Raw genomic sequence first — 114,818 nt, 5'->3', positions numbered from 1 at the left:
CAAGCTCAAGCAATATGACCTGGAATCGGCTTAAAACCACCCGCCGCCAGGCGCTGGGCCTGCTGGCGCTGCCCTTGCTCCTGCTCAGCAGTTGCGGCGTGTATTCGTTCAACGGCACCAACATCGACCCGGCGGTTAAAACGATTTCCATTCAGACCTTCCAGAATACTGCGCCCAACGCGCCGGCGTATCTGTCGCAGCGCTTTACCGAAGATATTAAGGACTATTTTCAGCGTAATACCACCCTTAAGCTGGTGCCGCGCGATGGCGACCTGCAATTTGAAGGTACTATTGTGGCCTACGACTTTGCTCCGGCGGCCATTCAGCAGGCCGGCGGACTGCCCAGCGCGGGAGCCAACCGCCTCACCATTCAGGTGCAGCTGCGCTTTACCAACACCAAGAATAATAAGCAGGACTTCGAGCAGACTTTCCAGAGCCAGCGCGATTTCGCTTCTACGCAGGATATTGCGTCCATAAACAACGATTTGGCATCAGTTCGCGAAATCACGCGCAATATTATCAGCGATATGTTCAACAAATCGGTGGCCAACTGGTAGCGCTCGAACAATCTATAGCATTGACTAATAGGCTTTAAACGCCAGCTACGCCACCCAACGCCCTCCTTCTCACCCACGCATGACCCGCGCCTCGCTTTTACAGCTCCTAACCCATCCTTCGACTCTCAACGGGGCCGATACGCGTGCGTTGGAGCAGTTGGCCGAGGCCTTCCCCTACTGCCAAACGGCTCACCTGCTGCTGGCCAAAGCGGCGCACGACCAAAGCTCTATGCTGGCCGGCCAGCGCCTGCGCCGGGCCGCCACTTATGCCGCCGACCGCACGCGCCTGCGCCAGCTGATAGAGCAGCCCGCCCCGTCAATAGCAGTAGCTGAGCCGGCACTTGCCGAAGTAGAGGCGTCTATCGCCATGCCGGAGCGAGCGGCAGCGCCTGCGCTAGTTGAGGTTCCGGGCCCTAAGCCTACTGCCATTGCTCCGGAAAACGAGGTTTTCGCTGAGCAACCGCTCCTCGTAGTAGCGCCAACCGACGAGCCCGACCAGGTAATTGGGGCAGCAGCACCGGCCACCTTGCCCCAAGCAGTGGTTTCTGAGCTGCCGCCTGAGACAGAAGCAGAGCTGCCGGCCCAGGCTCCGCCCATCCGCCCGCCGGCCGAGGCCGAGGTAGCCCGCCATGAGTTTGGGCTGGCTGATGAAGAGCCGGCCGAGCTACTGGCTTATCGCCTGCCAGAGCCAGTCGAGCCAGCTGGTGCTAGTACTGCTGCCACTGTGGCGCCCACTCCTGCGCTGCCGGCGTATAGCGGTGTGCCTGAGGTAGGCTACGCCCCCGCCGAGGGGAGCCGGCTGGGCTTTTGCCTGGTAGCTCCCCTCCCCACTGACTTACTGCCCAGTGCCAGCCTGCCGCCTACTGGCGAGTTTTTTGAGCCCGATGGCCTCCTGCTGGCGCACCTGGCGGCCCATCAGCCCTCAACGCTACCCAAGCCCAGCTCTCTCGACCTGATTAACAGCTTCTTACAGCGTGCGCCGGCCCCGCAGCGGCGGCGCGTAGCTCCGTTGCCCTCGGCTCCCGAGCCCGACGCCCAGGCCGACCTCTCGGTGCGCAGCACCCGCGCGGAGCCCGACCTGGCATCGGAAAGCCTGGCTAAAATATTGGCCCGCCAGGGAAAAAATGACCGCGCCATTGCAGTTTATGAGCGCCTGATGGTGAAACACCCAGAAAAAATGGCGTACTTTGCAGCCCAAATTGAATCTTTGCGCCCGTCGGCGTAGCTTTTACTTTTTTCCATGTACCTCGCGTTAGTCATTTTCATTCTGCTCGTGTGCTTCCTACTGGCCTTGGTAGTGTTAGCCCAAAATCCTCAGGGCGGCGGCCTTAGCAGCCAGTTTGGTGCGAGCGGCACCGCCAACCTCATGGGCGTTAAGCGTACCGGTGACTTGCTGGAAAAGCTAACCTGGGGCTTCGCCGTGGGCCTGATTGTATTATCGCTGGCTACCCACATGGTTGGCGGCGGCAGCAACGGCCCTATCCAGAGCGTCAACCAGCAGGCTGCCAAGAAAGCAGTTGTGCCGGTAGCCCCGGCTGCCCCGGCCCCTGGTGCAGCAGCCCCGGCCACCCAGCAGCCGGCCGCGCCGATAACGGCCCCACAGCCGGCTAAATAAGCCTCTTTTTCTATATTCAAGCAAAAAGCCAGTGGCCCCGTTCCGACGGAGCCACTGGCTTTTTGCTTGGTCGGCGGGGTGTTGGCCGCCTTGGTCTGCCAATCCGGCTAGTTGTGGCGCACATTCTGTCAGGTTTGGGCGGTTGGCACATTTCGTGTCAATCGCCGCAGCAGAAGTTCCGACTTCTTATTTATCCAAAACATCCATTTCCCCTTTCAACCAATGGCACTGAGCATTAAACCGCTGGCCGACCGCGTGGTCATTAAAGCCGCCGCCGCCGAAGCCACCACCAAGTCTGGCATCATCATTCCCGATACTGCCAAGGAGAAGCCCCAGCGTGGCGAAGTAGTAGCCGTAGGCGAAGGTCGCACTGCCGACAGCGGCAGCCTCATCAAGCCCCAGGTGAAAACCGGCGACCAGGTATTGTACGGCAAGTGGACCGGCACCGAAATCACCCTGGACGGCGAGGACTACCTCATCATGCAGGAGAAGGACATTCTGGCCGTTCTTTAAAGTTAAGGTGCCAAATGTGGCTAAGTAGAAAGATGTACGGTTTTTACTAACTCTTACATTTTGCACAGCAGCCCATTTATCACATTTCAAAGCTTAACATCTTATTAACCTATCACTTAACCACGTAATGGCTAAGAACATTCAATTTGACACCGAAGGCCGCGACCGCTTGAAGCGCGGTGTGGATAAACTGGCGAACGCCGTTAAAGTAACGCTCGGGCCTAAAGGCCGCAACGTTATCATCGACAAGAAGTTCGGTGCGCCTTCCATTACCAAGGACGGCGTAACCGTAGCCAAAGAAATCGAGCTGCGCGACCCCATCGAGAACATGGGCGCCCAGCTGGTGAAGGAAGTAGCCTCGAAAACGGCCGACCAGGCCGGCGACGGCACCACCACGGCTACCGTACTGGCCCAGGCCATCTACACGGCCGGCTCGAAGAACGTGGCCGCCGGTGCTAACCCGATGGACCTCAAGCGCGGTATCGACAAGGCCGTGCAGGCCGTAGTGGCTAACCTGAAGGCTCAGTCGAAGCCGATTGCCAACAGCGCCGAAATCGCGCAGGTGGGTACCATCTCGGCCAACAACGACGCCGAAATCGGCAAGATGATTGCCGACGCGATGGATAAGGTTGGTAAAGAAGGTGTTATCACGGTAGAAGAAGCTCGCGGCACCGAGACCGAAGTAAAAACGGTAGAGGGCATGCAGTTCGACCGCGGCTACCTCTCGCCCTACTTCGTGACCAATCCCGAGAAAATGGAGACGGAGTTCGAGAACCCCTACATCCTCATCTACGACAAGAAGGTCAGCACCATGAAGGAGCTGCTGCCCGTGCTGGAGCAGGTGCTGCAGACTGGCAAGCCGCTGCTGATTATCTCAGAAGACGTGGATGGCGAGGCCCTGGCTACGCTGGTAGTAAACAAGCTGCGCGGCTCGCTGAAAATCGCGGCCGTGAAGGCTCCCGGCTTCGGCGACCGCCGCAAGGCTATGCTCGAAGACATCGCCACCCTCACGGGCGGTACGGTAATTTCGGAAGAGCGCGGCTACAAGCTGGAGAACGCTACCCTGGACTACCTCGGCACGGCGGAGAAAATCATCATCGACAAAGACAACACCACGATTGTCAATGGTAAAGGCCAGAAAGAGGATATCACGTCGCGCGTGAACCAGATTAAGGCCCAGATGGAAACTACTACTTCAGACTATGACAAGGAGAAGCTGCAAGAGCGCCTGGCCAAGCTGAGCGGTGGCGTGGCTATTCTCTACATCGGTGCCAGCACCGAGGTAGAAATGAAGGAAAAGAAAGACCGCGTAGACGATGCCCTGCACGCAACCCGCGCCGCCGTTGAGGAAGGCGTGGTGCCCGGCGGTGGCGTGGCTCTGGTGCGCGCCATTGAGGCGCTCGACGCCGTGACGACCCTGAACGGCGACGAGCGCACGGGTGTCAACATCATCCGTACGGCTCTGGAAGCTCCCCTGCGCACCATTGTGCAGAACGCCGGTGGCGAAGGCTCGGTAGTGGTGCAGAAGGTGCGCGATGGTAAAGGCGACTTTGGCTACAACGCCCGCGAGGACCGCTACGAAAATCTGACGGCCGCTGGTATCATCGACCCGACCAAAGTAACCCGCCTGGCGCTCGAGAACGCTGCTTCCATCGCCGGCCTGCTGCTGACGACCGAAGCCGTTATCTCGGATGAGCCCGAGCCTAAAGAAGCTGCTGGTGGCCACGGCGACGGTGGTATGGGCGGTATGGGTGGCATGGGCGGCATGATGTAAGCACCGCAGATTAAACGGATTTAACTGATTTCGCGGATACGCCCGCTGCGCGGGCTGACTTTCGGGTTTGGTTTGTTCGTTTGAATGATTGAAAAAGCCCCGCCGGACGTTGGTCCGGCGGGGCTTTTTGGTGGACGGTTGGCTTTGACCTACACCGCAGGAGCAGGCGCCGGATAATTGCGGGCGTCCATCATCTTGGCCAGACGGCCGCTGAGCAGGAAGAGAATGGCTGCCGCAACCGAAGCCGACACCACGAATACCATAAAAAAGTCGTAGAGGTTGGTGATGTGAAAGCCCAGCACCGACGGCGCGGGGGCGGTCGATTTGGGGTCTGGGTAGAGGCTGCTCATGTAGCCGGCCAGGTAGTTGGCGGCGGCATTGGCCAGAAACCAGACGGCCATCAGCAGGGAGGCAAACTTGACCGGGGCCAGCTTATTGACCAGTGACAGGCCGATGGGCGACAGGCACAGCTCGCCGGCCGAGTGCAGGAAGTAGAGCATCACCAGAAAGAACATGCTCACCTTCACGCCGGGCTGGAGGTTGTGCACCCCGAAGCACATTACCAGGTAGCCAGCGGCCAGCAAGGCCAGGCCCATTGCCATTTTGACGGGCGAGGCCGGCTCGGCGCCGCGCTTGCCCAGCGCAACCCAAACCATCGCCATGAGCGGCGCGCCGGCCACGACGAAAATAGCATTCAGGTTTTGAAATATACTAGCCGGCAGGGTAACACCGAAGATGGTCCGGTTCATCTGCTCATCGGCAAAGAACGTGAGCGAGGCCGGCGCCTGCTCAAAGGCTGCCCAGAAAAACACCACGAAGAATGACACGATAAAAATGACCATGATGCCCTGCACATCGGCTCCACTGAGCGATTTATCGCTGAATATCATGAAGATAATTGCCACAAGGGCAATGCCGAGCAGCGGGGCAATAGTCGGGAACATGGCGGTATCAAGCCATAGAATGCCCAGCACCAGCGCCAGTAGCACCGGCAGCAACGCATAAATTCCCTTCACCCCACCCGAGTTAACCGGCGTGAGGCCAACTTGCTCGCCTTCGGGCGTATGCAGGTATTTGCCTTTGCCCCAATTGAAAACGGCGGTACCGAGCAGCATGGCAATACCGCAGGCCAGGAAGGCCCAGCGGAAGTCGCCGGGGTGCCCCGTATCGCCTACCAGGCTGGTAATAGTATTGCCGATGAACGAACCCAGGTTGATGCCCATGTAGAAGATGGTGTAGGCCGCATCCTTGCGGGTATCGGTGGGCGAATAGAGCGAGCCTACCATGCTGGAGATATTAGGCTTAAAGAAGCCATTGCCCACAATCATGGTGCCCAGGCCAGCGTACAGCAGCCAGTGGCTAAGCTGATGCGTGCTGGCAGGCCCGTAGTTGCTGGCCGAGAAAAACAGCGTAAACTGCCCAATCGCCATCATCAGGCCGCCCACCGTTATGGAGCGCCGGTTGCCCCAGTAGCGGTCCGAGATAAAGCCCCCGATGAGCGGCGTGAGGTAAACCAGGCTGGTGTAGCCACCATAGAACTTCGACGCGAACGCCTTGTCCATCATCATGGCCTTGGTGAGAAACAGCACCAGCACGGCACGCATGCCGTAGTAGCTGAAACGCTCCCACATTTCGGTGGCAAACAGGAGGTAGAGGCCGCGCGGGTGGCTGCCCGAGGCCGTTTGGGGCGGTTGCGGGCGCAGGCTGGCGGTAGCAGGTTGCATGCAGAGAACGAAGAGGTAAAAGAGAAAGAAACGTAAATGCCCTTTCCACACTGGGCGGGGGGTGGGTAAAGCTAAGAAAACTTTTGGGTAATGAGGAGCAAAGGCGGCGGTATAACATAGTAAATTTACTATGTTATACCGCCGCCCAGGTGCACGAGCTCAATAGGTTTTGGCGGATAGTGCGGGTAGGCACAAATGCCTAAAAATCGTTTTCCCTTTTAAGTCAGACCAGTTTTTGAGCTTAAAAGCTGGCCGGACCCGGCCAGCTGCAAACGATTGCAGCGAAAATTCGCCGGAGGCCTTGTACATTTGTAGTACCATTCCACACTGTTCCCACCCACTTTTTGTTTCTCTGTTTCATGGCTGACCAAAAAGCAGTCGCTGCCCGCCTGGCCCCCTTAGGTTTTGTGCAGGCTCCGGCCCAGGCCCATCTCAACCTTACTCCCGCCGCGCTGGTGGAGCACGCGCTGCGCCGCCAGGAAGGCACGCTTACTGATACCGGCGCGCTGATGGCCGACACTGGCCAGTTTACGGGCCGCTCGCCCAAAGACCGGTTTGTGGTAAAGGATGCCAACACCGCCGACAGCGTGTGGTGGGGCGACATCAACATCGCCTTCGACCCCGCCCGCTTTGAGCAGCTGCACCAGAAAATGGTGGCTTACCTCGCCGACAAGGAAGTATTTGTGCGTGAAGCCTACGCCGGGGCCAATCCTGACTATCAGCTTAAGCTGCGCGTAGTAAATGAGCTGGCCTGGCACAACCTCTTCTGCTACAACATGTTTCTGCGGCCGGCGGCTGATGCCGACACGTCGTGGACGCCCGACTTCAGCATCATTTGTGCCCCCGGCTTTGAGGCCGACCCGGCCGTGGATGGCACCCGCCAGAAAAACTTCGCCATCATCGACTTCACCCGCAAGATGATTCTCATCGGCGGCACGGGCTATGCCGGCGAAATGAAAAAAGGCATATTCGGCGTATTGAATTATCTGTTGCCCCACGAGCACAACACGCTGGCCATGCACTGCTCGGCCAATGTGGGCCCCGACGGCGACACGGCTATTTTCTTTGGCCTCTCGGGCACTGGCAAAACGACGCTTTCGGCCGACCCGAACCGGGGACTTATCGGCGACGACGAGCACGGCTGGACGCCCGAGGCCGGCATTTTCAACTTCGAGGGCGGCTGCTACGCCAAGGTTATCGACCTGAGCCGCGCCAAGGAGCCCGAAATCTGGGATGCCATCCGCTTCGGCTCCATCGTGGAAAATACGCGCTTCCTGCCTGGCACGCACACGGTAGACTACGCCAATAAGTCGGTAACGGAGAACACGCGCACGGCCTACCCTATCCATTTCATTCCCAACTGTGTAGAGCCTTCAGTAGGCAGCTCTCCGAAGAATATCTTCTTCCTTACGGCGGATGCGTTTGGGGTACTGCCGCCCATCAGCAAGCTCAATAAGAGCCACGCCATGTACCACTTTATGTCGGGCTACACGGCAAAGGTAGCCGGCACCGAAATGGGCGTCACGGAGCCTCAGACTACGTTCTCGGCCTGCTTTGGGCAGGTATTTCTACCGCTGCACCCTACCAGGTACGCCGAGATGCTGGGCCAGAAAATGGACGAGCATCCCGATATCAACGTGTGGCTGGTGAATACGGGCTGGACCGGCGGCAGCTACGGCGTAGGCCACCGCATGAAGCTGGGCTACACCCGGACCATGATTACGGCCGCCCTCGGCGGGGTGCTTAACGAGGTGAACTTCAAGAAGCACCCCATTTTTGGGGTGGAAGTGCCCGGGGCCGTGCCCGGCGTACCCAGCGAGATACTGGACCCGCGCAATACCTGGGCCGATAAAGAGGCCTACGACCAAACCGCCTCGGAGCTGGCCGACAAGTTCATAAAAAACTTTGAGAAATACGCCGACTTTGCCAATGCCGAGATTATGGCCGGCGCGCCCAAAGCTGCAGTAGTAGCTTAGCTGGGGTAAGTAGCTAAAAAAGGCTCCGCTGGCAATTGCCGGCGGAGCCTTTTTTAGTGAGATATGGCAGTAGGCCAATTAGTTCCGGTCTTAGAGCTCTTCCAGGAAGAGTTCTAACCCAGGCTATTTCTCGGAGGTGGCTTTGGCAGGCTTGCCAGCCAGCTCACTCAGGTAGTGCTGCACGACCAGGGTAATGGAGGCGTACGACTCTTCGAGGCGAGCCAGGGCATCCTGGGGCGACATCCAGCGCACTTCCTCAATGTATTCCTCCGTTTGAGGCCGCATTACCGAGTCGTCGAGGCATTTCATTACGTACCAGCTCGTTTTCTTCAGCATTTTATTGCCTTTGTACGCATACGAGTGCCAGGTGCTGGGCAGCTTTTCGCCCAGCTCCACCTTGATATTGCACTCTTCCTCTACCTCACGGATGGCACCGAGGGCCACATCCTCCTCACTTTTGAGCTTCCCTTTGGGCAGGTCCCATTTACCGAGGCGATAAATCATGAGCACCTGCCCGTCTTTGACTACGAGGCCACCGGCGGCCTTGGCAATCTTAAACTGGTCTTTAAGATGCAGAATAAGATTCTTCTTTTTGCGGGCCAGCATGGTGAGCGAATCCAGCTTTTTCAGCTTTTTCACTTCCATCAGCCGCAACAGGCGGTCGAGAAAGGCCGGCGTGGCATCGCGCACCAGCACATCGCCCACCAAATCCTTGCTGGTAAAATCCTCATCGGCCGCAAGCACGAGGTCGTATTTATGCTTGTACACCTTGTCGCTGAGCTTTTTAATAATCAGCGGCACATCGTTGATGAAAACGTTCATCGGAAATTTCGAAAAGAAAAGAGTCTGCAATGGAATTATCCCCTTGCACTACCTGGAGCATACGGCTGGTAGCGCCGCAAGATACGGGGCCGCCGGTTTTTTGCCACACTAGCTGGCGGCGTTGCATCTTTGCCGCCGCTATGACGCGCATCGCCCTCCTCTCCGATACCCACGGCTATTTCGACGAGCGCCTGGCGCACCACCTGCGCGGTGCCAACGAGATATGGCACGCCGGCGACTTTGGCTCCTCAGAGCTGGTAGTGCAGCTAGCGGGCCTGGCGCCGGTATTTCGGGGCGTGTATGGCAACATCGACGGCACCGACGTGCGCTGCACCGAGCCGCTGGTGCAGGACTTCGCGGTAGAGGGCCTGCGGGTGCTCATGACGCACATTGGGGGTTACCCTGGGCACTATGCCCCGGCCGCGCGGCAGCTGCTGGCTCAGGCGCGGCCGGGGCTATTCGTATGCGGCCACTCGCATATTCTGCGCGTAATGCCCGACCCTAAGCTGAATCTATTGGCGCTCAACCCCGGCGCGGCGGGTCGGCACGGCTTTCATAAGGTGCGCACGATGCTGCGCTTCGGCATCGACCGGGGTAAGGTAGTAGAGATGCAGGCCATCGAACTGGGCCCGCGCACGGCAATGGCAGACACGGGCGTACGCTAAAAAGGCGTCCGGCCACAGAGCCGGACGCCTTTTTCTTACGTAGTCAGCAGCAGCCTACAGCGCGATTTCGGGCTTCGGGTGCTCGCCTTCCTGGCCGTCGTTGTTCACCGGCTTGGTTTCAGCCTCGGCAGCGTCAAACCCTTCGCCGCCGGTCTGGTTAGCTTCCGTGGCCTGATTTTCTTCGGGGGTTTTGCTTTCCAGCGCGTGCTTGGCACCTTCCACGAGGTTGTGGGCAGCTTCCTGCACGGCATCGGTGGCCTTTTCCACTAGGCTGCTGTGCGCTACGGCGTCAACGGCATCGCTGGCTACGTGCTTTACTTTATCGGCAGCAGCGGAGGCAGCGTGCGCCACTTTGCTGAAGATGCCTTCCTCTTTCGCGGCCGCCTTATCGTTTTTGTTAGCCACGGAAGCATCGCTTTGGGCAGCCACGTTTGGGGCAGCCTGGCCAAAGCGTGATTTGAGCTCGTCCAGGTCCACGTTTTTCAGCACGGGCGTACGCAGCAAGTTCTTGATTTTGCGCACTTCATTGTTGGCACGGGCAATGTTTTTGCGGTGCTTGCGCTTCAGACGGGTAACGGACATGATTTCCGGGGAAATGAGAGTTCTGGCAAATGAGGTGCAAAAATAAGGCTTTACTTTTGGAATTCCAAACCCTTTGCTTAATCCCTTGGCTTTAGCTCCTTCTCCCCTGCCGATTATCGATTTGCGCTCCGATACCGTGACGCGCCCCACCCCCGCCATGCTCGCCGCTATGCAGGCCGCCGCAGTCGGCGACGATGTGTACGACGAAGACCCCACCGTACGGGCGCTGGAAACCAGCCTGGCCGCCCGCTTCGGCATGGGGGCCGGCTTGTTCTGCCCCTCGGGCACGATGACTAACCAGCTGGCTATCATGGCGCACTGCGCGCCCGTGTCGGAGGTTATCTGCGAAGCCACGGCCCACGTGTACCTGTGGGAAGTGGGCGGCATTATGCACCACGCGCGCGCCTCGGTAGCGCTGCTGCCCGGCAACCGGGGTCGCCTCACGGCCAGCCAGGTGGCCGGGGCCGTGCGCCCGGCCGGCAACGTACACTACCCTACTACCCGGCTGGTGTGCCTCGAAAATACCCACAACCGAGGCGGCGGCAGCTGCTATGCCTGGTCGGATTTGGAGGAAATCGCGGCATTTACCAAAAAGAATAAGCTGGCCCTGCACCTCGACGGCGCGCGTATCTTCAACGCGCTGGTGGCCACCGGCCAGCGCAGCGAGGACTACGGCAAGCTGTTCGACTCCATCTCGGTGTGCCTGAGCAAGGGGCTGGGCGCCCCGGTGGGCTCGGTGCTGCTGGGCTCGCAGGAGTTTATCAACGGCTGCAAGCGGCTGCGCAAATTATTCGGGGGCGGCTGGCGGCAGGCGGGCTACCTGGCAGCGGCCGGACTCTATGCCCTGGAAAACAACGTGGCCCGCTTGGCCGATGACCACCGCCGCGCCGCGCAGCTGGCGGAGGCGCTGCGCCCGCTGCCTTACGTGGCTGAAATCCTGGCGCCCGAAACCAACCTCGTTATTTTCCGCCTCGATGAAACCCGCCTGACCGTAGCTGATTTCCTGGCTCGCCTCGAAAGCCAGGGCATTAAGGCCAGCGGCTTTGGCGGGAGCTGGGTACGCTTTGTGACCCACCTCGACGTAAGCCAGGAGATGCTGGAACGGGTTATCGCGGCGCTGCCGGGGCTGGCTGGCTAGGCCCTTCTTCCTGAACTGACCAAGCGATTGGGGGCTGCCTGCTTACCAGCGGGTGGCCCCTATAGATTTCGAATGGATTTATATAATGCGTTGTCCTTGCTGCTGGTGCTGGCAGCTGGCTTTGCCTACCTCAATTACCGCTTCCTCAGGATGCCACCCGCCATTGGGCTGATGGTGCTGGGGCTGGGAGTATCGCTGGCGCTGGTAGGGCTGGCCCAGCTCGGCGTGAAGCCGGTGCTGGAACTGGCCCGCGTGGTGGGCTCCCTCGATTTTAGCGCCCTGGTGATGCAGGTGATGCTGGGCTTCCTGCTGTTCGCCGGCGCCATCCACGTCGATACCCGGCGGCTGGGGCGGCTGCGCTGGTCGGTGGGCACGCTGGCGCTTATTGGCACCCCACTAAGCACGGCGCTGGTGGGCGGGGCCATGTATTGGCTGCTGCCCTGGCTGGGGCTGCCTACGCCGCTGCTGTACTGCCTGCTGTTTGGGGCACTCATCTCGCCAACCGACCCCGTGGCCGTGCTCAGCATTCTGACCAAAGCCAACATTGAAAAAGACCTGGAAATAAAGATTGTGGGTGAGTCGCTGTTCAACGACGGCGTGGGCGTGGTGCTGTTTGTGGTGCTGCTGGAAATGGCGCAGCCAGGCTCGCAGGCTGTTACCATCGGCCATGCGCTGCGCATTTTTGCGCAGGAAGCACTGGGCGGCGTGGCGCTGGGCATAGCGCTGGGACTGGGGGCCGCCTGGCTGCTGCGCAGTATTGATAACTACCAGGTGGAGGTGCTGATAACGCTGGCCCTGGTTGCCGGAGGCACAGCGCTAGCTCACTGCCTGCGCACCTCGGTGCCGCTGGCAATGGTGGTGGCGGGCCTGCTGGTGGGCCATTTCAGTCGCCTGGACCCGGTACCATCCAATGCGTCACAGGACTACGTGAACAAGTTCTGGGAGCTGGTTGATGAGGTGCTCAACGCCGTGCTTTTTGTACTGGTGGGCCTGGAGGCGCTGGTGCTGCCCATCACAGGCCAAATCATTGGGGCAGGGGTAGCGGCTATTGCGGTGGTGCTGGTGGCGCGGCTGCTTTCGGTATGGCTGCCGCTGGTGGGGCTGCGGCGCAGCGGCTTGTTCACGCCTTCGCAGCGGAGCGTGCCAGTACTAACCTGGGGTGGACTGCGCGGCGGGCTATCGGTGGCGCTGGCCCTGAGCTTGCCGGCTTCGGCGCCGCGCGAGCTACTGGTGGGCATTACCTACGTGATAGTGGTATTTTCTATTATTGGCCAAGGGCTCACGATTGGGCCACTGGTGCGCTGGCTGGGAGTGGGCAAGGAGCAATAATTTTAGACTTTCAATCGAACAATAATGCGATGAGATATAATGAAGTTGCTCAGGATAAACAAGAATATATTTCATATAATTATTATATATTTGTTAATTAATTTATAATATCCGACCGAAGCAGCTTTTCAACCCGGTAATCCTTTTTGCTGGCGCTAAGCCGACCGGCACTATGCTGGACGATTAACGGTTTTACTAGACCGGCACACTATCCGTTTTTTATGTCCAACCCCCATCCCGAACCCCACTGGCACGCCGCCGCGCTGGCCCACTTACACCAGGCCGACCCCATTTTATCAAAAGCTATTGCCCGCGTGGCCGGCCCGGTGCGCCCCGCCGCCCACGAAGACCTGTACCTGGCGCTGCTGCGCGCCATCGTGAGCCAGCAGATTTCGACCAAGGCAGCGGCGGCCATCTGGCGGCGCTTTACGGCCCTTTTTAGGCCCGATGGCTACCCCGAGCCGCGCGAGGTGCTGCGCCGGGAGGAGGACGAGCTGCGCGAGGCCGGCCTTTCCCGTCAGAAAATCGGCTACCTGAAAGCCATTGCCGACTACCAGGAGCGCGGCCTGCTCGACTACGAGCACCTGAGCCAGCTCGACGAGGAGGCCTTTACCAAACACCTCACCGCCATCAAAGGCGTGGGCCGGTGGACGGCCCAGATGCTGCAAATGTTTGCCCTCGACCAGCCCGACGTGTTCAGCGAAGGCGACCTGGGCCTGCAAAACGCCATGCGCAAATGGTATAACCTGGAAGAAACCGGCCGGGCGCTGCAAAAGAAAATGCTGCTGCTGGCCGAGCCCTGGCGCCCCTACCGCTCCCTGGCCTGCAAATACCTGTGGAAGTCGCTTGACCCCACCCCGCCCATCAACGCCGACCTGGGCTGGGACTAAAGTAGCGTGGACTCTGCGAGTCCGCGCTGCCTCAACCTATCTTTGGGTTTACGTTAGAATTACCCCCAAACCTCCCTGCTCTCCCCAATGGCCGACCCCCACGTAGCCGCCCACCCCACCCTCTCCAAAACCGAGCTGCTTGCCGCCAAAAACCAGGAAGCCCTGCTCGGCGGCGGCCAGGCCCGCATCGACGCCCAGCACAAAAAAGGCAAGCTCACCGCCCGCGAACGCATTGACCTGCTGCTTGATGAAGGCTCGTTCGAGGAAATCGGCAAGTTTGTGATGCACCGTGCCAAAGACTTTGGCCTCGACAAGGAATATTACCTCGGCGATGGCGTCGTGACCGGCTACGGCACCGTGCACGGCCGCCTGGTGTACGTTTTCTCGCAGGATTTCACGGTATTTGGCGGCTCGCTGAGCGAGACGCACGCCGAAAAAATCGTCAAAATCATGGACCTGGCCATGAAGAACGGCGCCCCGGTGATTGGCCTCAACGACTCGGGCGGCGCCCGCATTCAGGAGGGCGTGGTGAGCCTGGGCGGCTACGCCGATATCTTCTATAAGAATACCCTGGCCAGCGGCGTGGTGCCGCAGCTCTCGGCCATTATGGGGCCGTGCGCGGGCGGCGCGGTGTACTCGCCGGCCATTACCGACTTCATTCTGATGGTCGAAAACACGAGCTATATGTTCGTGACCGGCCCCAACGTGGTGAAGACCGTGACCCACGAAAACGTAACCAGCGAGGAGCTGGGCGGGGCCAGCACCCACTCGGCCAAGAGCGGCGTTACGCACTTCACCGCGCCCAACGAGGTCGTCATTATTCAGCAGCTCAAGCAGCTGCTGAGCTACATGCCCCAAAACTGCGAAGAAACTGCGCCCGCCGTGGCTTATTCGCCGCAAGGCGACGAAAGCCGCCCGGCGCTCGATACGCTCATCCCCGACAACGCCAACCAGCCCTACGACATCCGCGAAGTAATTGAGGGCCTGATTGATGCCGGCTCCTTTATGGAGGTGCACCAGAACTTCGCCGAGAACATCGTGGTGGGCTTTGCCAGGCTGGCCGGCCGCAGCATCGGCATCGTGGGCAACCAGCCGGCGGTACTGGCCGGCGTGCTCGACATCAACGCCAGCACCAAAGCGGCCCGCTTCGTGCGCTTCTGCGACTCGTTTAATATCCCGCTGCTGGTGCTCGAAGACGTGCCCGGCTTCCTGCCCGGCACCGACCAGGAGTGGCGCGGCATCATCACCAACGGGGCCAAGCTGCTCTACGCCTTCTGCGAGGCCACCGTGCCGCGCATCACCGTGATTACCCGCAAGGCTTACGGCGGCGCGTACGACGTAATGAACAGCAAGCACATCGGCGCCGACCTCAACTTTGCCTGGCCTACCGCCGAAATTGCCGTGATGGGCGCTAAGGGCGCGGCCGAAATCATCTTCAAGCGCGAAATCGCCCAGGCCGAAGACCCCGAAGCCAAGCTCCAGGAAAAGGTAGACGAGTACCAGCAGAAATTTGCCACGCCCTACCGCGCCGCGCACCGCGGCTTCGTGGACGAGGTAATTATGCCCTCGCAAACCCGGCAAAAATTAATTCGCGCCTTTAAGATGCTGGAAAATAAAGTGGACACGCTGCCGCGTAAAAAGCACGGCAACATTCCGCTGTAATTTCTTCTTTAACGCAAAGTTTCGCGAAGTTGGCGCGAAGCTTTGTAGAGCCGGCTTTTCCAGACTTCGCGCCCAACTTCGCGAAACTTTGCGTTAAATTCATCAGTAGCTATGCGTCCCGAGTCCTTTGCCTTTCTTGAGAAGTATCTGAATAATTCCTCGCCCACTGGTTTTGAGAAAGAAGGCCAGAAATTGTGGCTGGAGTACATTAAGCCCTACATCGACTCTTATTTTGTCGATACCTACGGTACCGTCGTGGGCGTGATTAATCCCGACGCGAAATACAAGGTCGTCATTGAGGCGCACGCCGATGAGATATCGTATTTCGTGAATTATATCACCAAGGAGGGCTACCTGTATCTGCGCCGCAACGGCGGCTCCGATGCGCTGGTGGCCCCGAGCAAGCGGGTAAATATTTACGGCGAAAAAGGCGTGGTAAAGGGCGTGTTTGGGTGGCCGGCCATCCACGTGCGCAAGGTGGAGCAGGACAAAGCGCCCACCATTGAAACCATCTTCCTCGACTGCGGCGCCAGCAGCGCCGATGAAGTGGAGGAAATGGGTATCCACGTCGGCTCCGTGGTAACGTTTGAGGACGAGTTTACCGTGCTCAACGATAAGTACTACGTAGGCCGCGCCCTCGATAACCGCGTGGGCGGCTTCATGATTGCCGAAGTAGCCCGGATGCTGAAAGAGAACGGCAAAAAGCTGCCTTTCGGCCTCTACATCGTGAATGCGGTGCAGGAGGAAATCGGCCTGCGCGGGGCCGAGATGGTGGCCCACCGCATCAATCCCGACGTGGCCATTATCACCGACGTAACCCACGACACGCAGTCGCCGATGTACGAGAAGAAAACCAGCGGCGATATTTTCTGTGGCAAAGGCCCGGTCATTACCTACGGCCCGGCCGTGCAGAATAATCTGCGCGATTTAATTATTACCACTGCCAGGGAGACCGACATTCCGTTTCAGCGCGCTTCGGCTACCCGCGCTACCGGCACCGATACGGATGCCTTCGCATATTCGGGCTCGGGCGTGGCGTCGGCGCTTATCTCGCTGCCACTCAAGTATATGCACACTACTGTTGAAACCGTCCACAAAGACGACGTAGATAGCGTGACGCGCCTTATCTACGAGACACTGCTGCGGATTGAGGACGGCCACGATTTCCGGTATTTCAGCTAATTCCCACTAGCGCTTATAGTTCCTAACCGCACGTCATGCTGAGCTTGCCGAAGCATCTCTACCGAACAACACCTTAGCGGCGCGGTAGAGATGCTTCGGCAAGCTCAGCATGACGTGCTGGTTTAAATATTCCAGTGACGGTTTTTAGTTACTCGCATGGCTTACAATTCGCAGCAGCGATTGCGCACTGTAGTTGACCAAATGGGCAGGGAGGTACAGTATCCCTACCCCCCGCTGCGGATTGTTTCGCTGGTGCCTTCCCAAACCGAGTTATTATTCGACTTGGGATTACAGAAGCAGGTGGCAGGCGTAACCAAGTTTTGTATTTACCCGCCATCTGCCCGCCACTCGGCCAGCGTAATCGGCGGCACCAAGAATTTTGATTTCGCTAAAATCAAGGCGGCTCAGCCAGATTTAATTATTGGCAATAAGGAGGAAAACTATCAGGAAGGCATTGCGCACCTGGAGCAGCACTTTCCGGTTTGGCTGAGCGATATCGCCGACTTGCCGGGCGCGCTCGATATGATACGCCGCGTGGGCGACCTCACGGGAAAGCTGCACCTAGCCGAGCCGCTGGCCGCCGAAATCAAGCACTCGTTTGATAAGCTCCGCCTGGCGGCTACTGCGCCCCTGGCGTCGGCCGCGTATTTTATCTGGCGTAAGCCGTACATGGTAGCGGCCAGCGGCACCTTTATCGACGATATGCTGCGGCGGGCAGGCTTTCGCAATGCGTTTGCGGGCCTCGGCCGCTACCCCGAAATCGCGCCCGAGCAGCTGGCTAGGGTGGCGCCAGCGCATATTTTCCTATCATCGGAGCCGTATCCGTTTGGCGAAAAACACGTGGCTGAGTTTCAGGAGATTTGCCCAGCCGCAAAAATTCAGGTGGTAAATGGCGAGCTGTTTAGCTGGTACGGGAGCCGGCTGCGCCTTTCGGCCGCTTATTTTCAGCAATTGCGCCACCCGGCTATCCCGGAATAGTCAGGGCCGCAATACCTTGCGCTCCTAACCTCCCCTGCCCTATGGACCAGCGCATCATCAACCTCTTCGACGAGTACACCCACCGCCCACTATCGCGCAAGGAATTTCTGGACCGTCTGGTGGTGCTGGCGGGCAGCGCGGCCCTGGCTACCACGGCCCTTTCGGTGCTGGAGCCCGGCTATGCCCGGGCCGCCACCATCTCGCCCCTGGCGGAAGACTTGGTGGAAGAAACTGTGACCTGGCCCGGCGACGGCGCCACCGTGAGTGGGTACCTGGTGCACCCCAAAGCCAAGAAAAAGCGCGGCGCGGTGCTCGTAATCCACGAAAACCGGGGCCTCACGCCGCACATCAAGGATGTAACCCGCCGCGTGGCGCAGGCGGGCTACCTGGCGCTGGGCGTCGATGCGCTGTCGGTGGCGGGCGGCACGCCCACCAATGAAGACAAGGGCCGCGAGCTAATCGGGCAGCTCGACCCGCAGAAAAACCTCCATAATTACCTCGCCGCCCTCACCTACCTGCGCGCCCGGCCTGAGTGCAACGGCCGCACCGGCTGCGTAGGTTTCTGCTGGGGCGGCGGGCTAGCCAACCAGCTGGCGGTGCATGACCCCAGGCTCAACGCTGCCGTGGCTTACTACGGCCAGCAGCCCAAGGCCGAAGACGTGCCCCAGATAAAAGCCAACGTGATGCTGCACTACGCCGGCCTGGATGAGCGCATCGACGCCGGCATCCCGGCCTACGAAGCGGCCCTGAAAGCCGCGCACATTCCCTACGAGCTCTTTGTGTACGAAGGCGTTAACCACGCCTTTAATAACGATACCTCACCGGCTCGCTACAATGCCGAGGCGGCTAAACTGGCCTGGGAGCGCACGTTGCGGCTGTTTAAGGAGAAGCTGGGGTAAATAATTATCAGCTACAATGCGTGCGCATTTTATTGTAAGCCCTTTGTTATGGGCGCTACCGGCTGCTGGTTGCCTCTTTAGCTGTAATAAAGTCTATGAGGGAGAGCAATTATCCCCTAAAACGTCGCAACGCCTGCAACGCTTAGGCCTATTGAATCCTGGCGAGAAGATTTACCAGTTTTATTCAAATGCGCCGAATAAAGCGGCGGGCGCGGGCAATTTTTATACCTCAGAAAGAATTGCTCAGTATTGGCTGGATGATGATAAGCAGAAAACCCAATTAAGTTTTGCTTACTACAAGGATATTACGCGTATAGATACTACCTATTTAGACAAGACGCTGACATACATTTCTTACATGGTTATTACTCGCAAAGATGGTAGTCAATTCCAAGTTTACGTAGGTGGTAATAAACTAGTTGTCAGCGCTTTTTTTGAACATTCTATTGCGCATTGGAAGGCAGCCACTTGCTCAAGCAACTAAGCCATTCCTAGTAGCTTATCCGGCGTAATCGGTAATTCTCTTACCCGCGTACCAGTAGCGTGAAATACCGCATTCGCAATGGCGGCGCTCACGCCTACAATACCGATTTCGCCCAGCCCTTTGGCACCCATCGGGTCGAGGTAGGTATCGGGCTGGTCGATGAAAAGCACGTCGATGTCAAGCGGCATATCGGCATTGACGGGCACGTGGTAATTAGCCAGGTCGTGGTTGGTGATGCGGCCGAAGCGGTGGTCGAGCACGGCGTCTTCCATTAGCGCTAGCCCGATGGCCCAGGTGAGGGCACCGTACACCTGACTGCGGGCGGTTTGGTGGTTCATAATGCGGCCCGCATCGATGGCCGATACCACGCGGCTCATACGCACCTCGCGGGTGTGGGCATTTACGCGCACCTCCACGAAAGTGGCGCAGAACGACTTGCCCGACTTCTCCCCTTTCTCCGGCACTTCGGGCGACTCGTGCATGACTTCGAGCGCGGGCTGGCCGGCCTGGCGCAGCACGTCGCCATACGTGCGGCCGGTAGCGGGGTGGCCCGCCAGGTACACGGTGCCGCTATCGGCCACCAGGTCGGCTAGCTTAGCCTTGGCAAAGGGGGAGCCCGGCATACTAAACGCCAGCTTAATAAGCTGCTGCTTCAGTTCTACGCAGGTGTCGTGCACGGCCGCGCCTACCGAGGCCACGGTGTGCGAGCCAAACTGGCCCGGCGCCTCGGGGTAGGCCGCGTCGCCCAGCTCGAAGCGGATATTTTCGGGGGCCACGCCGCTGGCATCGGCCGCAATCTGGGTCATGACGGTGGCCGTGCCGGGGCCGACGTCGGCCGTGGCGCTCTGTACCAGCAGGGTGCCGTCGGGGAGCAGGCGGGCGCGGGCGCTGGCCTTAGCCCGCGAGGCGTGGTAGATGCCCATCGCCACGCCCTGCCCCACCAGCCAGTCGCCGTCGCGGGTGGCGCCGGGCGTGGGGTTGCGCTTATTCCAGCCGAATTTCTCGGCGCCCTGGGCGTAGCACTCGCGCAGGTAGTTGCTGCTCCAGGGCTTGTCGCCCTCGGGGTCTACTTCGGCAAAGTTCTTTAGGCGCAACGCCAGCGGGTCCATCTTCAGGGCGTAGGCCAGCTCATCCATCGCCGATTCGAGGGCGAACGAGCCGGTGGTCTCGCCGGGGCCGCGTGCCCAGGCGGGCGTGCTCATATCGAGCGGCACAAGGTGATACGTCAGTTCGGCATTGGGGCAGCGGTAGCCCGACTTGGTGGGGTGCAGAATACGCTCGGTAAACTGCTCGTAGCGTGAGGTGGCCCCAAAGGCTTCGTGCGACACGCCTACCAGGGTGCCATCGGCCTGCGCGCCCAGCGCTACCCGCTGCACCGAGCGCGGCCGGTAGCCCACCATATTGAATTCCTGCTCGCGCTGGTTCACCACCTTCACCGGGCGGCCCACCACCTTCGCACCGATGATGGCGGCCATCTCGGGCGGCCAGATGCGCGACGCGCCTCCAAAGGCCCCGCCCACGAACGGCGAATGCACCTGCACGCTTTCCTTGGGCAGGGCCCAGAGCTTCATCAGGTCTTTCTGGGCCAGCGACGGCGCCTGGGTTTTATTCCAGACCGTGAGCTGGTTGCCCTGCCACTCGGCAATGGCGGCGTGCATCTCCATCGGGTTGTGCACTTGCAGCGGCGTCTGGTACTCGTGGGCTATCTGCACCGGGGCCGTTTTGTAGGCCTGGGGCTGGCCGCGGGTATAGTCCTTCTCCTTTTTGGGCTTGTAGCTGCTGGCTAAGCCTTTGGTGATATCGGTTTGCGGGGCGGTGTGCTCGTACTGCACGCGTACCAGCGCGGCGGCGTGCTGCGCCTGCTCCAGCGTGCCCGCGATGACCAGGGCTACCGGCTGGTTGCTGTAGTGAATTTCAGCGTCGAAAAACACCCGAAACTGCTGGCCCTCCACGCGCTCATCGGGCTGCGGATTTTCGTAGCCCGGCACTTTGGGCGAGTTCAAATGCGACACGATGGCCAGTACGCCGGGTGTCTTGGCCGCCTCGGCAGTATCAAGGTGCGTGATGCGCCCGGCGGCGATAGTGCTGGTAACCAGCACCCCGTGCACGCATCCCGGCACTAAGTGCTCGGCGGCGTAGCGGGCCTGGCCGGTAACTTTCTGACGGCCGTCGACGCGGCGGTGGGGTTGCCCAATCTGAGGAGTAGCAGCCATAGTTTTACGCAAAGGCGGGCTACGTCTACGCTATTTCAGGCGGGGCGTTCGCCTGAGCATACCTGGTGGCTGAGAATATATTATAAATAATTAAATATTTATAAATATCTAACTATTTATAATCTATACATTATAGTCGAAGAAATGAACGTCCTGCTGAGCTTGCCGAAGCATCTCTACCACGCCGTATGAATCGTTCAGCGAAGCGGTAGTGATGCTTCGGCAAGCTCAGCAGGACGTTCATTTTTAATTTTCCGAAGTGCTTAATTGGAAGCAGGTAATTAAACAACACAATTACAGCTGCCGAAACCGGACTTCAAAGGCCTCAATCTGCGTTTCGCTGCCCAGCACCAGGATAACGTCGCCCGGCTCCAGGTTATAATTCGCGTCCGGACTCACGAGCAGGGCCCCGTTGTGCTGGCGCAGGCCGATAACCGTGGCGCCGGTCAGCGAGCGGATATCCAGCTCGCGGATGCTGCGCCCGCGCAAATCCTGGCGCATCTGCTCATAGCTCAGCTCTTCGAGGCGCAGCTTGTCGGCGCTCAGGCCCGAAATCATATCCAAAAACCGGATTACTTCGGGCCGCACCACCAGGTCGGCCATCTGCGAGCCGCCAATCTCGTCGGGCATTACCACCGAGTTGGCGCCGGCCGCAATCAGCTTGCGCTCCGACACTTTATGCGAAGCGCGGGCAATGATGTTGAGTCGCGGGTTGAGCGCCCGCGCCGACAGCGCCACCGACATATTATCCGAGTCGTTGGGCAGCGCCGCGATGATGGCTGAGGCCCGCCCCACCCCAGCCTGCTCCAGCACGGGGTCCATGGTGGCATCGCCCAGCACCGAGAAGATTTTGCCGCCGGCCACGCCGTCGCCGTCCACATCGACGCCGTTGCGGCCTTCCGTCAGCTCTTTTAGCAGCTGCTCGTTCAGCTCGATGACAACCACGCGCACGCTGTTCAGCACCAGCCGCTGGTAGGCTTTACGCCCGTTGCTGCCAAAGCCGCAGATGATTACGTGGCCGCTGAAACGCTTGATTTCCTGGTCGATACGGTACATATTGAATAAGCGGCGCAGCTCTCCGTCAAAAATAAACGTCGTGATTACCGACACGAAGTAGGCAACGACCAGCAGATTGTAGAGGATGTAGGCGCCGGCAAAGATGCGGCCGGCTTCCGAGAGCGGACGCAGCTGCTCGTAGCCGCCCGGCGCCACGGTAATCACGCTCATGTAGAACGCGTCGGCCAGGTTGAAATGCTCGATGCCCATGAACCCCGCCAGGCCAATGGCCAGGCTGGCCAGCGTCAGGGCAGCGGCGTATTTCAGACGAGTTAACTGGACGCGTTGCAGCATAAGCGGGAATACCGGCCGTCTCCGACACCCCCGGAGACGATAAAAAAATAAGCCCGACAAAGTTCGGGCTTATTTCTTCAGTTTCGCGCGCTGGCTACTGCGGCTTCACGGCCGCGGGCAGCGGCTTACGGGGCAGCTTCTGGTCGCGCATGGCGGCGTTGTACACGAAGGAGGCCACTACCACCGAAGCCTGCTTGAGGTCGTCGGGCACGAGGCGGTCGTAAGTATCCTCGTTGGAGTGGTGGGTACGGGAAAAGTAGTCGAGGCCATCCTGGATAAACTGGAAGCCCGGCAAGCCAACGGCGTCGAAGGAGATATGGTCGGTGCTGCCGGTGTTGCGCAGGGTTACGGTATTGGCGCCCATGTCGGCGAAAGGCTGAAGCCAGGCGGTGAAGATGGGCTTGACGGCCTCATTGCTTTGCGCGTAGATGCCCCGAATTTTACCGCCGCCGTTATCGAGGTTGAAGTACGCGGCCAGCTTCTCGTGGTCGGGCTTGAGCTGCATAGTGGCGGGGTCGGCAAAGTGGTTTTTGACGTAGTTGCGCGAGCCGTGCAGCCCTTCTTCCTCCTCACCCCAGAGCGCAATGCGAATAGTGCGGCGCGGCTTCAGGCCCGCAGCCTTCAGAATGCGCACCGCCTCCAGCATCACGGCGCAGCCGGCGGCATTGTCGGTGGCGCCGGTGGCAGCGTGCCACGAGTCGAGGTGGCCGCCGAGCATGACCACTTCGCTTTTGAGCTTTTTATCGGTTCCCGGGATTTCGGCCACCACGTTATAGCCTTTCAAATCCTGGGTCTGGAAATGGGTTTTGGTTTCCATTTCCACTTCTACCGGCACGCCGGCTTCGACGAGGCGAATCAGCCGCAGCTGGTCTTCGCTCGACATCTCCAGCTCGGGCAGCACCGGCTTGGCATCGGCGGCGTAGGGCGCGCCGTTGGTAGTGAACACCGTGCCATCGGAGCCCCGGCCGGGGCTGAGCACGGCGGCCGCCCCCTCAGCCAGCAGCATATCGCCCAGCTTCTGGCGCAGCTCGCGGGCGGCGAGCATGGCAGCGCGGCGGGCCTCAGGGTTAGCTTCGGCGGGGCGATTAGCGGCCGTGGGGGCCCCACCCGCCGGCGCGTCGGCCATCTTCTGCAACTCATCGACGGTGAGGCGCTTAGCATCGGGCTCGAAGTTGGGCTGGGGCGGCGTGGCCACCGGCAGCAGCACAATTTTATCGCGCAGCTGGCCTTTATACTTCTCAAGGTCGGCTTCGGCCTTTACGTTTACATAAGCCACCTGCTTGCGCAGGCTGCCGCTGGTGCCGGGCGTCCAGGCCTTGGGCACGCCAATCATGGCGTGGTAATACGGGGCCGTCATGGCCACGTAGCTCTTGTCGATGTCCCAGCCCCGGCCAAAGTCGCCCCAGGCTTCCACGTTGGCATTGGCCAGGCCGTAGTCGGTAAGGCGCTTTTTGGCCCAGGCGTTGGCGCGGGCCAGGCCCTCGGAGCCGGCCAGGCGCGGGCCGCACACGTCGGTGAGGTAAAAGGCCGTTTCCATCACCTTCGAGCGGTTCAGGCCCTCGTCCTTGATTTTGGCCAGGGCAGCAGCATCGGGCTTTTCGGAAGACTGGCTTGTGCCGGCCGGCGATTGGGCCAGGGCGGGCGCAGCGAGCAGGCCGGCGGCGGCCACCGTGAGTAGAAATTTTTGCATCAGCCAGAGAAGTTAGGAAACAGGATGAAATATTCCGGGAAAATAAGGGACGCTGATTTTAGCCGGGCGTTGCGCACCGCCCGGCCGTGCCGCCGGATAAGCTCGCAATCTTCTGCCCAGCTAACATAACAAAGCCTGGCCAGCAAATTGAACAGATTTATAAAAAAATAATTATATTCAAATACTTTGCTTACAAATAAACGTCCTGCTGAGCTGGCGTCCGCTAGTCGAAGCATCTCTACCGCGTCGTTAGATGAATCGGTAGAGATGCTTCGACTAGCGGACGCCAGCTCAGCAGGACGTTCTTTTACCTTGTTCCTAATTCAGGAACAGGGCTATTTAGTAACTCTATATTTACTCAGCCGCCTCAGTGGCTTTCGTAATCGCGTCCACAATGGCCTCCGAGATGCCCGTGCTGCTGAAGCCGCCGTCGTGCATCAGGTTTTGCATGGTCACGTAGCGCGTGAGGTCCGAAAACAGCGATACGCAGTAGTCGGCGCAGGCTTCGGCGGGCGCGTTGCCGAGCGGGGCCATGCGGTCGGCATACTCGTAAAAGGCGTTGAAGCCGCTGATGCCGGTGCCGGCCGTGGTTTTGGTGGGCGACTGCGAAATGGTGTTCACGCGCACCTTTTTGAGGTGGCCCAGGCGCTGGCCGTAGCTACGGGCAATGCTTTCGAGCACGGCCTTGGCCTGCGACATATCGGTGTAGTCGAGGAAGGCGCGCTGGGCGGCGATGTAGCTGAGCGCCACCACGCTGCCCCACTCGTTGAAGGCATCCTGCTTTTCGGCCACGGCCAGCATCTTGTGCAGCGAGAGCGCCGACACATCGAGCGTCTGCTGAAAGAATTTGTAGTCGAGGTCGCCGTAGCTCTTGTTCTTGCGAATGTTGGCGCTCATGCCAATCGAGTGCAGCAGGAAGTCGATTTTACCGCCAAAATGGGCTTGCGCCTCGGTAAAGAGCGTGCCCAGCTCCTCTACCGAAGTAGCATCGGCCGGAATAATGGGCGCGTCTATCTCGGCGGCCAGCACCTTGATTTCGCCCATGCGCATGGCCAGCGGCGCGTTGGTGAGCACGATGCGGGCACCTTCGGCGTGCGCCTTCTGGGCCACTTTCCAGGCAATGGATTGGGAATTGAGGGCGCCGGAGATGATGCCGACTTTGCCGGCGAGGAGGTTACTGGACATGAGGAATAGTCAGGTTAGCGCACAAAAGTAACGAAATGTGCGGCTGCTCCCCTACCCAGCCACTGCCTCCCCGCGCAGCGCCAGCAGCTCGCGGGCGCTTTGCAGGGCGTTTTCGCTGGGCTTGGCGCCGGCAATCATGTGCGCGATTTCCTTGATACGGTCTTCGGGCGAAAGCTGGCGGATGCGGCTCACGGTGCGGTCGGCGCGGTCTTCCTTGTACACGAAGTAGTGGGTGTCGCCGGCCGCCGCCATCTGGGGCAGGTGCGAAATGGCCACCAGCTGGTGCTTATGGGCCATCTGCTGCATCATGCGGCCCACCTTCACGGCAATCTCGCCGCTGATGCCGGTATCGATTTCGTCGAAGACTATCGTGGGCAGGGCCGTTTTATCGGCCAGCATGTACTTGATGCACAGCATCAGGCGCGAAAACTCGCCGCCCGAGGCGGCCTTGCTCAGGGTTTGCGGCTGGGCGCCCTTGTTGGCAGTAAATAGGATATTTACTATATCTGAGCCACTGGCGGCCAGCGGGCCGGTTTTGTGCTCCACCACGATGCGGGCGTGGGGCATACCCAGGTCAGCAAGCAGGGCGCTCAGCTCTTTCTCAAACTTCGGAAATGCCTTGCGGCGGCTTTCCGAGAGCCGGGCCGCCTGGGTGGTCGCCTGCTTCAGGGCCGCATCCGAGTCTTTGCGCAGGCGGGTTATTTCCTTATCCAGGTTCAGCACCGAGCCTACTTTCTGGCGCAGGGTTTCGCGGGTTTCGAGCAGGCCGGGCACGTCGCGGCGCTGGTGCTTGCGCTGCAGGTTGTAGAGCACCGTAAGGCGGGCCTGCAACTCCTCGGCGCGGGCGGGGTCGCCCTCGGTGCGGCGCTCGGCGGTTTCTACCTCGTCGGCAATGTCGTGCAGCTCAATCAGGCAGCTTTCGAGGCGCTGGCGCAGCTCGCGAAACTGCTCGGCGTAGCCACTCACCTGCCCCAGCAGCGTCGAGGCGTCCTTCATGGTGCCGGTGGCGCAGGTTTCGCTGTCGCGCAGGCCGTGCAGGGCCTGGCTGAGCTTGTATTTGATTTCCTCGGCGTGTTCCAGCTGCTTTACCTCCTGCTCCAGCGCGTCCTGGTCTTCTTTGTCGAGGCCGGCCTCTTCCAGCTCATTCAGCAAAAAGCTGTTGTAATCCAGTTCTTTACTAGCCTGCACCGACTGGTCTTCGAGGGCCTTGAGGTCGGTTTCGAGCTTACGGTACTGGCGGTAGGCGTTGCCGTACTGCGTGCGCGTGGGCACCAGGTTGGCGTAGAGGTCGAGCAGGTTGAGCTGAAACACGGCATCGCCCAGCAGCAGCGTATCGTGCTGCGAGTGAATGTCCATGAGGTTGGCGCCTATCTTGCGCAGGGCGTCCAGCGTCACGGGCGTGTCGTTGACGAAGGCCCGCGACTTGCCCGACGGGCTGATTTCGCGCCGCAGAATGCACTGCGTGTCGTAGTCCAGGTCTTCCGACTCGAATATATCCTGAAGCTGATAGTTTGTGATATCAAACTGCCCCTCAATCACGCACTTACGCTCGGTATTAAAGAGCATCCGCGAGTCGGCCCGGTTGCCCAGCAGCAGCCCGATGGCCCCGAGCATAATGGATTTGCCGGCCCCGGTTTCACCGGTAATAATATTGAGCAGCGGCGAAGGCCGCAGCTCCAGCTGCTCAATGAGCGCGTAATTCTGAATGCGTAAATCGACTAACATTGCTTCGACTCCTTAATATCGGCGGTTCTTGCGAGCAGAGTGCGGCAAGGACAAACCAGCCCCCTTTATTGCTTGATAACTGTCTGATACTTAGCTAAATTCCCCGGGTCCACATCGGTTAGCAGCGCCACGAGCTGCTGCTTTTGCTGCGCATCGGTGCTGGTACGAAAGATATTGGTAATCTCATCGGCCTTGGCATCAAAGAAGGCCCGCAAAAACAACGTATTGGGGCGTACTGAATTGGCTTTTTGAATACCCGTGAGAGCAGCCATAATGGAGGTACGCGCTTCCTCGGGCTTCTCGATAAAAATATCCATTCCCTGCCGGTAGTAAGCGTAGAGGCCGGTCCGGAAGGCTTCGAGCTGCGGGTCGGTCAAGTTATTGAGCAGCCAGTAGCGGTTGCGCGGACTAGCATCGGTCCAGCCAGGGTCCGACTCGCTGGTCAGCGTCTGGGTTGCTGAATACTGCAAAATAGTTCGCGCCTGGTCGTAATAAGGCGTGCCGCCGAGCCGGGCAAAGGTGTCCTGGTCGGTGCCAATAACCAGGTAAGCATAAAAGGCCAGCAGCGACGACAGGTTATTGACAAAGTTGCTGGGCGCATAATCGAGCGGCGTCTGGGGCGTATAGTTAAAATTAAAACTGCGGTCGTTGATATTCAGCAGGTTAGTTTCGTAGCCGGTGCCATATACCGGCCGCGTAGCAATGAGGCGCATGGTGGCCTGGTACGAGCCATTCTGCGGAACCGCCGTGATGCCCACAAAAACGCGCAGCTTGATGCGCTCCTCGGGCCGGTACGTCTGGCGGGTCCAGGTGCGCGTGTTGAGGAAGGCGGTCATGTCCTTCTGCAGCTGCTGCACGAGCGTGGGGTCCGTAATTGTCACATTTTCCAGCGACACGGCCACCTGGGCGTTCAGCTCCTGCGCCTGGGCGGGGCGGGCCAGCATAGCCGTAGCCAGCAGTCCGAACAGAAAGAATACTTTACGCATATATAGCAGTAAAATGAGTCAGAATAAGCGCTACCAGCGTGCGGGCCAGCTCGGTTTTGGCTTGTAGCTCAAAGCTACGCACCTCGCCGGCCCGGTCGAGCACGGTCACTTTATTAGTGTCGTGCCCAAAGCCAGCCCCGGCATCACGCAGAGAATTGAGTACTACCAGGTCGAAATTTTTGCGGTGCAGCTTGTCCTGGGCATGCGCCAGCTCGTTGGTAGTTTCCAACGCAAAACCGACCGCAAATTGTTCAGCCCGCTTGGTCTGGCCGAGCGTAGCGGCAATATCCACGTTTTTTACCAGCGTCAGGGTCAAGGTATCGCCCGCTTTCTTAATCTTTTCGGCGGCCACTGTCGCCGGCCGGTAGTCGGCCACGGCGGCGGCAAATACCCAGATATCGGCCAGCGGTGCGGCGGCCGCGGCCGCCTCATACATCTGCTGGGCCGTTTCAACGCGCAAGGTCGTTATCAGCAGGTTGGCTGGCGCCGCCAGCGCCGTGGGCCCGCTGATGAGCGTGACGCTGGCGCCGGTCGCGGCAAACGCTTCGGCCAGCGCGTAGCCCATTTTGCCCGTCGAGCGGTTGCCCAGAAAGCGCACCGGGTCCAGCGGTTCGTAGGTGGGGCCAGCGGTGAGGAGAACGCGCATCATATTCTATTAATTTTCACAATAGAATTTCATGCTTCGGCAAGCTTAGCATGACGTTCTATTTTTTTTTATCCATAAAGAACTTTTCCAGCTCTGCCACTATCTGCTCGGGCTCCAGCATGCGGCCGGGGCCGCTAAGGCCGCTGGCCAGCTCCCCGCTGGGCGAGTCAAAAACGTGGTTGCCAAACGAGCGCAGGCGCTGGATATTCTGCGTCACGGCCGGGTGGGCGTACATGTCGAGGTCCATTGCCGGAGCCAGAAATACCGGGCAGCGGGCCGACAGGTACACGGCACTTAGCAGATTAGGACACAAGCCGTTAGCCAGCTGGCCGAGCGTGTTGGCGCTGGCTGGCGCAATCAGGTAGGCATCGGCCCACAGGCCCAGCTCGACGTGGTTGTGCCACTGCCCGCTGGCCGCATCACGCAAAAAGCCCGTCAGGACGGGCTTTTTGGAGAGAGTGCCTAGGGTAAGCGGCGTCACAAAGGCGGCGGCCGCTTCGGTGAGAATAACCTGCACCTCGGCGCCGGCCTGCACCAGCAGGCGCACCAGCGGGGCGGCTTTGTAAGCGGCGATGCTGCCGCTTACGCCCAGCAGAATATGCCGTTTTTGCAATATTGATGGCACGCGGCTACCGGGCGATTGTTGGGGGGCAGTCATCAGGCAAAACGGTTAACAATCGGCAAGCAACGGCCATCGGGCTGCCTAGAACAGCTCGCGGGGAATAATTACCGGGGCTGCTTCCGGGGTTTCGTAGTGCAGCTCACCGGCAATAAACTCTTCGATAGCCTGGCTGGTAGGCTTGGGCTGACGCTCGTACTGCTTGCTGATTTCAATCTGCTCGCGGTTTTCGAATACTTCTTCGAGGTTGTCGACGGTGGTCGCAAACTCGGCCAGGCGGTCGGCCAGCTCTTCTTTCAGCTTCACCGACAGCTGGTTGGCGCGCTTCGAGATGATGGAGATGGCCTCGTACACGTTGTTTTTGTCGGTCGTGATGTCGGCCAGGTTGCGGGTGATGATGGAGGCGGAGGCGGGAGCTTTCATGAGAAATTACACTTCGTTAGAATAGATACTGAGTTGTTGCTTAGTGGCCCCGGCGGCCACCACTTCGGCCCGACGACTGCGAGCGGGGCGCGGGGGCCGTGGCATTTACCTGCTCCACGGCGGCCTGCGCGGCCGCCTGGGCTTCGGGAATAGCTTTGAGGCGCTCCAGCTCGGCGCGGCTGTCGTCGTACATGGTTTGGGCCGTGCGCAGGTTTTTGCTCTGGGGATAGGTGTCAATGAAGTGCTGGTAGAACGAGACGGCATCCAGGTAGCGCTCGCGCTGCTTCGCTTCGATACTTTCCCTGGCCCAGGCATACTGGGCCGACAAGCGGATAAAGTCGGCCTGCTCGCCGTAAGCCGAGCCCGGAAACTGCGTCTCGAAGTTGCCGAGCGCCGTTACGGCCGCCTGGTTATAGCGCAGGGCATAATACAGCTTGGCGCTTTGAAACGCCTTGTTTTCCAGCTTCTTCTGCAGCTCCTGCGACATGCTTTCCGCTTCCAGCCGGAACTGGCTGGTCGGATAGGTATTCAGAAAATCCTGAATAGTCTCCAGGGCCGTTACCGTGTTGGTTTGGTCGAGCTCGTAGCTGGGCGAGTCGCGAAACAGCGACTTGGCTCGCAGAAAAGAGGCCTCTTCTACCTGCGACGAGTTGGGGTACGTATCAATAAACTGCTTGAAGTAGTAGGCGCTCAATACGTAGTTGCGCTGCTTGTAATTCGTGTTAGCGAAGTAAAACTGCGTCTTTTCAGCTTCGGGCCGGCCTTTAAGCAACGGAATGAGCTCCTCAAGCAGGGCGCCCGAGCGGAAATAGTCGCCACTATCGTAATACTTAATGGCTGCCTCGTACTTCTGGTTCACGGTGCCGCTTTTGAGTAGCTTCTGATAGCCAGTGCACGACCCCAGCGCAAGGGTGCCGGTGAGCAGGGCGGCGGTAATCAAACGGGAGAATTGCATACAAAGGGCAAAGGTACAAGTAAAACGACGCTCAAACCGCAGGTAGTTCCGCTACGGGGCTGCGAGGCCAGGAGCCCCAAACTCAGCGGGGGGTTGCAGGCGCGACGGGCCGCGCGGACGCGGACGGCTTTATGGGCGCGGTTTTGGGCCGGGCGGCGGGTCTGGAATGCGTTGTGCGCCTGGCTTTCGGGTGGGTTTTAGATGCTTTCGACTTTGGCTTAGCTTTCGGCTTGCGGGTGAGGTCGGCGGCGAAATGCTTGCCGAAGACCACGCGGCGCGTTGGGCGCTCGGCCACCCGCCAGCGGTAGCCCTTCAGCTGCTTCACGTCATCTTTTAGCTCGTGCACCGGCGTGTAGCTGGCCTCGGGGTTGGTGAGCCAGGTAAGCTGCTTGATTTTATTATCAACAAAGCGCAGCCGCATGCTGGCCGACACCGACTTGTTCATCCCGCTCATCACGGTATCGCCGTCGAGGGTAAAGTAGAGGCTCTCCGCGTTGCCCAGCACATCAATGCGCGCCATCTGCCCGCGTCGGAAATACGCCACCATATTGCGCCCCTTCACCTGGTTATGGTCCTGCACAGTGTCTTCCTGCACGGCAAAGGCATTAGAAAACAGGTTGGCCCGGTCGAGCTGCCCGCGCCGGAAGCGCAGGTTCATCGAGTCAGACGTAAGCTGGTTGCGGGCCTGCCACACCACCGGGTCGCGGTTGAGGTAAATGATACTGTCCTGACGGTCGTAGGTGAGCGAGTCGCAGCGGCCCTGCATCTTACCCCGGAAAATCTGCACCTTGGGCCAGGCGTACAGAATGGGCCGCTGCACCGCCCGGCCGGGCCGGGTTTCAACGCTCAGCAGCGTGTCGGCGGCCATATAGAGGGTATCCTTGCCCGAGATGTTGCGCACCACCGGCCGCGAGCCAAAGAGCTTGGTGCGGCCCAGCGCCCGCCAGTAGCGGCCCTGGTCGCCGCGCAGCACCAGGTTATCTTTCTTGGAAATAAGCGAGACGTGGCCCGTGGCAATGCCGTAGAGCTTTACCTGGTCGTACACCAGCTGGTCGCCGCCGAGCAGGTAGCCGGGCGTGTCAATCTTGGCGTTGCGGGCAAAGTTGGATACGCGGGTGGTGGTGTTATACGTGCCTTTTTCGGCGTACAGGTCGCCCTGGGTGCTTTTAATGCGCGTAGGCCCATCGAAATAGGCAATCTTGGTAATGGTATTAAAAGTCAGCGTGTCGTTGCGCAGGTCGGTGGGCTGGCCCTGCTCATCGAGTGAAACCAGGTGCACATCGCGCTTAAAAACAAAGACTTTACTATTGGTATCATAAAAGCCTTGCTGGCTATCCAATGTATTCTTCGGGTCTACGATATGGCCGCCCACGGTGTAGAAAGCCGTTTTGCGGGTGAGGTCGTAGTCGAGCGCCGTAGTGGTGAGGGTCATGCGCGGGTCGTGCATCGTCACGACCTGGCCGGTCATGCGGGCCGTGCGCTTGTTACCATCATAAAAGCCGTGGTCGCCGGTGATGGTCATGGTATCGCTCTGCACGATGCGTACATTGCTAAACGCCTCTATCTCATTGCGCTCCAGGTACTGGTAAGCCGAGTCGCAGTACAGAAAAACGTCCTGCTGCTTAAAGCTTACGTTGCCAATCAGCTTGCGGATTTTTACACCGTTGAAGTCGCCGCCGCGCAGCTCGCGGGTGCCGGGCAGCAGCTCGACGGGTGCTCCTTTCACGGGCTGCGGGCGCGGACCGGGACCAGCAGGAGTGGGCGGAGCGGCCGGGCGGTTTTGGGCCTGCAGCGCCCCCAGCGGCAGCAGGAGCAGAATAGCTAAGAGAAAACGGAGAAGCGGCATTCGGCCCAAAGTTACGGCGACGGGGCCGGGGCTAACGCGCATCTTTGCAGTGTAGTGCCCTCCCTCCTATTTGTCATGCTCGACCAGGTTAGCCAGTTTATCAGCCAGAACGCTCTTTTTAACCCCGAAACTGATACCGTGCTCGTAGCCGTGAGCGGCGGTCTCGACTCGGTGGTGCTGCTCGATGTGCTGCACCGGCTGGGCACAAAGCTGGCCGTGGCGCACTGCCACTTCGGCCTGCGCGGCGAAGAGGCCGACGCCGATGAGCAGTTTGTGCGCAAGCTGGCCAAGCAGTACGAAGTGCCCTACTTCGCCGAGTTTTTCCAAACCAAAGCCTTTGCCGGGCGCGAAGGCATCTCGACCCAGATGGCCGCCCGGCTGCTGCGCTACCGCTGGTTTGAGCAGGTGCGCGCTACCAACGGCTACGCCGCCGTTGCCACCGCCCACCACCGCCGCGATGCCGCCGAAACCATGCTGCTCAACCTGACGCACGGCACCGGCCTGGCGGGCCTGCACGGCATCCGGGCCAAAAATGGCTACGTGGTGCGCCCGCTGCTGCCCTGCGCCAAGGACGACCTTTACGATTACCTGGTCGAGAACCGCCTTATCTGGCGCGAGGATGCCAGCAACGACAGCCCCATGTACCAGCGCAACCGCCTGCGCCAGCAGGTGCTGCCGGTGCTGCGCGAAATCAACCCCAACCTCGATAATACCCTGGCCGCCACCGCCGAGCGCGTGGGCGGGGCCGAAGAAATCGTGCGCCGCTACGTCGAAACCCTGGCCGCCGAGGCGAGGCGCGACGAGGGCGATACCATATATATTGAAATCACTGCACTTGCCGCTGCCGCTGCGCCGGCTTTGGTGCTGCACGAGCTGCTGCGCGAATTTGGCTTTGCCTGGCCGGTGGTGAAGGAAATAGTGGCCGCCTTCGATGGCCCGGCCGGCCGGCAGTTCGACTCGCCCACGCACCGCCTGGTGAAGGACCGGGGCCGGCTCGTTATCACGCCGCGCCGGCTGACGCAGTACGGCACGTTCCAGTTAGCTGAAGCCCAGGAAGACTTATTGGCCGACGGCCTGCGCCTGCGCGCCACCCGGCACGATGGCGCAGGCTACGAGATTCCGCGCTCGCGCAGCACGGCCGCGCTGGATATGGATAAGCTAAAATTTCCGCTCACCCTGCGGCGCTGGCAGGAAGGCGACTGGTTTATGCCGCTGGGCATGAAGGGCAAAAAGCACCTGAGCGACTTTCTCATCGACCAGAAAGTACCGCTCAATCTCAAAGAGGAAGTGCGCGTGCTCACTTCGGCCGATGGCAAAATATGCTGGGTGGTGGGCATGCGCGTGGATGAGCGCTTTAAGGTAGAGGAAACCAGCACGCGCGTGCTGGCCGTGCAGCGGCTGTAGCCTGCGCAAAACCAGACTTGCGCCTGGGCTACCCCTATTAAAAGAAACACTGTTTGATACAGCAAGTCCAAGCTGCCAGCCGGAAGCTGCTAAGCAGCAAATCAATTGCTCGGCGTATGCCTGCGGCTATATTGGAAAAAGCTCCCTTTCCCACCCTATCTTGCCCAAGGTTAAGTGGATTAGCTAAACTTTTAGCTACCTATCAACCAGCCCTCTTTCTTCTTTCTACAACTGGCTATGTCTCTTACCATTACCAACCTTTCCAAAACCTACCCTAACGGCACGCAGGCGCTGCGGGGGGTAAACCTGACGATTCCTACCGGCATGTTTGGCCTGCTCGGGCCTAACGGGGCGGGCAAAAGCTCCCTGATGCGCACCATCGCCACCTTGCAGGATGCCGATACAGGCAGCATTATGCTCGATAATATCGACGTGCTGCGCGATAAGGAGGCAGTGCGCCGGGTGCTGGGCTACCTGCCCCAGGAGTTTGGAGTATACCCCAAGGTGAGCGCCGAAGAGCTACTCGACCATTTCGCGACCCTCAAAGGCATTGCCAACGGCCGCGAGCGCAAGGAGATGGTGGCGGCGCTACTGCACCAGACCAACCTCTACGACGTGCGCAAAAAGCACGTGGGCGGCTATTCGGGCGGCATGAAGCAGCGCTTCGGCATTGCGCAGGCGCTGCTGGGAAACCCGCGCCTCATTATTGTGGATGAGCCCACGGCCGGCCTCGACCCCGCCGAGCGCAACCGCTTCCACAACCTGCTGAGCGAGATTGGCGAGAACATTATCGTCATTCTCAGTACTCACATTGTCAGTGATGTAAGCGACCTGTGCCGCAGCATGGCCATTATCAACAAGGGCGAAGTGCTGCTAACCGGCGACCCGCAAACGGTAATGAACGCGCTGCACGGTAGAATCTGGAAAAAGCTTATCGAGAAAGCCGAGCTCCCCAGCTTGCAAGCCAATCAGCGCGTGATAAGCTCGCGCCTGTTTGCGGGCAAAACGGTGGTACACGTGCTGGCCGACAGCGCGCCGGGCGCGGGGTTTGAGCAAGTCAGCCCCGACCTGGAAGACGTGTACTTTTCGGAAATCAAGAATTCAGAATTAGCAATTAAGAATTAAGGCCGCGCCAGCTTGACTACCCGCTAGTTAAGTCAGTTTTTAATTCATAGTTTTTAATTCCAAGAACCATGTTCCTGCCTATACTCCTTTTTGAACTGAAGTACCGGTTGCGGCGGCCAGCCACCTGGATTTACTTTTTGCTGCTGACGCTGCTCGCGGGCCTGCTCGTGACGGCGGCCGGCGGCGGCTTTGGCACCGGCGTGGGCGTGAGCCTGGGCGGCGACGGGCAGGCCGTAAAAATCAACGCGCCGTTTTCGGTCACTATCGTGCTGGGAGTGCTCAGCACGTTTGGTGTCATCGTGGCTTCGTCGCTGATGGCCAACCCTGTGTACCGCGACTTTGAGTACCGCACGCACCCGCTGTTCTACACCACTCCCATCACCAAGGCCGGCTACCTGGGCGGACGGTTTGTGGGCTCTTTTCTGATTGCGGCGCTGGTATTTCTGGGCTTGGGGCTGGGCGCGGCGGTGGCGGGCGCAATGCCCTGGGTCGAGGCCGACCGCTTTCTGGCGCATACGCCGCCCGGTACGTATCTGTGGCCCTACCTGATTATTATCCTGCCCAACCTGCTGTTTAGCGGGGCTATTTTCTTCACCACGGCCACGCTCACGCGCAATATTCTGAGCACCTACATCGGGTCGGTGGTGCTCTTGGTGGGCTACCTCATTGCCAACTCCTACCTCTCCGACCTCAAGAATGAGCATTTGGCGGCTACGCTTGATGCCTTTGGCCTCGGGGCCGTGGAGCTGACGACCCGCTACTGGACGGCCGCCGATAAAAATACGCGCCTGCTACCACTCAGCTCCTTTGTGCTGCTCAACCGGGCCGTGTGGCTGGCGGTGGGGGTGGGGCTGCTGGCGTTTTGCTACGCCCGGTTCAGGTTTTCAGCTTTTGCTTCGGACAAAGCTCCCGGAAAGCGCAAAAAGGCAGCGGCGACCGTGCTTGACGACGATACTGTAGTGCCAGCACCTACCACCTTGCGGCTGCCGCGCGTGGCGCAGTTATTCACTCCCTCCATGCACCTGCAACAGTGGTGGAGCCTCACCAGGCTGGAGTTTCGGGGCATCGTGCGGAGCGTGTATTTCGCTGCCATTGTAGGGGCAGGCGTCATTTTTCTGCTGGCTACCTCCTCGCAGATTGGTAAAACCTTCGACACCACGACCTACCCCGTCACGGGTGAAGCAGTGAGCGTGCTCAGCGGCACATTCTTCCTGTTTCTGCTGATAATCATCATTTACTACAGCGGCGAGCTGGTGTGGCGCGAGCGCGAGGCCGGCGTGGCCCAGATTACCGATGCCGTGCCGGTACCTACCTGGGTGCCGTTTATGAGCAAGCTGGCCGCTCTGGGCCTGGTGCAGGTGGTGCTGCTGACGGTAGTGCTGCTGTGCGGGCTGCTGGTGCAAACGGTGAAAGGGTATTTCCACTACGAAATCGGGCTGTACATCCAGGCGTTGTTTGGCCTGATGCTACCCTATTTGCTGCTGCTATGCGTGCTGGCCATGCTAGTGCAGGTGCTCGTAAACAACAAGTACCTGGGCTTCTTCGTGATGATATTATATTACGTAGCCAATATATTCCGCAGTCAGCTGGGCTTTACCCACCGTCTGCTGGCCTATGGCGGGGCACCCGGCGCGCCGCACTCCGACATGAACGGCTACGGCCACTTCATGCCCGCTTTCTGGTGGACCAAGCTGTACTGGGTGGGGTGGGCTATTCTCTTTGTGCTGCTGGCCAACCTGCTTTGGGTGCGCGGCACCGACTCGAGCGGCCGCTGGGCCGAAGCGCGCCGACGCTGGGGCAGCAGCAGCACGCTGGCCGCTTTGGTGGGGCTAGTAATTGCCATCGGCACGGGCAGCTTTATTTACTATAACACCAATATTCTCAATCAGTACCGCACGCCCAAGCAGCAAGAAAAGCTGCAAGTGCAGTACGAGCGCCAGTACCGTCGCCTCAAGGACGTGGCGCAGCCGCGCATCGTGGCCGTAGATCTGAATACCGACATCTTCCCAAGCACTAGGCGCGTGCATTTTCAGGGGCAGTTTATGCTGGTGAACAAGCATACGCGGCCCCTCGATACGGTGATTGTGAGTTTGCCCGCCGAGCAGCACCCACGCCTGCGCCAGCTGGCCCTGGGCCAGCCCGGCACGGCCAGCCTGGTGCTGAATGACACGACCCTGGGGACGCGTCTCTACCGGCTGGCCCATCCGCTGGCGCCCGGCGACTCGCTACCGCTCACCATGAGCATCGACTACCGCGAACTGGGTTTTCCGAACAGCGACTCCAACACCGACATCGTGTATAATGGCAGCTTCATCAGCTCCAATTACCTGCCCAGCCTGGGCTACCGCGAGAACGCTGAGCTGACCAACGACCAGACCCGCAAAAGCTATGGCCTCAAGCCGCGCCCGCGCATGGCACCGGTCAATGATTTGAAAGCCCGGCAGAATACCTACATCAGCCAGGATGCGGACTGGATTCGCTTCCGCACTACGGTAAGTACCGAGGCCGACCAGACGGCCATCGCGCCGGGCTACCTGCAGAAGGAATGGACGAAGGATGGCCGCCGCTATTTCACCTATGCCATGGACCGGCCGATGCTGAATTTCTACACCTTCCTCTCGGCCAGGTACCAGGAATACAAGGCCAACTGGGTCGATTCAGTGGGCCACCGCACCATCCCCATTACCATCTACTACCAGCCGGGCCACACCTACAACCTGGCCCGTATGGCAGCCGGTGCCCAGGCCGCGCTGGCGTATTGCTCCAAGAACTTCTCACCCTACCAGCACCAGCAGGTGCGCATCCTGGAATTTCCGAACTACCAGCAGTTTGCCCAGAGCTTCGCCAATACGATTCCGTTTTCGGAGGCGATTGGCTTCATTGCCAAGGTTGACCCCAAAGACCCTGAGGACCTTGATTATCCGTTCTACGTGACGGCCCACGAGGTGGCGCATCAGTGGTGGGCGCACCAGGTAATTGGGGGCAACGTGCAGGGTAGCACGCTCATGGTAGAGTCGATGGCCGAGTATTCGGCCTTCATGGTACTCAAGCACACGTTTGGTTACTACACCATGCAGAAATTCCTGAAAATCGACCAGCGGCGCTACCTGCAGGGCCGCGCCTTCGAGCGGAAGAAGGAGGTGCCGCTGGCCCTGGTCGAGAATCAGCAATACATTCACTACGGCAAGGGCTCGGTGGTGATGTACGCCTTGCAGGACTACCTGGGCGAGCAAAAGCTGAACGCGGCCCTGCACGACTATGTGAAAGCGGTAGCCTTCCAGGGGCCCCCTTACACCAACTCGACCGAGTTTATCAGCTACATCCGCCGGGCGGCACCCGACTCGCTTCAGCAGTTTATCACGGATAACTTCGACCGCATCACGCTGTACGAAAACCGTGTGACTGCTGCCTCAGCTAAAAAGCTGCCCGATGGCCGCTACCAGGTCAACTTCACGGTGAAGAGCCAGAAGTTTTACGCCGACAGCACCGGCAACCAGCGGCCGACCCCCGAGCACGACTACGTGCCGGTGGCCATTTTTCCCGCGCCGGGTCCCGGCAAGCAGCCCCTGCCGCCCCTACTACTCATCAAGCGTCGCCTCGTGGCCGGCGACAACAAGCTGCAATTCGTGGTGGCCCAAAAGCCGGCCTCCGTGGCCGTAGACCCTTACCACGAGCTGATAGACCGGAACCTGGACGATAATACGAAAGAGGTGAAGCTGTAAGCGATTCGGGCGCGGGCAACGTGCTCCTGCCAATTTGGACGTACTTTTACCGCGCCAGACTTGCTGGCACCGTTCCCTCCTACCCTTCATTTATTCTCATGAAAGTTACCGTAGTTGGGGCTGGCAATGTGGGCGCAACCTGCGCCGACGTGCTCGCCACCCGTGAAATTGCCAACGAAGTTGTACTGGTCGACATCAAGGAAGGCATTGCTGAAGGCAAAGCCCTCGATATCTGGCAGAAAGCGCCCATTATCGGGTACGATACCCGCACCGTGGGCGTTACCAACGACTACGCCCGCACCGCTGGCTCGGAAGTGGTAGTCATTACCTCAGGCTTGCCCCGCAAGCCCGGCATGAGCCGCGACGACCTGATTGCGACCAACGCCGGCATCGTGAAATCGGTAACCGAGCAGGTGGTGAAATATTCACCAAACGCTATTATTATCGTCGTATCGAACCCGCTCGACGTGATGACTTATCAGGCGCACCTCACCGCCAAGCTGCCCCGCGAAAAGGTATTCGGCATGGCCGGCATCCTCGACACGGCCCGCTACCGCGCCTTTTTGGCCGAGGCCCTCAACGTGAGCCCGAAGGATATTCAGGCCGTGCTGATGGGCGGCCACGGCGACACCATGGTGCCGCTGCCCCGCTACACCACCGTGGGCGGCATTCCGGTTACGGAGCTGATTTCCAAAGACAAGCTGGACGCCATTGTGCAGCGCACCGCCGTAGGTGGCGGCGAGCTGGTGAAGCTCATGGGCACGTCGGCCTGGTACGCGCCTGGCGCGGCGGCCGCCCAAATGGTAGAAGCCATCGTGCGCGACCAGCGCCGGGTGTTCCCGGTGTGCCTCGAGCTACAAGGCGAGTACGGCATCAACGGCGTGTACCTCGGCGCCCCGGTTATCCTGGGCAAAAACGGCGTGGAGCGCGTGATTGAACTGCAGCTCAACGACGAGGAGAAGGCAATGCTCGAAACCTCGCGCGGCCACGTGAAAGAGGTGATGGATGCGCTGGACAAGATGAGCGCCGCCCCGGCCGCGTAGGTTTTCTAAGGTACCAATTTATAAGAGCCGTTTTCCTTCGGGAGAGCGGCTCTTTTGCGTTGTACGCGGCACGCGGTGCGCAGCGTAGTACTTTAGCGCGGCCTAACTCCCTTGCATGCACTTACAACTCGTTGATACCAACCAAGAAATAACCGACGCCTGGAATAAAGTCTTTGCTGATGTGCCGCAGGTCAGCATTCATCACGGCTCAATTTTCGATTATCCGGCCGACGCGCTCGTCAGCCCCGCCAACAGCTTCGGCTACATGAATGGCGGCATTGACTTTGCCATTTCCAAGCACCTGGGCTGGCACTTAGAGAAGGACTTGCAGCGCATTATTCGCGATAAATACTATGGCGAATTACTGGTAGGTCAGGCCGAGCTGCTGCCCACCGGCCACAGCCTGTTTCCCTACTTGATTGCGGCCCCCACCATGCGCACGCCCATGACCATTACGCGGGGGCCCAACGTGTACCAAAGTATGAAAGCCGTGTTGCTGCTACTACGCTACGGCAAGCTAGCCACCGGCGAGTTGGTGAGCGACAAGGTGCACCGCATATCTATTCCGGGGCTAGGCGCGGGCATTGGGCAGGTGCGGCCGCTGGTGTGCGCCCGCCAGATGCGCCTGGCGTGGGAAGATGTACTGCACGAAAAATTCAGCACCGAAGCCGGCTGGGAGCAGATGTGCGCCAACTATGCCTACTTCTACACCCATAATGAGTCGGATATCAATTACGACATTCCATAAAAACTTGCTTGGAGAGGCAGCCGCAGTGGTTTTTATCCCAAGCCTACCTTTGGGGCTCGATTATGTCTGACTCACCCCTGGCCACCCTGCTCATCCAAACGGCCTTTATTGGCGATGTTATTCTGGCCACGGCGCTGGTTGAGTACCTGGCGCAGCACGAGCCGGGCCGGCCGCTCGATGTGCTGGTGCGACGCGGCAATGAAGGCTTGCTGGCTGGCAATCCGCACATTCGTCGCGTATTAATCTGGGATAAGAAAACCAGCAAGTACCCGAATCTGCTGCGCCTGCTTAATCAGATTCGGCGGGAGAAATACGGCCGTGTGGTGACGTTGCAGCGCTTTGCCAGCACGGGGTTTCTCACGGCGTTTTCGGGCGCGGCCGAGCGGGTGGGCTTTGCCGAGAACCCATTCAGTCGGTTTTTCACGCGGCGCGTGCCGCACGTTATCGGCGATGGCACGCACGAGGTGACGCGCAACCTTTTTTTACTTAAAAATGAAAAATTAAAAATTAAAAATACGCGTGCTGAGTCAACAGAAAATGTAGGCTCAACACTCATTTTTAATTCTAAGCCCAAGCTCTACCCCACGCCCGCCGATGAGGCCGCCGCTGCAGCCTACGCAGCCGTGGGCGAATACCTCTGCCTGGCGCCCACTTCGGTATGGTTTACCAAGCAATACCCGGAGGAAAAGTGGCTGGAATTACTGGCCGCCCTGCCCGCCGATTTGCCGGTGTACCTGCTCGGCGGCCCGCCCGACACGGCGGCCTGCGAGCGGCTGGCGCAGGCGGCCAACCGACCGGGCGTGGTCAATCTATCAGGAAAATTATCCCTATTGGCTTCGGCGGCGCTAATGCGCGGGGCGGTGCTGAACTACGTGAACGACTCGGCCCCGCTGCACTTGTGCTCGGCCGTGGATGCGCCGGTGTGCGCTATTTTCTGCTCTACGGTGCCGGCGTTCGGGTTTGGGCCGCTGAGCACGTTTTCGCGCATTGTGGAGCATCCGGGGCCGCTGGCTTGCCGACCGTGCGGGCTGCACGGGCACGCCCGCTGTCCGCTGGGTCATTTTCGCTGCGCGCTGGAGATTGAAACGCCGCAACTGCTGGCGGCGCTGGCCGAGGCGCGCGCCTGGCGAATGAGGTAAAGCTCGCTAAGCCAGCTGCTCCCAGATGGCCCGCACGCTGAGGCTACCCATTATGAGCACCACCAGCCAGCCGGCGGCCAGCATCCAGCGCGGGTGGCGGTAGCTGCCCATGAGGCGGGAACTGGCGGCGGCTACGAGTACAATGGCGAGGGCGATGGGCAGTATCAGCCCGTTGATGGCGCCGGCAAAAATGAGCAGCTGAGCAGGCTTGCCAACCAGCACGAATATACTGGTTGACAACACGATAAACACCGAAATGCAGGCCCGCTCGTAGCGCTCGAATACGGGGTGAAACGTCTTGAAAAATGACACCGACGTGTAGGCCGCGCCCACTACGGAGGAAATGGCCGCGCTCCACAATATTATGCCGAATATGCGGAAGCCCACCTCGCCCGCCGCCGACCGGAACACCCCCGCCGCCGGGTTGTCGGCTTGCAGCACGGCCCCGTGGCTCAGCACCCCCACAATGGCCAGGAAGAGCACAAACCGCATAATGGTGGAAATAACGATGCCGCTGACGGCGCTGCGCGTCACTTCGGCCTGGCTACCAAGGCCTTTTATACCGGCATCGAGCAGGCGGTGGGCGCCCGAAAACGTGATGTAGCCGCCCACCGTGCCGCCCACAATGGTGACAATGGCCGCCGCGCTTACCCTGGCCGGCAGCAGGGTATGGTGCAGCGCCTGCAGCAGCGGCGGGTGCGCGCTGAAGGCAATTCCCAGCGTGAGCAGAATCTTGACCGTCCCCAGAACCTTGGTAAAGCCGTCGAGCATCCTGCCGACTTCGCGCACCCAGAACAGCAGCAGGGCCACCCCGCAGCTGATAAGGGCGCCCTGCTCGTACGAGAGGCCGGTGAGCACATTCAGGCCCAGCCCGCAGCCGGCAATATTGCCGATGTTGAAGGCGAAGCCGCCCAGAATAACCATGCCCGCCAGGAAGTAGCCCAGCCCCGGCAGCAGGCGGTTGGCCAGGTCCTGGGCCCGCAAGCCACTCACCGTGAGTACGCGCCAGGTATTGAGCTGCGCGCCCACATCAAGCAGCACCGATACCAGAATCACAAACCCAAAGCTGGTGAGCAGCTGCTGGGTAAACACGGTGGTCTGGGTCAGAAACCCCGGGCCGATGGACGAGTTGGCCATCAGAAAAGCAGCGCCCAGACTGGCCCCGCCGAGCGTACGAAACCTCAGCTTCATCGGGCGCTGGGCGCAACGGCGGGGGTAGCACGCACCTCGATGGCGGCTTGGGCCAGCGCCGTGCGCAGCTGCCGGGCAAAGTCCAGGGCGTGGGCGCCGTCGCCGTGCAGGCACACGGTATCAGCCCGGATGGCCACCTCCGGCCCCTGCTGGGTGCGCACCCAGCCCCCCTGCACCATGCGCAGCACCTGGGCAATGGCCGCGTCGGCGCTGGTAATGAGGGCGTCGGGCTGGCGGCGGGGCGTAAGCGTGCCGTCGTGCTGGTAGGTGCGGTCGGCAAATACTTCGTGCGCGGTTTTGAGGCCGATTTTTTCGCCGGCTTTGGTCAGCTCGGAGCCGGCCAGGCCGTAGAGCTTCAGCTCAGGCTGCACTTTGTAGATGGCTTCGGCGATACTCTCGGCTAACTTGGCATTGGTAGCGGCCATGTTGTAGAGCGCGCCGTGGGGCTTGAGGTGATGCAGCTGGCCACCTTCGGCCCGCACCACGGCGGCCAGCGCCCCGAGCTGGTACACCGTCATATCGAAGGCTTCCTGGGGCGAAATGTCCAGGTTGCGGCGGCCAAAGCCTACCAGGTCGGGCAGGCCGGGGTGCGCGCCGATGGCCACGCCGTGGCGCAGGGCCAGTTGCACGGTCTGGCGCATCACGCCGGGGTCGCCGGCATGAAACCCACAGGCGACGTTGGCAGAGGTGATAAGCGGCATTATTTCGGCGTCTTGGCCCAGCGTCCAGGCCCCGAAGCTTTCGCCCATATCACAGTTTAAATCAACAGAAGGCATGGTTGCGCTAGTGAAAGATTAACGTTCGGACTCGATGAGAAAGCGAGGCATAATATATTATTTATCATATATTAATCTCAGCTGAATGGTGCTCCGCAAGGCCCGCAGCCGCTGCTGCTGCGCAAGATACAGCGCCTGCGCCTCGGCGAGGGTAATTACCTGAAAGCGCAGGCGGGTGCCGGGCAGCGCCTGCGCCAGGCGGCCCAAATCGGCCGAGATAACCTGGGCCAGGCGCGGGTAGCCGCCGGTGGTCTGGCAATCGGCCAGCAGCACAATGGGCTGGCCCCCGGCTGGCACCTGCACCGTGCCAAACGTAACGGCGCTCGACAGCAGCTCAGCGGCGGTGTGCCGGGTGAGGGCCGGGCTACTCAGGCGGCAGCCCATGCGGTCAGCTTCGGTAGTTACGCCGAAAGTCTGCGCCCAGAAATTTTGCTGACTTTCGGGGGTAAACTGCTCATATTCCGGCCCAGGCAGCGCCCGCACCAGCAGCGCATCGGCAGGTTGGGCTCGGGGCGGGGTGACATGGGCCCACCAGCTTGCCGCCGCCCAGCCACGGAGGTTTGCGGGCCGCAACGCCGCAAACAGGCGCACGCCGGTGGCCGACCACTCTCCTACCGGCAGCTCATCTCCGGCCCGCAACGCCCGGCCCTGGAAACCGCCTAGCGCGGCCCGCAGATACGTAGCGCGACTGCCCAGCACGACTGGCACGGCCACGCCGCCGGCTACGGCCAGATACGCCCGGCCGCCCCGCGGAGGCGCACCAAATGCCAGGACCGTACCAGCCCGCACGGCCACCGGCCGGCTGGTGGGCACCGGCTGGCCGTTGATGCTGGCGGCCAGGTCGGCCCCGGTCAGGGCCAGCAGCGCGTCCGTCTCAAAGCGCAGCGTGGGGCCGCGCAGGGTGCATTCGAGGCCGGCGGCAGTTTCGGGGTTGCCCACCAGCAGGTTGGCAGTGCATAGCGCCACGGCGTCGAGCGCGCCGCTTACTACCAACCCAGCCTGCTGGTAGCCAAACCGGCCCTGGTCCTGCACGGTGGTAAGCAGACCGGGTTTCAGCACGCTGATATTCATGAAGCCAGCCGCTGAAAATCAGCCTGCGAAATGGGTACAAAGCGCAGCCGCTGGCCCGCCTTCAGGAGACTGGGCTGGGCGCGGCCGGCATCGAACAGCCGCAGCGGCGTGCGCCCGATGAGCTGCCAGCCACCCGGCGTAGGCAGCGAATAGATGCCCGTTTGCATACCGGCAATACCCACCGCGCCGGCCGGCACCAGCGGCCGGGGCTGGGCGCGGCGCGGGGTAGCCAGCTGCGCATCGAGCCCGCCGAGGTAGGGAAAGCCGGGCGCAAAACCAACCATGTACACCAGGTACTCGGCATGGGCATGGAGGGCAATCACCTCTTTAGCTGTTACTTGCGCGTGCTGCGCCACTACCTCCAAATCGGGCCCAAACTCGCCGCCGTAGCAAACCGGGATTTCCACGAGTGCGCCGGGCGCATACTCCATGGCGGCAGCCCGGGCAGCCGGCAATAGGGCTGATAAGTAGCTGGCTACCTGCTCGTAGGGCGGTAAGCCACTGGCCTGAGGCAGCGCCCGGCAATCGTAATACACCGTAAGCGTGGTGAAGGCCGGCACGTATTCGCGCAGGCCGGGCAGCGGGTGCTGGTCGAGCAGCCGGGCGAAGGCCTGAATGAGGCGGTGGGTAGCCGGGTCGATAGCCTGGCCGAGCTCCAGCACCAGGGCCGCGTCGCCGAGCGGGTACATACGTAGGGGGGCTGCGAGGTCAGCCATGCCGATAGCCGCTTAGTTTTGGGAATTATTCTTTAGCTGTTTTTGCTAGTCAATGCCGGTTCACTTCCGTAAATATGGGGCGCTAAGCGGCCTGCTGCTCGCGGCCGCCTGCCAGCGCGCTACCTATCCTACCACCAGCGCGCCGCCCGTAGTACCCGGCGTGGCCCGCGAGCTGGCCGAGTTTCGCAAGCAAACCATCAGCCGCGTGCGGTATGAGGTGGAGCTGACGGTGCTCGCCGACAAAGCCGCCCCGGTGCGGGCACAGGAAGCGATACAGTTTAATCTGCTGCCTACCCACGCGCCCGTGCAGCTCGATTTTAAAGGCACCGCCGGCCAGCTGCACAGCCTCACTATCAATGGCCAGCCGGCCGCCCTCGACTACCGGCAGGAGCACCTGGTGCTGCCCGCCGCCGCGCTGCGCGCCGGCCACAACGTGGTGCACATCGGCCTGGATGCCGGCGACTTATCGCTGAACCGCAACGCCGATTACCTCTACACGCTGCTCGTGCCTGACCGTGCCCGCACGGTACTGCCGGTATTCGACCAGCCCAATCTGAAGGCAACTATCACGCTGTCGCTGACCGTGCCGGCCGCCTGGCAGGCCGTGGCCAATGGGCCGCTGCACGACTCGCTGCGCGCCGACGGGCAGAAAACCTACCATTTCCTGCCCTCCGATTCTATCAGTACCTACCTCTTTTCGTTTGCCGCCGGCCGGTTTACGCCGGTGCAGCGCACCGTGGCGGGGCGCCCGATGAATTTCTATCACCGCGAAACGGACACGACCAAAATCCGGCTTAGTGTGCCCGTTATTTTCCGGCTGCACGGCGAGGCGCTGGCCTTTCTGGAAAACTATACGGGCATCGCGTTTCCCTTCCAGAAGTTCGACTTTACGGCCATTCCCGACTTCCAGTATGGCGGCATGGAGCACGTCGGCAACATCGACTACAAAGCTTCTTCGCTGTTTCTGGATGAGGGCGCGACCAAGGACCAGCTGCTGGCCCGCCAGAACCTCATCGGCCACGAAACGGCCCACATGTGGTTTGGCGACCTCGTGACCATGCAGTGGTTCAACGACGTGTGGATGAAGGAGGTGTTTGCCAATTTCATGGCCGACAAAATGAACCCCGAGGCCTCGGCCGGCCCGGCGCAGCTGCTCAAGTTCGTGACCGACCACTACCCCACCGCCTACGCCGTGGACCGCACCGCCGGGGCCAACCCCATTCGGCAGCCGCTGGAGAATCTGCAGGATGCCGGCTCGCTCTACGGGAATATTATTTACCATAAAGCCCCCATTATGATGCGCCAGCTGGAGCGCCTGATGGGCGAAAAACCCTTTCAGGAAGGCGTGCAGGAATACCTCAGAAAGTACGCCCACGGCAACGCCACCTGGCCCGACCTCATCACTATTCTCGACGCCCACACGCCCGCCGACCTGCAAGCCTGGAACCAGGTGTGGGTAAACCAGCCCGGCCGGCCGGTGTTCGACTACGAGCTAACGCCGAAAGGAGGCCAGCCTACGCAGCTCGTTATCCGGCAGCACGCCGAAGACGGCTCGGACCGCCTCTGGCCCCAGCAGTTTGAGGTGACATTGATGTACCCCGGCGGCCCCGTCGAGCTGCCGGTAAATATGAATCAGCGGGTGGTGAGCCTGCCACTGCCCGCCGGCCAGCCGGCGCCCAGCTACGTGCTGCTCAACTCGCAGGGGCTGGGCTACGGCGTGTTTCCGGTGGCCCCGCAGGCGGCCGACAACCTGGCTACGCTCTCCGACCCGGTAGCCCGCGCCAGCACCTATATCGCACTTTTTGAGAATATGCTCAATGGCCGGGGCTACGCACCACGCCCGCTGCTCGACCGCTACCTCGCCCAGACTGCGCACGAAACCAACGACCTCAATATCAAGCTACTTACCGGCCAGCTGAGCGATATTTACTGGAAATTCCTGAAGCCCGCCCAGCGCACGGCCCTGGCTCCGGCGATGGAAAAGGCGCTGTGGCAGGCCATGCAGCAGCAGCCCCGGCCCGGCGAGCAAAAGCTCTATTTCAAAGCCTACCAGAGCATTGCGCTGACTCCGGAAGCCCAGGCGCGGCTCTACGACATCTGGCAAAGCCAGAAAGCGCCCGGCCTGGTGAAGCTGACCGAGGACGACTACACCGCGCTGGCCCTGGCGCTGGCCGTGCGCGACTACGCTGCGCCGCAACCCATTCTCCCGCAGCAACTGGCCCGCATTACCAACGTAGACCGCCGCCAGCGGCTGGAGTTTTTGATGCCGGCTCTGTCGCCCGACGTGGCAACGCGCGACGCCTTTTTTGCCTCGCTGAAGCAGGAGAAAAATCGCGAGAAGGAAGCCTGGGTACAGAGCGCCCTCGGCTATCTGCACCACCCGCTGCGGGCGGCTACCTCGGAAAAATACTTACCCGAAAGCCTCAATCTGCTGGAAGAGATTCAGCTCACGGGCGATATATTTTTCCCGGCCGGCTGGCTCCAGAGCACCCTGGGCAGCTACCAGACGCCCACGGCGGCGCGCACGGTGCGCGATTTTCTGGCCGCCCGCCCGAACTACAACCCGCAGCTACGGGCCAAGCTTTTGCAGGCGGCCGACGACCTGTTTCGGGCCGAAAAGCTGGCCATGTAGCGTGGACTCTGCGCGTCCGCGCGTGGTACTCACCTGAACGTTCTCACGCGCGGACGCGCAGAGTCCGCGCTACGGGCGCGAACTTTGCTGCTTTCGTCGGTTACTAGCTACAATGTCTGATTACCATCAATTCGAATATCCCAACGGCATTCGCCTCTTGCACAAGGAAGTACCACACACCAAAATTGCGCACTGCGGCTTTTTGCTCGATATCGGCTCGCGCGATGAGCAAACGCACCAGCAGGGCCTGGCGCATTTCTGGGAGCACATGGCCTTCAAGGGCACGCACAAGCGCAAGTCGTTTCACATCCTCAACCGCCTCGAAACGGTGGGCGGCGAGCTGAATGCCTACACCACCAAGGAGAAAATCTGCTTCTACGCCACGCTGCTCAGCACCCATTTTGAGCGCGCCTTTGAATTACTTACCGACCTGACGTTCAACTCGATATTTCCCGAAAAGGAAGTAGAGAAAGAGCGCGGCGTGATTCTGGAGGAGATGAGCATGTACCAGGATGCGCCCGAAGATGCCATTATCGACGACTTCGACGCCGTTATCTACGGGCAGCACCCGCTGGGCATCAATATTCTGGGTACCCGGGAGAGTGTGAGCGGCTTTCAGACCGCTGATTTTCACAAGTTCTACGACGAGAACGTGCGCACCGACCGGCTGGTATTCAGCTCGGTAAGCAACCTGTCGTTTAAAGAAGTAAAGCGGCTGGCCGACCGGTTTCTGGCCCCTATTCCGGCGCGGCTGGGGCCGCGGGCGCGCCTGCCCTTTGCGGGCTACGTGCGCCACGACCGCACCGAGCAGCGGCCCATCTCGCAGGCGCACTGCCTGGTGGGCGGCCCCGCCTACCCGCTCACCGACGAGCGCCGGGTGCCGTTTTTTATGCTCAACAATATCCTGGGTGGCCCCGGCATGAACTCGCGCCTCAACCTGGCCGTGCGCGAAAAATATGGCTTGGTCTATACTATCGACAGCAGCTATTCGCCCTACACCGACACGGGCTTATTTGGCATTTACTTTGGCACCGAGGCCAAACAGCTCAGCCGTACCCTGGGCCTGGTGCAGAAAGAACTCAAGCTATTGCGCGACAAAGAACTGACCACCAGCCAGCTGCACGTCGCCAAAAACCAACTCATGGGCCAGCTCGCCATGAGTGAGGAAAGCAACTCGGGCCTGATGCAGCTGCTGGGCAAAAGTACCCTCGACCTGGGCCGCGTAGAGCCGCTGAGCGAGATTTTCGAGCGTATCGAGCGCGTCTCCTCCACCGAGCTGCGTGAGCTGGCCAACGAAGTGCTGGCCGAAGACAACCTGAGCATTTTGCAGTACGTGCCGGAAGAAAAGTAGCGATGGGGGCTACTCCAACTTTCGGCCACGTTGGTACGGCGCGCCCAGGCGACTTATTCGCTTCGCGCCTCGACTTGTCGTTGCGCGGGCAGCACCGACCGCCGCGGGCCGGCGTGTGCGCCACCAGCGCGCACGGGGCCGAGAGCCTTATTCTGGCCGACCAGTACGAGGATGATGAAATCCACGACGACTACTTCTGGTATGCCGGCTATGGCAGCCGCGATGGCCAGACCGGCCGGCAGGTAGCCCACCAGGACCTCAACCACCGCAACCGGGCGCTGACGCGCAGCCAGGAAACCGGCCGGCCCATTCGGGTTTTTCGGCGTATCGACGCGGCTCCGGCAGCCTGGCAGTTTCGCTACGAAGGCCTGTTTTATATAGTAAATTTAGAATATATAACGGGTAAATCCGGCTTTGGGGTGTACCGCTTCCGGCTGGAGCCGTGGCGTGCAAAGACAAATTAAGCCATGACCGACGACGCTATTCAGGCCTACGCCAACACCCATTCCGAGCCCGAGCCGCCGCTGCTGCACGCGCTCTGGCGCGAAACCCACTTGCAATTGCTGATGCCGCGCATGGCTACCGGCCACTGGCAGGGCCGGCTGCTAAGTATGCTTGCGCACCTGCTAAAGCCAAGGCGGGTGCTCGAAATCGGCACCTTTACGGGCTACGCGACGCTGTGCCTGGCAGAAGGCTTACCTACTGATGGCCAGCTACATACCATTGAGATTAATCCTGAGCGCGAAAGCCGCATCCGGCGCTACATAGCGGCGGCGGGGCTTACCGGGCGCGTGCAGCTGCACATTGGCGATGCGGCCGATGTTTTGGCGGGCCTGGTCGGCGAAGTGTGGGACTTGGTCTTTATTGATGCCGACAAGCTGCATAATAGCCGGTACTTTGAGCTGGTTGTCAACCAGGTGCGGCCGGGCGGACTACTTATCGTGGACAATGTGCTGTGGGGCGGCAAGGCCCTGGCCGATTATCCACTCAAAGCCAACGACCACGATACCCGCGCCGTACGTGCCTTTAATGCGCAGGTGCGGCACGACCCGCGCGTGGTGCCGCTGCTGCTGCCCGTGCGCGACGGCCTGCTGCTGCTGCGCAAAACTTAACATCTGTTTGTCATTGCGGGCGCAGCGCGGCAATGGCAAATGTAAAAACCCGTAGCCCTATGCGCTTTCTACTCTTCGCCGGCCTGGCCTGGCTGCTGGCTTTCAGCGCTTCTGCCCAAAGCATTGTGCGCGGTAAAGTGCTCGATGGCAAAGACCAGAGCCCGCTCATCGGGGCCAACGCGGTGCTCATTCACCTGCCCGACTCGGTGCGCACCGGCTCGGCGGTGGCGGCCGATGGCAGCTTTGAGATAACGGGCGTGGCGCCGGGGCGCTACGTGTTTCTGGCCTCGTTTATCGGCTACCGCGACCAGCGCCAGCCGCTGACGGTGCCGGCCGGCGGCGCGCCCATCGCGCTGGGCACGGTGGCGATGCAGGCGGGCGGCGTGGCCCTGAAAACGGTGGTAGTGACCGGCCAGGCGGTGCAGGCCGTGCAGCACGGCGACACGACCAGCCTCAACGCCAAGGCGTTTAAGGTCAACCAGGATGCCACGGCCGGCGACCTCATCACCAAGATGCCGGGCATCACGGTCGATGCCACGGGCAAGACCCAGGCCCAGGGCGAGCAGGTGCAGCAGGTACTCGTCGATGGCAAGCCCTTCTTCGGCACCGACCCCGACGCCGTGCTCAAAAACCTGCCCGCCGAGGCCATCGACCGGGTGGAGATTTTCGACCAGCAAAGCGAGCAGAGCCGCTTTTCGGGCTTCAACGACGGCAATACCCAGAAAACGCTCAACATTATTACCAAGCCCTCGTTTCGCAACGGGCAGTTTGGGCGGGCCGTGGTGGGCGCGGGCGAGGGCAACTCGCCCACCAGCAGCCAGGTCGGGCGCTACCAGGCCAGCCTGAACCTCAACGACTTTCACGGCGACCGGCGCATGACGGTGCTGGCCCAGAGCAACAACGTGAACCAGCAGAACTTCGGCACCGACGACCTGCTGGGCGTTATCGGCAACTCGGCGCCCGGCGGCAACCGGGGCGGCGGGGGCGGGGGCGGCGGGTCGGGCGCCAACCCCGGCGACTTTCTGGTGAATCAGAGCGGCGGCATCAGCCAAACCAACGCGGCGGGGGCCAACTACTCGAATACCTGGAATAAAAAGACCGAGCTGACGGGTAGCTATTTCTTCAATAATTCCACTAATACTCTCAATAGCAGCACGTTTCGACAGTACGTGCTGCCGGCGCAGAGCAGCACGACGTACAGCGCGACCTCGCTCTCGGGCAGCACCAATACCAACCACCGCGCTAATTTCCGGCTCGACCAGAAAATCGATTCCATGACGTCGGTGCTGTTCCGGCCCCGGATTTCGTGGCAGCGAAACGACGCCAACCAGACCCTGACCGGCATTACGGCCCGCGCCGGCACCACCCAGAGCCAGATTAACACGCTCTACCAGTCGAACAACCAGGCCAGCAACCCCGGCGGCGACGTGCTGCTGCGCCGCCGCCTGGGCCGCCGCGCCGGCCGCACGCTCTCGCTGAGCGTCAATGGCGCGTACAACGGCCGCACGGGCACGACCACGCTGCAAACCACTAACGTCGGCAGTTCCAACGCCAACCTCAATCAGAAGTCGGACCTGACCCAGCACAGCGGTACCGTGGCCGGCAACCTGGCTTACACCGAGCCGGTGGGCCGGCACGCGCAGCTGCAAGCCAATTATTCGCTGAGCTACGCGCCCAACAACTCCCGCAAGCTCACCAACGACTACGCCCTCGGCGATACTCAGTACCTGACCCCCGCCTCGACTCGGCGCTGAGCAACGTATTCAATAATTACTATCTTACCCAGGGCGGCGGCCTGAGCTACCGCTACAACACGCGCAAGCTGCAAGCCTCGGTGGGCGCCAGCGCCCAGGTGGCGCGGCTGCAGGGCGACCAGACCTTTCCCCGTCCTGGCCCGGTCGACTACACTTTCTGGAACGTGCTGCCCCAGGCCAACCTGATGTGGCGCCCCGACCGCGAGCACAACCTGCGCCTGTTTTACCGCACCAGCACCAATCCGCCGAGCCTGAGCCAGCTGCAAGCGGTGGTGAATAACTCCAACCCCCTGCAGCTGACTATCGGCAACCCCTCGCTGCGGCAGGAGTACGCCCACAACTTCGTGGCCCGCTACACGGCCGCCAAAGCCAACCGGGCCGGCAACTTTTTTGCGTTGCTCGCGGGCACCTACACCCAGAACCCCATCTCGAACAATACCCTGGTGGCCAGCCGCGACACCACGGTGCGGCCGATTTTTTCGGACCAGTCCATCGCCGTGCACCTGCCGGCCGGCGCGCAGCTCACGCAATCGACCAACCTGCAGCAGGAATACACGGTGCGCACGCTGGCCAACTACGGCCACCCGCTGGCCGTCATCAAGTCGAACTACAACGTGAGCCTGGGGGCCAGCTTCAGCCAGAACCCCGGCCTGGTCAACAACGCCCTCAACTACGCCCGCACCCCGGCTCTGACCGGCGGCCTGACCCTGAGCAGCAACGTGAGCGAGAAGCTGGACTTTACGCTCTCGTCGAACTCGACCCAGAGCTACGTACGCAATACGCTCAGCCACCAGCTCGACAACGCGTATTTCAGCCAGCTTACCCGCCTGAAATTCACCTGGATAGTAGGGCCGGGCATTACGTTTCAGACCGATGTGGCCCACCAGCTCTACCGGGGCCTGAGCAGCGCCTACAACCAGAACTACGTGCTCTGGAATGCCTCGATTGGCAAGAAGCTTTTTCCCGGTCAGCGCGGCGAAATCAAGCTCTACGCCTTCGATATTCTCAAGCAGAACCGCGCCATTCAGCGCAACGTGACGGTGGCGTACTACGAGGACGTGCAAACCACGGTGCTCCAGCAGTATTTCATGCTGATGTTCACGTATAACATCCGCTCGGCCAACATGACCACCCTGCCCACCGCGCCCGAAGAGCGGGGCGGCGGGCGGCGCGGTGGCTTCGAGGGGCGGCCCGGAGGCGGCCAGGGCGGCCCACCCGGCGGCTTCGGCGGCCCGCCCCGCGACTAGCAGTTGTGCTGGTTTTGCGTAAACAGGGAAGTTAAGGAGGCCGTGCGGGCTGCTACAGCTGCGGTGGCCTCCCATTCACCTTCTCACTTTTTCCCCTAACTTGCCAACGGTAGCTGAGAGGGAGCGTTGACTGACTTTGCGTTATGAGAAAAATCTTACCCGTCTTGCTGCTGGGGCTGGCCAGCCGCCCGGCGCTGGCACTACCGGACACAAGTGCGCCTATAGTACCCGCCACGCTCGACGTAGCGGGCCTGCACCTGACGCTCGACGCCGACGCCCGGCAGCTGGTACAAGCCAAAGTGAACAGCCTGTGCCGCCACACCGCCTCGTTTGAGGCCCGCGTGGCACTGGCCGAGTCGGCTTTTCCGCTTATCGAGCAAGTGCTGGCTGAGGAAGGGATTCCGGCCGATTTCCGCTACCTCGTGCTGCAGGAGAGTGCGCTGCAAGGCAACGCCGAAAGCGCCCACGGGGCCGTTGGCTACTGGCAGCTGAAGCGCGAAACGGCGCTGGGCCTGGGCCTGACCGTGAACAGCACCGTTGACGAGCGCCGCCACCTGATAGCCAGCACCCGCGCCGCCGCCCGCTACCTCAATCGCAACAATGCCACGCTCCACAACTGGGCCAATGCGCTGCTCAGCTATAATACGGGCCTGGGCGGCGTGCGCCCCTTCACCCGGCCCGGCGACGCCGACGCTACCGAGCTGACTTTCACCAGCCAGACCAATCAGTACCTGCTGGATTTTATAGCTCAGAAAGTAGCCTTTGAGCCGGCCTGCGCTCAGCAAACAGTGCCCTTCGTAGCCTGGCGCGAGGTGCCCGCTGCCCCTGGCCAGAGCCTGGCCCAGCAAGCCGCGGCCTTCTCGGCCGACCCGGCCGCCGTGGCCCGGCTCAACCCCTGGCTGCTGACGGGCACCGTACCGCAGGATGGGCGTCCGTACACCCTGCTGGTGCCATTGGCCACCGGTCCGCTCCTGGCGGTCAGTCCGGCCCCAACCTTGCCCGCGGCCGCGCTTCCCGCCCCTACCTATCTGCGCATCAATGGGCTGAAGGCCTTGTTGGCCCAGCCCGGCGAATCGGCTGCGGCGCTGGCCCAGCGCGGCGGTGCCAGCCTGAGCTTTTTTCAGAAAGTAAACGAGCTGGGTGCCAACGAGGTCCCCATTCCGGGCGAGCCGTACTTTTTTCAGCGAAAGAAGGAGGCGTCCGAAGAAGATTACCACGTAGTAACTCCCGGCCAGACGCTGGCCGCCGTGGCGCAGCACTACGGAGTGCTGCGCCGGTCGCTGCGCTTTTTCAATCGCCTGCCTACTGATGAGGCAGTGCGGCCGGGCCTCGTGCTGTGGCTCAGCCACGCCCGGCCCCGTACCATTGCCGCTGAGTACCAGGCGGTACCCGGTACGCGGCCGGTGGCAGCACGGCCCGCTCCCGAGCCGGAAGCCACCGCGCCCCAGCCCTACAACCCGGCCGACGACGAGGAGCTGGCAAGTATTAATGAGCTGCCCACCGAAGTACCAGGGCCGCCCGTGCAGCCGCTGCCTGCCCAGCGCCCGACCGTACTGAGTGAAGGCTTACCCAGCCCCGCCCCAGCGACAGCGATGGCGCGCCTGCCCACGCCAACGGCTATGCGGCCGGCGACGGCCGCCGACTACAGCCACCCTTATCTGGTAGCGCCCGGCGAAACCCTGTATGCGCTGGCCCGGCGCGTGGGCATGCGCCCCGCCGAGCTGGCAGCCTGGAACAACCTTTCGCCCTCGACGCCCCTGCGCGCCGGCCAGTTGCTGCACCTGAGCCCACCCGCCACCGAGCCCAGCCCGATGGCCAGTAACGTCTCCAGCGGCGCTTATACCGTAGCGACGGGCGACACCTTTTACAGCATTTCCCGGCGCTATGGCTGCACCGTGGCCCAGCTGCTGGCTCATAATGAGCGGGCTACGCCCACGCTGCGCGTAGGCGAAACGCTGCGGGTACCCACACTATAGAAAATATATTATATCAAAAGAGCCAGCTCATCAGGGATGAGCTGGCTCTTTTGATGAGTACAAGCTGTTTGGAAAGTTATACACCTGACCCGGCTCGCAGGTCAGATGTGCGCTTAATCTATTAGCGAATTCCTCAGAATGGGCACAGCCAAAAACGTGGAGCATCAACGCTAGGTGATACTCCACTTGATTAGGTCAGTACCAGAATTTTTCCTACTTAAGCTTAGCCCGGTTTACTGGGAGGAGATTACAATTGATTAAGTGCCACCGCCCGGTAGGCGGCGGCCCGGCCCACGGCGGCCTTCAGGTCGTCTTGCAGCGCGCGGCTGCTCAGATGGCGTGGGTGCAGGTCGAGCAGGGTGCCATCTTCGGCAATGAGCACGGCGTCGGGCAGCCGCTCAATGCTATAGGCCTGGCGCAAAGTCTGGTTACTACCAGACGACAGTACGTAAGCTTGCGTCCCGGCCAGCGCCGGGCTGGCGCAGGCCACCGTTTGCTGCCAGCTGGTGGGCGACTCATCGAGCGCGGCCATTAGCACCACAATGGGCTGGCCGGCCAGGGCAGCCATTAGCTCTTTCAGATAAGGCAGCTCGCGCTGACCGGCCGGGTAGCGGCTATCCCAGAACATGAGGTACACCAGCTTACCCCGAAAGTCACTCAGAGAAAGCTCTTTGCCATCTACGGTACGCATAACCACGGGCGGAGCTGCGCTCCCGATAGCAAACGACTGGTGGTCGGCCAGGTCGGAACGCAGCTGCGCCACCCAGCCGGCCGGGGCCTGGGCCGTAGTCGCATAGGTCGTGAGCATGGCCTGGGCGTGAGCTACGTGGCCCTGCCGAATGGTTTCGAGCACGATGCGGCCAAGCACCACCGGGCGTGCGGCGGCGTGCAAAAGGTTATCCCCCAAGCGGTAGCAGGTCGGAAAGTAGTCGGGGCTACTGGGCTGGTGCCCCGTGGCCCGCGCCTGATAATGCACGTAGTCGAGCAAAAAATCCTGATAGTGTGCGCTGGCTACCGCCTCTTCATTGCCCGGCAGCAGGCCGGGCTCCTGCAGAAAAGCATAGTAACCGGGCGACAAATCGAGGCGCGGCTGGTCGGCTACGGTTTGCTCGCGCAGGTCGGCATACGTGAGGCGGTCCTCGGCGTAGGTATAGGTAATATCGGCTTCGGCATAGGCCTCAAAAGCGGGCGTAAACCTGCCGCGCCGGCTGGTTTGCTTCAACAAGTCCTGCTCATGGCTACGCCGGTAATCCAGAAAAGAGAGGAACCCTTTTTCGGCCAGCTTTATATTCTCCGGCAACACCTGGTAATCGTCGTTGTTGAGAAAGCGCCGGCTCAGCTCCTGCAAGTAGTTGTTGGCCGCGGCGGCCGGGCGGTGCGCTGCACCGTCGGCCGAGTCAAACTTACCGGTAGCGGCCAGGTCTTCGGCGTTGCCGTGCAGCTCCAGGGCATCACCCGGCTCCAGAAAAACCGGAATTTCCTCGTCGCCGTAGCTAAGCTGGGCCAGCATCGGGCGTGCCACCGGCACTGAGAGGCTGAAATCGCCATTCGGCTCGAGGTGTACCGCCCGCTGCTGCTCGTGGGTAGCCAGGGGCTGGCCCCACCAGGTCAGCAGCAGCTTTTCGGAGCCCGTATTAGTAAGGTGGCCGTGCAGTTCGGCAGTGGTTTGGGCAGCTACCGGGGCAGCCAGTAAGGTCAGGCCTGTGAGCCAGAGAGTTAGTGCTTTCATTAAGAAGAATGAGTAAGGGAAGCAGCTACGGAGCGACGCCACTCGCCACCGCTTCCGACTACGCCATCCGGAGCGTAGACGTTCCCTTTGCCGGCGTATTTCCAAAATTGTCGCCAGCTTTGCGGCCCCAAACCCTCTTCCCGACCCCATGTCGCAGCACAAAGAAGTTAAGCTCGTTACCACCCACCAGATGCTGGCCATGAAGCAGCGGGGCGAAAAAATCTCCATGCTTACGGCCTACGATTACTCAATGGCCCAGATTCTGGACGGGGCGGGCGTAGATGTGCTGCTCGTCGGCGACTCGGCCTCCAACGTGATGGCGGGCCACGAAACCACGTTGCCTATCACCCTCGACCAGATGATATACCACGCCCAGAGCGTGGTTCGGGCCGTAAAACGCGCTTTTGTAGTGGTTGATATGCCTTTCGGCTCGTACCAGGGCAACTCGTCGGAGGCGCTGCGCTCGGCTATCCGCATTATGAAGGAAAGCGGCGGCCACGGCATAAAGCTCGAAGGCGGAGCCGAGATTAAAGATAGTATTATCAGAATATTAACGGCCGGCATTCCCGTTATGGGCCACCTCGGCCTCACGCCCCAGAGCATCTATAAATTCGGCACCTACAACGTGCGCGCCAAGGAAGAGGCCGAAGCCCAGAAGCTGATTGAAGACGCCCACCTGCTCCAGGAAATCGGCTGCTTTGGCCTGGTGCTCGAAAAAATACCCGCCGCGCTGGCCAAGCGCGTGGCCGAAGAGCTGACCATCCCGGTTATCGGCATCGGAGCCGGCCCCGATGTCGATGGCCAGGTGCTGGTAGTACACGATGTGCTAGGCATCACCAAAGAATTCAAGCCCCGCTTCCTGCGGCGCTACGCCGAGCTGCACGATATTATGACGGAAGCCGTGCAGCACTACGTAGCTGACGTGAAAAGCCGCGAGTTTCCGAGCAAAGAGGAAGGGTATTAATGGCAAACCCAAAGTTTGGCTAAGATGCCCTGCCACGGGGAGCCAGCCAAACCATCCGTCGCTTATCCTTACCTTCGCTGGTAGCAAGCCAATCGTTTGGGTTATTGAATCCACAAGCCCGCGCCACCGCGGGTAGGCCGCTGGTTATCTTTTAGCGAACCGAATTATCTTTTCCGCAGCCCGCGCTGCGGCTTCTTTGCTGCGTGAATCGTCCGAACCTGTGGGCCGAAGGCCGGGAAATTATTTTTGAAGACAATCACCTGCTGGTGATTAACAAACCTGCCGGCATCCTGGTGCAGGGCGACGAAACCGGCGACGAGCCGCTCTCCAACAAAGCAGCTGAGTACTTGAAATTCAAGTACAAAAAGCCTGGCGCGGCCTTCATTGGCGTGGCTCACCGCATCGACCGGCCGGTGTCGGGCATTGTGGTGCTGGCCAAAACAAGCAAAGCCCTGAGCCGCCTGAACGAGATGTTTCGCGACAGCCAGCTGAAAAAAACCTACTGGGCGCTTACTGGTAAGCCCCCGGTGCCCGAGCAGGGTACCCTTATTCACTGGCTGGTGAAAGACCCCATGCGCAACGTCACTAAAGCCTACCCCGAGCGCCACGGCCAGGGCCAGCGCTCCGAGCTGAGCTACCAGCTGCTGGGCCCGGCCGCCAACCGCTACCTGCTGCAAGTGAACCCCATAACCGGCCGCCCGCACCAGATTCGGGTGCAGCTGGCCACCGGCCTGGGCACGCCCATCGTGGGCGACGTTAAATATGGTTTTCTGAATCCTTTGCCCGATGTGAGCATTGCGCTGCACGCCCGGCAGCTCGAAATTCAGCACCCCGTTACCAAGGAGACCATGAAGTTTGTAGCGCCCCTGCCCGATGCCCCGCACTGGGACGCGGCCCGGGCTTTTTACCCTGGCTAATAGACAGTAAGTAATGGCTACTGTCGTGCCAGGCAAGCAACGATAGTACCCGTTATTCAGTACCCATTACCTACTCCCCGCCGGTGTAACATTAGGGCATTGTTAAGCATTTGGGCAATTTGGGTTAACCAACGGCCGTAATTTTGCCTTATTGATGAACTATGCCCCACTGGAATAGCTTGTGCGGGCGGCGTTAAGCTCACTCCATACGTTCTATACCGAATGGTTATTCTGGTTTTCTTCGTTGCCCACTACTACCTGTCGCTGTTTACCCAGACGTTTTACCTGCATCGCTACGCGGCGCATAAGATGTTTACGATGAACAAGTTCTGGGAGCGGTTTTTTTACCTGTTTACTTATATCTGTCAGGGCAGCTCATTTTTGTCGCCGCGCGCCTACGCGCTGCTGCACCGCATGCACCACGCCTACTCCGATACAGAGCTGGACCCGCACTCGCCGCACTTCTCGAACAACGCGTTTGATATGATGTGGAAAACCAAGAATATCTACAACGACGTTGTAAACCACAAAAATGAGCTGGCCGCGCGCTTCGAGGGCGACATTCCGCAGTGGAAAGCGCTGGAGGCATTTGGCGGCACGGCCATTTCACGTTTGGGCTGGGGCACGGCTTACGTGCTGTTTTACATCAATTTCGCCACTGCCTGGTGGCAATACCTGCTGCTGCCGATTCACTTTCTGATGGGTCCGATTCACGGTGCCATCGTGAACTGGGGCGGCCACAAGTACGGCTACCAGAACTTCGATAACCACGATAAGTCGAAGAACACGCTGGCACTGGACTTTCTGGCTTTCGGCGAGCTGTTTCAGAACAACCACCACAAGCTGCCCATGCGCGTCAACTTCGGCGTGAAGTGGTGGGAGTTTGACCCCACCTACGTGGCTATCTGGACGCTTGATAAGGCCCGTATTATCAAGATTAAGCGCCGCAACGTGCAGCCCAAGCAGCGCGTCAAGAAGCTGGCCCAGGCCGCGTAAATTTCGCTAAACAAGCAAGTAAAAGGCTGAAGTATCCCTTCGGCCTTTTTTATTGCGCTGGCTCTCCGTACCTTTGCGGCCCCAAACAGGGAAATTATCCCCTCACCCAGACGCACGAGCTGCGTCGCACAACCCCCAAGGTTTATGGCAGTTAAAATCCGCCTCGCCCGCCGTGGCCGCAAAAAGGCCGCGACTTACGACATTGTAGTAGCTGATGCCCGTGCACCGCGCGATGGCCGCTTCGTTGAGAAGCTTGGTACCTACAACCCCAATACCAACCCGGCTACCATCGTTTACGACGCTGACCGGGCCTTTTACTGGGTGATGAACGGGGCCCAGCCCACCGAAACGGTACGGGCTATGCTGGCCTACCGCGGCGTACTGCTGCGTCGTCACCTTCAGCTTGGCGTTACCAAAGGCGCGCTGACCCAGGAAGTTGCCGACCAGCGCTACCAGGACTGGCTGAGCGAGAAAGACGCGAAAATCGAAGCCAAGAAAACCGGCCTCACCGACACCAAGGCCGAGGCCCGCAAGCAGCAGCTTGCCGCCGAAACCAAAGTAAAAGAGGCCCGGGCTACTGCGCTGGCCGCCAAGCAGGCTGCTGCCCTGGCTGCGGCTACCCCCGCCGCTCCGGCTGAGGCAGCCGCAACCGAAGGCACCACGGAAACCGCCGAAACTTCGGCTGAAGCCGCTGCTTAAGCTGGCAGCGTATGCTGTTAAAAAAGAACGTCATGTTGCGTAAGCGCAGCATGACGTTCTTTTTTAACAGCATATTAATCAGTCATTTCAACAACCTCACGTATTGCTACGCATGACGCTCGACGAATGCTTTGAACTCGGCTTCATTGTGAAGCCCCACGGCCTCAAAGGCCAGCTGGTGACGCAGCTGGATGTAGACGACGCCGCTACGTACGACAAGCTTAAGACCGTGTACCTGGCCTTGCCCGCCGCGCCGGCCCGGCTCACTGCCTACCAGGTAGAGCGGGTCAATCCGCAGGGTGGCCTGCGCGTGCTGCTCAAGCTGCGCGGCATCGAGCGCATTGAGGAAGCCGAACCCCTGCGCGGCGGCAAGCTCTGGCTGCCGCTGAGCGAGCTGCCTAAGCTGGAAGGCACGCAGTTTTATTTCCACGACGTTATTGGCTTTCAGGTCATTGATGCCACCGAGGGGCCATTGGGCGTAGTGGAGAACTTCTACGAGCTGCCCCAGCAGGATGTATTAGCCATGCGCTATAAAGGCCAGGAAGTGCTGCTGCCGGTAGTGGATGAGCTGGTAAGCCACGCTGACATGGCAGCCAGGCAGCTGTTTGTGAACATGCCCGAAGGGCTGTTGGATATTTACCTGAACCCCGGCGCTCACAAAAACCCCAACGCGGACTGACCTGTAGCGTGGACTCTGCGAGTCCGCGCGTGGCACTTTAGTGGTCAATGATGCAACGCGCGGACTCGCAGAGTCCACGCTACAACTTATGCGTATCGACATCCTCACCTGCCAGCCGGCCCTGCTGACGAGCCCGTTTGCCCACTCCATCGTGAAGCGGGCGCAGGACAAAGGCCTGGCCGAAATCTGCGTGCACGACCTGCGCGACTACGCCATCAACAAGCACGGGCAGCTCGACGACTACGTGTTTGGCGGCGGCGCGGGTATGGTGCTGCGCGTAGAGCCCATTGCCGCCTGGATTGACGAGCTGCAAGCCCAGCGGACGTACGACGCCATCATCTACCTCACGCCCGATGGCGAGACGCTACGCCAGCCCCTGGCCAACCGCTTATCGCTGCTGGGCAATGTTATCCTGCTCTGCGGCCATTACAAAGGCGTTGACCAACGCATTCGCGACCACTACGTTACCCACGAAATCAGCCTCGGCGATTTCGTGATGAGCGGCGGCGAGCTGGGGGCAGCCGTGCTCGTCGATGCCGTGGTGCGGCTGCTGCCGGGCGTGCTGGGCAACGAAGAGTCGGCCCTTTCCGACTCGTTTCAGGACGACCTGCTGGCCCCGCCCGTGTACACCCGCCCGGCCGAGTGGCGCGGGCTGGCCGTGCCGGAAATCCTGCTTTCGGGCAACACGCCCAAGATTGAGGAGTGGCGGCACGAGCAGGCGCTGGCCCGCACCCAGGCGCGGCGGCCCGATTTGCTGAAAGAGTAGCTTGCCAAGAGCATGACGTTCTTTTAAGCTGATTACTACGGCTCACGCTTGCATTTCTGCGCTTAATTTTCTATCTTTGCGCTCCGTTTCGCAAAATACCAATCCAGTAGGCAGCGGCGCTGCCTCTTCGTAATTCTTTTTTTCGCCATGAGCGTACTACTCGACTTCATCAATGCCGAAGGCCAGGAGCGCCGCGCCAGCTTTCCCAAGTTTGCTGCCGGTGACACCATTATCGTGCACGTAAAAATCCGCGAGGGCAACAAGGAGCGCATTCAGCAGTTCCAGGGCGTGGTTCTGCAGCGTCGTAACCCCAGCAGCAACGGCGAAACCTTCACCGTTCGCAAGATTTCCAACCAGATTGGTACCGAGCGTATCTTTCCGCTGCTGTCGCCCAACATCGACAAAATCGAAGTAATCCGTCGCGGCAAAGTACGTCGCGCTCGGCTGTTCTACCTGCGTGGCCTGTCGGGCAAAGCCGCTCGTATCAAGGAGCGTCGCCGCGATGTCGAGAAGGTAGCTGCCTAAGCTCCGCTTTCCTCGCAAGCTATATAGCCGGTCTTCCTTCGGGAAGGCCGGCTTTTTTGTGTTGCCTGGCCCGGCTCGCCCGGCAACGTTATCGGCAACGATTGCGCAGAAAAGTGTGGTGAGACTACGGCTTAGCGAGTAGGTTTACGGGTGACTACCCGCAATTGAGCCTTCGCTGAAGCATCGGCGCCGCTATTCTCTCGCTCCTACTCTGCACATGAATTCCCGTTTTTTATCCGTGGCGGCAGCCCTGGGCCTACTCTCGCTGCTGTGTTTGGCGCTGCTTTCATTTATACCGGCCGCCCCCGCCAAAACAAGAGTGTATCTGATTGGCGACTCCACTATGGCCATCAAGCAGGTGAAAGCCTATCCCGAAACGGGTTGGGGTATGCCCTTCACAGCTTTTTTCGACGAAAGCGTAACCGTGGATAACCGGGCGCAGAATGGGCGCAGCACAAAAACGTTTTTGGCCGAGAACCGCTGGCAGCCCGTGGCTAGCGAGCTGCGTGAGGGCGACTACGTGTTCATCCAGTTTGGCCACAACGACGAGGTGCCGACCAAAGCCAGCTACACGCCGGAAGCTGATTTTACTGCCAACCTGAAGCGCTTCGTGAGTGAAACCCGCAGCCGCAAGGCGCAGCCGGTGCTGCTGACGCCGGTGGCCCGCCGCAAGTTTGACGCAGCCGGCAAAGTTGAGGAAACCCACGCCGCCTACGCCGAGCTGGTGCGGGCCGTGGCCCGCGAAACGAATACGCCGCTTATCGACCTCGATGCGCGGAGCCAGGTGCTGCTACAACAGTTCGGACCCGAAAATTCGAAGCTGCTATTCAATTACCTAGCGCCCGGTGAGCACCCCAACTACCCCGACGGCCGCGAAGACAATACGCACTTCAGCGAGCTGGGCGCTCGCCGCATGGCCGAGCTGGTGCTGGCCGATATCCGGGACCTCAGGCTGGGCCTGGCCGAGCGCATCGTGCAGGGCACGGTGAAGAAAGCCGTGGACCCGCAAGCCCGCTAATTACATATTTTAAATATATGAAATATAATATATTAACCTCCCTTTTCAATAAGGTGGCTCCGCTGGCTTTATTCGGCTTGCTGGCGTTTGTGGCGGCCCCCCCGGCCCCTCATAAGACCAAGCTCTATCTGATTGGCGACTCCACGATGGCCAACAAAATCAGGGCTACGTTTCCGGAAACGGGCTGGGGGATGCCCTTCGGCACTTTTTTCGACACCACGGTAGTGGTGGACAACCGCGCCCAGAACGGCCGCAGCACGCGCACCTTCCTGGCCGAAAACCGCTGGCAGCCGGTGGTTGAGGCGTTGCAACCGGGTGATTACGTGTTCATTCAGTTCGGGCACAACGACGAGTCGCAGGATAAGCCCGACCGCTATACCACCCCCGAAGACTACCGCAGGAATCTGGCGAAGTTTGTGACCGAGGCCCGCAGCAAAAAGGCCAACCCGATTCTGCTTACGCCGGTTTCGCGGCGGTATTTCGACAAGCAAGGACAAATTAAGGAAACGCACGTCGTGTACTCGGCCGCTACCATGGCAGTGGCCAAAGAGCTTAAGGTGACGCTGGTAGACATGGACAAGCTGAGCCGGGACATGCTTCAGAAGTTCGGCGATGAGAATTCCAAGCTGCTGTTTATGCAGCTCGCCCCCGGCGACCATCCCAACTACCCCCTGGGCCGCAACGATAACACCCACTTCAACGAGCTGGGAGCCCGCAAGATGGCCCAGCTGGTAGTAGCCGACCTGAAAGCCCAGCACGTGCCGCTGGCCGAAGAGCACCTGGCCCGCCCCCTACCCAAAAACGCCGTTGCCACCCCCAGCAGCGCCAACTCTCAGCCCACGACTCCCTAAATGAAAACGTTTTTTTTGCTGGCTGGCTTCGGCCTGAGTACGCTTGCTGTCCGGGCCCAGGCTACCGGCCCACTCGTAGTGGCGGCCGATGGCAGCGGGCAGTTTCGCACCGTGCAGGCAGCCATAGATGCTGCCCCCAGCCAGTCGGCGGTGCCGGTTGTCATCCAGCTCAAAAAAGGCACTTACCATGAAAAGGTGACCGTGCCGACCCTGAAAACGCACCTCGTGCTGCGGGGCGACGATGCGGCTGGTACCATTATCACGTACGACGACCACGTGGGCATCAAGGACCTGACCACGCCGGCCTCGTACTCAGTATTGGTGCAGGCCAACGACTTTACGGCCGAAAACGTGACGTTTGAAAACGCGGCCGGCTACAAGGCCGGGCAGGCCGTGGCCCTGAACGTGGAAGGCGACCGGGCCATTTTTCGGCACTGCCGCATGGTGGGCAACCAGGATGTGCTGCTGCTGGCTACCGGCGGCAGCCGGCAATACTACCGCGACTGCTACATTGAGGGGACGACCGATTTTATTTTCGGGGCCAGCACCGGCGTGTTTGACCACTGCGTGATAAAAAGCAAGAAAAACTCGTTTGTGACGGCCGCTTCCACCCCGGCTGAGCAGCCGTACGGGCTGGTATTCCTGGATTGCAAGCTGGTAGCCGACACCGCCCTGGCTAAAAAGGTATACCTGGGCCGGCCCTGGCGGCCCAACGCCAAGGTAGTCTATATCAACTGTGAGCTGGGTAGCCACCTGGTGCCGGCGGGCTGGGACAACTGGAAAAACCCAGAAAACGAGAAAACCGCCTATTTTGCCGAGTATCATTCTACCGGTCCGGGAGCACGGCCGACCGCCCGCGTACCCTGGTCGCACCAGCTCACGGCCAAGGAGGCCAAAGAATATAACCTCAAGAATATTTTTAGCGGGAAGGAGCCCTGGGTGGTGAAGAAGTAAGAATCTCCTCAGCTATCCGGCCACGGATGGTACCTTTGGATGGTCATTGCTTCTCTTCCCTATCCCTCCTACCCTATGCGTATTTCCCGGCTGGCCGACCAGCTAAGCGGCTCCGAAATTATTCGAATTGGCAATGCCGTGAGCGAACAGATTCGCCAGGGCGCAGCTATCTGCAACCTGACCATTGGCGATTTTGACCCTGCGCTGTTTCCGATTCCGGCCGGACTGCGTGAGGGCATAATGGCTGCTTATCAGGCGGGCCAGACCAACTACCCGCCGGCCGCCGGCACCGCCGACCTGCGCCAGGCCGCCGCCGATTTTCTGAAAATCCGCCTGGGCCTGAGCTATTCGCCGGCCGATGAGCTGCTGGTGGCCGGCGGCTCGCGCCCGCTCATCTACGCGGCTTATCTGGCCCTGGTAGACCCCGGCGACCGCGTGGTATTTCCGGTGCCATCGTGGAACAACAACCACTACTGCCACCTGTCGGGCGCCGTGCAGGTAGCTGTGCCCACGCAGCCCGAGCACGATTTTATGCCCACGGCTGCTGAGCTGGCTCCGCAGCTGAAAGGCGCCACGCTGCTGGCTTTGTGCTCGCCGCTTAACCCCACGGGCACGGTGTTTACCAAGGAGGTGCTGGAGGAGATATGCGACCTGGTACTGGCCGAAAACCAGCGGCGGGGTCCGGATGAGAAGCCCCTCTATATTCTCTACGACCAGATTTACTGGCTCCTGACCTTCGGGCAGACCCAGCATTTCGACCCGGTGAGCCTGCGCCCGGCTCTGCGCGACTACGTGGTGTACATCGACGGCATTTCGAAATGCTTTGCGGCTACCGGCGTGCGCGTAGGCTATTCGTTTGGCCCCAAGCTGATTATTGAAAAAATGAAGTCACTCCTGGGCCACATCGGCGCCTGGGCGCCGAAAGCTGAGCAGGTAGCTACGGCGGCTTTCCTGCCCGAGACAGCGGCCGTCGACAGCTACCTGACGGAGCTGAAAGGCGGCTTGCAAGCCAGCCTCGAAGCCGGCTATCACGGCCTGAAAGCCCTGCGCGAGCAAGGGTACCCGGTAGATGCCATTGCCCCGGCTGGCGCTATCTACCTCACCGCCAAGATAGATGCGCTGGGCCGCACCACGGCCAGCGGCGAGGTATTGGCTTCTACCAAAGAGATAACCTCCTACCTGCTCACCGAGGCCCAGCTGGCCGTAGTGCCGTTCAGCGCCTTCGGTGCCGATGCCTCGGAGCCCTGGTTCCGGCTGTCGGTAGGGGCCGAGTCGCGGGATTCTATCCAGGCCGCACTGCCGCGCTTGCAGGCCGCGCTGGATAAGCTTAAATAAGCCTTCCGGGCAGCGGAAATAAAAAGCAGTTTCGGCAGGTGAAAGAACAAGTTGTTCTTTTACCTGCCGAAACTGCTTTTTGTAGCCGAAAAGTTGCGTTACCTATTCATCCGTAGCCGGTACCAGGGGCGTTTTAACGCCCGACTCGAACGGCAGGCCCGCATCCTTGAGCTTGCCTTTACTACCGAGCACCAGGGCAATGGTAGCGGCCAGACTGCTGGCGGCCACTACCCCGGCTACCACCGGGTGCAGCGTAGCCCGGGTGTAGAGGCTGGTTTTCATCACGTGGCCGGGGTGTTTACCATGAACTTTGGCATGCGGACCATTGGGCCGGTGCAGCGAGCCCGCCGGGTCCTGCGCCCGGGTTCCTGCCTGTTTCTGCTGGGCCACGCCGGTTTTGGCGTTCATCCAGTCGAGGGCACCCGGCGCAAACTTATTGATGGTGCTCATCAGCTTGCCACCGCCCCCCACATAAATGTCGCGCACCGGATGCGTAGCGGCGTGCAGAATCGCATTGGCTACTTCCTCGGGGGCATAGACGGGCGCGGGCAGCTTGGGCTTTTCCGACAAGTAATTGCGGGCATGCTCCGGAAAGGGCGTGTTGATGGCCGATGGCTTGATGAGTGTTACCGAGATGGGCGCTTTCTCATCGGCCATCTCGATGCGCAGGGCATCGGTAAAGCCTTTCACGGCGTGCTTGCTGGAGGCGTACATTCCCTGGATAGGCACCGACACGTCGGACACCTCACTGCCCAGATTGATGAGCGCTCCACCGTGCTTTTTGAGGAATTTAATGGCTTCGAGCGAGCCATTAACGATACCCCAGAAATTGGTATCATACAGGCGCTTAAAGTCTTCTAGGTTGCCTTGCTCCAGGCGGCCCCACATGCCCACGCCGGCATTATTGACCCACGTATCGAAGCCTCCGAAATGAGCGCGGGCGGCTTCGGCAATGCGGCGCACGGAGGCCGGGTCGGCGACGTCGGCAGCCACGGTGGCTACGTGGCCGCCCAGCGACTGCGCCACCAGGTCGAGGTCGGTTTGGGAGCGGGCAGCGAGCACAAGGCGAGCCCCGGCCTTGGCGGCCGCACGGGCGGTAGCGAGGCCAATACCACTGGTGGCCCCGGTAATAACAATGACCTGCTGGTCGAGTGGCTTGAGTTTGATGGACATGCTGGAAAAGGGAGAGTAGAATTAAGATGACTAGCCCCGCAAGGCGCAGATACTGTACGAACGTAGCCGCGAATAGATATGCTGAGGTTGAGCCGACGGGGGGCGCCTACCTTTGCCCCTCTATTCCCAACCTTACTTAATGGCGGATTCTTTTTCTCAAAAAACCCTGGCCCTGCTGGGCTCTACGGGCTCCATTGGCACGCAGGCGCTGGAGGTAGTACGCGAGCAGCAAGGCCGCTTTCGGGTGGCGGTGCTCACGGCCGGGCGGCAGTGGCAGCTGCTGGTGCAGCAGGCGCAGGAGTTCAGGCCGGAGGTGGTAGTTATCGGCGAGGAGTTTTACCGGGAGGTAAAAGCCGCCCTGGCCAGCCAGCCCGAAACCCAGGTGCTGGCCGGCGCGGCGGCCCTGGCCGAAGTGGTGCAGCGCCCCGAAGTAGACGTGGTGCTGACGGCCCTCGTTGGCTACGCGGGCCTGGTGCCCACGGTAGCCGCCATCCGGGCCGGCAAGGATATTGCCCTGGCCAACAAGGAAACGCTGGTAGTAGCCGGCGAGCTGATAACCAGCCTGGTGCAGCAGCACGGCGTGCAGCTGCTGCCCGTCGACTCGGAGCACTCGGCCATTTTTCAGTGCCTGGTGGGCGAGGCGCACAACCCCGTTGAGAAGATTATCCTGACGGCCTCGGGCGGACCATTCAGGGGCCGCAAAGTATCGGATTTAGCCTATATTACAAAAGCCCAGGCGCTGAAGCATCCGAACTGGACGATGGGCGCCAAAATCACTATCGACTCGGCCACGCTCATGAACAAGGGCCTGGAAGTGATAGAAGCCAAATGGCTGTTTGGACTGCGCAACGAGCAGATTGACGTGGTGGTGCATCCGCAAAGCATTGTGCACTCGCTGGTGCAGTTTGAGGATGGCTCGCTGAAAGCGCAGCTGGGCCTGCCCGATATGAAGCTGCCCATTCAGTATGCGCTGGGCTACCCCGAGCGGCTGCGCAATGATTTCCCCCGGTTTTCGTTTCTGAACTACCCCACTCTCACCTTTGAGCCTCCCGACCAGGATACGTTCCGGCACCTGCCGCTGGCCTTTGAGGCCATGCGCCGCGGCGGCACGGCCGCCTGCGTGCTCAATGCGGCTAATGAAGTGGCCGTGGCCGCTTTTTTGCAGGATAAGGTAAGCTTTCCGGCGATGGCCGAGGTAGTGGCCGAGTGCCTGCAACGGGTGCCGTATCTTGCAAGCCCAACTTTGGCCGACTATGCCGCTACTGATGCGGAAGCACGCCGGGTTGCGGCAGGGTTAATTAAAAATTGAGAAGTAAAAATTAAAAATTATCGCTCGTGCTTCTTCAGAAGGACGTGTGCCATTTTTAATTGCCTGATTTTTAATTCTTAATTTATAATTTTTAATTCTTTCTTCTCCTTTGGAAATTCTCGTTATGATTGGCCAGCTGCTGCTGGGCCTCTCGCTACTGGTTGGCTTGCACGAATTTGGGCACTTTGCCTTCGCCAAGCTGTTTAAGATTCGGGTCATTAAGTTTTACATCTTTTTCGACTTTCTGTTTCCGCTGCCGCACGTCTGGAATTTCAGCTTGTTTAAGCGTAAGGTGGGCGAGACGGAGTACGGCATTGGCTGGTTTCCGCTGGGCGGCTACGTGGCCATCCACGGTATGGTAGATGAAACGCAGGATGCCGACGCCCTGGCCGGCCCCCCGCAGCCCGATGAGTTTCGGAGCAAGCCCGCCTGGCAGCGGCTGCTAGTGATGCTGGGGGGCATTATTATGAACGTGCTAACGGGCATCGTCATCTTCTCGGCCCTCACCTACAAGCTGGGCGAGAGCTATCTGCCCTCTTCTGAGGCCCGCTACGGCGTGGTTACCACCAAGCTGGGCCGCGACCTTGGCTTCCGCGACGGCGACCAGATTGTAAAAATCAACGGGCGCCCGTTTACCGAGTTCAACCAGGTGTACGACCCCAACGTGCTGCTCGGCAACGAAAGCTACTACACTGTGGAGCGCAATGGCCAGCTGCTTGACCTGCCCAAGCTACCCAAAACGTTTTTCGACAGGCTTAACAAGCAGGGCGACAGCCTATTTGTGGAAGCGCGCTCGCCCTTCACGCTGGCCGAGGTAGTGCCCGGCAACCCCGCCGCCAAGGCCGGCATCAAGGTTGGCGACCGCATTACCCAGATTGGGGCTACGCCCATTCGCTACTACGACGAGCTGCTGCGCACGCTGCCCCGCTACAAGGGCCAGACTATTCCCATTACCGTGAGCCGGGCTGGCCAGACACTGGCGCTGCCCGTAGCCGTGAGCGCGGCTGGCAAAATCGGCGTGCGCCCCAAGCCGGAGCTGAATTTCAGCACCCGCTACTACAGCCTGGGCCAGTCGGTGCCCCAGGGAACCAAGCAGGCGTTTAGTGTTATTACGCTGCAAGCCAAGGCTTTTGGCAAAATTCTGAAACGTGAGGCTTCGGCTTCGGAAAGCCTGGGCGGCCCCGTCGAAATAGCCCAGCAGTTTGGCGGCGTCTGGAACTGGCCGCACTTCTGGACCCTGGTCGGTACGCTGAGCATGGTGCTGGCCTTCATGAACCTGCTGCCCATTCCGGCCCTCGACGGCGGGCACGTGTTATTCCTGCTCTACGAGATGATTCTGCGCCGCAAGCCGTCGGAGAAATTCCTGGAAAATGCCCAGCGCGTAGGCACCGTGCTGATTCTGGCCCTCATGGCGTATGTTATTGTGATTAAGCAGGTAATGAAGCTGTTTTAGGTAAGCCTCATTGCCTTTGGTAGTTGTCCTTGCAAGCTTTACGCTCGCAAGGACAACTGTTTTTCAGACCTTAACTGACCAGATTCTCACTACCCTTATGCGCCGTCTTCCTCTGCTTCTCAGCCTGCTGCTCGGCTTGCCGGGCCTGGCGGGCACCCGTCATGCCTATCACACCAGCATTCTGGAGCTGCGCCTCAACCCCGAAAAGCAGCAGGTAGAGCTGGCGCTGAAAGTCTTCGCCGACGACTTTACGCGGGCGCTTTCGCAGGGCCGGCCCAGGGCGGTAGACTTGCAGCAGCCCAGCGCGCTCCCCGTGGCCGAGCTGTACCTGCACCAGCACCTCAAGCTGAGTATTCCGGCCGCGCCCCGCCACCCTCGCCTGCCGCTCGACGTGCAGTTTATGGGGCTGCAACCCGAAAAAGATGCGTATTGGCTCTACGCCAAGGTGCCCCTGCCGCACCCCACCAAGGAGCTGCTGATTCAGCAGGAAATGCTGCTGGAGCTGTTCTCCGACCAGATGAATATCGTGAACGCCGAAGGCAACGGCAAGAAAATCAGCGCCCTGCTTCGCAACGGGCACGAGGAGGAAGTGCTGAATTTTTAATGGGCGATGGGTAATAAGCAATGGGTAATATTAAATTAAAAATATATTACGCATTACTTCCCGCCAGCCACTCGCAGAATGGCCCGAGCGCGCGCAGGGCGGCTAGAATGTGCCCTTGGAAGTCAGCAGCACTGAGCTGGCGTACCTCTGCATCGGGTAGCTGACAGGATAACAGAAACTGCTTGTGGCGCAGCCAGCCAGCCTCGGGGTGCGCAGCATCGTAGCCGGACGGCATCTTTTTTAGCTGCTCGCCGGCGAGGCCCTGCGGGAAGAACTGCCGGGCCGTCGGTGCGGCCAGCAGCGCGTGCAGGCCATCGGCTGCGTAGTCTATTTCCTGGCGGATGGCTGCCACCTGCTCTTTGGTGGGCTCGTAGAGGCCGCCGGCCACGAGCGTCTGGCCGTGGGGCCCAATCTGCACGTAGCGGCCGGGGCCGTCACCCTTTTTGCCGCCCGCTGCAAAATAGGCCGAGAAGTGCGTTTTATAGGGCACCTTTACTTTCGAAAAACGCACGTCGCGATATATTCTAAAAATGCACTTTTTCGCATCCAGGCCGGCCAAAGCGGGCTCGTCAGCGGTCAGCTCACGCAGCCAGTAGGCTACGTCCTGCTCAAAATCGGTGCGTAAGAGGTCGTAGGCAGCTTTGTGGTTCTGAAACCAGTCGCGCTCGTTGTGGCGCGCCAGTTTTTCGAGAAAATCGAGGAGAGCAGCAGGATTCATGGCTTAAAGATGCACCCCGTTTCAGGTATAAAGTGCCCCTCGCTTATACCAGCACCAGGCCAGTGAGCGTTTGCTGGCCAGTACCCAACTCACTCTCTTTCACTTGCGAACTACCTGCTTTTTTCTGTTGGCTGGCCTGCTGTTCAGGCCGGCGGCGGCTCAATCGACAGCGGCAGCCCCCGATTTCTGGACGCAACAGCTGGCCCACGCACGGGTGCAGGTTGCCTATGCGCGCTGCTGGCCGGAACTGGTGAATCAGCTGCACGCCCAGCACCTCGACCCGACCAAGCTCGAGCTGTTTTTTCGTCTCATCAAAACCAGGCGCGCCCTGGAGGTATGGGGTCGCAACCAGGGCGACGCTGCCTTTCAGCTGGTGCGCGACTACCCGCTAGCCGCTATTTCGGGCACGCTAGGCCCGAAGCGCCGGGCCGGCGACGGACAGGTACCCGAAGGCTTTTACCACATCGACCGCTTCAACCCGCAGAGTGCCTACCACCTCTCACTCGGCCTCGACTACCCCAGTGCCGACGACGTACTGGCGGCGGGCCTGGGCGACCCTGGTGGCGATATCTTCATCCACGGCTCGGACGTAACGGTGGGCTGCCTGCCTATTACGGATGCCGGCATCGAAGAAGTGTACTTGCTGGCTGTAGCCGCCCGGGCAGCGGGGCAAGCCAGCATTGAGGTACATATCTTCCCGTTTCCGCTGCTCGAAAGCGAGTTGAGCAAGTATCCCGATAGCCCACACCTCCCTTTTTGGCGTAGCCTGGCGCCGGGCTACGCGCACTTTGAGGCCAATCACTCCATCCGCGTGGCCGGACGCTAGGCGCACACGCCAAGCCGCCGCAACTAAGCACGCCTGATTGCCCGGCACGGTTTTTTAGTTCAGTCAGCTACCAGTAACCTTTTTATTTTGCCTATGCATCGGCTACTTTTTCTCTTACCGGCTTTTCTGTTTTTCATTCAGGCTGCGCACGCCCAGAGGCCTGCCGACCTTTGGTACTTTGGCCGCCAGGCCGGCTTGAGCTTTGCCAGCGGCACCCCTACCCCGCTGCTCGATGGCGCCATGACCACCTACGAGGGCTGCGCTACCGCCACTACCAGGCGCGGCGAGCTGCTTTTTTACACGGATGGCCAGACGGTGTGGAACCGCCAGCACCAGCCTATGCCGAGCGGCCGCCACCTCATGGGGTCGGGCAGCAGCACGCAGTCGGCCCTTATTGTACCGGACCCCGGCTCGGGCAATATTTTCTACATCTTTACCGTGGCCCCGCAGGGAGCCCCCGATGGCCTGCGCTACTCGGTAGTAGACATGACCCGCGACAACGGCCTCGGCGATGTGCCCCGCGCCAACCTGCTGCTCGTGACTCCGGTAGCCGAGAAGCTCACGGCCGTGCGCCACCCCAACGGCCGCGACGTGTGGGTACTGGCTCACCGCTGGAACTCCAATGCCTTCGTGGCCTACCTAGTGACGGCCGATGGCGTAGCCGGGAAGCCCGTGATGAGCAACGTGGGCAGCCTGAATGCCGGCCCCGGCCGCAACGCCATCGGGGCGCTCAAGTTTTCGCCCGATGGTACCAGGCTGGCCGCCGCCATCTGGCGCGAGAGCAACCGGTTTGAGGTGTACGACTTTGACCGCAGCACCGGCAAGGTGAGCAATGCGCGCAGCTTCGGGCCCTATGCCGAGGCTTATGGGGTCGAGTTTTCGCCCGACGGCAGCAAGCTCTACGGCACCTGCAACGGCAATACCGCGAGCAAAAATCCTACCGTGAGCGAAACCCAAATAATCCAGATAGACCTCAAAACCAAGGCAGTGGTACCGGTAGGCCATTCCTCCAACCATAAAATCGGGGCGTTGCAGCGGGGGCCCGACGGCAAAATCTACGTGGCCCGCGAAGACAACTCCTTTCTCGGCGTTATTGCCAGCCCCAATGTGAGCGGCCCGGCCTGTGGCTACGTCGACGACGGCCTCAAGCTGGGTGGGCGGCGCAGCAAGCTCGGGCTGCCTGGCTTCGTGGTAGAGCCCTAGCTGCCCGCTGCCGGGCCGGCACCAAACAACCGCCCCCGGCGGAACCCAAACCCGGCGCGTGTCATTATCTGGCCTACCGGCTTACTTTTGTCTAAAATCCGCTTATGAGAAATTCTTTTTCCGTGTCCCGTTTATTCATCCTGGCCTTTCTGGCACTGGCCGGCCTGCTCACTACCGCCTGCAAAAAGGATGCTGCCCCGGCCGATTACTCGGCCGCCGATAATGCCACCATTCAGAAGTACATAGCCGACAAGGCTATACCTAATGCCCAGCACCTGGCATCGGGCCTGTACTTTGTACCAGTAGTCACAAACCCCACCGCCGCCAAGGTGACGGTGGGCCAGACCGTATCGGTGCTCTATACCGGCACCCTGCTCGATGGCACCGTCTTCGATGCGTCTTCCCAGAATGGCAATCTGCCCGTTACGTTCGTAGTGGGCAGCGGCCAGGTCATTGCGGGCTTCGATGAGGGCATTTCGCTGATGCGCATCGGCGAGAAAGCCACGCTGCTCATCCCCTCGGGCCTGGCCTACGGCTCGGCCGGGCGCTCTCCCAATATTCCGCCAAACTCCATTGTGCGCTTCGATGTGGAAGTAGTCGACTATGCCCCTATCGACGACGCACTCATCACGAAGTATATCGCCGATAATAAGATTACCAACGCGCAGAAACAGCCTTCGGGCCTGTATTTTGTGCCCACTACTACCAACCCCAGCGGCACCCCGGCCACCGCGGGCAAAACGGCCTCGGTGCTCTACACGGGCATGCTGCTGAACGGCACCGTGTTTGATGCCTCCTCGCAGCACGGCAACACGCCCATCACGTTTGTAATTGGTAAGGGGCAGGTAATACCGGGCTTCGACGAAGGTATCTCCCTGATGCACAAGGGTGAAAAAGCTACGCTGCTTATTCCCTCGGGCCTGGCCTATGGCCCCAACGGCGCGGGTACCAGCGTACCGTCCAATACAGTGCTACGCTTCGACGTGGAGCTGGTTGATGTGAACTAAGGCTCGGCCGCCCCACGCTGCTGATAACTCAACGCCCCGCCGCCAGGCAGAAGCATTACGGCTTCCCTGGCGGCGGGGCGTTGAGTTATCGGGCAGTAGCAGCTGAGGTAGAAGGAGCGCCAGGTTTTTTTATTTTTATTATATATTGATTATTTATTTTTTACCAATTTTAAAACGCAGGAAGCCAAGGGCCAGGGAGGCGTACGGGTTGCTATCGGAGAAATAGCCCATTACGCTGCGCGTGCTGATACCCGCCTCCCACACCGGCGTCACGAGGGTGACGCCAAACGGCACATTCAGGTTATAGCCCGCGCCGCCGCTTACGCCGGTGCTCAGGCGCACCCAGCGAACGGGCTTGAAATCGAGGCCGGCCCCGATGAAGGGAGCCGGCAGGTTGCCAGCCACCTGGTTGAGAGGTACCGTTACGTCGAGGCCGGCCTCAAACAGCTCGGAGATGCGAACACCGCCGCCCAGCCGCAACTTGGTGGGCAGGCTGGCTTTGTGCTCCTGGGCTGCCTGGTAGGTAAAAAGCGTTTTTCCGGAATCGCCAAACTGGTTGATGATGCTCTTTACTACGTCGTACGTAGCCGTGCCGCTATATTGTGGGTAAGCCAGGTTCTGGTCAGTAGCCGTTACCACGTTGCCGGTCCAGCTCATCGAGCCAATATCGGTAATGGAGGCGCCCAGCCGCACAACCTTGCCTATCTCAGTGGCCAAGCCCAGGTCGAAGCCATTGCCATGACCCACCGGCTGCAAACCAGCGCCAGACTGATAGTTAAAGTTCGGGCTGCTGGCCAGGCTGCCGTAATTAATATTGAATACCGGCGAAAGCGACGAATAGGCCGACAGGCTGCCTCCCGTAATGCGCACATCGGCAATGCCCACGCCTTGAATGTAGCGGTAACCCGCCCCGGCCGTGACCTTGATAACGCCCGGCACATCAAACACTTCGAGCCCGTAGCCAATGTTGAACTCGTTGGTAAGCGCCAGCTGCATCTGGGTGCCATCGAGGGCCGCTGAAAGCAGCGGCGGCGTGCTTTTGGCCGTGCCGTCGGCGGCATAATATTGCTGCACAATGGCCGCGTTGCGGCCATTTACAATAAGGTCGGCGCTGTTTTGGTTGAGCGCCACGTGGCCGCTCAGCCGCTGATGCACCGATACGGCCAGGCCGCCCAGGCCCGCCGGCAGCGCTACGGCGAGCCCAAAAGCGGTAGCGTCGGCGTTGATGTTCAGCGCGTTATTACTGTTGAGGTTGGCAACCAGCGCCGTGCGCTCGGTGGCCGTAAGCGCATCGCCGGAGTGTAGAATCAGCTTCTTGAATTGCGCGTTGGTGAGCGACTGCGACCCGGCCCCCACTCCTACCTCCCCGATAGTAAAGGCAAGCAGGCTGTTGCCCTGGCGGCCCAGGTTGGCCGGGTTGATACCCAGCGACTGATAGTCGAGGGCAAACGTGTTGGCCACGCCACCCCGGCCCGTGGCCGAGAAGTTACTTAGCTCGTTTTGAGCCAGCGCCGGCAAGGTGCTCAGTAGCCCGAGGGTGGCAAGCAGCGAGGAAAAGTGTTTCATAGAATGGTCGTGGGATTGGGTAAAAAATAAGCTGGAACAGCAGCGTAGCGGCTGAATAGTAGCGCCAGGTGTGAGCAAAAATACAGGTTCTGCCAGCCATCCGGCCTCAACGGGGAGCCTGGCTCACTACTTTCACCGGCTCCCGCTCCGCCTGACGATGCAGCCCTGGGCCGGGCCCGGTGCGTATTTTGCAGTCGTGCCTGCTCCTACTCTTTCCCTTGCCGACTATGCCCAGGGCCTGCTGGCCGGGCAGCGCGGCGCCCTGGCTCGCGCCATCACCTTAGTAGAAAGCACCTTACCTGCTCACCAGCTGCTGGCTCAGCAGGTGCTGCAGGCGGTGCTGCCGCACACGGGCGGGGCCCTGCGGCTGGGCATTACCGGCGTGCCAGGGGTGGGCAAAAGCACCTTTATCGAAGCGCTGGGGCTGTATCTGGTCGAAAAGCTGGGTAAGAAGCTGGCCGTACTGGCCGTTGACCCCAGCTCGCCGCGCGGGGGCGGCAGCATCCTGGGCGACAAGACCCGGATGCCGCAGCTGGCGGCGCACCCGCGGGCATTTATCCGGCCCTCGCCGGCCAGCGGCAGCCTCGGCGGTGTGGCCCGCGCTACCCGCGAGGCGCTGCTGCTGTGCGAGGCAGCCGGCTACGACGTCATTTTTGTCGAAACCGTGGGCGTGGGCCAGAGTGAGGTAGCCGTGCATGGCATGGTCGATTTCTTTTTGCTGCTACTGCTGGCCGGGGCCGGCGACGAGCTGCAGGGCGTAAAGCGCGGCATCATGGAAATGGCCGACGCGCTGCTCATTACCAAGGCCGACCACGGCAATGAGCAGGCCGCCCGCCGCGCCGCCCGCGACTACGAGGGCGCGCTGCACCTGTTTCCGCCTGCCGCCTCGGGCTGGGCCGTGCCCGTGCGCACCTGCTCGGCTCTCAGCGGCGAGGGCCTGCCCGAAGCCTGGGAAGTGATAACCCAGTACGCGGCCCAGACCCAGGCCAGCGGCTACTGGCAGCAGCGCCGCGCCCAGCAGCAGCTGCAGTGGCTGGAAGAAGCGGTGCGCCAAGCCCTGGAGGCGCAGTTTTACGGACGGGCAGCCGTGCAGAGCACACTGCCTGACGTGCGCTCTGCGGTGGCTAGCGGGCAGCTTACGCCGTGGGCCGCGGCGGGGCAACTGCTCCAAAACAACTAGGTTTCTGCCACTACTTTGCGCTGGCTAGGGCGTGATAAGCAGTGTTTCAAAGAACTGCTCCCGCTGGGCAACGCAATTTTGCCCGGTCCCGTCTTTAGGGGTAAAGAACAGTTCGTAAATGGCTGTTCCTACGCTGAGCACACGCATGTACTTAACTACCGGAACCCCGGCACCGCTAAGCGCGCGAAATTTTATGGTAAGGATATCTAGCCCCCTTTTAGTTGATACCGACTGCGCCAACAACTCCCCGCGAGCTTTAGTCACCAGCATTGGTATAAGGCGATTTTTATAGTAGTCCAGCCGCGCTGCGGCTTCAGCTAGCATTTGCGTAACTCCAGAGAAGGGCACTATTATCACGACGTAGGTGGCGGCCGCATCTTCTCCCCGAAATGCGCGGGCTGCCTGTATCTGCGGGTCACGCTGATTTGGCGCATGAGCCGCGGCCATCGTGGCGGGCACGTCCATTTCCTGTGTCGCCATCGGGACTCGCACCTGCAGATGGCTATCTATTTTCATAAACTTCCACCGTACATCTTGCGCTTGGGCAAACCCGATAATTCAGCAAACACCAACTTAGAAAGCTATACTTCACTAGGCAAAATTAACTTAGAGCAGATTTCAGGTTAGTGTACATGATAACCACAGTGGTCAAACCAGTTTTTCGCGTCGAGCTCAGTTATCCAATTGGTGGCGTCGTGAATGACGCTTTCCAGGGCCTCGCGGGTGCGGGCCTGGGCGGTGCGCAGCCAGGTTTTGAGCTTGCTGAAGGCGAGTTCGATGGGATTGAAATCGGGCGAGTAGGGCGGCAAATACAGCAGGCGGGCCCCGCGGGCTTCGACGAGCTCGGTCAGCCCGGCCACTTTGTGGGCCGGCAGGTTGTCGAGCACGACCACGTCGCCGGGCCGCAACGTGGGGCCGAGCACCTGGTCGAGGTAGGCGGCAAACACGTCCCCGTTGACGGCCCCGCTCAGGGTCATGACCGCTTGCAACCCGTTCGGCGTCAGCGCCGCCACCAGCGTCACGTTGGGCCCGCCGTGCAGGGGCGTGGCCTGGCGGGCGCGCTGCCCGCCTTCGGCCCGGGCGTAGCGGCGGCAATACGTCAGGTTAGTGCTGGTCTCGTCCACGAACTTAAAACAGGTAAAATCCTCGGCTTGCAGCGCCTCTACAAAAGCTCGGCGCAGCTCCTTCACCCGTTGCGTGTCGCGTTCGGCGGCATGGACGCTCTTTTTTTTCGCCGCCAATCCAGTGCCTGCACCGCCCGCCAGAGTGTGGTCTGGCTCACTGCCGGACCGCCGATGGCGGCCAGCCAAATACACAATTCCGCCAACGTGGCATCGGGCTCCTGGCGCAAACAGGCCGCCAGCTGCGCTTGGGCCGCCGCGTTCAGAAACGGCGCTGGCCCACTGCGTTGCGGCAAAGCAGCCACGGAACCGCTCGTGCGCTGGCGTCGGCGCAACTTGCGCACAAACGAATCCGACACGCTGAACTGCGCGGCCACTTCGCCAATCGTGCGGCTACCTTGCTGGCAAGCGGCCGCCACGCGTTCGCGCAAGTCAGTAGAATAAGCTTTCATGAACGGAATGTACGTTATAGCCTGTACACAAACCTGAAGTTTGCTCTAGCACCTCAGCTTTCTTCATTTGCCCACAGCTAGCCCGGCCAGGTATACCTCCAGCATAGGATATCCGCTATCCCCAATTTTACTGCGGTCGGCGGCGTTCCGGGGGTTGAGCTGGTGGGCCGTTTCCCAGGCGTCGGGCATGCCATCGTGGTCGGTGTCGAGGGGTGCGGGAGCCTGCTTCAGCACGGGCCAGGCGTTGCGCGAAACCGCGTAGGGCGTGCCGTGTGGATAGCCGCCCTGCACGTCGATGATGCGGCCGGTGCGGGTGCGCACCTCGCGCACCATGCGCTGGTCGAGGGTATCGCGCAGGGGGCGCACGGCACCCGCGCCTTTCAGCACGCTTTCGTAGGCTTCGGCGGCGGTTTCGGTAGGTATGGGGCCGAAGTTGAACGGCGTCGTGACTTTGGAAAGAACGGTATCGGCGCGGGTGCCGCCGTTCATATCCACGCCGCGCCAGTTGTTGCGCGTTACTTCGGCACTGGCTTCCTGGTAGTTGCCGGCCAGGTAAAACTTCCCGTAGGGCAACGGATTGTTGCCTTTATCAACTTTGTACGGATTAAGCACGCGGGTACGCACGGCTTCCTTGGTGCTGGGGCCGGGCTTATAATAGTTATTTACTATATTATAGTTTCCGCCTTCGCCGGCATACACGTTGTTTTCGCCCCAGTCGTAAATAACGTTGTTGCGGAAGTCGCAGTTTTCGTAGCCCGCCGCGTGGGTGTAGCGGCTGCCATTAAAGCGCGGCGTGCGGCTGTTGCAGTGCACAAACAGGTTGTGGTGCATGCTGGCATGCTGCCCGCCCCAGATGCCGCCGAAGCCGTGGTGCTCGAAGTCGGTATCGCCCTTCTCGTAGTGGTACGAGTAGTTGAGCGGCGGCCCGATGAGGTTCCAGCTCAGCGTGGTGCTGTCGCCCTCATACACCGAAAAAGCCTCGTCGGTGCTCCAGCTCATCGAGCAGTGGTCGATGACGAGGCGGTGGTTGCGCAAGCCGCCGAAGGCATCGTCGCCGCCCGCACCATCCACAAAGCCCTGGTTCTGGTTTTTATCGCCCAGCCGAAACCGCATGAAGCGAACAATCACGTTCGTGGCTTTTATCTGCACCGTGTAATCGGCCAGGCAGATGCCGCCCCCGGGGGCCGTCTGGCCCGCAATGGTGGTGTTGGATTTGCTGATGGTGAGCGGCGAGAGCAAGTGGATGGTGCCCGACACCCGGAACACAATGGTGCGGCTCGGTGCCTTGGCCTCGCTCAGCTCCACGGCGTAGCGCAGGCTGCCGGGCTTGTTATCATCGAGCAGATTGGTAACTTCGAGCACCGTGGTGGGCACCGCGGCCGTGCCGCGCCCGCCCGTGGTGAAGCGCCCCGCGCCCTCAACCCCCGGAAAAGCCAGCGGCGGGGCGGCCACGCCCGGCCCGCTCAGGCGCAGGGCCCAGCTGGTAGCCATGGTGGCCAGTAACAACCCGTGGCGAAGCCCAAAGCCTATCAACATAATAAAGACGACAAAAAGTGGGGCTAAGGGCAGGCAACCTACCCGAAGGCTACAAATATGAGTAGCTGCACCGGGGCTCCCGGCGCGGGCGCGGTACTTTCTTTGCGCAATCGTTGTCGGCAACGTTGCCAGCGGCGCAGTCGCGGCGCTTTTTTTTACTATGGCTGATTCTACTTCACCCCCGGCGGCCGGCCCCCTGGCCGGCCTGAGCTTTACGCTGACCCTGGTAGCGCTGGCCGGCTACGTCGATGCGGTGAGCTACCTGCGCTTTCAGGGGCTGTTCGTGTCGTTTATGAGCGGCAACACAACGTCGCTGGGCGTGGCCATTGCGCAGCAAAACGCGGCTAAAGCCGGCGAGCTGGCCGGCGTGGTGGGCTTATTTATTGGGGGCGTGCTGCTGGGCACGCTGCTGCACTACCGCGCCGGCCGCTGGGGCAACACGTGTATATTACTACTGACTGCCGCCCTGCTGCTGCTTGCCCACACTGTGCCGGCCGCTACTATCGCGGGCCTCACCCTGGGCATGGGCACGCTCAATGCCTCGGTGCATCAGGTGGGGCGCATCAAGGTCAGCCTCACGTTTGTGACGGGCACGCTGGTGCGCATGGGGACCGGCCTGGCCGAGTGGCTGAGCGGGCGCGCGCCGGCGCAAGACTGGCTCTGGCCCGGCACGCTCTGGCTGGCGTTTCTGACCGGGGCGCTGAGCGGAGCCGCTACGCTGCGGCACCAACCCACGCGGGTACTGCTTCTGGCCGCCGGCCTAAGCCTGGCGCTGGCCCTGGTAGCGCGCCGCGCGCGGGGCATCGCGTAGGTATATAGCATAACGAATGACGAACCCTTGCTACCCGCGCCGGGACCGCACGGTGAGGTAGTCGAGGTAATACAAAATCTTCACCGACACATTGTTATTATGCGCGGTATTTATGGTACTGGCCAGGTTGTCGAAGTAGAGCGGCGTGGCTTCGCTGCCCAGGATGCTGGTGCCACCCGCATTTTTCCACACCAGGCTCACCTGCGAGCCGGGCGCAAACCACCACACAAACGCCGCGTCGATATTGAAGGCGTTGAAGCTGGTGTCGTGGTTGCGGAAGTAGCCCGGCAGGTTCTCCTCCCCGCCGTTGGGGCTCAGGCGGGCGAAGCTCAGGTAGTGCACGCTGCTGATGTAGTGCCGGGTGCGGAACGTGAGGGAGATACGGTTGGTGAAGGTGTAGTTGGCGGCCAGCGTGTTGGTGTACGTCACCACCCGGCGGCGGCCCAGCAGCACGTCGGGCGTCAGGAGCGCGCTATAAAACTGGTCTATGGGCTGCGTCAAATCGAAGCCGTCGTTCACGTAGCCTATCTGGTTCACCTTCAAAGCATAATCGAAGGTATAGCGAAAATTTAATTTATCACTGACGCGGTAGCGCGGACTCAGGGTAAGGCCGTAGGCCAGGCGGCGGGGGCGCTCCACGCGGTTGTCGAGCGCGTAGGGCCGAATGCCGGCGTTAATATCGTAGGCCAGCTTTTTGCGGTAGTCCGACGATACAAACGCGCCCAGATTCACGCTGCTCGGCACCCACACGTAGTACCCGCCCAGCGGGGCGGTGCGCGGCTCGTAAAAGTCGCGCCGCAACGGGTCCACGTTCACATTGAAGCCGGTAGTCAGAAAGCTCTTGGTAAAGGTGGTGTTGGCACTGCCGTAGAAGCCGGTATTCTGATAGAGTAAGGGCTTGAATAAAAAAGAGTGATAAATGCCGGCCGAGGTATAGAGGTTGTTGACTTTCCAGAAAGGCTGGTACTTGTTGTAGCTCGCGTTTACCGACTGCGACACGTTGTTATTGCCAAACAAGATGCCCAAATCGTTGGGGTTATAGGTATCTGATTCGATGCCGTGGTCGACGTACCAGGTAAAGTTACCCGATATTTTGCCGTAGTTGAGGTAGTACTTATAGCCGCTCTGGTCATCAATCGGCGCTTCCGAATTCAGCGCCAGGCCGTGGCGCTGCGAGTAGTTGAGCTGACCGCTGAAGGCATGCTGGTTTTTTTTATCGACGAGGCGAAACAGGCCGGCCGTGACGTTGGCGTTGTACGTCTGGCCGCCGCGCGTCACGTTGGTATTGATGAGCGATACGTACGAGTTGTGGGGCAGGCTCTGGTCGAGCACCACGATGTTGTAGTTGGTCAGCGGCTGGGTCAAAATCTGGCGCTGGCGGCCGCTAAGCGAGTCCTGCACCGTGGCGTAGCTGGCGGCCGACACGGCATTGAACACGCCGATACCCAGGCCTTTACTGGTGCGCCCCGATACTTTGGTGGCATTCAGCAGGCGCGTTACCCCGGGGTTCTGGTACACAAACTCTCCCTTAGCCAAAAGCCCACCCTGCGCCTGAAGCACCGGCACGTCGGCAAAGCCCATAGGTTGCGCGCCTATCCGGCGCGAGTAAAACAGCCCGCCCTTGTTAAAGAGCTCGGTGCCTTCGGTGAAAAAAGGCCGGTTTTCCGGGTATTGCACCTCAAAGGGCGAGAGGTTCAGCACCTGGTTGTCGCTGATAGTCTGGCCAAAATCGGGCACCAGCGTAGCGTCGAGCGTAAAGCTTTCGTTGATGCCCCATTTCAGGTCGGCGCCGCCGTTGAAGCTGGTAGTTGCGTTTTGCTTACCCAGCTCATTATAAGGATAATGATTGACGTAGGCGCTTACGTAGGGCGTGAGCGAGAGGCGTAGCGGTGGGTGCAGGTTTTCAAGATTGGTCAGCTCGCCCCACTGGTTTACGAAGCCATCGACGGCCGGATTGATAGGATTCCAGGTAAACTGTTGGTTATCCCGCTTACGCTGCCGCATAAACTGCAGGCCCCAGGTTTGCACCGGCGCCTGGGCAAAGCGGATGGCCGAGTACGGAATCCGGATTTCTACGCTCCAGCCCTTGCCACCGGGCAGCGGGGCTACGCGGCTGTCCCACACGGCATTCCAGGCGCCATCTTCGCCGTTGGCGGGCGAGTAGCGGGTGTCCATCTGCACGCCGGTACTCATCACGAAGAAGCCATAGCCGTTGAGGTGGTCGCGGTAAGGGTCGAGAAAAATGGCAAAGAAATCGGTATTTCCGACGTTATCGCGCTGCGTCAGCTCGCGCCTGATGCTATCGGGGCTGGCCTCTATCATCCTGGCGCCCACGTACATCGCGGCATCATCGTAGAGTACCCGTACTTCGGTAGGCAGGCGCTCGGCGTGGCCGGGGTGCGGCCGGTACTCGGTAAACCGGCCCGCCACCGGGGCGGCCTGCCAGGCGGCCTCGTCGAGCAGGCCGTCGAGCTTAATCGGAGCAGCTATGCGCTGGGCAGCCACCTGCCGGCGAACCGGGGCCGACGAACTGGCCGGAAGCGACTGAGCAGCCAGCCGCTCAGCAGTACCTAATAATAAACAGCTCAGCAACAGCCAGAAAACCCGTCGTAGAGCTAAAGCAGAAAACATGGCAGGCAGGTGAAGAAAGGGTGTAGTGAGCCATAGACACCGGCCGAAGTGCCAGCGTTGTCTGAGTTACCCAGTTTTTTTGGCGATTTGGGCTACGGCTGCTTTCTGAAAAACACGTCGCCACTCACCGATTCGAGCTTCACCAGCGGACCCGTGCCGCTGCCGTAGCTGCCGTGCAGCTCGTAGCCCACGTAGCTGTGCGCTTTCAGGTTGCTGAACGTCACGGCCGGGTCGGCATACACCTCCCCCGTAATGCTCTTCAGGCTGAGGTCGGCGCCCTGGGCCGGCGGCCAGCTCAGGTCTACATTACCGCTTACGGTAATGGCCTCTACGGCGCTGCTGCTCAGGTTACTCAGCTTTACATCACCGCTCACGCTGCGTACCGTAACGGGGCCGGCCAGACTGCTGAGCAGCAGGTCGCCGCTCACTGTTTTGGCAGTGAGCGCTCCGCTGAGGCCGCTCACGTCGATGTCGCCGGTAAGGGTCATGATACGCAGGGCCGTGCCCACGGGCAAGGTCACCTCGTAGTCGATTTTCAGGCAATAGCTGTACTCGCCCTGGTGGTAGCTGACACTGGGCCGCAGCCCGCCGGTTTTGGCCGAGCGGGTGTAGCCGCCGTGTATGCCCCCCGAAGAATTGGTGCGGCTGCCTTCCTGGCAGTCGCCGGTGTACTGGGTTTGGCGCAGCTTTTCTTCGTCGAGCTTTTCAACTACGGCCAGCTCCGGGCCCGTAGTTTCGGTAGTCAGGCGGTAGAGGTCATTCTGCTGATTGTCATTGATACTAACCCTGGCATTTACGCTCAGCCCCGCGCCCGGCCGCACCCGGATGGTATGGGCAAATTTCAGGTCCAGCAGCACGCGCTGGCCGGCGGTGAGGTTTGCGGTTTGGGTTACGAGGCGCTGGGCCAGCGCCGGGGCCAGGCTGCTGAGCAGTAGCAGGGCGGCAAGTAAAAAGCGGGTCATAAGAAGCTAAATCAAGGAGTGAGAAGAGGGTAAGAATGTAGCGCACACGGCTTCTACCTGGCTTTGCGCACGAAAATGTCGCCGCTGATACTCTTGAGCGAGAAGGTAGCGCCGCCGCCATTGGCGCGGCCTTCCACCGTTTGGCCGCCCACGTGGCGCAGGCCGTTGCCTCCGCTCAGGTTAAGGTCGAAATCAGTATAGATTTCTCCCGATATAGAGCGCATCGACAGGCTCACTTTCGAGCTGGCGGGCAGCGTCACGTCCACGTCGCCACTCACCGACGAGATGGCGCTGGGCTGGCTGGGCGTGGCGCTGAACTGCACCTTAATGTCGCCGCTCACGGTGTTGGCCACAATGGGGCCGCTCACGTTCAGCAGCCGCAAATCGCCCGATTGCAGGCTGATTTCGATGCGGCCGGCCAGGTCGCGCATGGTCAGGTCATCGGCCCCGCCCCAGCCGCCCTGCGCAAAGGAAATGTCGGTCTGGCGCGGAAGGCGCACGGTGTAGTGGCCTTCGCTGCGCCCCGTTTTCGAGATGCGAATGGTATTGTCGGCCCCGGCAGTCACCGCCAGGCCCAGGCGGGTATTGTCGCTGCCGCCATTATAGATAGGCCGCAACCCGGTAGCCGACGCCGGCGGCGCCTCAAAATGGCCCGAGCCGTGAATCAGCACCTCGTCGCCGTCGTAGCCCTCTACTGACACGTCGCTGCCGCGCATGTCGAGCACCACCTTGCGGTTGGTCGGGCTACTGAATTTCATTTTGTACTCCTGGGCGCGCAACGACGCGGGCAGGGCCAGGCCGAAGGCCAGCAGAGGAATTAAGGCAAATTTTTTCATGATAGGTAAAAGCGAAAGGAGTAGGAGGCAGTCGCGAAAGCAGCGTGGCACGCCGCTCCCCACCCGCTGCCAAAGCCATCGCGGTGGGAGAAGCCAGGGCAGCGTGCCACGCCGCCTGACTTATATTAAATTTATTGAATATTAAATCAGCTGTCCCAGCCCGCTCTCGGCCTGCTGCCGCACGGCCGGAAGCACTGCGGGCTGGCGGGCCAACTCCTCAAGCTGCGGCACGGCGCGCTTTTCGCGCAGAGTCACCAGAGCGTCGATGAGGGTAATCTGCACGTTGGGGTCGGTTTGCAGCGGCAGGGCTTCAACCAGCGCCGGCCCTACGCGGGGGTCGGCCCGCAGGCGCACCAGCGCCTCGCAGGCGGCCAGCCGCACATTGGGGTTCGGGTCAGTGTCCAGGGTATGAATGAGGGTGAGCACAGCCGGGTCGTTGGGCTCCACTACCATTGCCGGGGCCTGGCTCACCAGCTGCAGGCGCTCGCTGGCCGTGGCCGGCTGCTGCCGCGCCGCCGCCAGCCGCACCGATAAGCTAGGCTGCTGGGGCTGCGCAGCCTGGGTATTTTGTGCCAGCGGCGGGGCCACCGGCCCGCCGCGCAGCAGCAGCCCCAGCACCGCGCCTACTGCCACCAGCGCTACGCTGGCCGCCACGCGCAGCCACTGCTGCGTAACTGCCAGCACCCGCTGCGGGCCCGGCTGCGCCTCTTGCATGGCGGCACTTTGCAGCGGCTGGCCGCCCCGTGCGGCCGTCAGCCCGGTCGGCGAAGCGGCGGCCAGCTTTGCCTTCTCCTCGTGCAGCAGGGCCTGAAAGTCGTCGCGCATGGTCAGCGGCGGCAGCTCGGCGGGTAGCGCGTCGAGGTCGTTGAAGAGCTGGCGCAGCTCGGCCAGCTCGGCCTGGCAGGCCGGGCACGCGGGCAGATGTGCGGCCAGGTGCGCCGCTTCGGGCGGCAGCGGCCGGCCATCGGCCAGGTCGGGTAGCCAGGCCCGCAGCTCGGCACAGGCCGGGTCAGTCAGGTGAGAATTACTAGAGAAGCTCATTATTAATTATTAATTATTAATTATTAATTATTAATTGTTACTATTTTAGCTTAAATAAATCTTTCTTAGCGCGTCAAGGGCCCGGTGGGCTTTAACCCGCGCCGCGCCGGCAGTACAGCCCAGCTGTTCACCGATTTCGGCGTAGTCGAAGCCCTGGAAGCGGTGCAGCAGCAGCACCTCGCGCTGGGCGGCGGGCAGCAGGCCGAGCGCTTCGTGCAGGGCCTGGTGCTGGTCGGTGGCTGCTCGCTGGGCCTGGGCGGCGCGGCCGTGGGCGGTGGTTTTTTCCACTTCTTCCAGGTCGGCGGTGGGGCGCTGACGCTGGTAGTGGTCGGCCCACACGTGGCGGGCCAGCTGGTACACCCAGGCCCGGAAGGGCTGGCCCGGCTGGTAGCTGGCGCGGTAGCGCAGCACCCGCACAAATACATTCTGGGTCAGGTCCTGGGCCAGGTCGCGGTCGCCGTTGGCCAGGCGGGCCAGGAAGCCAAACAGTGGCCCGTGGTAGCGCTCAAACAGCCCGGTCAGCTGGTCGAGGTCGCCGGCCTGCACCTGGGCCATCAGGGCTTCATCGCTGAGAAAAGTAGCGGTGGCAGGCGGCATGGGGGCGACGTTGAAAAGGCCAGGGGAAGCAGGTTTTGCAGGGAGTACCGGCGAAGTAGCCATTCGTTACAGCGAGGTTAGAGTTTTTTCAGAAAAACCAGCAATGGGGCGGCTGGCCCATAAAAAGTGGGCCGGCTATCTGCTATCCAGACAACCGGCCCACTTTCTTATAGCCTGCTAAACAAGCGGTTAATTCTCGTCAATATTGATGTTATAGGTTGACGACTTGCCTTTGCTGCCGGCGGGCTGGTTCAGCAGCTTGCGGTAGCGCTCCACCTGAGCGGGCGTGAGGGCTTTGCCATTTACCCGGCCTCCCTTGTCGTTGAGCTGAAAGGAAAAGCTGCGGTCATGCTGGCCGATGAGGCCGTCGTGGCGTAGCGCATCGCGCAGCTCGCCCGTTTTGGGGGCGGGTGGTGCCGGGGGCGGAGGCGGACCCTGAGGAGAGAACGGCGCTAGCGGAGCCAGTGGAGCACGCGGCGGCCGGGGCGGCTGCGGCGCACGGGGCGAGCGGGCAGCGGGGCCATCCAGCGCCCGTAGCTCAGCTTCGGCGGCGGCAATGCGAGCCCGCAGCTCGGCACGGCGGGCATCAGCCTCGGCGCGGTTAGCATCACGCTCGGCGCGCTCAGCTTCGCGCTCAGCGCGGTGGGCGTCGTCATCACCCGCGAGGTTGCCCTGGCCATCGGCCCGCAGATGGTATAGGTCACCACGCTTACGGAACTCGATATGCACGCGCGGGTCCACGTGGCTGGCGGCGGCGCTATTCAGGTTAAAATGAAACTCCTTGAACTCACGGCCGTTGTCGGACCACCGCAGCCTGGCGCTGCTTTTATCCAGCTTGCGCAGCTCCTGCTCCATTTGCTGGCGCTGGTCGGCCGTCAGGTCCGGGTTGCGCAGCGTTTCACGCAAACTCCGGCGGGCGCTTTCCAAAGCCTGGCGGGCTACGCCATCGGCCGAGAAATTAAAGCTGAACGACTGATTTTCGGGCTGCTCAAGACGCTCTGGCCTCATTGGCCGCTCGAGGCGCGTTAGCCCATCGCGCGGGTCGGGCACCCGCACTACTTCTACGGTTTTCGCCACTTTGCCGTGCTTGGCTTTCTTGCCGGGGGCCGTGGTTTCAACGGGCTGCCCATCTACCAGCAAACTTACTACGCGGCCCTTCTTGTCTTTTTCGAGCACCACCGTGCTGGCTCCGCGCCGGGGCGGCCCCTGTCGAAACCGGCGCGGCTGGTCGTCGGCCTGGTCATCGTGGTCGTCGTTACGCTCTACGCGCACAATTTTTTCGGTGTGCCGCACTGTATCGCCCGGCACGGGCGGTGGGGCTGGCACTGCGGGTGGCGCGGAAGCAGCCACCTTGCGGCGGGTAGTATCGACGGGGCTGGCCACCGGACTAGCGGGGGCCGTCTGGCGCTTGCCCAGGCTCGCAGTGGCCCGCTCGGGGCTGGCGGCCAGCACCACGCCGGTGCTCAGGCCCAGCAAGCCCAGTAAGGTCAGCAAACCAGCCAGCAGCCCCTCGCCTACCGTGGGGGCCTGGGGCCGGCCCAATGCCAGCCGCCGCACCCGCGCCAGCAGAGAGCCGCGCCCGCCCGTGCCCGTGGCAGCCAGCGCCAGGCGCGGCGCAGCAACAGTCGCCGCTTCCAGCTCGGCCAGGGCCGCCAGCGCCCGGGCCACCCGCAGGCGGTCGCCGCCGCAGAGGGCAGCGGCCTGGTCGTCGCAGCAGTTTTCGCGCTCGGCCCGCAGGCAGTTGGCCATAAACCACACGGCCGGATGGTAGAAGAACAGTACCTCCACTACAGCCAAACCCAGGTTTAGCAGATAATCGCGCCGGGCTATATGCGCCACCTCATGCGCCAGCAGGGCTTCGAGCAGTGCCGGGCTCAGGCCCGCTACGGCGCCCAGCGGCAGCAGTACCACGGGCCGCAAATGCCCCAGCACCAGCGGGCCGGCCACCCGCGCCGATTCGAGCAGCGCCACCGGCCGACGTAGGCCGGCCCGGTGGGCCAGCGCCGTCAGGCGCTGCTGCCAGTCGGCGCCCAGGGCCCGCGTACCGGTGCGGCGCAAGCGCCCCGCGTAGAGTAAACCGCCCAGTAGCCGGCCGCCCATTAAGAGCAAGCCTAGCAGCCAGGCTGCTACCAGCACCGGCAGGTAAGGCTCGCAGCGGTGGCCGGCCACGCGCAGCCAGGCTGCCGGGGCCAGCCGGGCCGAAACTGCGGTGGGCGCGGCAGCTTGGCCTAAAGACTGGGTCGAATATTCAGAATAACTACTATTCCGCACTATTGCAGCAGCTCCCGGCCTCACGACCAACGACACGGCCACTGGCTGCACCACCGGCGCTTGCTGGTAGTAAAACCCGAACGTGCCGGCTACCGCGAGCGCCAGCATAGCCAGCGCGCCGGCCGCCACTGTGTAGCGCAGCTCGGCGCGCTGGCGGCGCAGCAGCGGCAGCACGCCGGCCAGCACCAGCGCCAGCACGGCCCCCTGCCACAGCGAGTGCAGCAGCGCGTAGCCCAACGCCCGCACCAGGGCGGGCGACAATACCTCTCTAAGCAGCGGGAGCGTCGTCATGGGGAGTAGCGGTTGACTGGTTAGCGTTTTGAATCTCAATGTCATTGAGCAGGCGCCGAATCTGGGCCAGCTCGTCGGGCGAGGTGCGGCGGTGGCCCAGTGCCTGCATTACCAGCTTCAGGGCCGAGCCGCCGAAGGTGGCCTCCACGAAGCGGTCGAGAAGCAGGCCCTGGGTATCCTGCTCGCGCACGGCCGCCCGGTAAATGTGACTGCGGCCTTCGTCGTCGCGCTGCACCAGTCCCTTTTCCAGCATCAATTGCATGATTTTCAGGGTAGTGGTATAGCCAACTTCGCGGTGCCGGCTCAGCTGCTCGTTTACGGTGCGCACCGTAGCCGGGCCGTGCTGCCAGAGCACGTGCAGAATCTCCAGCTCAGAATCCGTAGGTTTAGGGGGGGCTTTGGGCATAGGTTAGGGCGAAAAAGTTTCGTACGAATTATTTCGTAGGCCAAAGATTATACGAGAGGCTTCGTACTTGCAAAAGCAATGTACGACAAATTTCGTATAACAAAGCAATACCTTGATAGTCAACCGCATTATTTTCTAATGGGCCGTGTACTCTCTGCCGCCGTTGTCAGGTGAAAGTGAGCTGCCGGCTTTTTGCCGACGGTCCGCTTGTTGCCGGAACGGCTGGCGCACCCGAGAAGCGGACAGCCGGCAGCGCGCCCCCGCCCCAATCCGGGAACTGCTCTGGCTGTAAAGAGAAGCGCTCTGCTTCGCGCCTGGTTAGTTGCTGCCTTGCTTGCGCGTCAGCGTAACGCGTGCCCGCTGGCAGATGCCGCCCACCGGCGGGTTGAATTTCGACACGCTCACCCTTCCCTTGCGTACCTGCGGAAATTCACTCATCAGGCGGTCGAGGATGCGGTGGGCCAGGTGCTCCAGGAGGCGGGCCGGGCGCTGCATCTCTTCGAGCACAAGCCGGTAAAGCACCTCGTAATTAACAGTTTCGGCCAGCTTATCGGAGGCGCCGGCCGCGTGCAGGTCAGTTTTCAGGTACAGGTCGATGCCGTACTTATTGCCGATTTTCTGCTCCTCATCATAATAGCCGTGAAAGGCAAAAAATTCGAGTCCTTCAAGTGCAATCTGGCCCATCTGTCTGAACCGCGGATTTATCGGATTCGTCGGATTAACCGGATTTTGGTGACGAATCCCTTTCGCGGCCCTAAAAGTAAAGGGCTGCCCGTTGGGCAGCCCTGCATACGTCATCAAAAAATAAAGAGCTACCGGACTAAAAGCGCACTGACATCCCCAAAATCCGGTTTAATCTGACGAATCCGATAAATCCGTGGTCTATATTTCGTCAAAAAACGACTTCTCCCCTATCGGCTCAGGCTGCGCTGCCATACCGGGATGAGTAGTACGCTCGGGCTGCTGAATTTCGGGCCGGCCGGGGCCAATCGGGCTGATTTCGGGCCGCGCCGGCTCCACATAGGGCGAGGGCGGCGAGGGCACCGTTTCGGGGCCGGGCTGGTCGATGCGCGGCGCGGGCGCAATACCGGGATTTTCGGCCGGCGCGTGGGGCCGCTCAATATCGGGCGTAGGCGCCTGGCCGGGGTCGGGCTGCTGGCCCGGCTTGGGGTTGTAGCCGGTGGGTGCGACTGCTGAGGGCGGCGCATCCTGCCCGGCGCGGGCAGCGGGGGCAGCACTTGGGGCAGCAGCGGGAGCCGAAGCAACGGCCGCTGCCGAAGGGCGGGAAGAAGCAGTGGTGACGTTCATATCGGGGGCAGGGCTAGGTTCGGGCGCGGCCGCTTCATCGGGCCGCTTTACCTGTACGCTGCCGGCCCGCGAAAGGATAGCCGCTGAGCCATTTTTGGGGCGGGTTCGGGCGCGCTCCACTTTTTCGAGCGCATCGGAAGCCAGGTGGTGTAGGTCGCGCACCAACGCATCAAGCTGCTGCTCAAGGCGCTGGCACTCCTGCCCCAGGCCACCAACTTCCTTCTGCATATCGGCTACGGTGCTAGTGGCTGTCTGGTAAGCTTCTTCCACAATGGCGCGGGCGCGCTGGCGGGCTTCCGCCAGCGTTTGCTCGGCCAGCAGCTGGGCCTCGCGGCGGCGCAGGTCGGCATCGCGCTGGGCCTGCTCGGTAATGGAGTTGCCGGTGTCCTCGGCCGTTTTCAGGGTGCGGTAGAGCGAGCTTTCTACCTCGCGCATCTTCTGCACATCCTGCTGGGCGTGCTCCAGCTTGAGGCGCAGCTCGCGGTTTTCGTCGCCCAGGCGCTCCCACTGCTGCGACACCATGTTCAGGAAAGCCTGCACTTCGTCCTTATCAACGCCCCGAAAGGATTTTTCAAACGTCTTCTGCCGGATATCGAGGGCGGTAATTTTCATAAATTCAGGAAGCAAATAACAAGGAGCGGGTGACTACGAATGCTTAATGAGGGCAGCGCAACAGTAAAAACGGAACCTCAGCCCGGGCGCCGCGCACAAAAACTATTCCTACTCACTGCCCACTGCAACCTGCCACACGGCCAGGCTTCGGTCATCGCTGCACGAAACTAGCCGATGCGGGTTGCCCGGCCAAACCAATTTATTGACCGACGTGCCGTGGCCGGCCGTGCGGGCCCGGTCCAGCACCCGCAGCAGAGCCAGGCTGGCAGGGTCCCAGAGCTTGATGCTCTTATCGAGCGAGCAGCTGGCCAGGTAGCGTCCATCGCCGCTAAAAGCCAGGTGATTGATAGCGTACATGTGGGCTACTATACTATCGGCCAGCGCGTAATCCTGGGTAGTATCGTAGCGCCGCAGGTGCGCATCGCGGCCGGCCGCCAGCAGGTGGCGGCCGTCGGGGGTATAGGTAAGCGTAAAAACGGAATTGGTTGCTTCGGACAGCGAGTTTTTTATTTGCAGCGAGTCGAGGTCCAGCACGTAAACCTTCCAGTCGGAGCTGCCCACGGCCAGCTCGTGGCGGCCTTCGTGCAGGGCCAGGCAGCGCAGACTTTTAGCGCTTAGGCGCAGCAGGTGCTCAAGCCGGAAGTCGGAGCCGCGCAGCACGGCCAGCGTGCCATCACCCAGGGCGCAGTACAGACGCTGGCGCGTTTCCGAATATACTATATCGAAGATGGCCACCGGCGGCAGCGCCGTGGCGAAGGCGAGTGTTTTGCTCGGCAGGTCAATAGCCTGCACGCCCTGAAAATTGTGGCCCAGCAGCAGCAGCCCGCGGCCGGGCAGCTCGCGCAGGGCATACACCGAATTCTCGACCCGCGCCAGCAGCTCGCCGTCGGCTTCGGGCCGGGCGCTGTCCCAGGCCACTACCATGCCATCGGCGCTGCCCGAAAAGATGCGGTCGGAGTCGGGCCGGCCGGCCAGGGCGTACACCGCGTCGCGGTGCCCGGCCAGGGTGCCAATGCGGTGCGCGGTGGGGCGAAGCGGCGGAGTAGTAGCGAGCATAGCTCCTCAAAGGTCGGGCGCCGCGGCGGTATCCGCTTTAGCCGGGGCCGCCCTACCTTCGCCGCTGCTCGTTTCGTTATGCCACTTCACGCTATTACCGCCCTGCCCGGCGGCGCTCACCTGGGCCTCTGGCACCTCACCGAAGCGCCGGCCGCGCTCTGGCTTCAGCTCGCCGATGCCCCGGCCTACGTGCTGCTGCTGCCCGCCCGCGCCGATGGCCTGCGCCAGGCGCAGTGGCTGGCCGGCCGGGTGCTGGTGCAACAGCTGTTGGCGGCTACCGCCACCCCGGCTTCACCGCTGCGCAATGATGATACGGGGCGGCCCTTTCTGGCCGGGCCGGGCCGCCCGCCCGCCGTATCGCTGTCGCACTCCGGCGAGTGGGTGGCGGCTCTGCTGGCTCCGCCTGGCACGGCCGTCGGTATCGATGTAGAAATAGTGCGCGATAAAGCGCAGCGCATTGGACCCAAGTTTCTAAACCAGCATGAAATAGCTTGTTTACCCAATATTCACCTGGCAAACTCCGACCCGTGCGCTGCTTCGATAGCGCTATTTAGCCTGCTTTGGAGCGCCAAGGAAACGCTTTATAAGCTGGCGGGCCGCCGGGGCATTATCTTCCGCGAAAACCTGCTGCTCGACCTGCCGGCCGGGCCCTGGCCGGTACCCGGCCGGCTGTCCGCCCGGCTGAGCTTAGCCACAGGCATTTCCCGGCACCAGATTTGTTATCTTCGGCCGGCAGCCGGCTACGTGCTCACGTACTGCTACCAGCTTGCTTCTTCCTAAATCCTTTACCCGGCGCTGGCCCGTATCTCCTCTGCTCCTTTCTACCCTCGTCATGTCTTTTCGTAAACTTCCGGCGTTGCTGGCTGCTGCCCTGCTGCTGGCTACCGTCACGGTGGGCACCGCCTGTGCCCAAGGGACCGTGGGCGATTTTACGGTGCAAAAAAACGGCGGGGGCAGTGCCTCGCTGAGTGCGTATAACGGCCAGAAGGCAGTAGTAGTCATCTTTCTGAACCCGGCCTGCGCCTACACGCGCCTCTATCAGGAGCGCCTCTCGGCCCTGCACACTGCTTTCGGCGGCCGGGGCGTGGAGTTTATGTTTGTTAATGTGCCCATCAACCTCGACACGAACGAGGGCGGCGGGGGCGGCGCGCTGGCTACTTTCACCGACGATGGCGCCGCCAGCACCGCGCTGGGCGTGAGCAAGACCACCGAGGCCGTGGTGCTCCAGCCCGCCGGCTCGGGCTTTGCGGTGCGCTACCGGGGCGCTATCGACGATAACCCCCAGGTAGCCAGCGGCGTGCAGCAAGCCTACCTGCATCAGGTACTGGATAACCTGCTGGCCGGCCGCCCGGCCGGCGTAGCCGACAAGCGGGCAACCGGCTGCCTCATCAAGCGGTAATTTCTATACAAAGCGGGTGATGGGCGCATCTGCCCGGCCACTGGCTCAATCGGCCGGCATTAGGTCCAGGCCCAACGCTTTTACATCGACCCAGTAAATATCGCCCAGCCCATTGCCGGGACTGGTAAGCCGGTGATGCAGCTGGGCGGCCGTTTCGGGCTGCGCAGGCGCTACGAAAGGCAGGCTGCGGGCGCTGGCAAAGAAAAAAGCCTTGCCATCGCGGGTTATTTTAGGCGAAAACTCGATGCTCGATGAGCTAAACGGCATGGGCAGGCGGCGGGCCGGCTGCCACTGGCCGCGGCGGCGATAAGCCAGGTAGAGGTCGGCATTGCGCAGGTCGGCCGGGCGGCCCGCCATAAAAATCAGGAAGCGCTCCTGCGGGTCAATAAACGGCTCGTATTCATGCCCCGCCGTGTTAATGGCCGGCCCCAGGTTTTCGGCGGCGCCAAAGCCCGTGCCCTGCGGGGCACAACGGTAAAAGTCGGAGCCACCCTGCCCACCCGGCCGCTTCGAGCCAAAATACAGTGCCCCCTGGTCGGTGAGGGTCGGGTAATATTCGTCCTCCGAACTATTAACCGGAGCCGGCAGGTGCTCGGGCGCGCCCCAGCCGGTGCGCGTGCGGTGCACACGCCAGATGTCGGTGTCGCGGCGGGCCGAATCGCCGGCCTGTACCGGCCGGTACGACATAAAATACAGCGTGCGGCCGTCGCGCGTGAAAAACGGGTCCGCATCCAGGTAGCGGCCCGAAAAAGGCGCCACTACCGGGGTTGTCCACTGCCCCTGGCGGCGATACGAAAAGCACAGCGTCCAGGTGCTCATGTCGGGCGCGCTTTTCAGAAAGCACAGCGTGTCGCCGCTCGCCGTGAAGGCTGGGTGCGACTCATACTCGCCGGTGCTGATGATACCGGGCGCAAAAATCTGCGGCTGCTGGGGCAGCACGGGCTCGCCCGGCAACACCAGGGAGCCTACTCCCAGGCAACTAAGCAACATAGCGGCGCGCATCATTACAATAGCCGGATTACGCAGCCAAAAATAGTCGGGCTGCCCATATAAAGCTACGGTGCGGCAGGGCTTTAGCCCTAATCTTCGTCGGTATCGGGGCCCAGCTCGTCCTGCTCAAGTAAGATGGCCAGCAGCTGCGACACCTCGGCTGCCTTGGCCGGCTCCTGCAATTTCTCGAAGCCAACCTGCAGATTGCGCATGGCACGGCGCACAATATCGAGATGGGTGCAAGGCTCGTAAAACGACTCCTGCGAGGTGATACCGAGCTGGCCCACGTAGTGCTCAATATCTGATTTTGACAATATAACCCCCGGTTGTAGCAGTTGATGTAAAACGGCAGCACGGGCTTGCCGTGCTCATCCTTAAAGAGCTGGTAAGTCAGCACAAATAAATTGGGCAGGTTCACGCCAAAAACCGGCAGGTTGAGCCGCTGCGCCACGAGCAGGTAGATAACGCCCAGCGACAGCGGATTGCCGCGCTTGGTTTCGAGCACCCGGTGCAGCATGGAGTTGGCCGGCGAGTGAAAGTGCTGGGTATTAGCCGAAAACTTATGGTTGCGGAAGATGACGTGGTTGAGTATCTGCACCTGGTCGGCGGGGTGCATCTCGGGGCGCAATAACGTCCAGGCCTCGAAGCGCAGCTGCTCAATGGCCCGGTTAAGCGCCTGTAAGTCAGCATCGGGGTACTGATACGAATTGAGCAGCCACATGCCTTCGAGCAGGTCGTGCGCGCCCGAGTCGCGCCACACGCGCAGGCGCTGCTGCACGCCCTCAAACTGCAGCTGGTGAATGAGGTCTTCGAGCCGCTGCTGCTGCTGGGGGTCGAGGGTTTCTTCCCACGATTCTTCCAGAAACGGAATAATGGCCTCGCCCAGATTCTGGATTTCTCCCTGAATCTGAGGAGCGATTTCCGGGTCGTCGAGCAGCGAGATGAGGGCTTTGATTTCGTTGGTAGTCATGCAGGCAAATTCGGCCCCTGGCGGGTGGCGGGGCTGAATTTAACACCAAAAATCACCTTTTTTGTTCAGCTCGCCAGCCCCGGACTTTCTCACCACCCTAACTCGCCAGTTGATAAGCCGTTAGCGCCCCAGGTTGGTTTTGGCCATTTCGAGCAGCTCGCTGCCGCGGCCGTTCATCAGCGCTTTGAGGGCGTACAGGCCAAAGCCCTCGGCTTGCGCGGCGTCGATGCTGGGCGGCATACTCAGCTCCTGGCGCTTCACTACGGCATCTACTATTACGGGGCCGTCGTGGGCCAGGGCCTCGCGCAGGGCATTTTCCAGCTGGGCCGGGTCGCTCACGCGCAAGCCTTTGATGCCGGCCGCTTCGGCCAGGCGGCCGAAATCGGGGTTGTCCATACTGGTGCCGTACTCGAGAGTACCGGCCGCTTTCATTTCCAGCTCCACAAAGCCATAGGCGCTGTTATTGAAGATGATAACCTTGACCGGGACCTTTAGTTGCCGCAGGGTCATCAGCTCGCTCAGCAGCATGGTGAAGCCACCGTCGCCGCACAATGCCACTACCTGCCGGCCCGGAAAAGCCAGCGCCGCCCCAATTGCCTGCGACAAGGCCCCAGCCATGCTGCCGTGCACGAAGGAGCCCAGCAGGCGGCGGCGGCCATTCATGTGCAGGTACCGGGCGGCCCAGATAGTGGGCGTGCCCACATCGCAGGTAAAGATGGCGTCGTCGGCAGCCAGCTCGTCGAGCAGGCGGGCTACGTATTGCGGGTGCAGGCTGGTATCGCCGGCCTCGCCGGTGGCCAGCTCGGCCAGGTGCTGCTCGTCTTGCTGGTGGCGCTGCCGGGCCGCTTTCAGGTGTGCGTCACTGCTGCGGGCTCGCAACAGCGGCAGCAGCTGGCGCACCGTCTCGCCCACCGAGCCGTGCAGGCCCACCTCTACGCGGGTGCGGCGGCCCAGGTGCAGCGGCCGGGTATCGACCTGCACCACGCGGGCATCGTCGGGGAAAAACTGGCGGTATGGGAAATCGGTGCCCAGCATCAGAATGCCATCGGCCTCCATCAGCGCATGGTAGCCGGCGGGCATGCCCAGCAAGCCGGTCAGGCCCACGTCAAACGGGTTATTGGGCTCGACGCACTCCTTGCCGCGCAGGGCGTGTACCACGGGCGCTTGCAGCGCCCCGGCTATCTGCAGCAGCTCGGCGTGCGAGCCCGCGCAGCCGATGCCCGCCAGAATCGTGACCTTTTCACACTCGTCGAGCAGCTGCGCGGCCCTGGCCAGTTGGGTTTCGGCGGGGCGCAGGGCGCTTTCGTGGCCCAGGCTGGGCAGGCGCGGCGCGGGCGCTTCGGCTTTGAGGTGGGCTACATCGCCCGGAATAACTACCACGCCCACCCCACCCAGCCCCAGCGCCGCCTGAATGGCCGACTCAATAACGCGCACCGCCTGGTCGGGCCCGGCAATCACTTCGCAGTAATGGCTGCACTCCCGAAAAATGCGCTCGGGATGCGTCTCCTGAAAATAGCCGCTGCCAATTTCGGCGCTCGGAATCTGGGCGGCGATGGCCAGCACCGGCACCCGCGAGCGGTGGCAATCAAATAAGCCATTGAGCAGATGCGTGTTGCCCGGCCCGCACGAGCCGGCGCACACGGCCAGCCCGCCCGTCAGAAACGCTTCGGCCCCGGCCGCAAACGCCCCGGCTTCCTCGTGCCGCACCTGCACAAACTCGATGCCCTCGCGGGTCCGGATAGCATCAGTGATGCCATTGAGCGAATCGCCCACCAGGCCAAACACGCGCTTGACTCCAGCAGCTTGCAGGGTATCGACAAGGATTTCGGAAATGGATTTCTGGGACATAAGATAAGCCTGGCAGAAGCGGTCAAAAGCGGCTTTCAGGCTTACGGGCGTGAGCGTCTTTGCGTTCCGCCCGTATAGGCAATTCTTCCTACTTCATTTGAAAGGCTATGAATCGTTTAGAAGGAAAAACCGCCGTTATCACCGGCGCCGCACGTGGCATCGGCCGTGCCATTGCCGTGGCTTATGCCCGCGAGGGGGCCGCCATTATGGGCATCGACCTGGCCGCCGAAGTCAGCCACACCACTGATTACCCGGCCGCCACGCCCGCCGACCTGGCCGAAACCCAGCGCCTGGTAGAGGCGGAAGGTGGCCGGTTCGTTCCGCTTACGCTCGATATCCGCAACGTTGAGGCGCTGCGGGCAGCCGCCCGGCAAGCTCAGGAAATATTCGGAAAATTGGATATTCTGGTTGCCAATGCGGGCATCCAGGTGTTTAGGCCGCTGCTGGCCATGACCGACGAGCACTGGCACGATGTCATCGACACCAACCTGACCGGCACGGCCAATACCGTGCGCGCTTTTGCCCCGCTCATGGCCGAGCGCAACCAGGGCAGCATTATTGTTACGGCTTCGGGCCAGGGCAAGAAAGGCTTCCGCCACGGCAGCAGCTACGCGGCCTCCAAATGGGGCATTATCGGGTTTATGAAATCGGCCGCTATTGACCTGGGCCAGCACCATATCAGGGTAAACGCCCTGGTGCCCGGCCTCATTGCCACGGCCATGACCATGAACGACACCCGGCTGCGCGAGGCGTATCAGGACTACCGCTCCGACCCGCCCGAACCCCTTACCACCGAGGTAGTTGCCCAGGTGCGGGGCCAGCGCACCGCCATGCGCCTGCCTTGGCTCGCCCCCGAAGACCTGGCCCCGATGGCGGTATTTCTGGCCTCCGACGAGGCCCGTCACATCAGCGGCGCCAGCTTCGACGTCGATGCCGGCGACAGTGCTCTGTTCACGGCTTAGGCTTCACAAAGCCTTCACAAGCAAATAAAAAGCCGCTGGCATTCGTCCACTGGCCGAGGTTTCGCGTATGGGTTTCTGGTAGTTTTTTAGCGGTCGTCAGGCCACTTTATTTTCCACTTTATTTTGTATGGCTGCTTCCCAATTTCTCTTCGCCACCGGCATCGAAAACAGTTACCCAACCATTCAGAACGGCAAGGTGCGCCAGGACGAGATGGAAAAATGCGGGCACTACAAATTCTGGCAGAAGGATTTTGACTTGGTGCAGGAGCTGGGTATTGAGGTGCTGCGCTATGGCCCGCCCATTCATACTACCTGGATGGGGCCGGGCAAATACAACTGGGATTTTGCCGACGTGACCTTCAACGACTTGCTGCGGCGCAACATCCTGCCCATCGTGGACTTATGTCACTTTGGGGTGCCCGACTGGCTGGGCAACTTTCAGAATCCTGATTTTCCGGCGCTGTTTGCGCAATATGCCAGCGATTTTGCCAAGCGCTTTCCGTGGGTGCAGCTCTACACGCCGGTGAATGAGATGTACATCTGCGCCGAGTTTTCGGCCCTGTACGGCTGGTGGAACGAGCAGCTTAGCAGCGATAAGGCATTCGTGACGGCTCTTAAAAACATTGTCAAAGCCAACGTGCTGGCCATGCACGCCATTCTGGCGGTGCGGCCCGATGCACTGTTTATTCAAAGCGAATCATCGGAGTATTTTCATGCTTCTAATCCGCAGTCTATCAAGCCGGCAGAAATTCTGAATGCCAAGCGCTTTCTGTCGCTGGACCTGAACTACGGGCGGCGCGTCGACTCCGATATGTATGAGTATCTGCTCGATAACGGCATGACGCGCGACGAGTACCACTTCTTTCTGGATAATAATCTCAAGCACCAGTGCATTATGGGCAACGATTATTACCGGACCAATGAGCACCGCGTGCGGGCCGATGGCAGCACCGTGGCATCGGGCGAAATATATGGTTATCACGTTATTACGACCCAGTACCACGACCGCTACCAGCTGCCGGTAATGCACACCGAAACCAACCTCTGGCAGGGCCCCAACGGCGACGAGGCCGTGTTCTGGCTCTGGAAAGAATGGGCCAACGTGCTGCGCGTGCGCAACGACGGCGTACCCATCGTGGGCTTTACCTGGTATTCGCTCACCGACCAGGTAGACTGGGATACGGCGCTACGGGAAAACAACAATAACAACAATCCCCTGGGGCTCTACGACTTAAACCGCAATATCCGGCCCGTGGGCGAAGCCTATAAAAAGCTCATCAGCCAGTGGAAAGAAGTGCTGCCCACCCAGACTGCCTGCCTGCAAATGCCCATCATTATGCCGCAGGATAACAACGAGGCCTGGGCCAAACAGCAAAAAGCGGCGGCCCAGCAAGTGCTGAGTCAGCCGGGCGCGTCCAACGCTAACACGTCGCTGCAAGACCTGCATTAAGCTACATAGCCTGGCCTCCGTGCGCTGGCGCATGCTACCGTTTCTACGTACCACGCGCGAACTCTCCGGGTTCGCGCTACACCTCCCCAATTTATGCGTTTTCAGGATAAAGTTGTCATCATTACGGGCGGGGCCAGCGGCATCGGCCTGGCCATTGCCAAGCGAATGGGCTCGGAAGGAGCTCGTATTGTGCTGGCCGACATCAATCAGGATAATCTAAACAGCGCCGCGCCCGAGGTAAAAACTGCGGGCGCGCCCGATGTGCTGACCTGCATGTGCAATGTGGCCCAGGAAGACCAGGTAATTGCCACGGTGCAGGCTACCCTGGCCAAGTTTGGCCGTCTCGATGTGGTAGTAAATAATGCTGGCCTTATGCAGTTTAAGGCACTTGATGAGCTCACCGGCGACGACTGGCTGCGGGTGCTGAGCGTCGATTTGCTGGGGGCGTTTTACTTCACCAAGCAGGCTTTTCTGAACATGAAGCCGGGCGGAAATATCGTGAATGTGGCGAGTATCCACGCCATCGCCACCGAGGCGCTGGTGGCGCCCTACGCGGCGGCCAAAGCCGCCGTACTCTCGCTCACGCGCTCGTCGGTGATTGAGGGCAAGCCCAAAGGCATTCGCACCAACGTGGTGCTGCCGGGCGCCATCGACACGCCTATGCTCTGGAATAATCCCAACGTAAAATCGGGCGTCGAGAAAATTAACCCTAGCGACGTAGGCAAGCCGGAAGACATCGCCGCCGCCGTGGCCTACCTGGCCTCCGACGATGCCGCCTTTGTGCAGGGCGCCGAGGTGCGCGTGGATGGCGGGCGGCTGGACCACTTGTAGTGGTTAAGACTCCGGAGCCGAAGCCAGGATTTGCTTGTTAACAACAGCTACCGTCGTGCTGCGCGCAGCGCAGCACGACGGTAGCTGTTGTTGCGTGCTGCCTACCCACTCCAGTGCAGATTTAGCTACCTTTTACTAGCTTACCCACCCCGGCAAACTGCGCTGGCCTAAAACTCCAGAAACACCGGCCCCAACCCGGCTTTCGGGACTTTATAAGTCTTCAGGAACGCTTTTAACGCGGCCGGGTCGTGCTCAAAGGCCAGCACCTCGGCCGCCAGCTGCCGGATTTTCTGTTCCAGCTGCGCCTTTTGCCGGGCATAGTCATAGTCCATTGCGGCGGGCGTAGGCGTATAGTAATAAGGCTTGCCGGTGAAACCCGACAGGATTTCCTGCTCCCGGAACATGGCTTCGTCGAGCTCGCGGGCCTGCTCTTTGAGGAGCTTATTGTAGTAGTGCAGCTGGTCTTCGGCCAGGTTTTCGAGGTGGGTCTGGTCGATGCGCTGCAATTCGAGCTGGAGCCGCAGCAGTGTCAGCAGCTCGTTGGCTTCGTAGGCCGTCGTCACCTGCTTCATCAGCTCGGTTTTGCGGGCTTTTTCGGTTTCATCGGGTTCGAGGTCGGGGTGCAGAGCCTTCACCAGGTCGCGGTAGAGCGTACGCACGGCCTGGGTAATATTTTGCTCCTCCGCCTGTTTTTTCTCTTCGGCCGCCTGCTGCCTGGGGCTTTTCTTACGGCTGGCCCGCCGCTCGGCGCGCTCGGCTTCTTCCTGCTCGTAGGCGGCCTGCTCAGTGGCCATTTTCTGGTGCAGGTAAGCCTGAAACTTTTCGGGCGTGCTCACGTCGGCATCAGCGTCGAACTCGATGCCAAACTGCCGGCTGAACAGCTGCTTCATCATCTCGGCCGTTTGGGCATCGGCCGCAGCAGCTTCTTCGGGCGTTTCGGGCTCCTCGTACTTATCGAAGATGGGTTGCAGGTCGGGATGGCCTTTTTGCAGCAGGTCGTAGCAGCCATCGAGCAGCAGCGACACGATTTTCGTCCGCTCGCCTTTGGTCAGCTTATACGTGTCGTGGGCGCGGTCGAGCATACGCACCAGGTCGGCCCGCACCTCGTTGTGTCGGGCTTGCAGGGGTCGGTACTCGTTCTGCACGCGCTGGCGCAGCCGGGTCGCCGCTTCCCGAAACTCGGCCACGTCTTTTTCCAGCTTGGAAATGCGCTTGGTGAGGCGGTTGAACTCCTTCTGCGCCTTGGAAAGCGCCGGGTTATCGGCGCTGGTCGTTGGGATGTGTACGAGTTGGGGCTTGGGAGCAGCAGGTTTTTTAGCCATAAGGCAGCAGAGTAAGGTAGCTTCAGCGCAAGCAAACTTACGGATAGACCTGCTTTTTTTGCTGATAAAAAGCTTAGTGCCGCGTAGGTTCTTTGTTGCTAATCGGCGCGGTACGGACTTGCCGCTGGCGCGGCAGTGGAAGCACAGCCTATACGGTAATTTGGGGTAGTACTGGCTATTACTGGCGCGAGTTTAGGCGAAGCCGTAACTCGTGACAGGTTTTCGGGGAGGCTGTGCCTCCCACAGAACGAGCTAGCCGAACGGCCCCAGCGGCACGGTCCCGCTTTGCCGCTAGCGCGGCAGTGGAGGTGCAACCTCCACGTTATAGTCGGCACGAGTTACGGCTTCGCCTAAACTCGCGCCAGTAATAGGCTAGCGGAAAACAGTTAATCCATAATGAAAGCTGTTAGCCCTTCATTACGCCAATCATTTGTTAGTCGGCGTATCTCCTGCATTTCATAGCTTGAGTTTACTTTGATTAGAATAGTCTTCTCTTCGTTACTGCTTTTATTGACAACTGTCAGCTTACCGAAACCAGTAACTCCCCCTCTTTTGCCAGTGCCAAGTTGACCGGCATAGCCATCGCATTCTATAATAATACTTTTAAGTGTTGTTACGGGTATTTCTTGGGGCCCAATTAATAAGCTATGCTGAGTAAGTCCTATTTTCTCGATGGGCTTCGGGTAATAAAACTTGGCAGGACTCCTCTTAGACTCCTGCTCCAGCCATATCACATACCCAATAGTCAAACCACAAATAATTGCCATACTATTAAACGCGTACATAAGTATAGTCGGCAATTTAACTCCTGCTTCTATGAGCAATAGAGCGAGGGAAAGAATCTCCAATCCTAAAGCACCCTCCTTTAATTTAGTATACCACGCTTTTTGCTCCGCACGCACTTCTAAATAAACAGTAGGTTCCATTTCTCACACCTGAATAACCCCCACATTATATGCCTTCTCAATCGGTGCATGGTCTATTACTGGCGCGAGTTTAGGCGAAGCTGTAACTCGTGACAGGTTTTCGGGGAGGCTGTGCCTCCCACAGAACGAGCTAGCCGAACGGCCCCAGCGGCACGGTCCCGCTTTGCCGCTGGCGCGGCAGTGGAGGTGCAACCTCCACGTTATAGTCGGCACGAGTTACGGCTTCGCCTAAACTCGCGCCAGCTTGGGGCAAATTTTTATATATTTTCATATTACAAATTTTATAAACGGCGGCCAGCGGGCGCCGAACGGCTTAATCCATTACAAAGGCTGATATGCCTTGTGCACGCCAGCTTTCCGCGAGGTGGCGCAGCGAATGTAATTCGTCAGCTGATTTAATGGTTATCAAATAGATAACCTCTTTAGCGGAGCTTTTATCGACAACTGTGATTTTACCGTTACCTGAAAACGGGCCGCGCCTACCTGCAGCTACCTTACCCGCATAACCATCCGATTCGATTACAATACTTTTCAGGGTAGCGGTAGCTGTTTCCTGCATCCCGAGCACTAACGACTGCTCATTAAGACCAATGGTTTCCGCAACCTTAGGGTAATAAATAATTGAGCGTTTCCAGTAAGCTATCAGCATTAACCCGAACTGAATACATAGGCAAAAGCCCATGATAAGTAGCGCTAAATAAAGGATTTGCAATCTTTTAAGGACTCGAGCAAAGAAAAGGCCAAACGCCGCTAACCAAGCAACGATATTACATACAGTAGCCAGATTTCTGGCCCATTCCTTTTTTTCGGCGCGCGTAGCCAGGCAAATAATTGGCTGCATTTCCATCACACCTGAATCACCCCCACGTTATATGCCTTCTCAATCGGTGCATGGTTAGCCGCCGAAATTCCCTCCGAAATAACCTTACGCGTTTCCAGCGGGTCAATTACCGCATCGACCCACAGCCGGGCCGCCGCGTAGTAAGGCGATAATTGTTCTTCGTAGCGGGCTTTGATGCGGTCGAGCAGTTCCTTTTCGGCTTCGGGGGTGATGACTTCCCCTTTGGCTTTCAACGACGCTACCTGGATTTGCAGCAGGGTATTAGCCGCGGCTGCGCCGCTCATTACGGCGAGCTGGGCGGTGGGCCAGGCCACGATGAGGCGCGGGTCGTAGGCTTTGCCGCACATGGCGTAGTTGCCGGCACCGTAGCTGTTGCCGACCACGACCGTGAACTTGGGCACTACCGAGTTGGCCATAGCATTTACCATCTTGGCGCCGTCCTTGATGATGCCGCCCTGCTCGCTGGCCGAGCCCACCATGAAGCCCGACACGTCGTGCAGAAACACCAGCGGGATGCGCTTCTGGTTGCAGTTCATGATGAAGCGGGCGGCCTTGTCGGCCGAGTCGGAGTAGATGACGCCGCCCATCTGCATGCCGGTTTTCTTGCTTTTCACGATTTTGCGCTGGTTGGCCACGATGCCCACCGCCCAGCCGTCGATGCGGGCGAGGCCGCAGAGCAGCGTTTGGCCATAGAGGTCCTTGTAGGGCTCAAACTCGGAATTATCGACCAGGCGATTGATGATTTCCATCATATCGTAGGGCTTGGCGCGGTCGCTGGGCAGCAGGCCATAGATTTCCTGCTCGGCCAGCCGGGGCGCGGTGGGCGCCGCGCGACTGAAGCCCGCGCTGGGCTGCGCCCCCATCTTGTCGAAAATGTTGCGGATATGGTCGAGCGCCTCCTCATCAGTGTCGAACTTGTAGTCCGTTACGCCCGACACCTCGGAGTGCATGGCCGCGCCGCCCAGGGCCTCGTTGTCGATAGTTTCGCCGATGGCTGATTTCACCAGGTATGAGCCGGCCAGGAATACCGAGCCCGTGCCGTTTACTATCATGGCCTCGTCGCTCATAATGGGCAGGTAGGCCCCGCCCGCCACGCACGGCCCCATGATGGCCGAAATCTGCACGATGCCCATGCTGCTCATCACCGCATTGTTGCGGAAGATGCGGCCGAAGTGCTCCTTGTCCGGAAAAATCTCGTCCTGCATGGGCAGGTACACGCCTGCCGAGTCCACAAGGTAGATAATCGGCAATTTATTCTCGATGCTGATTTCCTGAGCGCGCAGATTTTTCTTGGCCGTGATGGGAAACCACGCGCCGGCCTTCACCGTGGCGTCGTTGGCGACTACCACGCACTGCCGGCCCTGCACGTAGCCGATAACGACGACCACGCCGCCGCCGGGGCAGCCACCTTCCTCCTTGTACATACCCTCGCCGGCAAAAGAGCCGATTTCGACCTGGGCCGCGCCCTTATCTAGCAAATACGCTATACGTTCGCGGGCCGTGAGCTTGCCCTTGGCTTTGTGGGCAGCAATGCGCTTTTCGCCCCCGCCGAGGGCCACGCGGGCCAGCTTCTGGCTGAGCTGGAAAGAGAGTTGCTTGAGCTGGTCTTCGTTGCGGTTGAACTCGACGTTCATAACTGGGCTGGGTGGGATGGGGTAGAAAGAGTAGTGAAACTAAGAATCGCTCGTGGCGCAGAACTTAAAAACCCGCCTTTGCGGGGCGGGTTTCAAAGGTAAAAGGGAAATCGGGGCCCGGCTATTTTACTACGGCCGGCGTCGTGCTTACCTGCTTGGTTTGGGTGGTCACGGTGCCATCGGGGGTCTTGGTAGTTTCCTGCTTGGTTTTATCCTTGCCGCCGCCAAATACCGAGAAGTGGACATAGCGCTTGGGGTTGGCTTTCATGTCAGAAATCAGCGCGTTGGAGCTGGCCGCCGTGGCATTCAGGTTATTATAGAGCGTAGTGTCGTTGATGAGCTTGCCGAGCGAGCCTTTCTGGTCAGTCAGAGCGGTACTCACGCCCTTCAGCGAGGTTTGGGCTTCAGCTAGGGTTTTGTTCAGGTTGCGCAGCGTGGGGCCAACCGGCGCGGTTTTAATAGAGTCCGACAGCTGGGTGAAGTTGTTGGCGATGCGGTCGAGCTTGGCCGTGCTTTTGTTGAGGGCCGCGCTCATGTGAGCCAGGTTGCGGGTAATCTCGTTGATGTTGGCCTGGTTGGAGGTAATAAGCTTTTGCAGGGCCTCAGTGCTGGCGCGGGCCCCGAGCAGCGTGCCCTGGATATTGGTCTGGGCATCCTTGTTGAGGAAGCCGTTGATATGGGCCAGCGTAGCCCCCACCGTATCGAGCACGGGCAGCGCCTTGGCCTGAAACGCGTCGGCAATGCCGATAGCCGTGGTCGTTTGCAGGGTTTCGCCGCCATGAAACTCCTTGGTATTCTTGCCCAGCAGCAGCGTAATGGTTTTAGAGCCCAGCAGCGAGCCGCTGAGGCCCGCTTTAGTCGAGTCGCCAAGGGTAATGCCCTTTTCCATTTCCAGGGAGGCCCGGATAGCATTATTCTTATCGGGCTGTAGCTCCAGGTTCTTTACCTGCCCCACTTTAATACCATTAAGGATAACCGGTGCACCGACATTGAGGCCGTCCACATTCGGGTAAATGGCATAGTAGGTGCGGTCATTGGAGAGCAGGTTGCTGCCCCGCAGAAAGTTGAACCCTACAGCGAGGGCCACCAATGCCACTACGGCCAGGAGGCCCACTTTTATTTCTTTAGACACAGGAAAGTAATATTAATGCGAGAGTACGCCGACGATTAGATGAATTGCCGGGCCTGAATGGTTGCGTGCAGGCCCCTATTTAGAGACCTTAACGGCAAACCCCGGCCGTATGTTAGGCCTGTCGGAAAGCTGAGGTGCATCTTACTCAGCCCGAGTACCCTCCAGGTCGCGCTTATACGCCCGGAATGCCTGGTAGATACCGCCCGCAATGGCCTGCTGACCGGCCCGGTCGTTGAGGTAGCTTTCCTCCTTGCGGTCGGTCAGAAAGCCGGCCTCTACGAGCACCGAGGGCATAGTAGACTTCCACAGTACCAGAAAGCCGGCCTGCTTTACGCCCCGCGAGGTGCGCCCCACATCGGTGCGAAACTGGTGGTCGATGCGCTGGGCCAGGCGCAGGGAATTTGTAATATATGCGCTCTGAAACAGGGAAAAAAGTATGTGCGACTGCGGCGAGCGCGGGTCGAAGCCGTCGTAGCGCTTTTTATAGTCCTTCTCCTGCAGGATTACGGAGTTTTCGCGCTGGGCTACACTTAGGTTGGCGTCGGTTTTGTGCAGGCCCATTGTCCAGACCTCCGTGCCGTGCGAGCCTTTCGGGCCGGCATTGCAGTGTACCGAGATGAAGAGGTCGGCGTGGTTGCGGTTGGCAATAGCCGCCCGCTCGTCAAGCTCCACAAACACGTCGGTTTTGCGGGTGTAGATAACCCGTACATCGGGCAGGCCATCCGAAATCTGGCGGCCCAGGTCTTTGATAATTGCCAGCGCCACGTCGGCCTCGTGGGCATCGGCCCCATTGCAGCCAATGTCTTTGCCGCCGTGGCCGGCATCGAGCACCACCGTGCGCAGGCGGTAACGGTACGGGGCAGCCTCGGGGCGGGCCGCCGGGTCGCCGGCCGGCCCGCCCGGCCGCAACGACGCCCCGGCGGCGAGCGAGTCCTGGGCATTCAGTACCGGGCACTGCGCACTCAGCAGTATACAGGTCAAAGCAATAATCCGCACGTTGGTCGTTGGGGAAAAAACAGGCCGATGGCAACCCTTTGGAGGGTAATCGGCCTCTTATCTTTGTGTCTAAGCCTCAAAAGTAATTCGCTCAGTGGCTTTATTTAATTTGGCTTTTTCCTACGCTGTTTTTCCGGGCCTTTTTTGCCGTCGTCGCTGGGCGCTACCGGGCGCCTTAAGCTTGTGCCTGTGGGTGCTGGGCAGCCTCACTACGGCCCACGCCCAAGCTACCACCGACTCGACCCGCACGACCAATGCGCGCCGGCCCGGCTCGGTGCCGACGCAGCCGGTGCGCAACCTCAACTTCGACCGCAACGCCCCGCAGAGCCCGCCACCCCCCGGCGTGCGAAACACGGGCCGCCCCGACGTACCCGACGTGTCGCGCAAGCCGGCCCCGAGCCTGACGCCCGATAGCACGGGCCTGCTCGCCGATACCAGCCGCCGCGCCCGGCGCAGCCGCGACTCGCTCAACCTGGTGGTGCTGCGCCGCCGCAGCCAGGTAGAAACCACGGTAAAATATGCCGCCAAAGACTCGATTCAGTTCGACGTAGCCACCAAGATTGCCCGGCTCTACACCAAATCGACGGTCGATTATGGCAAGATGAGCCTGAAGGCCGCCTACATTATCGTCAACTATGGCACCAGCACGGTGCAGGCAATAGGCCGCCGCGACTCGGTAAAAAACAAGGTGGAAGACCAGCCGCTGTTTAAAGATGCGGATGGCACCTATTCGGCCGGAACAATCAACTACAACTTTAAAACCAAGAAGGGCAAGATTGCCGATGTCGTGACGCAGCAGGGCGAGGGCTATATCCACGCCGAGGTAGTGAAAAAGCTGCCCGACAACGACTTTTTTGGCCTGCACGGGCGCTATACCACCTGCAACCTGGCTCATCCGCACTTCTACATTGAGGCGGGTCGCATGAAGGTAATACCCGGCCAGAAGGTGATTACCGGGCCTTTTCACATGGTTATTGCCGATGTGCCGCTGCCGGTAGGGTTGCCGTTTGGCTATTTTCCTACTCCGCACAACGGGCGCGGCTCGGGCTTCATCATCCCCACCTTCGGGCAGGGTGTGCAGCGCGGCTACTCGCTCACGAATGGGGGCTACTACTGGGCTCCCAACGACTACATTGGCCTGCGCGTGACCGGCGACATCTACGCCGGCAATGCCGACCGCTTCGGCGGCTACGGCCTGGCCACCGAGCTTACCTACCGCAAGCGCTATAAATACCAGGGCAGCTTCCGCTTTACGTATGCGCAGCAGCCGGTGTCACCCATTCTCAACACCTCTACTACGGTGGGCGGCACGGGCTCCGAAGGCCTCTACTCCAATTCCGTTAATACCTTCTGGATAAGCTGGAGCCACTCGCCTACCCCGCTGCCGGGCGGGGGCGTGTTCTCGGCCAGCGTGCAGGCGGGCAGCAGCTCCTACAACAAGGTAAATACGCTCAATCCGCGGCAGCTGCTGTCGGCTACCTTCAACTCAACCATCAGCTATAGCAAAACCTCGCGGCGGCTGCCCATCAACTACTCTATTCAGCTGGCCCAGAGCCAGAACGTGCAAACCGGCGTGATGGACTTTACGCTGCCTTCGCTCAACGTGGGCGTGGCCCGTCAGTATCCGTACCAATGGCTGGGCCTTCAGCCCAGCGGCCGGTTTTACGAGCAGTTTGCCATTAGCTACAACCTGGTGGCCCAGAACCGCATCAGCAGTCTGGTGCCGGCCCACACGCTATCGGCCGATGTGCCGCTGCTGGGCGGCAGCACCACCGCCTACAACATTCCGGTGGGCTTTAAAAACATCGGCCAGCTGCTGCGCAATGCCCAGAATGGCTTGCAGCACCAGTTTCAGATTACCCTGCCCTCGGCCACCGTGCTCAGTCGCCACATCCAGATTCAGCCTTCTATCAACTACGGCGAAACCTGGTATCTGCAGAAGCTGCAATACAATTATCTGCCAACTATCCGCGCCGTTAAAGTGGATACCATATCCCCGGCTTTTGAGCGGGCTTACTCCTACTCGGGAAACGTATCGGCTTCTACCAACTTCTATGGCCTGGTGCAGATTAAGGGCGACCATTACATCAAGGCCATTCGCCACAAAGTAACGCCGAGCATCAGCTACTCCTTCTCGCCCGACTTGGCTAAGAACTCGAAGTACGATGCCTTTGTGGGCGGTCAGGGCACTTACGAAAGTCTTTCTTCTGCTTATACCAGTCGCCTGCTCGACCCCCGGCAGTTTTCGCGCTACCAGGGCGTGTATGGGGTGCCCGCCAGCGCCCGCGTAAGCCAGCTGAGCCTGAGCGTGCAGAACCAGATTGAGATGAAGGTGCGCAACAGCCGCGACACGACCGGCACCAACCCCTACCGGAAAGTAAGCCTGGCCGACGGCATCGACCTGAACCTGAGCTACAACTTTGCCGCCGACTCGCTACGGCTCTCGCCGCTCAACCTGGGCTACCGGGTGCAGATTGCCAAAAAGCTTAACGTAGTGGCCAGCAGCTCGTTTTCTTTCTATCAGCGCGACTCCACCGGGCGCACGCTCAACCGCTACCTCTTTGAGCAAAGCAAGGTGCGCCTGGCCCGCCTGCTCAATGCCAACCTGAGCCTGGGCTACCAGTTTAACCCCGCCGCCCGCCCCAAAAGCAAGGCCAATATTCCGCGGGCCGTGGCCCCGAGCAACGACCCGGTGCTGGGCTCACCCCTGCCCCAGGCCATTTACGCCGATTATATCGATTTTGATATCCCCTGGGAAGCCAGCGTGCAGTACACGGCCAGCTACAACACGGCCACGGCTCCCATCAGGCCGGTACTATATAATACGATTCCGCTATTATCGGGCAACTCCATCACGGCCAGCGGCTCGGTCAAGCTCACGCCCAATCTGCGCCTGAGCACCAGCCTCAACTACAACTTCACCCAAAGTCAGTTTGTGTACCCAACGGTCAACTTCTACCGCGACCTGCACTGCTGGCAGGTGTCGGGGCTCTGGATACCGGTGGGGCCGTACCGGGGCTACAACTTCACCATCGCCGCCAAGAGCAGCCTGCTGCAAGACCTGAAGCTGAACCGGAACAAGACTATTCTGAACAGATAATTTTTTACTGGTTGATGGTTAATTTTATTCAGAGCTCTTGAACAATATTAACCATTAACGAATTATTTTCCCCCAAACTCAAACACCACTTCGCGCACAAACATGTCGCCGTCGGGGCGCAGAATGGCGAGGTTGCTGATTTCCAGCTCCAGGTTGAACGTCTGGTTATTCAGAAACTGCAATACGGGGCCCAGCAGCTCGGGCGTGGTATCGTGCAAAGCCAGCGATACGTGGGGCAGCCACAGGTCGGGAGCGCTGAACTTATCGGTGCGCGAGCACAACGGCGCGGCCACCTGTAGCACGCGGTGGTGCAGCAGGTTGAGGTCGTCGGAGCGCAGTACCGGAATATGAATCACGGGGTTATCGCCCGGAAACATTCCCAGCCCGGTTGTATGGGCCACAAAGGGCTTGGTAGTGCGCGCAATTTCCTGTAGCGCCGCCTTCAGGGTTTCGAGGTCGGCGGGCTCCACAATCTGGTACGTCAGGTGCGGCTCGGGCGTGGCCTGCACATCGGTGAGGCCAAACTTCGTTTCCAGGCTTTTGATAAGCGTGTTGATGTGGTCGGAAGCTGGAGACGGCAGCAGCGAGGTAATGGCAAGCATAGCGCAAAAAGCGAATCGGAAAAGAAAAAAGCGCGGGAAAGCCGGGGCTACCGGCCTCAAAGCTACTGGGCGAGGCGCAAGTTAGAGTCAGCGGGGATTGATTTTACATAGTAAATTTAATATATAAAACTCAAAAGTAACGGGCCGCATACGTCCAGGAACGAGGGCGGCTGGCCCCTGTACGGGCAGCGGGGGGTAGAGGGTTAGGCCGGAGGCAACCCCAACCAGTAGTTTTTGCGTTAGCAGAGGCTCAGCTTAGTTCCGTGCCCGACTCTTCCCTCTCCCCCGCTGCTACTCGCGCGCGCCCCTGGGGCCGCTGGGTTTTATTTGCACTGGCACTACTCATAGCGGCCGCCCTGGCCTGGCTAAAATGGGGCCTCGACCCCTGGCTGCGCCGCAAGCTCGAAAAGCAGGTGGCCACCCAAACCCACGGCCAGTACGCGCTCTCCGTGGCCGGCCTGCGCACCCAGCTGCTGGCGCGCGCGCTGCACCTGCGCGGCGTGGCGCTGCGCCCTGCCACCGCCACCCTGGCCGATACACTGCCCCGCCTTAGCCTGCAGCTCGCCCGCCTCGACCTGAGCGGCGTGGGCCTGCTGGCGCTGCTGCGCAAGCAAACCGTTCCTATCGACAGCCTCACGCTTGACTCGCTGCGGGTGCAGGTGGCGGCGCTGGCCCGGCGGCCGGCGCCCCACGCTGCTCCACCGCTGTTTCAGCAGCATCCGCTGCGGCTCGGCTACCTGGCGCTGCGCCGGGTGGGCGGCAGCTTTGGGCCAACGGCCGCCCCGATTGGTCGGCTGGCTACCGCCGATATCAGCGCTCGCGACCTGCTCTTTACCTCGGCCGGGGCCGCCGATACGCAGCGGCTGGCGTTTGCTGCTGCCTGGCAGGCAATGCTGCACGGGCCGGCCGGCCAGCTGGGCGGGCACAGGATTACCGCGCAGCTGATTCATTTTTCGAGCGATAAGCACCTCTTTCAACTTGATTCGCTGCGCATTGCGCCGCCCGCGCCCGGCCAGGGCAAGCCGGGCGCAGTGCGGGTGGCTTTTAGCCTGCCGCGCTTGCAGGTGCTGGGCCTGCAGGCGGCTCACTGGCAGCACCTGCGCCGGTTCCGGGCCGACTCGGCGCGGCTGAGCAATCCCAGCCTGACGTTTCGGCCGCCGGCCCAGGCCCCGCCGCCGCTCTGGAAGCTGCTGGCGCCGCTGTTTCGGCAGGCCGACCTCCGGCAGCTCGCCATAGCCAACGGCTACCTGGCCGTGGCCGGTGTGAAGGAGGGCCCGGCCGTGCGGCACGTTTTCGCCCTGGGCCGTAGTATCCGCGTCGATTCGGCTGCCGAGCAGGATGGGGCGCGGCGTGTGCTGTACGCCCGCGGCTGGACGGGCCGCACCGGACGCATAACAGCCGTGTTTATGGCCCCACTCTACCCGGCCAGCATCGGGCATCTATTTTTGAATACCGAGCACCAGGCCCTGCGGCTGACCGATTTAGCCGTGCGCCCCACCCTCACCCCGGCCCAGCTTAATATACGCAGCGGCTACCAGCTTACGCAGCTCACAGCCCACATTACGGAGCTGAACGGGCAGGGCGTCGATTTTTACCAGCTCTCCGACAACAGCCACCTGCGCGTGGCGCGGGTAGTTGCCGAGCGCCCTTACCTGAAGCTGAGCAGCGACGGGCGCGGGCCGATAAACTCGCAACCTTCTATTCTGACGCCCGAGGCGATGCGGAAGCTACACGCGCACCTTGATGTGCGACGGCTGGACCTGCGCAATGGTACTATCGCGGCTTCTTATCGCAGTCCGCGTACGCCGCTGATAGGCACTTGCACTATAAATCGCCTGAACGCGACGCTGCGCAACGTCAGCAACGACCCGCGCCACATGACCATGGCGCAGCCGCTTACGGGCTCGGCCACGGCCTACATTGAAAACCGCTGCCGGGCGCAGGTGCAGCTTACTACGTCGCTGCTCGACCCGCAGG

101 protein-coding genes (2 of these 101 running past the window's edge) are annotated in these 114,818 nt (G+C 60.6%); 55 read left to right on the top strand and 46 right to left on the bottom strand.

Annotation, left to right across the window (positions count from 1 at the left end):
* From F6X24_RS12755 to groL, 6 genes are all read left to right on the top strand, one after another.
* A protein-coding gene (locus tag F6X24_RS12755) for a sigma-54 interaction domain-containing protein (RefSeq protein WP_151088366.1) crosses the window boundary here: on the top strand, window positions 1–34 show its 3' end. It extends 1,295 nt beyond the left edge of the window; the window shows 34 of its 1,329 coding nt (coding positions 1,296–1,329); its start codon lies beyond the left edge, outside the window; it ends in the stop codon at window positions 32–34.
* Entirely contained in the window at window positions 15–557 is a 543-nt protein-coding gene (locus tag F6X24_RS12750) for an LptE family protein (RefSeq protein WP_151088365.1), read from the top strand. Before F6X24_RS12755 ends, F6X24_RS12750 begins: the two co-directional genes overlap by 20 nt.
* A gap of 79 nt (window positions 558–636) precedes the next feature.
* Entirely contained in the window at window positions 637–1,782 is a 1,146-nt protein-coding gene (locus F6X24_RS12745) for a hypothetical protein (protein WP_151088364.1), read from the top strand.
* Between the two features lie 15 nt (window positions 1,783–1,797).
* On the top strand, window positions 1,798–2,172 hold the full coding sequence (secG, locus tag F6X24_RS12740) for a preprotein translocase subunit SecG (RefSeq protein WP_151088363.1): 375 nt from the start codon (window positions 1,798–1,800) through the stop codon (window positions 2,170–2,172).
* A gap of 222 nt (window positions 2,173–2,394) precedes the next feature.
* Window positions 2,395–2,685: a co-chaperone GroES gene (gene groES / locus F6X24_RS12735; RefSeq protein WP_197487401.1), complete on the top strand. Its 291-nt coding sequence runs from the start codon at window positions 2,395–2,397 to the stop codon at window positions 2,683–2,685.
* A gap of 127 nt (window positions 2,686–2,812) precedes the next feature.
* The gene (gene groL / locus F6X24_RS12730; RefSeq protein WP_151088362.1) at window positions 2,813–4,459 is read left to right on the top strand and encodes a chaperonin GroEL; all 1,647 of its coding nucleotides are present in this window, start codon (window positions 2,813–2,815) and stop codon (window positions 4,457–4,459) included.
* A gap of 149 nt (window positions 4,460–4,608) precedes the next feature.
* On the opposite strand, the gene F6X24_RS12725 is transcribed toward groL, so the two are convergent.
* Window positions 4,609–6,183, bottom strand: coding sequence for a peptide MFS transporter (locus F6X24_RS12725; RefSeq protein ID WP_151088361.1), 1,575 nt, complete (start codon window positions 6,181–6,183; stop codon window positions 4,609–4,611).
* Window positions 6,184–6,542: 359 nt separating this feature from the next.
* Here F6X24_RS12725 and pckA point away from each other — a divergent pair, with 359 nt between their 5' ends.
* Window positions 6,543–8,159: a phosphoenolpyruvate carboxykinase (ATP) gene (pckA, locus tag F6X24_RS12720; protein WP_151088360.1), complete on the top strand. Its 1,617-nt coding sequence runs from the start codon at window positions 6,543–6,545 to the stop codon at window positions 8,157–8,159.
* Window positions 8,160–8,282: 123 nt separating this feature from the next.
* Here the strand turns inward: pckA and F6X24_RS12715 are convergent, their stop codons facing one another.
* Window positions 8,283–8,981, bottom strand: coding sequence for an NUDIX hydrolase (locus F6X24_RS12715; protein WP_151088359.1), 699 nt, complete (start codon window positions 8,979–8,981; stop codon window positions 8,283–8,285).
* Between the two features lie 140 nt (window positions 8,982–9,121).
* On the opposite strand from F6X24_RS12715, the gene F6X24_RS12710 reads away from it, so the two are divergent.
* The gene (locus tag F6X24_RS12710) at window positions 9,122–9,646 is read left to right on the top strand and encodes a metallophosphoesterase family protein (protein ID WP_151088358.1); all 525 of its coding nucleotides are present in this window, start codon (window positions 9,122–9,124) and stop codon (window positions 9,644–9,646) included.
* Between the two features lie 54 nt (window positions 9,647–9,700).
* Here the strand turns inward: F6X24_RS12710 and F6X24_RS12705 are convergent, their stop codons facing one another.
* A complete protein-coding gene (locus tag F6X24_RS12705) occupies window positions 9,701–10,228 on the bottom strand; it encodes a hypothetical protein (RefSeq protein ID WP_151088357.1) in 528 nt (175 codons plus the stop codon).
* An 85-nt stretch (window positions 10,229–10,313) separates the two neighbouring features.
* Here F6X24_RS12705 and F6X24_RS12700 point away from each other — a divergent pair, with 85 nt between their 5' ends.
* From F6X24_RS12700 to F6X24_RS12665, 8 genes are all read left to right on the top strand, one after another.
* Window positions 10,314–11,366, top strand: coding sequence for a threonine aldolase family protein (locus tag F6X24_RS12700; RefSeq protein WP_317132484.1), 1,053 nt, complete (start codon window positions 10,314–10,316; stop codon window positions 11,364–11,366).
* 72 nt (window positions 11,367–11,438) lie between these two features.
* Window positions 11,439–12,695 carry a cation:proton antiporter gene (locus F6X24_RS12695; protein WP_151088356.1) on the top strand — a complete coding sequence of 419 codons (1,257 nt, stop codon included), beginning with the start codon at window positions 11,439–11,441 and terminating at the stop codon, window positions 12,693–12,695.
* A 221-nt stretch (window positions 12,696–12,916) separates the two neighbouring features.
* Complete coding sequence (locus F6X24_RS12690) at window positions 12,917–13,585, top strand: DNA-3-methyladenine glycosylase family protein (protein WP_151088355.1); 669 nt, start codon at window positions 12,917–12,919, stop codon at window positions 13,583–13,585.
* 87 nt (window positions 13,586–13,672) lie between these two features.
* Window positions 13,673–15,247, top strand: a complete 1,575-nt coding sequence (locus tag F6X24_RS12685) for an acyl-CoA carboxylase subunit beta (protein ID WP_151088354.1) — start codon at window positions 13,673–13,675, stop codon at window positions 15,245–15,247.
* Window positions 15,248–15,358: 111 nt separating this feature from the next.
* Complete coding sequence (locus tag F6X24_RS12680; RefSeq protein WP_151088353.1) at window positions 15,359–16,429, top strand: M42 family metallopeptidase; 1,071 nt, start codon at window positions 15,359–15,361, stop codon at window positions 16,427–16,429.
* A 156-nt stretch (window positions 16,430–16,585) separates the two neighbouring features.
* The gene (locus F6X24_RS12675) at window positions 16,586–17,407 is read left to right on the top strand and encodes an ABC transporter substrate-binding protein (protein WP_229725078.1); all 822 of its coding nucleotides are present in this window, start codon (window positions 16,586–16,588) and stop codon (window positions 17,405–17,407) included.
* Window positions 17,408–17,448: 41 nt separating this feature from the next.
* The gene (locus F6X24_RS12670) at window positions 17,449–18,306 is read left to right on the top strand and encodes a dienelactone hydrolase family protein (RefSeq protein ID WP_151088352.1); all 858 of its coding nucleotides are present in this window, start codon (window positions 17,449–17,451) and stop codon (window positions 18,304–18,306) included.
* A gap of 16 nt (window positions 18,307–18,322) precedes the next feature.
* Window positions 18,323–18,790: a hypothetical protein gene (locus F6X24_RS12665; RefSeq protein WP_151088351.1), complete on the top strand. Its 468-nt coding sequence runs from the start codon at window positions 18,323–18,325 to the stop codon at window positions 18,788–18,790.
* On the opposite strand, the gene F6X24_RS12660 is transcribed toward F6X24_RS12665, so the two are convergent.
* The 11 genes from F6X24_RS12660 to F6X24_RS12610 all read right to left on the bottom strand — a co-directional run bounded on the left by F6X24_RS12660 (window position 18,787) and on the right by F6X24_RS12610 (window position 32,428).
* Window positions 18,787–21,003, bottom strand: a complete 2,217-nt coding sequence (locus tag F6X24_RS12660; RefSeq protein ID WP_151088350.1) for a xanthine dehydrogenase family protein molybdopterin-binding subunit — start codon at window positions 21,001–21,003, stop codon at window positions 18,787–18,789. The genes F6X24_RS12665 and F6X24_RS12660 overlap by 4 nt on opposite strands.
* A 294-nt stretch (window positions 21,004–21,297) precedes the next feature.
* On the bottom strand, window positions 21,298–22,353 hold the full coding sequence (locus F6X24_RS12655; protein ID WP_151088349.1) for a potassium channel family protein: 1,056 nt from the start codon (window positions 22,351–22,353) through the stop codon (window positions 21,298–21,300).
* Between the two features lie 94 nt (window positions 22,354–22,447).
* Window positions 22,448–24,043 (bottom strand): M28 family metallopeptidase, encoded by a 1,596-nt coding sequence (locus F6X24_RS12650; protein WP_151088348.1) that lies wholly within the window; start codon window positions 24,041–24,043, stop codon window positions 22,448–22,450.
* Between the two features lie 354 nt (window positions 24,044–24,397).
* The gene (locus tag F6X24_RS12645) at window positions 24,398–25,228 is read right to left on the bottom strand and encodes an enoyl-ACP reductase FabI (RefSeq protein WP_151088347.1); all 831 of its coding nucleotides are present in this window, start codon (window positions 25,226–25,228) and stop codon (window positions 24,398–24,400) included.
* 51 nt (window positions 25,229–25,279) lie between these two features.
* Entirely contained in the window at window positions 25,280–26,953 is a 1,674-nt protein-coding gene (recN, locus tag F6X24_RS12640; protein ID WP_151088346.1) for a DNA repair protein RecN, read from the bottom strand.
* A 65-nt stretch (window positions 26,954–27,018) separates the two neighbouring features.
* Window positions 27,019–27,939: a type IX secretion system protein PorD gene (porD, locus tag F6X24_RS12635; RefSeq protein ID WP_151088345.1), complete on the bottom strand. Its 921-nt coding sequence runs from the start codon at window positions 27,937–27,939 to the stop codon at window positions 27,019–27,021.
* Window positions 27,932–28,588, bottom strand: coding sequence for a phosphopantothenoylcysteine decarboxylase (locus F6X24_RS19330; protein WP_317132483.1), 657 nt, complete (start codon window positions 28,586–28,588; stop codon window positions 27,932–27,934). The genes porD and F6X24_RS19330 overlap by 8 nt, the downstream gene beginning before the upstream one ends.
* A 55-nt stretch (window positions 28,589–28,643) precedes the next feature.
* Window positions 28,644–29,243, bottom strand: coding sequence for a flavoprotein (locus F6X24_RS19325; RefSeq protein ID WP_151088344.1), 600 nt, complete (start codon window positions 29,241–29,243; stop codon window positions 28,644–28,646).
* Between the two features lie 45 nt (window positions 29,244–29,288).
* Window positions 29,289–29,627, bottom strand: coding sequence for a DNA-directed RNA polymerase subunit omega (locus tag F6X24_RS12620; RefSeq protein WP_151088343.1), 339 nt, complete (start codon window positions 29,625–29,627; stop codon window positions 29,289–29,291).
* Between the two features lie 40 nt (window positions 29,628–29,667).
* Window positions 29,668–30,582, bottom strand: a complete 915-nt coding sequence (locus F6X24_RS12615; protein WP_151088342.1) for an outer membrane protein assembly factor BamD — start codon at window positions 30,580–30,582, stop codon at window positions 29,668–29,670.
* Window positions 30,583–30,664: 82 nt separating this feature from the next.
* Window positions 30,665–32,428 carry an OstA-like protein gene (locus F6X24_RS12610; RefSeq protein ID WP_191906316.1) on the bottom strand — a complete coding sequence of 588 codons (1,764 nt, stop codon included), beginning with the start codon at window positions 32,426–32,428 and terminating at the stop codon, window positions 30,665–30,667.
* A gap of 54 nt (window positions 32,429–32,482) precedes the next feature.
* Between F6X24_RS12610 and tilS the strand changes: the two genes are divergently transcribed.
* From tilS to F6X24_RS12580, 6 genes are all read left to right on the top strand, one after another.
* The gene (gene tilS, locus F6X24_RS12605) at window positions 32,483–33,832 is read left to right on the top strand and encodes a tRNA lysidine(34) synthetase TilS (RefSeq protein WP_229725076.1); all 1,350 of its coding nucleotides are present in this window, start codon (window positions 32,483–32,485) and stop codon (window positions 33,830–33,832) included.
* Window positions 33,833–34,069: 237 nt separating this feature from the next.
* A complete protein-coding gene (locus F6X24_RS12600; protein ID WP_151088340.1) occupies window positions 34,070–34,957 on the top strand; it encodes an ABC transporter ATP-binding protein in 888 nt (295 codons plus the stop codon).
* A 68-nt stretch (window positions 34,958–35,025) separates the two neighbouring features.
* Complete coding sequence (locus F6X24_RS12595; protein ID WP_151088339.1) at window positions 35,026–38,679, top strand: ABC transporter permease/M1 family aminopeptidase; 3,654 nt, start codon at window positions 35,026–35,028, stop codon at window positions 38,677–38,679.
* Window positions 38,680–38,777: 98 nt separating this feature from the next.
* A complete protein-coding gene (mdh, locus tag F6X24_RS12590) occupies window positions 38,778–39,722 on the top strand; it encodes a malate dehydrogenase (protein ID WP_151088338.1) in 945 nt (314 codons plus the stop codon).
* A gap of 115 nt (window positions 39,723–39,837) precedes the next feature.
* Window positions 39,838–40,470, top strand: coding sequence for a macro domain-containing protein (locus F6X24_RS12585; protein WP_151088337.1), 633 nt, complete (start codon window positions 39,838–39,840; stop codon window positions 40,468–40,470).
* Between the two features lie 62 nt (window positions 40,471–40,532).
* Window positions 40,533–41,609: a glycosyltransferase family 9 protein gene (locus tag F6X24_RS12580; protein WP_151088336.1), complete on the top strand. Its 1,077-nt coding sequence runs from the start codon at window positions 40,533–40,535 to the stop codon at window positions 41,607–41,609.
* A gap of 6 nt (window positions 41,610–41,615) precedes the next feature.
* Here the strand turns inward: F6X24_RS12580 and F6X24_RS12575 are convergent, their stop codons facing one another.
* From F6X24_RS12575 to pxpB, 4 genes are read right to left on the bottom strand one after another with little or no spacing between them, the layout of a single operon-like run.
* A complete protein-coding gene (locus tag F6X24_RS12575; RefSeq protein WP_151088335.1) occupies window positions 41,616–42,800 on the bottom strand; it encodes an NRAMP family divalent metal transporter in 1,185 nt (394 codons plus the stop codon).
* A complete protein-coding gene (locus F6X24_RS12570; RefSeq protein WP_151088334.1) occupies window positions 42,797–43,576 on the bottom strand; it encodes a LamB/YcsF family protein in 780 nt (259 codons plus the stop codon). Before F6X24_RS12570 ends, F6X24_RS12575 begins: the two co-directional genes overlap by 4 nt.
* A gap of 57 nt (window positions 43,577–43,633) precedes the next feature.
* Window positions 43,634–44,647 carry a 5-oxoprolinase subunit C family protein gene (locus tag F6X24_RS12565; RefSeq protein WP_151088333.1) on the bottom strand — a complete coding sequence of 338 codons (1,014 nt, stop codon included), beginning with the start codon at window positions 44,645–44,647 and terminating at the stop codon, window positions 43,634–43,636.
* Window positions 44,644–45,363, bottom strand: coding sequence for a 5-oxoprolinase subunit PxpB (gene pxpB, locus F6X24_RS12560; RefSeq protein ID WP_151088332.1), 720 nt, complete (start codon window positions 45,361–45,363; stop codon window positions 44,644–44,646). Before pxpB ends, F6X24_RS12565 begins: the two co-directional genes overlap by 4 nt.
* Before the next feature lie 52 nt (window positions 45,364–45,415).
* Here pxpB and F6X24_RS12555 point away from each other — a divergent pair, with 52 nt between their 5' ends.
* From F6X24_RS12555 to F6X24_RS12525, 7 genes are all read left to right on the top strand, one after another.
* Window positions 45,416–47,995: a M1 family aminopeptidase gene (locus F6X24_RS12555; RefSeq protein WP_151088331.1), complete on the top strand. Its 2,580-nt coding sequence runs from the start codon at window positions 45,416–45,418 to the stop codon at window positions 47,993–47,995.
* Window positions 47,996–48,107: 112 nt separating this feature from the next.
* Window positions 48,108–49,346 (top strand): M16 family metallopeptidase, encoded by a 1,239-nt coding sequence (locus F6X24_RS12550; protein ID WP_151088330.1) that lies wholly within the window; start codon window positions 48,108–48,110, stop codon window positions 49,344–49,346.
* 2 nt (window positions 49,347–49,348) lie between these two features.
* The gene (locus F6X24_RS12545; protein ID WP_151088329.1) at window positions 49,349–49,810 is read left to right on the top strand and encodes a YDG/SRA domain-containing protein; all 462 of its coding nucleotides are present in this window, start codon (window positions 49,349–49,351) and stop codon (window positions 49,808–49,810) included.
* Between the two features lie 3 nt (window positions 49,811–49,813).
* The gene (locus F6X24_RS12540; protein ID WP_151088328.1) at window positions 49,814–50,458 is read left to right on the top strand and encodes an O-methyltransferase; all 645 of its coding nucleotides are present in this window, start codon (window positions 49,814–49,816) and stop codon (window positions 50,456–50,458) included.
* 59 nt (window positions 50,459–50,517) lie between these two features.
* Window positions 50,518–52,212 (top strand): carboxypeptidase regulatory-like domain-containing protein, encoded by a 1,695-nt coding sequence (locus F6X24_RS12535; protein ID WP_191906315.1) that lies wholly within the window; start codon window positions 50,518–50,520, stop codon window positions 52,210–52,212.
* On the top strand, window positions 52,209–53,459 hold the full coding sequence (locus tag F6X24_RS12530; protein ID WP_151088326.1) for an outer membrane beta-barrel protein: 1,251 nt from the start codon (window positions 52,209–52,211) through the stop codon (window positions 53,457–53,459). The genes F6X24_RS12535 and F6X24_RS12530 overlap by 4 nt, the downstream gene beginning before the upstream one ends.
* Before the next feature lie 143 nt (window positions 53,460–53,602).
* Entirely contained in the window at window positions 53,603–55,435 is a 1,833-nt protein-coding gene (locus tag F6X24_RS12525) for a LysM peptidoglycan-binding domain-containing protein (protein ID WP_151088325.1), read from the top strand.
* A gap of 247 nt (window positions 55,436–55,682) precedes the next feature.
* Here F6X24_RS12525 and F6X24_RS12520 read toward each other — a convergent pair whose 3' ends face one another.
* On the bottom strand, window positions 55,683–57,164 hold the full coding sequence (locus F6X24_RS12520; protein WP_191906314.1) for a TlpA family protein disulfide reductase: 1,482 nt from the start codon (window positions 57,162–57,164) through the stop codon (window positions 55,683–55,685).
* A 148-nt stretch (window positions 57,165–57,312) separates the two neighbouring features.
* Between F6X24_RS12520 and panB the strand changes: the two genes are divergently transcribed.
* The 11 genes from panB (at window position 57,313) to F6X24_RS12465 (ending at window position 66,868) form a co-directional block, all read left to right on the top strand.
* A complete protein-coding gene (gene panB / locus F6X24_RS12515; RefSeq protein ID WP_151088323.1) occupies window positions 57,313–58,128 on the top strand; it encodes a 3-methyl-2-oxobutanoate hydroxymethyltransferase in 816 nt (271 codons plus the stop codon).
* 203 nt (window positions 58,129–58,331) lie between these two features.
* A complete protein-coding gene (locus F6X24_RS12510; RefSeq protein ID WP_151088322.1) occupies window positions 58,332–59,045 on the top strand; it encodes an RluA family pseudouridine synthase in 714 nt (237 codons plus the stop codon).
* Window positions 59,046–59,267: 222 nt separating this feature from the next.
* Window positions 59,268–60,041 (top strand): acyl-CoA desaturase, encoded by a 774-nt coding sequence (locus F6X24_RS12505; RefSeq protein ID WP_151088321.1) that lies wholly within the window; start codon window positions 59,268–59,270, stop codon window positions 60,039–60,041.
* 144 nt (window positions 60,042–60,185) lie between these two features.
* Window positions 60,186–60,740, top strand: coding sequence for a 30S ribosomal protein S16 (locus tag F6X24_RS12500; RefSeq protein WP_151088320.1), 555 nt, complete (start codon window positions 60,186–60,188; stop codon window positions 60,738–60,740).
* A gap of 112 nt (window positions 60,741–60,852) precedes the next feature.
* On the top strand, window positions 60,853–61,419 hold the full coding sequence (gene rimM / locus F6X24_RS12495) for a ribosome maturation factor RimM (protein WP_151088319.1): 567 nt from the start codon (window positions 60,853–60,855) through the stop codon (window positions 61,417–61,419).
* Window positions 61,420–61,507: 88 nt separating this feature from the next.
* Entirely contained in the window at window positions 61,508–62,185 is a 678-nt protein-coding gene (trmD, locus tag F6X24_RS12490; protein WP_151088318.1) for a tRNA (guanosine(37)-N1)-methyltransferase TrmD, read from the top strand.
* Window positions 62,186–62,332: 147 nt separating this feature from the next.
* Entirely contained in the window at window positions 62,333–62,710 is a 378-nt protein-coding gene (gene rplS, locus F6X24_RS12485) for a 50S ribosomal protein L19 (protein WP_151088317.1), read from the top strand.
* A gap of 217 nt (window positions 62,711–62,927) precedes the next feature.
* Window positions 62,928–63,728, top strand: a complete 801-nt coding sequence (locus tag F6X24_RS12480; protein ID WP_151088316.1) for a rhamnogalacturonan acetylesterase — start codon at window positions 62,928–62,930, stop codon at window positions 63,726–63,728.
* A gap of 17 nt (window positions 63,729–63,745) precedes the next feature.
* Entirely contained in the window at window positions 63,746–64,579 is an 834-nt protein-coding gene (locus F6X24_RS12475; RefSeq protein WP_151088315.1) for a rhamnogalacturonan acetylesterase, read from the top strand.
* Window positions 64,580–65,533, top strand: a complete 954-nt coding sequence (locus F6X24_RS12470) for a pectinesterase family protein (RefSeq protein WP_151088314.1) — start codon at window positions 64,580–64,582, stop codon at window positions 65,531–65,533. It begins immediately after the preceding gene.
* 75 nt (window positions 65,534–65,608) lie between these two features.
* Window positions 65,609–66,868, top strand: coding sequence for a pyridoxal phosphate-dependent aminotransferase (locus tag F6X24_RS12465; RefSeq protein WP_151088313.1), 1,260 nt, complete (start codon window positions 65,609–65,611; stop codon window positions 66,866–66,868).
* Between the two features lie 102 nt (window positions 66,869–66,970).
* Here the strand turns inward: F6X24_RS12465 and F6X24_RS12460 are convergent, their stop codons facing one another.
* Window positions 66,971–68,041, bottom strand: coding sequence for an SDR family oxidoreductase (locus F6X24_RS12460; protein WP_191906313.1), 1,071 nt, complete (start codon window positions 68,039–68,041; stop codon window positions 66,971–66,973).
* A gap of 139 nt (window positions 68,042–68,180) precedes the next feature.
* Here F6X24_RS12460 and F6X24_RS12455 point away from each other — a divergent pair, with 139 nt between their 5' ends.
* The 3 genes from F6X24_RS12455 (at window position 68,181) to F6X24_RS12445 (ending at window position 71,407) form a co-directional block, all read left to right on the top strand.
* Window positions 68,181–69,350, top strand: a complete 1,170-nt coding sequence (locus tag F6X24_RS12455) for a 1-deoxy-D-xylulose-5-phosphate reductoisomerase (RefSeq protein ID WP_151088312.1) — start codon at window positions 68,181–68,183, stop codon at window positions 69,348–69,350.
* 109 nt (window positions 69,351–69,459) lie between these two features.
* The gene (gene rseP / locus F6X24_RS12450; protein WP_151088311.1) at window positions 69,460–70,803 is read left to right on the top strand and encodes an RIP metalloprotease RseP; all 1,344 of its coding nucleotides are present in this window, start codon (window positions 69,460–69,462) and stop codon (window positions 70,801–70,803) included.
* Window positions 70,804–70,900: 97 nt separating this feature from the next.
* Complete coding sequence (locus F6X24_RS12445; protein ID WP_151088310.1) at window positions 70,901–71,407, top strand: DUF6702 family protein; 507 nt, start codon at window positions 70,901–70,903, stop codon at window positions 71,405–71,407.
* Window positions 71,408–71,453: 46 nt separating this feature from the next.
* Here the strand turns inward: F6X24_RS12445 and F6X24_RS12440 are convergent, their stop codons facing one another.
* A complete protein-coding gene (locus F6X24_RS12440; RefSeq protein WP_151088309.1) occupies window positions 71,454–72,125 on the bottom strand; it encodes a DUF2461 domain-containing protein in 672 nt (223 codons plus the stop codon).
* A 103-nt stretch (window positions 72,126–72,228) separates the two neighbouring features.
* On the opposite strand from F6X24_RS12440, the gene F6X24_RS12435 reads away from it, so the two are divergent.
* The 3 genes from F6X24_RS12435 to F6X24_RS12425 all read left to right on the top strand — a co-directional run bounded on the left by F6X24_RS12435 (window position 72,229) and on the right by F6X24_RS12425 (window position 75,161).
* Window positions 72,229–72,951 carry a L,D-transpeptidase family protein gene (locus F6X24_RS12435; RefSeq protein WP_229725074.1) on the top strand — a complete coding sequence of 241 codons (723 nt, stop codon included), beginning with the start codon at window positions 72,229–72,231 and terminating at the stop codon, window positions 72,949–72,951.
* 93 nt (window positions 72,952–73,044) lie between these two features.
* Window positions 73,045–74,154 carry a YncE family protein gene (locus tag F6X24_RS12430; RefSeq protein WP_191906312.1) on the top strand — a complete coding sequence of 370 codons (1,110 nt, stop codon included), beginning with the start codon at window positions 73,045–73,047 and terminating at the stop codon, window positions 74,152–74,154.
* A 122-nt stretch (window positions 74,155–74,276) separates the two neighbouring features.
* The gene (locus tag F6X24_RS12425) at window positions 74,277–75,161 is read left to right on the top strand and encodes an FKBP-type peptidyl-prolyl cis-trans isomerase (RefSeq protein WP_191906311.1); all 885 of its coding nucleotides are present in this window, start codon (window positions 74,277–74,279) and stop codon (window positions 75,159–75,161) included.
* 153 nt (window positions 75,162–75,314) lie between these two features.
* Here the strand turns inward: F6X24_RS12425 and F6X24_RS12420 are convergent, their stop codons facing one another.
* Window positions 75,315–76,727 carry a DUF5723 family protein gene (locus tag F6X24_RS12420; RefSeq protein WP_151088307.1) on the bottom strand — a complete coding sequence of 471 codons (1,413 nt, stop codon included), beginning with the start codon at window positions 76,725–76,727 and terminating at the stop codon, window positions 75,315–75,317.
* A 196-nt stretch (window positions 76,728–76,923) separates the two neighbouring features.
* On the opposite strand from F6X24_RS12420, the gene meaB reads away from it, so the two are divergent.
* Entirely contained in the window at window positions 76,924–77,907 is a 984-nt protein-coding gene (gene meaB, locus F6X24_RS12415) for a methylmalonyl Co-A mutase-associated GTPase MeaB (RefSeq protein WP_229725072.1), read from the top strand.
* 24 nt (window positions 77,908–77,931) lie between these two features.
* On the opposite strand, the gene F6X24_RS12410 is transcribed toward meaB, so the two are convergent.
* The 4 genes from F6X24_RS12410 to F6X24_RS12395 form a co-directional block, all read right to left on the bottom strand.
* Window positions 77,932–78,423, bottom strand: coding sequence for a hypothetical protein (locus tag F6X24_RS12410; RefSeq protein ID WP_151088305.1), 492 nt, complete (start codon window positions 78,421–78,423; stop codon window positions 77,932–77,934).
* A gap of 107 nt (window positions 78,424–78,530) precedes the next feature.
* Entirely contained in the window at window positions 78,531–79,148 is a 618-nt protein-coding gene (locus tag F6X24_RS12405) for an IS630 family transposase (RefSeq protein WP_191906310.1), read from the bottom strand.
* Window positions 79,094–79,480, bottom strand: a complete 387-nt coding sequence (locus tag F6X24_RS12400; RefSeq protein WP_191906309.1) for a transposase — start codon at window positions 79,478–79,480, stop codon at window positions 79,094–79,096. The genes F6X24_RS12405 and F6X24_RS12400 overlap by 55 nt, the downstream gene beginning before the upstream one ends.
* 63 nt (window positions 79,481–79,543) lie before the next feature.
* Window positions 79,544–80,971 (bottom strand): pectate lyase family protein, encoded by a 1,428-nt coding sequence (locus tag F6X24_RS12395; protein ID WP_151088304.1) that lies wholly within the window; start codon window positions 80,969–80,971, stop codon window positions 79,544–79,546.
* Window positions 80,972–81,176: 205 nt separating this feature from the next.
* Between F6X24_RS12395 and F6X24_RS12390 the strand changes: the two genes are divergently transcribed.
* Window positions 81,177–81,827, top strand: coding sequence for a YoaK family protein (locus tag F6X24_RS12390; RefSeq protein WP_151088303.1), 651 nt, complete (start codon window positions 81,177–81,179; stop codon window positions 81,825–81,827).
* Between the two features lie 30 nt (window positions 81,828–81,857).
* Here F6X24_RS12390 and F6X24_RS12385 read toward each other — a convergent pair whose 3' ends face one another.
* The 10 genes from F6X24_RS12385 to F6X24_RS12340 form a co-directional block, all read right to left on the bottom strand.
* On the bottom strand, window positions 81,858–84,458 hold the full coding sequence (locus F6X24_RS12385; RefSeq protein WP_151088302.1) for a DUF5916 domain-containing protein: 2,601 nt from the start codon (window positions 84,456–84,458) through the stop codon (window positions 81,858–81,860).
* A 92-nt stretch (window positions 84,459–84,550) separates the two neighbouring features.
* The gene (locus tag F6X24_RS12380) at window positions 84,551–85,420 is read right to left on the bottom strand and encodes a DUF4097 family beta strand repeat-containing protein (protein WP_151088301.1); all 870 of its coding nucleotides are present in this window, start codon (window positions 85,418–85,420) and stop codon (window positions 84,551–84,553) included.
* Between the two features lie 53 nt (window positions 85,421–85,473).
* On the bottom strand, window positions 85,474–86,256 hold the full coding sequence (locus F6X24_RS12375) for a DUF4097 family beta strand repeat-containing protein (protein WP_151088300.1): 783 nt from the start codon (window positions 86,254–86,256) through the stop codon (window positions 85,474–85,476).
* A 141-nt stretch (window positions 86,257–86,397) separates the two neighbouring features.
* Window positions 86,398–87,297: a HEAT repeat domain-containing protein gene (locus F6X24_RS12370; protein ID WP_151088299.1), complete on the bottom strand. Its 900-nt coding sequence runs from the start codon at window positions 87,295–87,297 to the stop codon at window positions 86,398–86,400.
* A 45-nt stretch (window positions 87,298–87,342) separates the two neighbouring features.
* The gene (locus F6X24_RS12365) at window positions 87,343–87,894 is read right to left on the bottom strand and encodes an RNA polymerase sigma factor (RefSeq protein ID WP_191906308.1); all 552 of its coding nucleotides are present in this window, start codon (window positions 87,892–87,894) and stop codon (window positions 87,343–87,345) included.
* 189 nt (window positions 87,895–88,083) lie between these two features.
* Window positions 88,084–90,456 (bottom strand): M56 family metallopeptidase, encoded by a 2,373-nt coding sequence (locus F6X24_RS12360; protein ID WP_151088297.1) that lies wholly within the window; start codon window positions 90,454–90,456, stop codon window positions 88,084–88,086.
* Window positions 90,434–90,862 (bottom strand): BlaI/MecI/CopY family transcriptional regulator, encoded by a 429-nt coding sequence (locus F6X24_RS12355; RefSeq protein ID WP_151088296.1) that lies wholly within the window; start codon window positions 90,860–90,862, stop codon window positions 90,434–90,436. The genes F6X24_RS12360 and F6X24_RS12355 overlap by 23 nt, the downstream gene beginning before the upstream one ends.
* A 318-nt stretch (window positions 90,863–91,180) precedes the next feature.
* A complete protein-coding gene (folB, locus tag F6X24_RS12350) occupies window positions 91,181–91,546 on the bottom strand; it encodes a dihydroneopterin aldolase (protein WP_151088295.1) in 366 nt (121 codons plus the stop codon).
* A gap of 198 nt (window positions 91,547–91,744) precedes the next feature.
* Entirely contained in the window at window positions 91,745–92,782 is a 1,038-nt protein-coding gene (locus F6X24_RS12345) for a DivIVA domain-containing protein (protein WP_151088294.1), read from the bottom strand.
* Window positions 92,783–92,890: 108 nt separating this feature from the next.
* Complete coding sequence (locus tag F6X24_RS12340) at window positions 92,891–93,838, bottom strand: WD40 repeat domain-containing protein (RefSeq protein WP_151088293.1); 948 nt, start codon at window positions 93,836–93,838, stop codon at window positions 92,891–92,893.
* Between the two features lie 78 nt (window positions 93,839–93,916).
* On the opposite strand from F6X24_RS12340, the gene F6X24_RS12335 reads away from it, so the two are divergent.
* Window positions 93,917–94,618, top strand: coding sequence for a 4'-phosphopantetheinyl transferase family protein (locus tag F6X24_RS12335; RefSeq protein ID WP_151088292.1), 702 nt, complete (start codon window positions 93,917–93,919; stop codon window positions 94,616–94,618).
* A gap of 52 nt (window positions 94,619–94,670) precedes the next feature.
* A complete protein-coding gene (locus tag F6X24_RS12330) occupies window positions 94,671–95,237 on the top strand; it encodes a redoxin domain-containing protein (RefSeq protein WP_151088291.1) in 567 nt (188 codons plus the stop codon).
* A gap of 45 nt (window positions 95,238–95,282) precedes the next feature.
* Here F6X24_RS12330 and F6X24_RS12325 read toward each other — a convergent pair whose 3' ends face one another.
* The 3 genes from F6X24_RS12325 to poxB all read right to left on the bottom strand — a co-directional run bounded on the left by F6X24_RS12325 (window position 95,283) and on the right by poxB (window position 99,045).
* Window positions 95,283–96,227 (bottom strand): PD40 domain-containing protein, encoded by a 945-nt coding sequence (locus tag F6X24_RS12325; RefSeq protein WP_191906307.1) that lies wholly within the window; start codon window positions 96,225–96,227, stop codon window positions 95,283–95,285.
* Window positions 96,228–96,255: 28 nt separating this feature from the next.
* Complete coding sequence (locus F6X24_RS12320; RefSeq protein WP_317132482.1) at window positions 96,256–97,197, bottom strand: transglutaminase-like domain-containing protein; 942 nt, start codon at window positions 97,195–97,197, stop codon at window positions 96,256–96,258.
* Between the two features lie 120 nt (window positions 97,198–97,317).
* Window positions 97,318–99,045 (bottom strand): ubiquinone-dependent pyruvate dehydrogenase, encoded by a 1,728-nt coding sequence (gene poxB, locus F6X24_RS12315; protein ID WP_151088289.1) that lies wholly within the window; start codon window positions 99,043–99,045, stop codon window positions 97,318–97,320.
* A 107-nt stretch (window positions 99,046–99,152) separates the two neighbouring features.
* On the opposite strand from poxB, the gene F6X24_RS12310 reads away from it, so the two are divergent.
* The 3 genes from F6X24_RS12310 (at window position 99,153) to F6X24_RS12300 (ending at window position 102,288) form a co-directional block, all read left to right on the top strand.
* Entirely contained in the window at window positions 99,153–100,007 is an 855-nt protein-coding gene (locus F6X24_RS12310; protein ID WP_151088288.1) for an SDR family NAD(P)-dependent oxidoreductase, read from the top strand.
* A 127-nt stretch (window positions 100,008–100,134) separates the two neighbouring features.
* Window positions 100,135–101,457 carry a family 1 glycosylhydrolase gene (locus F6X24_RS12305; protein WP_151088287.1) on the top strand — a complete coding sequence of 441 codons (1,323 nt, stop codon included), beginning with the start codon at window positions 100,135–100,137 and terminating at the stop codon, window positions 101,455–101,457.
* 93 nt (window positions 101,458–101,550) lie between these two features.
* Window positions 101,551–102,288: an SDR family NAD(P)-dependent oxidoreductase gene (locus F6X24_RS12300; protein WP_151088286.1), complete on the top strand. Its 738-nt coding sequence runs from the start codon at window positions 101,551–101,553 to the stop codon at window positions 102,286–102,288.
* Between the two features lie 167 nt (window positions 102,289–102,455).
* On the opposite strand, the gene F6X24_RS12295 is transcribed toward F6X24_RS12300, so the two are convergent.
* The 6 genes from F6X24_RS12295 to F6X24_RS12270 all read right to left on the bottom strand — a co-directional run bounded on the left by F6X24_RS12295 (window position 102,456) and on the right by F6X24_RS12270 (window position 109,052).
* Entirely contained in the window at window positions 102,456–103,610 is a 1,155-nt protein-coding gene (locus F6X24_RS12295) for a J domain-containing protein (RefSeq protein WP_151088285.1), read from the bottom strand.
* Window positions 103,611–103,996: 386 nt separating this feature from the next.
* Window positions 103,997–104,536, bottom strand: a complete 540-nt coding sequence (locus F6X24_RS12290; protein WP_151088284.1) for a hypothetical protein — start codon at window positions 104,534–104,536, stop codon at window positions 103,997–103,999.
* A 313-nt stretch (window positions 104,537–104,849) separates the two neighbouring features.
* Window positions 104,850–105,377, bottom strand: a complete 528-nt coding sequence (locus tag F6X24_RS12285; protein ID WP_151088283.1) for a hypothetical protein — start codon at window positions 105,375–105,377, stop codon at window positions 104,850–104,852.
* A gap of 5 nt (window positions 105,378–105,382) precedes the next feature.
* Window positions 105,383–107,011, bottom strand: a complete 1,629-nt coding sequence (locus tag F6X24_RS12280) for an acyl-CoA carboxylase subunit beta (RefSeq protein WP_151088282.1) — start codon at window positions 107,009–107,011, stop codon at window positions 105,383–105,385.
* 121 nt (window positions 107,012–107,132) lie between these two features.
* Window positions 107,133–108,143: an MlaD family protein gene (locus tag F6X24_RS12275; RefSeq protein ID WP_151088281.1), complete on the bottom strand. Its 1,011-nt coding sequence runs from the start codon at window positions 108,141–108,143 to the stop codon at window positions 107,133–107,135.
* 141 nt (window positions 108,144–108,284) lie between these two features.
* Window positions 108,285–109,052, bottom strand: a complete 768-nt coding sequence (locus F6X24_RS12270) for an N-acetylmuramoyl-L-alanine amidase family protein (protein ID WP_151089599.1) — start codon at window positions 109,050–109,052, stop codon at window positions 108,285–108,287.
* Window positions 109,053–109,248: 196 nt separating this feature from the next.
* Between F6X24_RS12270 and F6X24_RS12265 the strand changes: the two genes are divergently transcribed.
* Window positions 109,249–112,239 carry a putative LPS assembly protein LptD gene (locus F6X24_RS12265; protein WP_151088280.1) on the top strand — a complete coding sequence of 997 codons (2,991 nt, stop codon included), beginning with the start codon at window positions 109,249–109,251 and terminating at the stop codon, window positions 112,237–112,239.
* Between the two features lie 62 nt (window positions 112,240–112,301).
* Here the strand turns inward: F6X24_RS12265 and F6X24_RS12260 are convergent, their stop codons facing one another.
* Window positions 112,302–112,841, bottom strand: a complete 540-nt coding sequence (locus F6X24_RS12260; protein WP_151088279.1) for a 2'-5' RNA ligase family protein — start codon at window positions 112,839–112,841, stop codon at window positions 112,302–112,304.
* A 263-nt stretch (window positions 112,842–113,104) separates the two neighbouring features.
* Between F6X24_RS12260 and F6X24_RS12255 the strand changes: the two genes are divergently transcribed.
* On the top strand, window positions 113,105–114,818 hold the 5' portion of the coding sequence (locus tag F6X24_RS12255; RefSeq protein WP_151088278.1) for a hypothetical protein. 461 nt of this gene lie beyond the right edge of the window; the window shows 1,714 of its 2,175 coding nt (coding positions 1–1,714); the start codon lies at window positions 113,105–113,107; its stop codon lies off the right edge, out of view.

Origin of the sequence: Hymenobacter baengnokdamensis (assembly GCF_008728635.1) — a bacterium.
GTDB classification, from domain to species: Bacteria; Bacteroidota; Bacteroidia; order Cytophagales; family Hymenobacteraceae; genus Hymenobacter; species Hymenobacter baengnokdamensis.
The sequence above is the reverse complement of the archived record's forward strand: the minus strand, read 5'-3'. Positions and strand labels throughout refer to the sequence as shown.

Bases quoted from the DNA above. Each gene is read 5' to 3' on its own strand.
- F6X24_RS12550 (WP_151088330.1), top strand. From the start codon at position 48,108: ATGTCTGATTACCATCAATTCGAATATCCCAACGGCATTCGCCTCTTG.
- F6X24_RS12745 (WP_151088364.1), top strand. From the start codon at position 637: ATGACCCGCGCCTCGCTTTTACAGCTCCTAACCCATCCTTCGACTCTC.
- F6X24_RS12390 (WP_151088303.1), top strand. From the start codon at position 81,177: ATGGCTGATTCTACTTCACCCCCGGCGGCCGGCCCCCTGGCCGGCCTG.
- trmD (WP_151088318.1), top strand. From the start codon at position 61,508: ATGCGTATCGACATCCTCACCTGCCAGCCGGCCCTGCTGACGAGCCCG.
- F6X24_RS12385 (WP_151088302.1), bottom strand. From the start codon at position 84,458: ATGTTTTCTGCTTTAGCTCTACGACGGGTTTTCTGGCTGTTGCTGAGC.
- F6X24_RS12505 (WP_151088321.1), top strand. From the start codon at position 59,268: ATGGTTATTCTGGTTTTCTTCGTTGCCCACTACTACCTGTCGCTGTTT.
- F6X24_RS12540 (WP_151088328.1), top strand. From the start codon at position 49,814: ATGACCGACGACGCTATTCAGGCCTACGCCAACACCCATTCCGAGCCC.
- pxpB (WP_151088332.1), bottom strand. From the start codon at position 45,363: ATGGCTGACCTCGCAGCCCCCCTACGTATGTACCCGCTCGGCGACGCG.
- F6X24_RS12715 (WP_151088359.1), bottom strand. From the start codon at position 8,981: ATGAACGTTTTCATCAACGATGTGCCGCTGATTATTAAAAAGCTCAGC.
- F6X24_RS12645 (WP_151088347.1), bottom strand. From the start codon at position 25,228: ATGTCCAGTAACCTCCTCGCCGGCAAAGTCGGCATCATCTCCGGCGCC.
- F6X24_RS12340 (WP_151088293.1), bottom strand. From the start codon at position 93,838: ATGCTCGCTACTACTCCGCCGCTTCGCCCCACCGCGCACCGCATTGGC.
- F6X24_RS12615 (WP_151088342.1), bottom strand. From the start codon at position 30,582: ATGCAATTCTCCCGTTTGATTACCGCCGCCCTGCTCACCGGCACCCTT.
- F6X24_RS12705 (WP_151088357.1), bottom strand. From the start codon at position 10,228: ATGTCCGTTACCCGTCTGAAGCGCAAGCACCGCAAAAACATTGCCCGT.
- F6X24_RS12395 (WP_151088304.1), bottom strand. From the start codon at position 80,971: ATGGCTACCAGCTGGGCCCTGCGCCTGAGCGGGCCGGGCGTGGCCGCC.
- rimM (WP_151088319.1), top strand. From the start codon at position 60,853: ATGACGCTCGACGAATGCTTTGAACTCGGCTTCATTGTGAAGCCCCAC.
- panB (WP_151088323.1), top strand. From the start codon at position 57,313: ATGTCGCAGCACAAAGAAGTTAAGCTCGTTACCACCCACCAGATGCTG.
- F6X24_RS12320 (WP_317132482.1), bottom strand. From the start codon at position 97,197: ATGACTACCAACGAAATCAAAGCCCTCATCTCGCTGCTCGACGACCCG.
- F6X24_RS12575 (WP_151088335.1), bottom strand. From the start codon at position 42,800: ATGAAGCTGAGGTTTCGTACGCTCGGCGGGGCCAGTCTGGGCGCTGCT.
- F6X24_RS12430 (WP_191906312.1), top strand. From the start codon at position 73,045: ATGCATCGGCTACTTTTTCTCTTACCGGCTTTTCTGTTTTTCATTCAG.
- folB (WP_151088295.1), bottom strand. From the start codon at position 91,546: ATGGGCCAGATTGCACTTGAAGGACTCGAATTTTTTGCCTTTCACGGC.
- F6X24_RS12670 (WP_151088352.1), top strand. From the start codon at position 17,449: ATGGACCAGCGCATCATCAACCTCTTCGACGAGTACACCCACCGCCCA.
- F6X24_RS12750 (WP_151088365.1), top strand. From the start codon at position 15: ATGACCTGGAATCGGCTTAAAACCACCCGCCGCCAGGCGCTGGGCCTG.
- F6X24_RS12260 (WP_151088279.1), bottom strand. From the start codon at position 112,841: ATGCTTGCCATTACCTCGCTGCTGCCGTCTCCAGCTTCCGACCACATC.
- groL (WP_151088362.1), top strand. From the start codon at position 2,813: ATGGCTAAGAACATTCAATTTGACACCGAAGGCCGCGACCGCTTGAAG.
- F6X24_RS12595 (WP_151088339.1), top strand. From the start codon at position 35,026: ATGTTCCTGCCTATACTCCTTTTTGAACTGAAGTACCGGTTGCGGCGG.
- F6X24_RS12345 (WP_151088294.1), bottom strand. From the start codon at position 92,782: ATGAAAATTACCGCCCTCGATATCCGGCAGAAGACGTTTGAAAAATCC.
- F6X24_RS12410 (WP_151088305.1), bottom strand. From the start codon at position 78,423: ATGAAAATAGATAGCCATCTGCAGGTGCGAGTCCCGATGGCGACACAG.
- porD (WP_151088345.1), bottom strand. From the start codon at position 27,939: ATGCGTAAAGTATTCTTTCTGTTCGGACTGCTGGCTACGGCTATGCTG.
- F6X24_RS12380 (WP_151088301.1), bottom strand. From the start codon at position 85,420: ATGACCCGCTTTTTACTTGCCGCCCTGCTACTGCTCAGCAGCCTGGCC.
- F6X24_RS12600 (WP_151088340.1), top strand. From the start codon at position 34,070: ATGTCTCTTACCATTACCAACCTTTCCAAAACCTACCCTAACGGCACG.
- F6X24_RS12500 (WP_151088320.1), top strand. From the start codon at position 60,186: ATGGCAGTTAAAATCCGCCTCGCCCGCCGTGGCCGCAAAAAGGCCGCG.
- F6X24_RS12330 (WP_151088291.1), top strand. From the start codon at position 94,671: ATGTCTTTTCGTAAACTTCCGGCGTTGCTGGCTGCTGCCCTGCTGCTG.
- F6X24_RS12565 (WP_151088333.1), bottom strand. From the start codon at position 44,647: ATGAATATCAGCGTGCTGAAACCCGGTCTGCTTACCACCGTGCAGGAC.
- F6X24_RS12580 (WP_151088336.1), top strand. From the start codon at position 40,533: ATGTCTGACTCACCCCTGGCCACCCTGCTCATCCAAACGGCCTTTATT.
- mdh (WP_151088338.1), top strand. From the start codon at position 38,778: ATGAAAGTTACCGTAGTTGGGGCTGGCAATGTGGGCGCAACCTGCGCC.
- F6X24_RS12710 (WP_151088358.1), top strand. From the start codon at position 9,122: ATGACGCGCATCGCCCTCCTCTCCGATACCCACGGCTATTTCGACGAG.
- F6X24_RS12690 (WP_151088355.1), top strand. From the start codon at position 12,917: ATGTCCAACCCCCATCCCGAACCCCACTGGCACGCCGCCGCGCTGGCC.
- F6X24_RS12445 (WP_151088310.1), top strand. From the start codon at position 70,901: ATGCGCCGTCTTCCTCTGCTTCTCAGCCTGCTGCTCGGCTTGCCGGGC.
- F6X24_RS12465 (WP_151088313.1), top strand. From the start codon at position 65,609: ATGCGTATTTCCCGGCTGGCCGACCAGCTAAGCGGCTCCGAAATTATT.
- F6X24_RS12680 (WP_151088353.1), top strand. From the start codon at position 15,359: ATGCGTCCCGAGTCCTTTGCCTTTCTTGAGAAGTATCTGAATAATTCC.
- F6X24_RS12335 (WP_151088292.1), top strand. From the start codon at position 93,917: ATGCCACTTCACGCTATTACCGCCCTGCCCGGCGGCGCTCACCTGGGC.
- F6X24_RS12305 (WP_151088287.1), top strand. From the start codon at position 100,135: ATGGCTGCTTCCCAATTTCTCTTCGCCACCGGCATCGAAAACAGTTAC.
- F6X24_RS19325 (WP_151088344.1), bottom strand. From the start codon at position 29,243: ATGACTGCCCCCCAACAATCGCCCGGTAGCCGCGTGCCATCAATATTG.
- F6X24_RS12360 (WP_151088297.1), bottom strand. From the start codon at position 90,456: ATGACGACGCTCCCGCTGCTTAGAGAGGTATTGTCGCCCGCCCTGGTG.
- poxB (WP_151088289.1), bottom strand. From the start codon at position 99,045: ATGTCCCAGAAATCCATTTCCGAAATCCTTGTCGATACCCTGCAAGCT.
- F6X24_RS12585 (WP_151088337.1), top strand. From the start codon at position 39,838: ATGCACTTACAACTCGTTGATACCAACCAAGAAATAACCGACGCCTGG.
- F6X24_RS12355 (WP_151088296.1), bottom strand. From the start codon at position 90,862: ATGCCCAAAGCCCCCCCTAAACCTACGGATTCTGAGCTGGAGATTCTG.
- F6X24_RS12650 (WP_151088348.1), bottom strand. From the start codon at position 24,043: ATGCAAAAATTTCTACTCACGGTGGCCGCCGCCGGCCTGCTCGCTGCG.
- F6X24_RS19330 (WP_317132483.1), bottom strand. From the start codon at position 28,588: ATGATGCGCGTTCTCCTCACCGCTGGCCCCACCTACGAACCGCTGGAC.
- F6X24_RS12655 (WP_151088349.1), bottom strand. From the start codon at position 22,353: ATGCTGCAACGCGTCCAGTTAACTCGTCTGAAATACGCCGCTGCCCTG.
- F6X24_RS12460 (WP_191906313.1), bottom strand. From the start codon at position 68,041: ATGTCCATCAAACTCAAGCCACTCGACCAGCAGGTCATTGTTATTACC.
- recN (WP_151088346.1), bottom strand. From the start codon at position 26,953: ATGTTAGTCGATTTACGCATTCAGAATTACGCGCTCATTGAGCAGCTG.
- F6X24_RS12400 (WP_191906309.1), bottom strand. From the start codon at position 79,480: ATGAAAGCTTATTCTACTGACTTGCGCGAACGCGTGGCGGCCGCTTGC.
- F6X24_RS12290 (WP_151088284.1), bottom strand. From the start codon at position 104,536: ATGGAACCTACTGTTTATTTAGAAGTGCGTGCGGAGCAAAAAGCGTGG.
- F6X24_RS12280 (WP_151088282.1), bottom strand. From the start codon at position 107,011: ATGAACGTCGAGTTCAACCGCAACGAAGACCAGCTCAAGCAACTCTCT.
- F6X24_RS12295 (WP_151088285.1), bottom strand. From the start codon at position 103,610: ATGGCTAAAAAACCTGCTGCTCCCAAGCCCCAACTCGTACACATCCCA.
- F6X24_RS12440 (WP_151088309.1), bottom strand. From the start codon at position 72,125: ATGAATCCTGCTGCTCTCCTCGATTTTCTCGAAAAACTGGCGCGCCAC.
- F6X24_RS12685 (WP_151088354.1), top strand. From the start codon at position 13,673: ATGGCCGACCCCCACGTAGCCGCCCACCCCACCCTCTCCAAAACCGAG.
- F6X24_RS12525 (WP_151088325.1), top strand. From the start codon at position 53,603: ATGAGAAAAATCTTACCCGTCTTGCTGCTGGGGCTGGCCAGCCGCCCG.
- F6X24_RS12520 (WP_191906314.1), bottom strand. From the start codon at position 57,164: ATGAAAGCACTAACTCTCTGGCTCACAGGCCTGACCTTACTGGCTGCC.
- F6X24_RS12480 (WP_151088316.1), top strand. From the start codon at position 62,928: ATGAATTCCCGTTTTTTATCCGTGGCGGCAGCCCTGGGCCTACTCTCG.
- F6X24_RS12300 (WP_151088286.1), top strand. From the start codon at position 101,551: ATGCGTTTTCAGGATAAAGTTGTCATCATTACGGGCGGGGCCAGCGGC.
- F6X24_RS12325 (WP_191906307.1), bottom strand. From the start codon at position 96,227: ATGTTGCTTAGTTGCCTGGGAGTAGGCTCCCTGGTGTTGCCGGGCGAG.
- F6X24_RS12310 (WP_151088288.1), top strand. From the start codon at position 99,153: ATGAATCGTTTAGAAGGAAAAACCGCCGTTATCACCGGCGCCGCACGT.
- F6X24_RS12455 (WP_151088312.1), top strand. From the start codon at position 68,181: ATGGCGGATTCTTTTTCTCAAAAAACCCTGGCCCTGCTGGGCTCTACG.
- F6X24_RS12420 (WP_151088307.1), bottom strand. From the start codon at position 76,727: ATGAAACACTTTTCCTCGCTGCTTGCCACCCTCGGGCTACTGAGCACC.
- F6X24_RS12620 (WP_151088343.1), bottom strand. From the start codon at position 29,627: ATGAAAGCTCCCGCCTCCGCCTCCATCATCACCCGCAACCTGGCCGAC.
- F6X24_RS12370 (WP_151088299.1), bottom strand. From the start codon at position 87,297: ATGAGCTTCTCTAGTAATTCTCACCTGACTGACCCGGCCTGTGCCGAG.
- rplS (WP_151088317.1), top strand. From the start codon at position 62,333: ATGAGCGTACTACTCGACTTCATCAATGCCGAAGGCCAGGAGCGCCGC.
- F6X24_RS12570 (WP_151088334.1), bottom strand. From the start codon at position 43,576: ATGCCTTCTGTTGATTTAAACTGTGATATGGGCGAAAGCTTCGGGGCC.
- F6X24_RS12610 (WP_191906316.1), bottom strand. From the start codon at position 32,428: ATGCCGCTTCTCCGTTTTCTCTTAGCTATTCTGCTCCTGCTGCCGCTG.
- F6X24_RS12725 (WP_151088361.1), bottom strand. From the start codon at position 6,183: ATGCAACCTGCTACCGCCAGCCTGCGCCCGCAACCGCCCCAAACGGCC.
- F6X24_RS12365 (WP_191906308.1), bottom strand. From the start codon at position 87,894: ATGCCGCCTGCCACCGCTACTTTTCTCAGCGATGAAGCCCTGATGGCC.
- groES (WP_197487401.1), top strand. From the start codon at position 2,395: ATGGCACTGAGCATTAAACCGCTGGCCGACCGCGTGGTCATTAAAGCC.
- pckA (WP_151088360.1), top strand. From the start codon at position 6,543: ATGGCTGACCAAAAAGCAGTCGCTGCCCGCCTGGCCCCCTTAGGTTTT.
- F6X24_RS12470 (WP_151088314.1), top strand. From the start codon at position 64,580: ATGAAAACGTTTTTTTTGCTGGCTGGCTTCGGCCTGAGTACGCTTGCT.
- F6X24_RS12660 (WP_151088350.1), bottom strand. From the start codon at position 21,003: ATGGCTGCTACTCCTCAGATTGGGCAACCCCACCGCCGCGTCGACGGC.
- F6X24_RS12555 (WP_151088331.1), top strand. From the start codon at position 45,416: ATGCCGGTTCACTTCCGTAAATATGGGGCGCTAAGCGGCCTGCTGCTC.
- F6X24_RS12665 (WP_151088351.1), top strand. From the start codon at position 18,323: ATGCGTGCGCATTTTATTGTAAGCCCTTTGTTATGGGCGCTACCGGCT.
- secG (WP_151088363.1), top strand. From the start codon at position 1,798: ATGTACCTCGCGTTAGTCATTTTCATTCTGCTCGTGTGCTTCCTACTG.
- F6X24_RS12475 (WP_151088315.1), top strand. From the start codon at position 63,746: ATGAAATATAATATATTAACCTCCCTTTTCAATAAGGTGGCTCCGCTG.
- F6X24_RS12545 (WP_151088329.1), top strand. From the start codon at position 49,349: ATGGGGGCTACTCCAACTTTCGGCCACGTTGGTACGGCGCGCCCAGGC.
- F6X24_RS12375 (WP_151088300.1), bottom strand. From the start codon at position 86,256: ATGAAAAAATTTGCCTTAATTCCTCTGCTGGCCTTCGGCCTGGCCCTG.
- F6X24_RS12675 (WP_229725078.1), top strand. From the start codon at position 16,586: ATGGCTTACAATTCGCAGCAGCGATTGCGCACTGTAGTTGACCAAATG.
- F6X24_RS12535 (WP_191906315.1), top strand. From the start codon at position 50,518: ATGCGCTTTCTACTCTTCGCCGGCCTGGCCTGGCTGCTGGCTTTCAGC.
- F6X24_RS12695 (WP_151088356.1), top strand. From the start codon at position 11,439: ATGGATTTATATAATGCGTTGTCCTTGCTGCTGGTGCTGGCAGCTGGC.
- F6X24_RS12285 (WP_151088283.1), bottom strand. From the start codon at position 105,377: ATGCAGCCAATTATTTGCCTGGCTACGCGCGCCGAAAAAAAGGAATGG.